The organism is Gilliamella sp. ESL0232, assembly GCF_013346885.1.
Lineage (GTDB): Bacteria > Pseudomonadota > Gammaproteobacteria > Enterobacterales > Orbaceae > Gilliamella > Gilliamella bombi.
The window spans coordinates 1-115,343 of record NZ_JAAEDW010000003.1; the positions used below are offsets into that span (position 1 = coordinate 1).

Sequence of the window (115,343 nt, forward strand, 5' to 3'; positions counted from 1 at the left end):
ATGCTCGGATTTATTATAAACTCGGCCGGTATTTTTCATTATTTGTAGTAGCTTTTCCCACCGTTTATCTGTTAGCATTGTTCTTGGCATGATGAATCGAGTTATGGTTGTTTTTGGCTGAATTATTGTAACTCACATCATGCCGTATAAAAAATAATCACGAAAGATCAACACGCCCTAGCAAACTCGAAAACAACGCAATAAAATTTAACATAAGTGCAAAGTTCGTCACACATTTGATAAACCAAATAATGAAGCCACAACCGAAAGGGTAATAACTTTTCCTATAATTTAATAAAGCTAAATTACCATAAATTGAATTTTTTGATTACTGCATTGTGCGCTATTTCATAAAATGGGTAAAAAACCGATCAATGCACACATAATGCTCCATTGTTACCATCAGAAGAAGCATAATAGGCGCTACCATAAGCTGAACTAATATGATACTGCCAACCAAGCGACAAAGGGTAAGACTCTGTTGACCAATAGTATGATTCAGTAAAATCACTATTATGATAATAATTTTTACGAGTACTCCCCCATTCTGCAAATAAACTGCCACCAATTCGACGCTGATAATTATTAGGTTGTCCTGGTAAACCACCACTCCAAAATCGATTATTGCCATTAGTCATATCAATAGTATTTGCGACATGGTAACCCGCCTTTTCCAAAGTCATACAAAATTCTTTAGCATCAAGATAACTCATTTCTTCAGAATTTGCTATAAACCATTTATCTATCTTAAAACTGTATATTTTGTTCTTTTTTGCTTTATCCGCATAAATAATAAATGTAGTAGGAACCGCTGTTGCTGCTTGTTCTACTGTTGAAGTATAGCTTGGCCCCATTAAATCAATTCTAGCAATATTGGCCAGCTTTCCTTTTTCGTGAGTAACATTAATATTAATGCCTGAATCCACTGGTAATTTAGTGTAAGTAAACTCACGGGCAAGCCCTCCGGCTGTCATTAAATAAAAATGTAACCCATTCGCCGCTGTATTTGGAAAGTTCATAAATGGTTGTTGGATATTTTGTGGTTTAAACCCATGATATCTATCCCATTGCTCAGCAGGACCAAGATGCGTACCATAGCTATGGTTCAAATTAGGCTGAGAAAAACAAGTATAAGGATCATTAACTTTAGGGGAAATATAATAGGTAACACTACTACCAATAAATTTACCTGATGAAGCAGGGATACCATATCGCGTGGATAATGTTGCATCATCACTTTTTAAGTAAATGCTATAAGGCGCATAACAAGGATCTAATATTTGAGCATAATTTCTAATTTGTTTACCATCAACATTTCTAATATCTATAGTCAATTCACCACCAGTTACAGTAATTTCATCACCATCATCATCTCTTGCTAGCCCAAAACTTAATAGAACATCATTTAATTTAGCCTTTTTAGTATGATCCATTGGATCTTCCTTATGCTTTTTGGGAAGAAACATCTTAATATCATTTACGCTTTGATTTTCCTCTGGCAGTATAATTGGGCTACTTTTTGATGAACGGTGATTACTTTTATCATATTTTCTACCATCAGACAGTGTAATACTTAATACTCCACTCATGCTATTTGCTTTGCTCTTGTTGTCATCGAAAGTTAAATACGGTGCACTACCGTGGATTACATTTGTCGTAGTAGCCGACAATACAGCTATAGCATTACCTGATAGAATTGTCTCACATAAGAATATCGTCATCAATTGCAACGCATAATGCTTAACGTTCGATTTTAATAAAATTCTTTGTAAGGCGGCATGGGAAGTAATTTTTGCTATTAGTATTCGTTTTGACTTTTTTAGCAAACTTATTAACTTCAATAATTGCATTAAATATAACTTATTAAGCAATAAGCAAACAGTAACAAGAAGAATACAAACTTTTCTGCCTATTCCAAATGGGTATTTAATCATTTTACTACCAACCATTCCATGGATTATTATTTTATAAATGATTTTAAAACAACTTTTGAGATCCATTCACAAAAAAAGAAAAGAGCAACTTATCGGTTATTATAAACACACCAGCTCTATCTATCGCCGTATACTACCATAAAAATTCAATTATTTACAAACAAAGGATACTTTGATAGTGCCTTTATTTTTTTGCTTGTTATAATACAAACTATCTTTTTTAAATAACTAATAAAAAATGGCTACAAATCCTTTATTATCTTTGCGAAATAAAATTAATAAATTAGATAAAACATTGTTAGAGCTTATTGCCCATAGGCGCCAACTTGCAACGCAAGTAATTCATACGAAAATTGAAGCAAACATTCCTGTGCGCGACATTGATCGTGAGCGTTCACTTATCAGAGCCTTAATCAATGAAGGCAAAGACTATCATCTTGATGATATTTTCATTAAACGCTTATATCAATTAATTATTGAAGATTCTGTACTATTACAACAAAAAATCTTGCAAGAAAAGCTTAATCTCAGCACAATCACCACAGCCAAAGTTGCCTTTTTAGGCCCCAAAGGATCTTATTCGCATTCTGCTGCTCGCCGCTATGCTAGCACTCACTTAGATGAAATGATTGAATTAAGCTGTTCAACCTTTAAAGAGATTTTTGAACAAGTCGAAAATAATGCCGTAGATTATGGAATTTTACCAATAGAAAATTCAAGTTCTGGCTCAATTAATGAAGTTTATGATTTATTGCAAAAAACTAATCTACATATTATTGGTGAGCTCTCTTTACCTATTGATCATTGTGTTCTTGCTATACAAAATTCACAGCTAGAGCAAATCGATACTATTTATAGCCATCCACAACCATTCCAGCAATGTAGTAACTTCTTAGAGAACTATCCTCATTGGAAAATCATATACTGCGATAGTACTTCATCAGCAATGGAAACTGTAGCTAAATTGAATCAACCTAATGTTGCAGCTATGGGTAATAAAGATGGTGGTGAATTATATGGGCTACAAGTCCTTGAACATAATTTTGCCAATCAAAAAGAAAACATTACTCGTTTTATTGTGTTAGCTCGTCAGCCAATAGAAGTATCTGATCAAATCCCTGCTAAAACCACAATTCTCATGAAAACAGGTCAGCAAGCAGGTGCTTTAGTTGATGCGCTATCGGTATTACGTAACCATAACATTGTTATGACTAAACTTGAATCACGCCCAATTCATGGTACGCCTTGGGAAGAGATGTTTTATATCGATTTGCAAGGTAACATTCATTCTTATGAAATGCAAACAGCTCTCAAAGAATTGGCATCAATGACTTTATATACTAAGGTACTAGGTTGCTATCCTAGTGATTCTATTGTTGCTGCAATGTAATGGCTATGAAAATACAATACTTTCCGCAAGCTGTCCTGACGTGGTATGAACAATATGGCAGAAAATCGCTACCATGGCAGGTCGAAAAAAGCTCTTATCATGTTTGGTTGTCTGAAGTGATGCTACAGCAAACCCAAGTTGCAACGGTTATTCCTTACTTTAATCGTTTTATTGAGCACTTCCCACAAATAACAGATTTAGCAAAAGCGCCAATTGATGATGTATTGCATCTTTGGACAGGACTTGGTTATTATGCAAGAGCACGTAATTTACATAAAGCAGCACAATTAATTGTGGATAAATTTAATGGCATGTTCCCTACAAAGTTCGATGATGTCGTCGCACTTCCAGGCATAGGACGCTCAACAGCTGGTGCAATTTTATCTCTTGCACAAAATCAACATTATCCAATTTTAGATGGCAACGTAAAACGTGTTTTAACCCGATATTTTGCTGTTGAAGGTTGGCCGGGTATTAAAACTGTCGAAAATAAACTTTGGCAATTAAGTGAACAAGTCACACCAAAACATAAGGTAGCAAAATTTAATCAAGCTATGATGGATATTGGGGCTATGGTTTGCACACGCACTAAACCTAAATGCTCCTTATGCCCATTGCAAACCCATTGTCTAGCATATAAAACCGAAAGCTGGCAACTCTATCCTACAAAAAAAACTAAAAATGCCATTCCCCAAAAGACAGCCTATTTTTTAATGCTAGAATATGATCATACAATTTGGCTTGAAAAAAGGCCTCCGTCTGGTATTTGGGGAGGATTATATTGTTTTCCTCAATTTTCAAGTAAACAAGCAATAACTGACTGGTTAAAAAAACAAGGTATCGAAACAACAGCACCAAAGCAACTTGTTGCATTTCGCCACACATTTAGTCATTTTCACTTAGATATTTTTCCTATTTATTGTGTCATTACCAAGTATACAAAATGTTTTAATGAACATAGTGGCTATTGGTATAAACTAAAATCTAACAACGCAAAAATAGGTCTTGCTACCCCTGTTTATAACTTATTAAAACAAACAGTTTAATCACGATTTATTATCAATATTGGTGCACTTTTTAGTGCATCATTATTATTCTTGTTTAACTATAATTTGCTAAGCGCATTAGATCATGCGGCTTTAGTTCAGTTTACTTATTTTATGGTTGGATTGTTATTTCTGGAATAGATTCTTAATCTATTAAGTATCATAATTGATTTTTATACTGAAACACATAATTACCTGAAAGTTTTTGACAGACACAATAATAACTAGATATAAGTTTAAATTAAATATGCATAGCATATTTAATCAGTTGCTTTTTTAATAGCTGACTATTATCAATAACATTCATACCAATTGTTCTTAACGTCTTTTTCAACAAATTATCACCATTAAACATATCTTGAATAGTTTGCATGGCCGTGAGCATAACTAACGCATCTTTGCGACGATTAAACTCAAATGATTTTAAATTTTTTACAAGCCCAATATCTTTATTAGTTTCGATTAATTGTTTAATGGTTGAAACTAATAAAGCAGAATCTTGAAAACCTAAATTTACCCCTTGTCCTGCTAAAGGGTGAATAGTATGAGCAGCATCGCCAATAAGTACTAACCGATGCTTAATAAATTGTTTAGCAAATCGCGCTTTTAATGGGAATACCATTCTAGGGTTAATTAACTGGCATTTACCAACTTTATCACCAGTCAACCGAAATAATTCGTTCGAAAATTCTGATTCAGAAAGTGAAGTTAAAGTAGACGCATTATTTGGTTTTGTCGACCAAACTAAACAACTTTTATTTACATTCCAAAGAGGAAGAAAAGCAATAATTCCATTGGGATAAAACACTTGCCTAGCACAGGATTGATGAGGATATTCAGTTTGAACAGTTGTAATCACAGCATGATGAAGATAATCACGCTCAAGAACAGAAATATTTTCACTCCTACGCACCCAAGAATGAGCACCATCAGCCCCTATCATTAATTTAGCTTGTAAAACAGCTTTATTTGCAAGTGTCAAAAAGACAAAATCATCATTAAATGTACAATCAACTGCTTCATGGCTATAAATTTTAATATTCGAACAGTCTAAGGCAAACTGGTAAAGATAATGAGAAATGACATTATTTTCAATTATGTATCCAAGATTAGAATAACCGTAATCTTTGGCTTGGGCAGACAAATGAGCTTGACCATTTTTTTCCCATACACCTATCTCAGTAAATTCCTGTACACGCTTGCTATTGCATAAATCATCCCATATACCAATTTTTGAAAAGTAGCGCTGGCTAGCGCCATTAATAGCAGAAGCTCTAATACTTATTTCAGCATGAGGCAAGAATTCATGCTGACAAAGTTTAGTATCTATAATCGCAATGTTTAAATCACATTGGCTAAGTGCACAAGCAGTGGCTAAACCAACTAATCCACCACCAACAATTACTACGTCAAATTGTAAATTCATACTAAATAAATGCAACTATTTATTATCATCTAACTTATTATCACTTTTTGATTCAACTTCGTCATCATTCATCGCTTTTTTAAAGCCTTTCAACGCTAAACCAAGATCCGAACCTAAATTACGTAACTTCTTAGTGCCAAATAATAAAATCACCACGGCAAGAAACACTAAAAGATGTGGAATGCTAAAAGACATAATCAAATCCTCTCAATAAATACAACGCTCTGTTAGGATAAGCTTTAAAACAGATTCTATAGGAAACTGATTATACTCTTTTTGTGAAGGGATTTCATGAATAGTTCAAAAATAAAAAAAGACCTGTATAAAACTATACAGGCCAACATGAAATATAAGGAATATAAGGAAAGAAAACAATGAAAAATCCTTACCCTGCTTATTATCCATTTTTTTTCGCTTTCGTCAACGTTTTTATTTATTTTTTCAATTTAAATTATTTCTACATAAAAAATATAAATCAAATAAAATCATAATAATACAAAAAAGCCACCATTAAGATACCTTTGATAAATATCAAATAAACAATAAAAAAACTTTAATTAACACAAAAATAAATATTTTTACACAAAAATACGCATTCTCAAGCAGAAAAAACAATAAATAACTTTTTTTTCAAAAAAATCAACAGTCATAAAAAAAATGAAAAAACAAGATAAAAAAACAAGATATAAAATAAAAAAACAAATTAGCATAGGAATAAAGCAAAACTAATAGATTTTCAATTTTATTAACGTATACAAAAACACAAAAAAATACATTATAATTAATAAACTTATGCAAGAAATAATGGTTCAAAGATGAATACAATTAAAAATAATAATATTAAAACTTTTAAAGATAGACTATATAGCTCAATGCAAGGGTTATCTGTATCAGCCTTCGCTAAAAAATGTGATATGTCAGAAACAGTAATCCGAGATTATTTATCAGGTAAAACATATCCATCACTTACACGTTTAGAAGTCATTGCTGAAAAATGTAATGTTTCCTTTAATTGGCTTGCTACTGGACATAAATTAGAAGTATTAGATCCTAAAGACAGTGAAGAAGTCTATAACGAAAATATTTATCGTATCCCCGTATATAAAAAACAGTTACCAACAAAAGAAGAAGCACAAAAAGAGCGTTTTGTTAGAGAAACGCCTCCAGTAATGAATTATCCTATTGTTGAAGGTTGGGTTAAGCATCGAGGTTTGGATGCTAAAAAATTAATTATATACTGGGCTAAAGGCGATTTAATGTCACCAGAAATAAAGAATAATAACGGGTTGATTCTTAATACAGAAATAAATGAGATTATTGATGGTGCAATCTATTTAATTGAATATGAAGATATTACCTTTTTGAGAAAGATTCGTTTAACACTCAATGGATGGTTGTTAATCTGCAATAATAGCCAATATCCGACTATTGAAGTACCTAAAGTAGACTTTCATAAATATCATATTGTTGGACGCGTTGTACTTATTATAAAAGATATATTTTAAGACCATTAGTGGCTATATATTGACGCTCAATATATAATCATAATATGAGGGAATATAAAACATCATATTTCCTCATCAGCTTTTTAATATTTATAATATTATAAATCGCAGATATATCTAAAATTTCATGTAACAATTTAATGCATAGATAATTTACATATATTTGCGCTATCCTCGTTTTTTATATCATTGATTGTATTATCAATGGAAAACTCTATTATTTGTCAGGCCGAATATGTATCGATTTTTTGAAAAATTAGTATCACCTTATCCAAAAGTTGAATATCAATGTATGCCTAAAAATTTTTTTAATTTCATATGGCAATCAACTAAAGGAACTCGCTTATTTCTACTATTATTAATTATTCTTAGTGCATTCGCTGGTGCTTTTGAAGCCTTTTTATATGCAACTCTTGGTAGGGTTATTGATTGGCTTGCAGCTGTTGAACCTAGCAAATTTTGGCAGCAAGAAAAAACAACATTAGTAATATTAGCTTTAATCATCATAGCAAGTACAATTATTATTGGATTACAAACTATTATTAAACATCAATGCTTAGCCGGCAATTTCCCAATGCGAATGCGCTGGAACCTTCATCGGTTGGTACTCAATCAAAGTATGCGTTTTTTCCAAGATGAATTTGCTGGTAGAATATCAGCCAAAGTCATGCAAACAGCGCTTGCAGTTCGTGATACTTGCTTTTTAGTGACGGAGATTTTTATCTATGTCTTTATTTCGTTTATTACTATGGCAACAATCATCGGGCAATTAGATCTTTGGCTATTAATTCCATTTATAGGCTGGTGTCTAATTTATGGTATTGCTATGTATTATTTTATTCCTCGTTTAAGTAAAATTGCTAGTTTGCAGGCTGATGCTCGTTCTACGATGACAGGACGAGTAACCGATGCCTATACCAACATCATGACAGTAAAACTTTTTTCTCATGCTGGCAATGAAGCAAAATATGCTAAAGAATCAATGGATGAATTTTTAGTCACTGTCAATCAACAAATGCGCTTAGTCAGTAGCTTTGAAATTGTTAATCATTTAATGTCTATTTTGTTGATACTAAGCACTACAGGTATTGCCTTATGGCTATGGAGCAATCAATTAATTGGTGTTGGTGCAATTGCAACAACAACCGCTGTAGCGCTTCGATTAAACGGTTTTTCACATTGGATCATGTGGGAATTGGCAGCTTTATTTGAGAATATTGGCATAGTTAAAGATGGGATTAATACTTTTTCAGCCACTAAAACAGTTATTGATCAACCTAATGCAACATCACTTCATGTTACCCAAGGGAAAATCGAATTTAAGCACATCCATTTTGCTTATGATAAAAAACAACACAACTCAATTATTGAAGATTTAAATTTAACAATCAAACCTGGTGAAAAGATTGGTTTGGTCGGTCGTTCTGGAGCTGGAAAATCAACGCTTATTAATTTATTACTTCGTTTTTACGATTTACAAAGTGGTAATATTTTTATTGATGGTCAAGATATTACTGCCGTTAGTCAAGAAAGCTTACGTTCTAAAATCGGTATGGTGACACAAGATACTTCGTTATTGCATCGCTCAGTACGAGAAAACTTACTTTACGGTAACAAAAATGCTTCTGAAAAGGAGATGAGAGAAGCAGCCAAAAAGGCTCATGCAGATAAATTTATTCAAACACTCGTTGATACAAGAGGTAAAACAGGATACGACGCTTTTGTTGGTGAACGAGGTATAAAATTATCCGGAGGGCAAAGGCAACGTATTGCCATTGCTCGCGTCATTTTAAAAAATGCCCCTATTTTATTATTAGATGAAGCAACAAGTGCATTAGACTCTGAAATTGAGCAAGCAATTCAAGAAAGTCTATATACTTTAATGGAAGGAAAAACCGTTATTGCTATTGCCCATCGATTATCTACAATTGCGGCAATGGATAGACTAATCGTACTTGATCAAGGTAAAATAATCGAACAAGGAACCCATCAAGAATTATTAAACAAGAATGGTTTATACGCACAGCTTTGGAAACATCAGAGCTGTGGTTTTTTAGCCGATAACTTTTAATTTACAAAGAAGGTCAGGACTTATACTAAATATAAAATATATATATCCTGACCACACTTTATTAATTAATAAAATTTTTATAGAATTCCGATTCAAATCGCATGACTGCACTATTTTTGGGCTCTCCTTTATTATCAGCTTGGTATCCTGATAATAGCTGCACAAATGCAACATATTCCCCTTCAGACTTTTGGATAAATCCAGCTAAGTTATAGCAACCTTGAATATAACCTGTTTTGGCTCGTATTGTTTCTTTAAAAGGTGCTTGATTAAGACTTTTTCGATTCTGCAAAGTACCATCAACTCCAGCAATTGGTAACATTTCAATAATTCTTAATTTTGTATTATTAGCTGCAATATATTGTAGAATTTCCATTAACTTATCGGCGCTAACCAAGTTTAATCTAGATAATCCAGAACCATCAGCAATAACTAAATTTTCTAAATTTATACCCGCTTTTTTACGTAAAATTTGCTTAACAGCATCACCGCCATTACGCCATGTACCTTGAACATTATAATAATGGGCCCCTAAAGTCCTAAATATAGCATCTGCATACAAATTATTTGATTTTTTAAGCATAACTGTCAACAGTTCAGAAAGTTGAGCTGATTGGCTAGAGGCTAATAATGACAACTGAGCATTAGTCCTTTGATTACGTTCAATAATAGTTCCTGTATACATTATTTTTTTTTGTTTAAGCTCATTTTTTAAAATTTTCGAAAAATATTCAACACTATCAATTACTGCAAATTTTAACGGTATTTTATCTGAACTTACAGCAATGCATCCTGATAAATGGTAATGGTTTTTATCTGAGTAGTTTACATCTAATTCACAATATTTATCATTTAAATCCTTACTATTAGCAGCGATAGTTCTGACATCACCAGTAAGAATAATAGGAGTATTGGAAGATACCGTAACAGAGGCTTTGGAACCGACCTTACCCGGAATAATGGTTGCATTAAAACAGTTATTATCAATAATAGCTGCAGATGGCGGAGCACTATAACATGCAGTTAAGTTATTCCAGGACCAACCCGATGCTTTATCATGACTTGTAAAAATTGAAGTATCCAAAATCACATTTCCTGAAATTTTCTCAATACCTTTTTGGCTCAGTGTTGCAATCATGCTTTTTAATCGATCACGAGTAAAAGTTGGATCTCCACTTAATTGAATAATAAGATCACCATTTAACTGTTTATTACTTATTGAGCCATTGGTTTGTATACGAGTTATAAAACGGAAATCATTACCCAGTTCAAGCTGAGCAGCTAACGCAGTTATCACTTTTTGAGTGCTTGCTGGTTGTTTGAATTGATTACTTTTATATTTTGCTAATGTTTTAGGATTACGCCCAACAGATTGAACCAAAATGGATAAATCACTTCCTTTAGGTAAAGAAGATATATAAGGCTCTACTGGTTGTGCATATAATAATCCCGAAATAAAAGGAAGAAGAGTAAGAATAATTATCCTAAATTTTGTCATAAATACTGGCTCAAAATATTATTAAATTAAAACAGTTAAATAAGACTTGCAAATATAACTTTTTTTGATTTAGCTAGCAATATATACTCTATCACTTTTATAATTATATATTACGGTTAAATTAGATAAACCAACTATTCAAATTATCTAAAATCAATTAAAACTAGGTAATATAAATATGATGCAAAGTTCATTAGGATTTCCAATAGAGACCATGTTGGTATTTGTTGTGCTAGCCTTGGCTGCAATTATTGTTGATTTATATGCTCACCATAACGATAAACCTATCAGTTTAAAAAATGCCATTATATGGTCACTTTTTTGGATAATTGTTGCACTGGGGTTTGCACTATTTTTATACATTCATCATGGGAGTACTACTGCTAGCTTATTTGTTGCTGGTTACGTCCTTGAAAAAGCACTATCTGTCGATAATTTGTTTGTCATTATGGCTATTTTTTCTTGGTTTTCAGTACCTAATAATTATCGACATCGCTTACTTTATTGGGGAGTTATTGGCGCTATTATATTCCGCGCCATATTTGTTGTAATTGGAACAGGTTTGTTATATTTAGGTCCTTGGATGGAATTAGCTTTTTCAATATTAGTAGCTTGCACTGGAATAATAATGCTAAAAAATCAAGATAATGGTCAAGACATAAAGGATTATTCAAATCACTTAACTTTTCGCATCGCCAAACGTATTTTTCCATCTTACCCCAAAATTGTCGGTCATCACATTTTATTAACCAAAAAACAACTTGATAGAGAACTTGCAAAACCTGAGAATAGCAATTTAGTTGGTAAAATACCTAAAAGTGTTTTTTATGCTACACCGCTGTTTTCATGTATTGTTGTAATTGAGTTAAGTGACGTTATCTTTGCGTTTGATTCTGTTCCTGCCGTGATTGCTGTAAGCCAAGAACCGTTAATTGTCTATAGCTCGATGATTTTTGCTATTTTGGGTCTTAGAACTATGTATTTTATTTTACAAGCCATGAAACAGTATTTAGCTCATCTTGATAAGGCAATTATCTGTTTACTCTTTTTTATTGCCGGAAAATTGGCTTTAAATGCAAGTAATCATCTATTTGGATACGGTATTGATATAGATCCAATTACCAGTCTTTATATCGTTTTAGGCACACTAGCTTTAGGAATTATTGCTAGCATCATCTGTCCGAAAAAATAAAGTGCGATAATTAGAGTAAAAATATTGGCAGGTTTTCCTGCCATTTTTAGTATAAATTTATTGACGTTTTAAAGATCGAATAAAATAACTTACACCTAAAATAACAAACCAAATAGGTGTTGCCACTAATGCCTGGCGAGTATCAATCTCAAAAGTAAGTAATACAATCACGAAGGCAAAAAAAGCCAAACAGACGCAGCACATAAAAATACCACCTGGCATTTTAAATTGAGATTGTTCATGTAAGTTTATTTTTTTGCGACGATAAGCAATATAAGAAATAAGAATCATCGACCAAATAAACATAAATAAAATAGCCGAAATTGTAGTTACTATAGTAAAAGCTTCCATGACATTAGGCACTAAATAAATCAAAACAACTCCACCAAACAAACATGTGCACGAGAATAATAGCCCATTAGCCGGTACAGAGCGACTCGATAATTTCCCAAACGGTTCAGGAGCATCTTGTTTTTTAGCAAGCCCAAACAGCATTCTGCTTGTTGAGTAAATACCACTATTAGCAGATGATGCTGCTGAAGTTAATACTACAAAATTAATAATACTTGCAGCAGCAGGCAAGCCAATTAGAGTGAATAATTCTACAAAAGGACTTTTGTTTGGAGAAATAAACTCCCATGGAGTTACACTCATAATAATGATTAAAGCAAAAACATAGAAAAAGATGATACGCGCAGGCACTGAATTAATTGCACGAGGCAAATTTTTGCACGGATCAACGGTTTCTGCTGCAGTTGTGCCAACTAACTCAATCCCAACAAAAGCAAAAATAGCAATTTGAAATCCAGCAAAAAAACCCATACTACCATGAGGGAAAAAGCCCCCGTATTCCCACAAATTCGAAAATGCAGCTGTGGTACCCGTTTGTTCGGAATGAAAAGCAGTCAAAATGAGTACAAGTCCAATTCCTATCAATGCTAAAATTGCAATAATCTTAATCATTGAAAACCAAAATTCTGTTTCACCAAACATTTTTACCGTTAATAAGTTTAGTGTTAAAAGTAAGGCAACTGTTAATAACATTGGTATCCATGACTGCAGTTCAGGAAACCAATGTTGCGCATATCCAGCAATTGCAATAACGTCGGCAATCCCTGTAATTACCCAACAAAACCAATATGTCCAACCAGTAAAAAATCCAGCCCAAGGCCCCAAAAGGTCATTGGCAAAATCACTAAAAGATTTGTACTTTAAATTAGAAAGAAGGATTTCCCCCATCGCACGCATAACAAAAAAAAGGATAAAACCAATAATCATATAAACAAAAATAATAGAAGGACCAGCAAGACTAATTGTCTTTCCTGAACCCATAAATAAACCAGTCCCAATTGCCCCACTGATTGCAATTAATTGAATATGACGGTTAGAAAGATTTCGCTTTAGATCATTTTTTGAGGATGTAATGCTCATCGCTATTATTTCCTTTTATTTTCTATATTTCTCGACTTACTAAGAGTCTAGGACTATAAAGTCTATAGAATAAAATCGCAAGTTGAATTGTTATGAAAACTTTTTATGGATTCATAATAATTATCTGTAGTTTCTTATAATAGAATTGTGTAGCATAACTAGCCATATTGCTTAACTTATTATAATTATTTTCCAAGATGAAAAAAAAAGATCGTTATTATTATTTTTATTTTTTAAGTATTTTACTTGTTTTATCTATTTTTATTGGTAGCCAATACTATTCAAATAAACCAACTAATCAAGGTCAACAATATAAAGATGGGAAATTATCTTTACCACTTAACATTAATCAGCCTCAATTAAATATTCCTGTCAACATATCAGACTACATTATTCAAATAGCTAAAATTAAATCGTCATCGCCTTCTTTATATAAAAAAAATGAACATATTTATAAAGCAATAAATGAGTGGATTAGCCGTTCTTTAATGGTTGATGAATTTTACAAGGTGGGACTTAACAGTTACGAAATGGTTGGACAAGATGGGTATGGCAATGTACATTTAACAGGCTACTACACTCCGATAATCAAAGCAAGGCATCAACCAACAGCAGAATTTAAATACCCTATTTATAAGATGCCTGTTGTTAGTGATGAAGAACAACTACCAAATCGTGAACAAATTTATAATGGAGCTCTTTCTGATAGAGATCTTGAAATTGCATACAGTAATTCCTTAATGGATAACTTTATTATGGAAGTACAAGGTAGTGCCTATATTGATTTTGAAGATGGTTCACCTTTAGTCTTCTTCAGCTATGGAGGTAAAAATAATTATGGCTATTCTAGTATAGGAAGATTATTAGTAGAACAAGGCGAAATAGAAAAAGAAAAAATTTCTATACAATCAATTAAAGATTGGGCAAAAAACAAACCAGAAAATCAAATTAAAGCTTTACTAATTCAAAACCGTTCATTTGTTTTTTTTAATCCACAATATAATGCTGAAGTTACGGGTGCGGCTGAAATACCTTTGGTTGCAAATGCATCAGTCGCATCGGATAAATCAGTCATTCCTTTAGGATCTGTAGTATTAGTTGATGTGCCGCTTCTTGAAGACGATGGGCAATATCGAGGCAGACGAGAAACTCGACTTATGGTTGCACTTGATGTTGGTGGTGCTATAAAAGGTCAACATTTTGACCTTTATCTAGGAATAGGAGATAAAGCAGGAAAATTAGCCGGATACTATAACCATTATGGACGCGCATGGGTACTACAGCCTTAAACTACTAACGTCGACGCCATCAAAAGAACCTGTTAGAATAAAGTAATACAAGCTGAATTAAGGATAACTCATGAGATTATGTGACAGAGATATCGAAGCATATTTAAAAAATGGTAAATTAAAAATAACACCGCAGCCTGCAGCAAGCTGTATTAATGGTGCGACTGTTGATGTTAGATTAGGTAATCAATTTCGTACTTTTCGAGAACATACTACACCTTATATAGATTTAAGTGGTCCAAAAGAAGAAGTATCTGCAGTCTTGGAACGAGTGATGAGTGAAGAAATAGTATTACCTGAAGGTGACGCCTTTTACTTACATCCTGGTGAGTTAGCATTAGCTGTAACTTTAGAATCAGTCACTATTCCTGACGATTTAGTTGGCTGGTTAGATGGCCGTTCATCACTTGCTAGATTAGGTCTAATGGTTCACGTTACAGCTCATCGTATCGACCCCGGCTGGCAAGGACAAATTGTATTAGAATTTTATAATTCAGGAAAAATTCCATTAGCACTTAGGCCTGGAATGACAATCGGCGCGCTCAGTTTTGAAACGCTAACTGGTCCTGCTACAAGACCATACAATCGGAGGTTAGATGCAAAATATAAAGACCAGTATGGTGCTGTTGCCAGTCGTATTGATAAAGACTGAATAATCGATAACCATAACGAAGGAACATTAATATGATCAAAAAAATATTGGTTATTCTATTTGCCTTAATTCTAGTCATAACAATTAGTGTTGTTTCATTGATTGTTTTTGTTGATCCCAACAACTTTCGTGGGTTTATTTCTGATACAGTTAAAGATAAAACAGGATATGAATTATCCATCGATGGAAATTTACGTTGGCATATATGGCCGCAAGTGAGTATTTTAACTGATTCAATTAAGCTAACTGATGCAGGAGCTTCAAAACCCCTTCTAACTGCAGATAATATGAGATTAGACGTTGAGTTACTACCTCTATTCTCCAAAAAATTATCTGTCAAAAATGTTTTTATAAAATCAGCAGTTATCAGTATCACAAATGAAAGTAAAGGTAATATTGCAAAAAATGGTACAAAAACATCATCTAATACAACCACGAATAAACCAACTGATTCTAAAGATCAAAAAATTTCATCTAATTGGAAATTTAGCTTAAATAAATTTGAAGTTAGTGATAGTACTGTGACATTACAACATAATAATGATTTAATTAACTTTAGAAATATTAATCTAGTGTTAGAACAAAATAGTGAAAAAAATATTTCCATCGATTTAAAAGGTAATATAGATAAAAATCAACAAGATTTATCTTATTTGATACATGCATATGTCGATTTAAATCAATTTCCAGAACAAGCGTTAATCGATTTAAAGAAATTAGATTTCATTTATAAAGGTGTAGACAATTCAACAAAAGAGCTAAAAGGTAACATTAGCGGTGTATTTAACTACCAACATCCACAAATGTTACTTAAAAGCCAAAATTTAACTTTTTCAATTAATGAAAATCATTTTACTGCCACAATAAATGCTGATTTAGCAAATAAACCATATATAAATTTGCAGTTAAATTCAGATAAAATCGATCTCACTTCGTTCTTGAAAACAAGTCAAAATTCAAATAAAGAAGCAAATCCTCAACAAACTTCACCAGTGGTGTCGAATGTCACAAAAACCAATAATGAATTAAACTTTCTGAATAATTTTAATGCTAAAGCTAAATTAAATATTAAACAGATTAATGCTAACAAAGTAACATTAAATAATATTGACATTGATATGACCAATGAGGAAGGTATTGCAATATTTAAAAAGATTAACTTTGATATTGCTAATGGCCATATAGCTGCAACTGGTTTAGCAAATGGTAAACAAAAAAGTACACTAATGAAGCTTAATACCAAAATATCAAATGTTGATTTAAATACATTTTTTAATCAATTAAATATAGCACATGATTTAGAGGGTTTATTTAACGCTACTGGAGATTTAGAAAGCAACAGCTTATCTGGTTCAAAAATCTTAGCCAACTTGCAAGGAAATTTGAATATAGTAGTGACTAATGCAAGGCTAAATAATTTAAATATTCAAAGAATCATCCAAAATATAGCAACTCAATATTCAAAGGACATCATGACTCCTGAAAATCAAAAAAAATATACTGAATTCCATAAAATTTCAGCTATTGGTAACTTAAGGCAAGGTAATTTGCAATTGTCGACATTAAATGCCAATTCTGAAACTCTTGATGTCATTGATGGCTCAGGGCGAGTTGGTTTTTTAAAACAAGATTTGGATGTTAATTTGAATTTAAAAATATTAGGTGGCTGGAACGGTAAAAGTGAAACAATTAGTAAACTGCAAAAGTTAACAATACCACTACGTATTTATGGGCAATTTGCTAATCTTCATTATCAAATAGATATGAGTAAATTAATTACCGATGCACTAAGCGATAAATTACAAGACCGTTTAGACAAACTCCGCGAAAAATTAAAAACTCATGACTCTAAAGATAATTCAAAATCTAAATCAAAAGCTGCAGATATCTTAGGCGAGCTAATAAGAAAGTAACAAGAAAAAAGGTGAAGTTGAGCAAATTCATCTTCACCTTTTTATGTTAAGAAGTTAAACTTTTTATAAAATAAACTTACTTAGATCTTCATCTGCAACAAGCTTATCTAAATGATCGCTTACATATTTAGCATCAATAGTTACAGTTTCTCCACCGAGTTCACTAGCTTCGAATGAAACATCTTCCATCAAGCGTTCCAAAACAGTATGCAACCTGCGGGCACCAATATTTTCATTTTGCTCATTTACTTGCCATGCTGATTCCGCAATTTTACGAATACCATCCGAGGTAAAATCGATGTTAACTCCTTCAGTTGCCATTAGAGCTTTATACTGAACAGTAAGTGAAGCATTTGGTTCGGTTAAAATACGTTCAAAATCTTCACTTGTTAGAGCTTGTAATTCAACCCTAATTGGTAATCTGCCTTGTAATTCAGGAATTAAATCAGATGGATTTGCTGTTTGGAAAGCACCTGATGCAATGAACAAAATATGATCCGTTTTAACAGATCCATGTTTAGTCGACACTGTACAACCTTCAACCAATGGTAAAAGATCTCGTTGTACTCCCTCACGTGAAACATCTGGGCCTGAAGAATTACCACGTTTACAAACTTTATCTATTTCATCAATAAAAACAATTCCATTTTGTTCTACTGCTTCAATCGCCTCATGTTTAAGATCATCAGGATTAACCAATTTAGCAGCTTCTTCTTCAATGAGTTGTTTGAGCGCATCTTTAATCTTCATTTTACGTGGTTTTGTTTTTTGTCCACCTAAATTTTGAAACATTGACTGTAATTGATTGGTCATCTCTTCCATACCTGGAGGAGCCATAATTTCAACACCAATATTAACACCAGCTAATTCGATTTCTATCTCTTTGTCATCAAGTGAACCTTCACGTAATTTTTTGCGGAAAGCTTGTCTTGCTGTTGTATTATTATCTTCAACTTGTCCCCACCCATCTTTAGCTGGTGGTACAAGTACATCCAAAATGCGCTCTTCAGCTAATTCTTCCGCTCGATTACGATTGCGTTCAATCGCCTCTTGACGGATCATTTTTACTGCAGAATCAGTTAAATCCCGAATAATTGAATCAACTTCTTTCCCCACATAACCAACTTCGGTAAACTTAGTTGCTTCTACTTTAATAAACGGTGCATGCGCTAATTTGGCTAGACGTCTTGCAATTTCAGTTTTACCAACACCTGTTGGCCCAATCATAAGTATATTTTTTGGTGTAACTTCATGACGTAATGTTTCATCTAGTTGCATACGGCGCCAACGATTACGTAACGCAATTGCAACAGAACGTTTTGCTTTTTCTTGCCCAATAATATGTTGATTTAGTTCGCTTACAATTTCACGAGGAGTCATTTCAGACATAGTTAAATTTCTCTTAAATCAGATTAATAATTAAGTTCTTCAATTGTTTGGAAATTATTGGTATAAACACAAATGTCTCCAGCAATCGATAATGATTTTTGCACAATATCATGTGCAGAAAGTGAGGTATTATCTAGTAGTGCTCGTGCCGCTGCTTGCGCATAAGGGCCTCCAGAACCAATAGCAATTAAGTCATCTTCTGGTTGAATGACATCACCAGTACCTGTAATAATCAATGATGCACTTTCATCAGCAACAGCAAGTAGTGCCTCTAGCTTACGTAGCATTCTATCTGTTCGCCAGTCTTTAGCTAGTTCGACAGCTGCTTTAGTTAAATGTCCTTGATGCATCTCTAGTTTTCTTTCAAACAGTTCAAATAGTGTAAAAGCATCTGCTGTACCGCCAGCAAAACCTGCAATCACTTTGTTATTATATAAACGACGAACTTTACGAGCATTTCCCTTCATAATAATACGCTCGCCGAGCGTAACTTGCCCATCGCCACCTATAACCACTTGACCCTCACGACGGACACTGACAATTGTCGTCATATTCTGCTCCTTCTTTCACTTAAGTAACTTTATTCGGAATGAATAGACTATATATTGGGATGATTAATATAATTTCAACATTTTAATTTGAAGATATTGTTAATTTATTTTAAAAAAAATTTCTGGAAATATAGCGTTTGTGAATAAAAACTATTTTGGTTGAAAGTCAATTGTCATTATTTTTACTTGATTATAAAATGTGCTCGCAGGTTTTGGAATAATAGCTTGTTTAGTTGCTGAAAGGGCTTCTCGACATAATGCATCATCACCACCTTTTGCACTTACATCAAGCAATAAACCATCGGGTGCAATTTGAATTTCTAATACACAATTTCGGCCACTATATAATTTATTAGGATTAATAAACTTATTACTAATCGCATTTTGAACTAATGATTTGTATTTATTTAGCTCACCATCAGAAACACCTTTACGACTAGCAGCACCACCTGATGGATTAGATGTGCCTGATGTTAACCCGTTTAGTAAATTATCAAGTTCTTTATCTTTTTTAGCTTGTGCAGCTCGCTTAGCTTTATCGGCAGCAGCTTTTTCAGTGGCTTGCTTTTTTGCTTGCTCTTCTTTCTCTTTAGCTAACTCAGCTTGTTTTTGTTCATTTTCAATTCTCTGCTTTTCTATAATTTCCTGTTCGGCTTTAGCTTTAGCTTCTTGTTCAGCTTTTTGTTTAATTAACTCTTCTTGTTTACGTTGATTTTCCTCACGTTGCTTTTCTAATAGCTCTCGCTCAGCTTTTAATTTAGCTTCTTGCTCAGCTTTTTGTTTAGCCAATTCCGCTTGCTGTTGTTCTAAACGCTGCTTTTCAGCTTGTCTTTGCTGCTCTTCTAACTGTTCTTTAGCTTTACGTTCATCTTCTTCTTTTTGCCTTGCTACCCGTGCCGCCTGTGCAGCCTCTGCCTCTTTCTTTTGTAGTTCTTCTACTTTTAAGCGCTCTCTTTCTAACTCTTTAAGTCGTTGCTGTTGAGCCAGTTGCTGTTCTTGTAAAGCTTGAGCCTGCTCTTCTATTTGTTGCTGCCTTTGTTGCTCAGCCCGTTTTTGGCTAATCTGTGTTTTTAGTTGTCTTTGGTATTGTTCATCCATTACAGAAGGATCAACCATAATAGCATCAATAGAATTGCCGTTAAAGCTACCATAATTAACATCATTACTATACATAACTCGGTAACCTAAAATAATAATTAAAATCATATGTAGTATAATAGATATTACAATAGCTATACTTAATTTTGAATTTGACTTATGAGACATTGCTGACATCTTTTATAATATTTAAATTGGTTGAGTCATTAATCCTACAGACTTAACACCTGCTGATTGTAATAAATTCAACGCTTTTATAATTTCTTCATAGGGAACATCTTTAGCTCCACCAACTAAAAACACAGCCTTTTCATTAAGCAACATCTGTTGCTTAACTTCTGCAACAATTTTTTCTTGTGGTAAATTAGCTTGACGGTCCTGCTCAATAATTAGAGCATAAACTCCAACGCCTGACACTTCAATAATGATTGGTTTAGTTTCTGATGGCGAAATCGTCTTAGATTCCGATGCTTCAGGTAGATCAACTTCAACACTTTGACTAATAATTGGTGCCGTTGCCATAAAAATAAGCACTAATACTAATAGTACATCAAGTAAAGGTACTATATTGATCTCAGATTTAGTCGAATAACGAGAACGTCTGCTTCTACTCATAATTATTTCCTAACAGCAACTGCTTGGCGTTGTAAAATTGCAGAAAATTCATCAATAAAGTTAAGATAGCTTTGTTCAATTCGACTCACACTCAATGATAAACGATTATAAGCAAGTACGGCAGGAATAGCAGCAAATAGACCAATTGCGGTTGCAATTAATGCTTCAGCAATCCCTGGCGCAACCATCTGTAACGTTGCCTGTTTAACTGCACCTAAAGAAATAAATGCATGCATAATTCCCCAAACAGTACCAAACAAACCAATATATGGACTAATAGAACCTACTGTACCTAGAAAAGGAATGTGTAATTCAAGGATATCAAGTTCACGATTCATAGCTAAACGCATAGAACGCAATGCTCCATCTAAAGCAGATTCTGCCATATTTGGATTAATTTGATAAAGCCGTGAAAACTCCTTAAAACCTGAATAAAAAATATGCTCTGTACCACTAATTTCTTCTTTATAAAATTTCGCTTTATCAAATAAAATATTTAAATCATCAGCAGCCCAAAAACTATTATCAAATTCCTCAACTTGTTTTTTAGCTTTTCCTAAAATCTTACTCCGTTGAAATATAATAGCCCATGATATAACAGAAAAAGTAAGTAGCAATAACATAACACATTGTACTAACAAACCCGCTTGCAAAAATAGATTAATAATGTTCAGATTTTCCACTTATATAAACTCCAAAACTAATAACTTAGGAAGCCCGCATGGCTTCATCTTAGCGATATCTACACAGGCAATAAGCACATCTGCTGTGCTGATAACTCGTTCATTTTGATTAACAATAGTCTGTTTGAAAATAATAGATGCTTTGCGAGTTTGATCCACCTTAGTACTAATAGTAAGCATATCATCTAAACGAGCAGGAAAATGGTAGCTAATATCCATTTTTTTAACAACAAACGCAATATTTTCTTGTAATAAGGTCTGTTGGCTAATTCCTAGTTGTCTTAAAATTTCAGTCCTTGCTCTTTCAAAAAATGCTAGATATCTAGCATGATAAACTACACCGCCTGCATCTGTGTCTTCATAATAAACTCTTGCATTCCAATTGAATTGTTTCATATCCAAATCACACTAATCAAATTTGGTGTTATTATATCTGAATATAAACTTCGCTGCACTATGATATAAAAAACAGCAAATGAAAACAATTATCATTTTCTTTTATTGCTAATATTTTACTTACTATTAAAAAGGTGACTATTTGTCACCTTTTTATTAATTTATACTTGATATTATTTGTTATTAGTTTCTTTTTCGCTACCTCTTTCGACTAACAAACCTGTAACAGCCGATAGCATACATGCAGCAATAATTCCTATAAACCACAAAATGTAATACATAATAGTTCCTTAATAAAGAGAATGTTTATTATTTTCAATATGATTTTTATCTAGTCTACCAAACATTTTGATATATGACCAAATGGTGTATATAAGGACAATAGGTAAAAATATAAGAACCACAATAAACATAATATTAAGTGTTAATTGGCTTGATGATGCATCCCATATTGTTAAACTTGCATTTGGCATAATGCTTGAAGGCATAATAAATGGAAAAGTTGCAATACCATAGGTAAATAAAACACAGGCAATTGTTAATACTGATGAAATAAATACTAATGCATTTTTGTTTAGACTAGAAAAAAGAATAGTAAGCAGTGGTAACACCATACCTAAAACAGGGACTATCCATAAAACTGGATAATTCAGATAGTTATCTAACCATGATGCATCAGTAGAAACTGTTTTAGTCAATGGATTAGATGCTGCATTATAATCAATTACACTGGTAACTTCATAACCATGAATGCCAAATGCAACCCAAACCCCAGCCAAAACAAATGCAATTAACATTACTAAGCTGGCAATTTGTGTAGCCTTTCTGGCTCTTAAATAAAGTTCCCCTGATGTTTTCATTTGTAACCAAGCACCACCATGAGCAACAAATAACATTAAGCTAACAACGCCAGTCAACAATGCAAAAGGATTAAGCAAACCAAAGAAGTTACCATCATAAAATACACGATAAGAGTTATCAAATCGGAAAGGAACACCTTCTAATAAGTTACCAAAAGCAACACCAAAAACTAATGCTGGCACAAAGCTACCTGCAAAAATACCAGCATCCCATAAATTACGCCATTTTGAATTTTCTAGTTTACTGCGATAATCAAAACCAATTGGTCTAAAAAATAGCGCACAAAGAACTAAAATCATTGCAATATAAAAACCAGAAAACGACGCAGCGTATACCATTGGCCAAGCAGCAAATATTCCTGCACCAGCAGTAATTAACCATACTTGGTTACCATCCCAATGAGGAGCAATTGCATTAATCATAATGCGACGTTCTGTATCAGTCTTACCAATAAACGGTAATAAAATACCAACGCCCATATCAAAACCATCCGTTACAACAAAACCGATTAAAACAACACTAATCAGCACCCACCAGATGACGCGTACAATCTCGTAATCAATCATTGTGTATACTCCCTATGTCCTATCTGTTACCGGTTGTGTTTTTTCATAATGATAATTGCCTGTGCCTAAAGAACTTGGCCCTAAGCGAGCAAATTTAAACATTAAGAATAATTCAGCAATTAAGAATAGTGTATAAAGTCCACAAATAAGAACCATAGTGAATAACACTTCACCTGCTGTTAATGAAGAATTTGCTACTCCAGTCGGTAAGATGTCTTGAATTGCCCAAGGTTGGCGTCCATACTCGGCAACAAACCAACCTGACTCACATGCCAGCCAAGGGAACGGTAAAAAAAGAATTAATATGCGGTGTAACCAACGCTTTTCACCAATTTTATTTTTATAAGTAGTCCATAAAGCAAACCCTGTACCCAAAATCATTAATACACCAAGGCCGACCATAACTCTGAAAGCCCAAAATAGTGGCCAAACTGTAGGAATTGAGTCTTCTACCGCAGCCTTTATATGTTCTTCAGTAGCCTGAGGTATAGCCAAATTATCACGATCAGTAAAACGTTTGACTAAATAACCATAACCTAAATCAGATTTATTATCTTCAAAAGCTTTCAGTACATTAGGGTCTTGATTACCCTGATGGATCTTCTCCAAATTACTATAGGCTAATATCCCATTGCGAATTCTTTTTTCATTATTTGCTAAAATATCTTTTAATCCTGTTACTTGAGTATCAAGTGAACGAGTGGTCATTATTCCCATAACATATGGGATCTCTATTGCAAACAAGTTTTCTTTATTGCTTTGTGATGGAAAAGCAATAACATTAAATGATGCTGGTGCAGGTTGAGTTTCCCATTCTGCTTCAATTGCTGCAAGTTTAGCTGGCTGAACAGTTGTCATCTCATGACCTGCTTCATCACCCATAATCGCCACAACGATTGACATAATAAATCCAAATGTGGCTGCAACAGCGAAAGATCGTTTGGCAAAGGCAACATCACGTTTTTTTAACAAATAGTAAGAGCTAATACTTAAAATAAAAATAGCACCTGTTAAATAACCTGCTGCAACAGTATGAACAAATTTATATTGGGCAACTGTATTAGTAATTAACTCATAGAAATTAGCCATTTCCATGCGTGAATTAATAGGGTTAAATTCAGAACCTATTGGGAATTGCATCCAACCATTAGCAACTAAAATCCAAAGAGCTGAAAGGTTAGAACCAAATGCGACACACCAAGTCACCATTAAATGTTTACCACGGCTTAATCTATCCCAGCCAAAGAAAAACAAACCTACCATGGTTGATTCTAAAAAGAATGCCATTAAACCTTCAATAGCTAACGGTGCACCAAAAATATCTCCCACATAATGCGAATAATAAGACCAGTTAGTACCAAATTGAAATTCCATGGTTAAACCTGTTGCGACACCTACTGCAAAGTTGATACCAAACAGTTTACCCCAGAATTTTGTCATATCTTTCCAGACTTGCTTACCACTAACAACGTATACCGTTTCCATAATTGCTAGCATAAACGCTAATCCTAGCGTTAATGGAACAAAAATAAAATGATACATTGCAGTAAGAGCAAACTGGAGCCGTGAAAGTTCTACTATATCTAGCATAAACGCTCCCTAATCCTTAAATGCTCACAAATTTCTACGTTATTGCCAAGCATTATACACCGATAATCACAGAATAAAATTGATATACATCAAAAAATTTATATTTTGAGTTGTTTTTTTACTGCATCACCTATATCGGTAAGGCTTGTTACAACTGTAATACCTGCAGATTGCAATGCTTTAGATTTTTCTACCGCTGTTCCTTTCTTTCCTGAAATAATTGCACCTGCATGCCCCATACGTTTTCCTGATGGAGCTGAAACACCAGCAATATAAGCTATAACAGGTTTAGTCACATGTTTTTTAACATATTCAGCTGCTTCTTCTTCAGCACTACCACCGATTTCACCTATCATTACAATAACTTCAGTTTTAGGATCTTGCTCAAGCAATGCTAAAATAGAAATAAAATCACTACCAGGTATAGGGTCACCTCCTATACCTATACATACGGATTGCCCTAAACCAATATCCGTTGTTTGTTTAACCGCTTCATAAGTTAACGTTCCAGAACGCGAAACAATGCCAACCTTTCCAGCACGATGAATATGTCCAGGCATAATACCAATTTTACATTCATCAGGAACAATAATACCAGGGCAATTTGGTCCAATCATTACGACATCATTTTGTTGTAACTTTGCCTTAACAACAAGCATATCTAGAGTTGGAATACCTTCAGTAATACAGACTATTAGCTTAATGCCTGCATCAATCGCTTCCAAAATAGAATCCTTACCAAATGCTGCTGGTACATAAATAACACTAGCTGTTGCACCAGTTGCAACAACCGCTTCTTTAACAGTATTAAAAACAGGTAAACCTAAATGGGTTGTTCCACCTTTACCTGGCGTCACACCACCAACTAACTTAGTACCATAGGCAAGCGCTTGTTCAGAATGAAAAGTTCCCTGACTACCAGTAAATCCTTGACAGATAACTTTTGTTTCTTTATTAACTAAAATTGACATAATAACTATTCTCCATGCGTCCTATTATTTGGCAACAGCAACAATTTTTTGGGCCGCATCTAGTAAACTTTCGGCAGTAGTAACATTTAATTTACTTTTAGCTAAAATTTCTCGAGCAAGCTGTGCATTGTTACCTTCAAGGCGAACAACAACAGGAACAGTAAGACCTATTTCTTTAATTGCACTGATAATTCCATCGGCGATTAAATCGCAACGAACAATACCACCAAAAATATTAACCAAAATCGCTTTCACGTTTTTGTCAGATAATATTAACTTAAATGCTTCAGCAACACGCTCTTTCGTTGTGCCACCCCCAACGTCCAAAAAGTTAGCAGGCGAACCACCATGTAGTTTAATAATATCCATAGTTGCCATCGCAAGACCTGCACCATTAACCATACAACCAATATTGCCATTTAAAGATACATAGCTAATACCTTGTTTTGCGGCAATTGACTCACGTTCATCTTCTTGAGTTGTGTCCCTTAAAATATTTAAATTAGGATGTCTAAAAATGGCATTATCATCTAACACAACTTTTGCGTCCAAACAAATTAGTTCATCGGAATCAGTAATCACTAATGGATTAACTTCAGCTAATGAAACATCATTTTCTAAAAATAGTTTTGCAAAATTAACAAATAACTTTGTAAATTGATTAATTAATTTACCTGTTAATCCCAATTTGAACGCAAGTTCACGCCCTTGGTAAGCACAGGGACCAGTTAACGGATCAAGTGAAGTTTTATAAATTAAATATGGTGTTTTTTCAGCAACGCTTTCAATATCAACACCACCTTCTGTCGAAGCCATAATTACTACACGCTTGGAACTACGATCAACCACTGCTCCTAAATAAAGTTCTTTCTGAATATTAGACGCTTTTTCAATTAAAATCTTATTAACTGGTTGACCTTTATCGGTGGTTTGATAAGTAACTAGATTTTGCCCTAACCATTTTTCAGCAAATTGCATTATTTCACTATAGTTTTGAGTACAAATAACACCACCAGCTTTACCCCTTCCCCCTGCATGAACTTGACATTTAGCAACCCAAGCTCCTAAATTTGTCCCTGAAGATAATTCAGCTAATGTATCTTGTATTTCACCGATTGAGTTACAAACATACCCTTCAGGTACAGGCAAATTATATTGTTTAAAAAGATATTTAGATTGATACTCATGCAAATTCATAATGAAATTCCACAGCCTAATTTAATATAAAAAATAGGCAATAATTTTAATGCAAGATAAATAAATTGTATAGCACATAATAACTTATGTTCTGTGTAATTTAGAATTATTGCTGATAATAAGTGACAATGATATACTCCTAAAATATTTTAATATCATAGATAGTAAAGGTACAAATATGAAACAAGTTGGTATTTTTTTTGGTAGTGATACAGGTAATACAGAAAATGTAGCAAAGCAAATCCAACTCATTTTAGGTAGTGACAAAGCTGATCTTTTCGACATTGCAAAAGCCACTAAAGAAAACATTGAACAATACGATTACCTATTTTTCGGTATTCCAACTTGGTACTATGGTGAATCTCAAGCTGACTGGGATGACTTTTTTCCCAATTTAGAAAAAATTGATTTTAGTGGTAAAACAGTGGCTATCTTTGGTTGTGGCGATCAAGAAGACTATGCAGAATATTTCTGTGATGCTATGGGAACACTCCGCGATATTATTGAACCTAAAGGAGCAAAAATTGTTGGACACTGGTCAACCGAAGGTTATAGTTTCGAAGCATCTAAAAGCTTAATTGATGACACTCATTTCATTGGTTTAGCCATTGATGAAGATCGTCAACCAGAATTAACTGAAGAACGTATTAACAATTGGGTAAATCAAGTCAAAACAGAAATGAAAATTTAGTCTATTGAATTGATTTCTTTTATTTACCGTACATAGTTCCTATAATGAATTATGATCAATAAATTAATTGGGAAGTAATATGACAAATCATGATAATGATAATAACGAAGCACTCAAAAGTGCTGGTTTAAAGGTTACGTTACCACGATTAAAGATTTTAGAATTATTACGAGATCCTTCATGCCAACACATTACTGTAGAAGATCTTTACAAAAAACTACTTAATATGGGGGAAGAAATTGGACTTGCAACAGTTTACCGTGTTTTGAATCAATTTGATGATGCTGGAATTGTTACTCGTCATAACTTTGAGGGTGGTAAGGCAGTATTTGAACTAGCAACACAACAACATCATAATCATTTAATTTGTTTAGATTGTGGCGAAGTATTTGAGTTTCGTGATGATATTATCAATGCTAGACAAAAAGAGATTGCTGAACAATATGGTGTTAATTTAACTTTTCACAGTTTATATCTATATGGCCATTGCCAGTCGGGTGATTGCAAAGCCCATCCCGAACTTCATCACAAAAAATAAGCCTATTCCAATAGGCTTTTTATTTAAAATATATCAATTCATCTTTAGTGCTAGGACAATAATTGAATGAAACAACTTTTAAATTTTATTCCTCTTGTATTCTTTTTTGTATTTCTAACCAAGTATGATATTTTTGTTGGCGTTCAAGCATTAATGATTGCTGCTACCTTGTGTTTTCTTCTTGTTCTAATTTTATATAGAAAATTAGATAAAGTAGAGCTAATTTCTTATCTGATGGTTATGGTTTTTGGTGGATTCACACTTTATATGCGTGATCCTAATATCATTAAATGGAAAGTAACTATTATTAATTTCTTATTTGCCTCAGCCCTATTAGTTAGCCAATTTTTTTTCAAAAAAAACCTACTTCAAACAATGTTAGGTAAAGAAATACAACTAGAGACCAACATATGGAATAAATTAAATTTATTATGGATCTTCTTTTTTATATTATGTGGCACCATTAGTTTAGGTGCGACCTATTACATGACAGATGATTTCTTTTGGATATTTAAAGTATTTATTTTACCTAGTGCATCCTTACTATTATCGTTGATATCAGGTATCTATATCTATAAAAATATGAATAAAGATACAGAAAATAAATAAATTGTACATACGGAGTATTTTAGCATGACACAAAATATAGCCCCTAAAGGTCAATTGGTACTTAGAACGCTAGCGATGCCGGCTGACACTAATCCGCATGGACACATTTTTGGTGGATGGATAATGTCTCAAATGGATCTTGCCGGTGGTATTTTATCAAAAGAAATAGCCAGAAATCGGGTTGTAACCGTTAATGCTAGTAGTATTACATTTTACAAGCCCGCAATGGTAGGGGATGTTGTTTGTTGTTATGCTCATTGCATCAAAACTGGAAAAACCTCTATCACAATTGGTATTGAAGTTTGGGTTAAAAAAGTCATAGATACATCGGATTCAACACAACGGTTTTGCATAACAGATGCCGTATTCACATATGTTTCAGTAGATAAACATAATAATCCAAAACCATTACCTGAAGTATTTCAAAATTATGATTGTACTAAAGCTCCAATAACCAAGTTAAACCTAACTGATAGCTAATTAAATATGCAATTTACCTCATTTCATGCATTAATTAGTACTTTGATCTTCCTTATTTATTGGTTGATCATTGTTTCAACAACTTTACGGATTGTCTTTAAGCGAAGACCGACAACTTATGTTATTGCATGGATGCTGGTTATTTATATTTTACCGCTTGTCGGTGTGATTCTTTATTTTTCACTGGGCGAAGCTCACTTGGGTCAGCAACGAGTTAAACGCGCACAAAAAATGCGCCCGACTATTTCCAAGTTTATTAACCAACTAAGTGACTTTCCTGACATATTCACCAACAAAGTTAGCCTAGTCAGCAAACCGATTTTTCAACTTTGTAAACATCAAACTGGTCTTGATGGAATTAATGGCAATCATATTGAGTTACTGAGTGAAACAAACATAATTTTTGACCGTTTAATTGATGATATAAATCATGCGACATCAAATATTGAAATGGTATTTTATATATGGAATGAAGGTGGTCGTGCTGATGATGTCGAGCAAGCTCTTATTCAAGCAACTAAACGAGGTGTAACTTGCCGATTAATGGTTGATTCTGCTGGTAGCAGACATTTTATTAAAAGTAATGCTAGTAAAAGAATGCGTACTGCAGGCATCATCATTGTCGAAGCCTTACAAGTAAATTTACTTCGATTTATGTTTAGGCGGTTAGATTTACGTCAACACCGCAAAGTAGCTATTATCGATAACTATATATCTTATACTGGTAGTATGAATATTGTCGATCCGAATTTCTTCAAACAAAATAAACATGTTGGCAAATGGGTTGATATCATGGTCAGAATGAATGGTCCTGTTACAACCCTTATGGGTGCTCTCTATGCCAGTGATTGGGAGCTAGAGACCGGAAAATATTTAGTACTACCAAAAATTACTGATTTCGCTGAACCACCTGAAGATAATAAACACATTATGCAATTAATTGCATCGGGTCCGGGTTATATGGAAAACATGATCCACCAAGTATTATTAACAGCAATTTATTCGGCACAAGAACAAATTATTTTCACTACACCTTATTTAGTACCAAGTGATGATATTTTACATGCTGTATGCACAGCCGCACAGCGAGGTGTTGAAGTCATCATCATCATTCCTAAAAATAATGACTCATTAATGGTAAAATGGGCAAGTCGAGCATTCTTTTCTGAATTATTAAACGGCGGAGTAAAACTCTATCAATTCAATGATAATTTGCTACATACCAAAAGTGTTTTAATTGACAATCAATTAAGTCTTGTCGGTACTGTCAATTTAGATATGCGCAGTTTGTGGCTTAATTTTGAAATTACAACTGTGATTGATGATGCAGAGTTCGCTAAATCTTTATCAAATCTTTTACAAAAATATTTATCTAATTCAGATGAAATAAACACCAAAGAGTGGAATCAACGCCCTATTTGGCAACGCATTGTCGAGCGGCTTTTTTACTTTTTCGCACCTTTGTTGTAATTATTAACCTATTTTAAACTTATTTTGATTACTAACTACTAATAACCATTTTGAGAAACATCAGGCAAAAACTGATTATCCTTTAATCGATAAACATCACTATCAATAGAACCATCAATCTTAAGTGTGATTTCCCGCCAACCTGGTGCATCGTCGCTTGATAATTGAAAATCGTAACATTCAGGTTTAAATTGAAAACAAGTGGAAGGAGTTGAAAATGCCTTACAATTATGCCAAACATAATCTTGTTTTTGATGAATGTGTCCCCACCCAATTCCTTTTACATTGGGATGTTTTTGAATAATTTTCTCTAACTGGTCACTATTTTTTAAAATATGATGATCTAACCAATAGCAACCAGAATTAACTGGATGGTGGTGTAAAAAAACTAATGCATTTCTATTAGGATGTTCAGTTAAAACATTATGTAAAAACTTAAGTTCAGATCCAGACAAAAAACCGTAAGCCTGACCAACAACTTGGCTATTCAATAAAATAATTAGCCATTTATCTCCCAAAAAAACTACCTTATTATCAACAAGTTGATAATTTGCAAACACATCTTGCATATACGAATAATTATCATGATTGCCAGCTAGCCACACACAAGGAGTATCAAATTTAATTATTTGTTCCGCAAAACGAGCATAAGCTTTTTTAGAACCATCTTGTACAAAGTCACCAGTTGCTACAATTAAATCAAACTTATTATTACTACGTTCAACTTCATTTATAACCGCTAGAAAACTTGCATTAGAATTAACACCAAGCAATGAAGCATTGTCATCAGCGAAAAGATGAGTATCAGTTATATGTAATATTTTACCGTAATTTTTATTACATATTGGAAGTTTTAGAAATGACTCCAAAATTCACCCCAATTGTCTATTAATCTATAATCATGGTTAATAATGTCAACAACACAATAGACATTGTGACTGAAAAAACAATTTATTATAAATCCTAGCATTCTATTAAAGTGTAAAATAGTTCTCACATTTATGAAAGAAATAATTAAAAATGATGCCTAAAAAGTTATTTCCACTCTTTTCTTAAGAGCTCATGATTAAGTTCTAGCCACTGAAGCGCAATAATTGATGCAGCATTGTTAATCACTCCATCTTTAACCCATTGATAAGCTTGAGTTCGACTTACTACATGAACTTTAATATCTTCATTTTCTTCGTCAAGACCATGAATGCCTTCAGCGGTTGATGAGTCAACTTCACCCACCAAAATGTGCAATTGTTCAGTTAAACCTCCAGGAGATGCTAAATAACTGATGATGGGTTTACATCGACCAATAACAACTCCCGCCTCCTCCATTGCTTCACGTCTTGCTACTTCTTCAAATGATTCATTCTCATGATCCATCATACCTGCAATAAGTTCTAGTATCCAAGGACTATCTTGGGTTTCAATCGCAGCAATCCGGATTTGCTCAATTAGCACAACTTCATCACGTTTTACATCATATGCTAAAAGTACAACCGCATGCCCACGTTCTAAAATTTCACGAGTTACAATCTCACTAATTGAACCATCAAATTTTCGATATTGAAAACGATATTCAAGCAAAGAAAAAAAACCTTTATACAAGATTCGTTTTGTTAAATTAAACACATCATTTTTGTCAAAATTTACCAAACTGTCTTTAATTTTCATAAAAGCTCCCGAATTTAAACTGAATTTGAATAAAAAGTGCGAATGACACACAAACTATACTTACTATATACTAATTATCTGTTAAAATTACTCTATTAAAAATACTACTATATTTTAATGATTTTTAAAGAGAAGATTGATGAAAAAAACCTTAACCTTTTTAATTGGCTTAGCGTTAAGCCAATCTGTCTTTGCTGAAAATTTGATACAAGTTTATGAACAAGCAAAAGAAACTAACCCAGATCTACGCAGTTCATTAGCTGAAAAAAATAAAGCATACGCAGCAATTTCAGGTTCTCGTGCAAGTTTACTACCACAAGTTGGTTTAAGTGCTTCCTATGGTGTTACTCATGGTCGACGTGATACAAGTGGTGTAAAATCTAAAAGCGGCAACTTATACCAAGTCGCAGTATCTCAAAGCATTTTTAATTTCTCAAATTGGAAAGCCTTAGATATTACTAAAAAACAAGCAAGTATTGCTGATATTGCCTATCAATACCAAGGTCAAACATTAATCTTAAATACTTCTGTCGCTTATTTTAATGTATTAAAAGCACTTGATGCATTAAGCTTTATTGATGCACAGAAAAAAGCAATTGGCCGTCAGTTAGAACAAACTCGTCAACAACATCAAGTTGGTTTAGTAGCAATTACTGATGTACAAAACGCTCAAGCCAATTATGACTTAACTGTTGCACAACAAGTTAATGCATTAAATGATCTAAATAATGCCATTGAAGCACTGCGCCAAGTAAGTGGTCGTTTTTATTCAAGTTTAGCAAGTGTCAATACCAATACATTTAAAACAGAATCACCAGCACAAATCAGCGCACTGTTAAAACAATCTGAAAAATCTAATCTTAATTTATTAACAATGAGGTTAAATCAAGACATAGCGCGTGAACAAATCAAACTCTCACAGGCGGGACATTTACCTACAGCAAGTTTAGATGCATCAACTAATTTGAATAAAACTGATAGATACGGTAATAGCGTAGGGACTGGCGCTCATGGTAAATCTTATTCAGGGAATAACTATGTTGGCGTCAGTGTAAACCTACCTATCTTTTCAGGTGGTGCAACAATGTCTAAAGTTGAGCAAGCACAACAAAATTACGTGAGTTTTAGCGAAAAATTAGAAAGTACCAATCGAGGTGTAATTAATCAAGTTCGCTCATCATACAATAATATTTCATCATCAATAAGTGCCATCAAAGCTTATCAACAAGCGGTAGTTTCTGCACAAAGTTCATTAGAAGCAACCAATTCTGGTTATCAAGTAGGAACAAGAACAATTGTCGACGTATTAACTGCAACAACTCAACTATACAGTTCTAAACGAAATTTATCAGATGCAAAATATAACTATTTAACCAGTTTACTACAATTAAAATATGCAGTAGGAACCTTAACTGCCAACGATTTAGTTTATTTAAACAATATGTTAGGTAAAGAAGTGAGCACTTTAGTGACGATAAAATAACTATTGGTTCTTTTATGACAACTGTTAAAAAAGGCGAGCAAATCGCCTTTTTTATTATGTATAAAAAACACACCTATTACGATATTGCATTCAACACAAATTCAATAAATGTTTTTAGTTTTGGTGGTTGCTGACGATCAGCAGCATAAATCATATTAAGCGGCTTGGCAGGTGGTAAAAATTTTTGTATTTTTTCTGCTTAATTGGTTCTTGTAACATAGATTCTGGCAACATGGTGATACCTAGTCCTTCAATCGCAGCTATCGCTAACGCTGAAGTCTGATTACTTTGAAATGTCCCTGATATAGGAATATTAACTATTTGACCATTAATCATAAACGTCCAAACATGATCTTTTTTATTCTGATTCACATATTGGTAAATCAAGCATTGATGCTTTTTCAAATCATCAGGTATTAATGGAGCACCATATTGCGCTAAATAATCTGGTGAGGCAGCAAAAATAAGTTGATGAGGATTAAGTTTACGAGCAATAAGCCCTGAATCACTCAAATCACCAATCCGAAAAGCGATATCAAAACCGTCCTTAATTAAATCGACATAACGATCACTTAATTGTATATCGACACTAATTTGGGGATAACACTTCATAAAACTACTAATTAATGGCACTAAAGTAAAATTCCTGGATTCAAACATGAAGTGCAAAAATTGCCCCAGCATTAGACGTAATTATAAAACTTTGTGATTTATCACAACCAACCAACGCTTATTCCCTTTTTAATGATTTAGACAGCTATTTTATTGAAACATGGATTAATAATGCCGGTTTTGGTCATTACGGCAGTGTTAGTGATCAAGATTTAGTAAAAATAGAATCAATGCTTCATTTAAATATTGAAACCCTAACGATTTTTTCAACACTGTATGTACGTAAATATCAAAATGAACCCGAAACACAACTAATAAACATCTCCTCCCGAGGCGGGTATACTCTCGTTCCTAATGCGGTAACTTATTGCGCAACAAAATTCTATGTCAATGCTTTTACCGAAGGGCTAGCACAAGAATTAAAGCAAGCTAACGCCCAATTAACCGCAAAGGTGTTAGCTCCGGCCGCGACAAAAACAGAATTTGGTGAAAAAGCCAATAATGTCAGTAACTACAATTATGATGCAAGTTTTACCAAGTACCATACAGCAAAGCAAATGGCCGATTTTTTACTGGCTTTATACGATAGCAACAAAGTTATTGGTGAGATTAATACAAAAGATTTCTCTTTTTCACTAAAAGACAGCATATTTCCTTATTCAGGAAATCCGTCAGAAAATCAAAAGTAAGAAAATAATGAATTTACAAGTAATGTTAAACCAAACAGTAAAATATGAATTTTAATAAAATTGAGCTTTGGCAATCGTTATTTTGATTGCCAATTTCAGGATAAAAAGAAAAATATAGCATATTGATTTAAAGTGAAATTTTATTTACTTCGATCAAAAAATGGTGTTTAAATGAAATTGGGCGCCAGATATGGAATAGGTTTCTAAGTGTAAACGGAAAGGCTTTTATAGGCTTTTTAAAAAGTTTAAGCAACCAACCATCAGTACCCTCAAACGACATAAATTCAAAATTGGAATGGCAACATATTTATAATAAAAAAACAGCCCCAAAAAACAAAAGCTACAATTATTTATCAAATAAGCAAATTTTATACTGAAACGCATAGTTTCCTGAAACATCTTAACAAGCGTATTAACTTGTTAAGATGTGACTTCTATAATAAAGGTATCAATTACGAAATTCGCATTCCTGGTTTAGCACCACTATCTGGTGATAGTAGGTACACACCTTCATCATCACCTTTACCACTCGCACAAAGCACCATACCTTCAGAAACACCAAAGCGCATTTTACGAGGAGCTAAGTTAGCAATCATAATAGTTAAACGCCCAATTAACACCTCTGGGTCAGGATAAAACTGCTTGATACCTGAAAACACATTACGGGTTTCGTCACCAATATCAAGTGTTAATTGAAGTAATTTATCGGATCCTTCGACAAAGCAAGCATGTTTAATTAAAGCAATGCGCATATCGACTTTAGCAAAATCATCAAAATTAATCGTGTCAGCGATAGGCTCTGCAACTTTAGGTTTTGCCGGTTGGGCTAATGCAGCTTGTTGTTTTGTTTCTTCAATCATGTTTGTAATTTTATCCATATCAATACGATTAAATAAGGCTTTAAACTGATTAATTTTATGACTTGTTAAAGCATTATCAATTTCATTCCATTCTAATTTGCTATTTAAAAATGCTTCTGTACGTTCAGCCAATGAAGGCACAATTGGTTTTAAATAGGTCATTAAGATGCGGAATAAGTGAATACCCATTGAGCAAATATCTTGCAATGTTTGATCTTGCCCTTCTTGTTTAGCAACCACCCATGGCGCTTTTTCATCAATATAACGATTAGCTTCGTCAGCAAGTGCCATAATTTCACGAATTGCCTTGCCGGATTCGCGTTGTTCAAAGTAGTCAGCAATCACTTCTGCTTTTTCAACAAACAAGGAATACAGTTCAGGCTCTGCCACTTTATCTGATAATTTGCCGTCAAAGCGTTTATAAATAAAACCAGCCGAACGCGAAGCAATATTAACGACCTTGTTGACTAAATCACTGTTTACACGTTGAACAAAGTCTTCTAAATTTAAGTCAATATCATCGATATGTGATGATAGTTTAGCGGCATAATAATAACGCAAACAGTCAGGATCTAAATGTTTTAGATAGGTACTTGCTTGAATAAAAGTACCGCGTGATTTAGACATTTTTGCACCGTCAACCGTGACATATCCATGAACAAAAATATTCGATGGCTTGCGATATTCACTACCATCTAACATAGCAGGCCAAAATAAGCTATGGAAATAAACAATATCTTTACCAATAAAATGGTAAAGTTCTGTATTTGAATTTTTGTCCCAAAACTCATCAAAAATTGGTTTATTTTGTTTATTACAGTAATTTAAGAAAGATCCCATATAACCGATTGGTGCATCTAACCAAACGTAAAAATACTTACCAGGCGCATCGGGGATCTCAAATCCAAAATAAGGTGCATCACGGCTAATATCCCACGGTTGTAGGCCTGATTCGAACCATTCTTGCATTTTATTAGCAACTTGATCTTGTAATGTTCCTGAGCGAATCCACTCTTGTAACATAGTTGAAAAAGCAGGTAGATCAAAAAAGAAATGTTCAGACTCTTTTAAAATCGGCGTAGCGCCCGAAACCACAGACTTAGGTTCAATTAAATCAATAGGATTATAAGTAGCACTACACACTTCACAGTTATCACCATACTGATCAGGCGCTTTACAGCGTGGACAAGTACCTTTTACAAAACGGTCAGGTAAAAACATCTGTTTTTCAGGATCGAATAGCTGTGAAATAACTTTAGTTTTAATATAACCATTCGCTTTCAAACGTTTATAAATTTGCTCTGATATCTCACGATTTTCTGGGCTATGTGTTGAATGGTAATTATCATAACTAATATTAAAGCCAGAAAAATCACGTTGATGTTCGGTTTTAACTTCACTAATCATTTGCTCTGGAGTAATCCCCAATTGCTGAGCCTTGAGCATAATTGGCGTGCCATGGGCATCATCAGCACAAATAAAATAGATCTCATTACCACGCATACGTTGATAGCGTACCCATACATCAGCTTGAATGTGTTCTAGCATATGACCTAAGTGAATTGCACCATTGGCATAAGGAAGTGCACAAGTCACCAATATTTTGCGTTGAGTTGTCATGTTGATTTATTACCCTTTTTTACATAATGGCAGAAATAGTACATCAATCGTGGGATTATCGCTAGATTTATGCCATAATTTGATAAAATTTATATACTCAATTCATATTTCAAACAGAAAATAATCATTTTTATGAGGGTAAACCAATTTACTGTTTACCGCCTTATTATTTAAGGTATTTTACGCTTTTAATACAAGGTAATTGGAAATGAAACGAGTATAAATACTGAGGCATAAAGAGATAACCATAATGAACACTGAAGTAAAAAAAATTCTTGAAAATTTTATTCATTCAACTCTACAAAAAAATTTACTTGAACTCGGGGCAATAAAAAAATGCGAAATAGTTAATCACCACTTAACTATAAATTTAACAATGCCTTTCGCTTGGCAATCTACTTTTGAAGAATTGAAAAAAATAACCACTCCAAAATTACTTAAACTTAACAGCGTTAATGAAGTTGACTGGCATATTGAATATAAAATTGCTACTTTAAAACGTGCTAATAACCAAAATGCCATTAATAATATAAAAAACATTATCGCAATAAGCTCAGGAAAAGGCGGTGTGGGTAAATCATCAACAGCGGTCAATCTTGCGCTAGCTTTACAAAAACAAGGCGCTAAAGTGGGGATCTTAGATGCAGATATTTATGGTCCCTCGATCCCAACCATGCTAGGTACAGAAAACCAGCAACCCTTAACACCCGATAATAAACATATGACACCAATCATGGCATATGGGCTTGCTAGTAATTCCATTGGTTATTTAGTTGATCCTAATGGTGCCATGGTATGGCGTGGACCTATGGCAAGTAAAGCACTATTACAGATTTTACAAGATACGCTTTGGCCAGAACTCGACTATCTTGTCATTGATATGCCTCCAGGCACAGGGGATATCCAATTAACCCTAGCGCAAAACATTCCAGTTACTGCTGCTGTGATTATCACAACTCCTCAAGATATTGCTTTAATCGATGCAAAAAAAGGTATTACCATGTTTAATAAAGTAAACATACCAACACTAGGAATTATTGAAAACATGAGTTACCACATTTGCGAACATTGTGGACATCATGAGGCCATCTTTGGTGAAGGTGGTGCAAAACATTTAGCTGAGCAATATCAAACCAAATTGCTAGGGCAAATTCCACTTCAAAAAATGTTACGCCAAGATCTTGATACAGGAAAGCCCACTGTCATTAACCACCCTGATAGCGAATTTAGCCAACTTTATTATCAAATTGCAGGCAGTATTGCTAGTGAGTTATATTGGCAAGGTGAAGCGATTTTGCCTGATATTGCTTTTAAGACATTGTAACTTAAAAATCCAACTATTGGCTGTAAAAACAGCCAATACTAATTACATATCATTTCTATTAATTCGATAACTACTCAAATTTATTCATCATTTTGAACAATAACATTATTAACAATAATAGAAATCGGCTAATTCATCACTTAAAACAAATTCAAGTATTGTTCAGAAGTTGTTTTAGTTCTATATTGGAACAGTTCTAAATCTATTTATCCCTAACAAGTGCAACAACTCCAATTCATTGGAAGACATTACACTGTCAACAACGTGATTCGTCACAACACTAAGGAAAATGTTATGCAAAAAAGAGTTAATGAAATCACCATGCGCGGAGCACCTATTACTTTGTTAGGCACACAAATTAAAGTTGGCGACACAGCGCCCAATTTTATCGTGCAAGATTTAAAAATGAAGCCCATTAAATTGTCCGATTTTAAAGGTAAAATCAGAATTATTAATTCGGTTCCATCCATTGATACCTCAGTATGTAGTGCTCAAGTGCATCGCTTTAACGTCGAAGCGGCAAAATTAAAAGACACAGTGATATTTTCAATTAGCGTCGATTTACCTTTTGCCTTAAATCGCTACTGTGCTGCTGAAGGTATTGATGCCGTTAAAGTCACCTCAGATCATAAAGAACTCAACTTTGGTTTAAAATATGGAGTTGTTATTGAAGAGTTGCGATTACTTTCTCGATCTGTATTTGTCATTGATAAAAACGACAAAATTGTTTATGTGGAATATGTCAAAGAAACCTCTTCTGAACCTGATTATGACAAAGTCCTAGCTGCAGTTAAAGCACTAGAATAAATCGCTATAATGAAACATCGCCCTCAAATACTAATATTGGTGGCGATTAAGTTTAAGATTTATTCTTAGCAACTATTTAATAGACAAACATATTCAGTTATAATCAAAAGTAATCTAATATTCCCTCCAAAATCTTAATCATGAATAATAGTATTAACCGATCTCGGGTTTGGTCATCAATTCTTTGTCTTGCATTTGCGGCATTTATTTTTAATACAACGGAATTTGTACCTGTCGGACTATTACCCAATATTGCTGAAAGCTTTTCAATGGATGTAGCTCATGCTGGATTATTACTCACCATTTATGCATGGGCTGTCTCGCTATTATCATTGCCACTCACAGTATTAACGTCAAAAATGGAACGAAGGAAGCTACTTATCCTTTTATTTTGCCTATTTATAGGTAGTCATATTTTAGCTGGAGTCGCATGGAATTTTTACAGTTTAATGATAGCAAGAATTGGTATTGCTTGTGCTCATGCTGTATTTTGGGCAATTACAACACCGCTTGCAGTTCGGTTAGCGCCCAATGGTAAAAAAGCTAAAGCAATGGGCTTTATTGTTATTGGCGTATCGATGGCAACCATTCTAGGCATTCCAATTGGCACCATCATAGGACAACTCGTTGGCTGGCGCGTGACTTTTTTATGTATTGCTGGTATCGCTTTTTGCGTGATGATATTACTACTCCGCTTATTGCCTACTGTACCAAGCATGGATATTATCTCTATCAAAGATATTCCAATGGTATTAAAACGCCCAATACTGCTAAACATTTATTTATTAATTGCCATTATTATTGCAGGTCACTTTACTGCCTATACCTATATTACGCCATTCATGAAAAATATTGGTGGATTTAATCAAAATGTTATCGTCCTTTTATTATTAGTTGTAGGTTTTTCTGGAATGATTGGTAGCGTTATTTTTGCAAAATATGCTGAAAAAAATCCAACCGCAATTTTCATCATCCCTATGCTACTACTGATTACTTGCTTATTATCGCTTTATGTATGTTCATTCACGCTTTATACTGCAATCATTCAATGTTTAATTTGGGGGCTTTCCATTACAATTATTGGAATGGTTATGCAAAGCAAAGTAATTGATGCCGCACCCGATGCCACAGATATAGCCACTTCAGTCTATTCTGGTATTTTCAATATTGGAATAGGAGGCGGTGCTTTTATAGGCAGTAAGGTATTAATTTTACTTTCAATTGATTACATTGGTTATGTTGGTGCGTGTTTTGTCATCATCGCACTATTATTATTCTACTTTTTATCTAGAAAATTATGGAATAATAAAACGGTTATTTAAAAAAGGGTTATGTAAAAAATATTATATAAAAACCTTAGGGTAAGGAAACAGCATTATTTATTTTATAACACAAATAAATAATGCTGAAAAATACTAACATTTACCTTATGATTTACTTAAAGACTCTAACTGTTCCCATCTTTCAAAAACAGCTTCTAATTCAGCCTCTTTATCTGCCAAAGATTGTAAAATTGGACTAGTAATTTCATGAGTTTGATTAAAAAAGTCACTTTGACCAATTTGTGCTTGTAAATCAGTAATCTCTAATTCTAATTGTTCTATTTTGCTTGGTAATTGTGCCAATTCTCGTTGTTCATTATAACTCAGTTTAACTTTCTTTTTAGCGGTTCGCTCACTACTTTGATTATTAGTAGCGCCTAATTCTTTTTTAGGTTGCTCAAGTTTATTAACTGTCGTTACTTTAACTGGTTGTGCCTGCTGCTGTTGTTGCAGAGCATCGGCATAACCACCAGCATAAACACCAATATGGCCTTTTTCTTCAAAAAACCAACATTGAGTGACCACATTATCAACAAATTGCCGATCATGACTAACCAACAAGACAGTTCCTTGATAATCATTCACTAACTCTTCTAGCAATTCTAATGTTTCAATATCAAGATCATTGGTTGGTTCATCAAGTATTAATAAATTGCTAGGTTTTAAAAATAGTTTAGCCAGCAATAAACGATTACGCTCCCCACCAGACAGTGCTCGTACAGGTGTTCTGGCACGTTTAGGCGGAAATAAAAAGTCCTGTAAATAACCAAGTACATGGCGTGAACGACCATTTACCATTACCTCTTGTTTACCTTCGGCTAAATTGTCCATCACTGTTTTTTCAGGATCGAGCTCTAACCGATACTGGTCAAAATAAGCCACTTCAAGCTTAGTGCCACAATGCACATTACCTGATGTTGGCTCTAAATTACCTAACATCAATTTAAGTAACGTTGTTTTACCAATTCCATTAGGACCAATCAGAGCGATCTTATCACCACGTAATACTTGCACAGAAAAATCATTAACTAGTAACTTATCCTCAATCTGATATGTCACATTTTCAAGCTCAAAAACAATTTTTCCTGAACGTAATGCTTCCTCGATTTGCATTTTAGCACTACCCATAACTTGGCGTCGCTTGCTATATTCTTGACGCATTGCTTTTAATGCTCGCACTCGCCCTTCATTACGAGTACGACGAGCTTTAATACCTTGTCGGATCCAGACTTCTTCTTGAGCTAATTTTTTATCAAATTCAGCATTTTGTAACTCTTCAACACGCAATGCTTCTTCTTTACCAAGCAAATAATTATCATAATTCCCACTCCAAGACGCAATTTTACCTCGATCCAAATCAATAATACGCGTTGCCATTTGACTAATAAACGAACGATCATGGGAAATGAACACAATACTGCCATTAAAACTTTTCAAAAAATCTTCCAACCATTTAATGGTTTGAATATCCAAATGATTGGTTGGTTCATCAAGCAATAAAACTGTTGGTTGACAAACCAACGCTTTGGCTAATGCGGCTTTACGCAACCACCCACCCGATAACGAAGACAACAACGCATCACCATCAAGCGATAATGAAGAAATAACATTACGAATACGGCTATCTAATTGCCAACCATTTTGATGATCTAACTGTTCTTGCATTTTAGCTAATTTATCTAAATTACTTTCGCAAGGATCGTGCTCAACACGATGAGCTAAATCATAGTAATCTCGTAATAACTGTGCTTGTTCGTGTAATCCTTCTGCCACAAAATCAAACACACTACCTTGCACATCACGAGGAGGATCTTGTTGCAATCGTGAAACAATCACATTATTTTCATAAATAATTTGCCCTTCGTCTAATGGCACTTCTTTATTTAAAACTTTAAGTAAAGTCGATTTTCCAGCACCGTTACGGCCAACAAGACAAACACGCTCATTTGGCTCAATAGACATATCGATATGATCAAGCAACGGCGCATCACTAAATGAAAGATAAGCATTGGTAAGATTAATTAATGACATAGTTATTGGTGGTTTTTATTTAGATATTAAGTAATAAAACATTATTCTATCATAAAGTGACCAAAGGCAACTAAAGCAAATACAAAAGATAAACCAATATATAAGAATTACTGGCATTATTTATACTTTCATTGTAACTACCTCAAACTTAGTACACAACTGACGTAGAAAATGAAGCTGCCTGTTTTAATGTTTTATATTTGAACAGTGTCATGTTATTTAATGCATCATGCGGTCTTTCGGTGTTATACTTCGGTTATTTGCCTTGCTTGCGCTAAGTTGTTAAAAAGATATAAATCGAGTACTTCAGTACGATAGGTACGATTAAATCGTTCAATATAGCCATTTTGGTAAGGGCTACCGAGCTCCATATAATCAATGGCTATATCATGTGGATCGACTACACTAATTCATACAACTTTTTTAATGAGTAAGGTAAATTTATCAGTAAAGGAACATGCTAGATGACACGATTAAAAAAAAATATCGATATTTTGAATATTCTTACTTATAAAATTAAAAGTTGGGATAGACAAAATGATCTTATAGAACTATCAGAGCTAATATCTGATTTAGAAAAATTTAGTAGAAAAGAAAGATCTTTGTACTATAAAGAGTTTTTTTCCGATGTTGCATTGGCTGAAAAATTAATATACTTGTATAAAAATGAAAATTTAACCAAAGAAGCTACTATAAATATAGTATCTTGCATAGGAAATATGATAAAAGGATATAATCTCCCCCCTTTAGATAATTTTTTTAAATTTTTTAATGAATTGAAAAATGTTAAGAAAATAGATTACTATGTTTCTTTATTTATTACTAATTTCCCACAGTTTTATATGGAGGATAAAAAATGGGATTATATCTTATCAATTTTAAATATCAGTCCAAAAGCGAAATCAGAAAGAAATTTTTACATTGAAATAAAAAAGATTTTAAATCGTAATGAATGCATTCCAGACAATTACTTAGATAAATTTATAGCTTCTTTTGAAAAAATGTATAATAAAGCTAAAAATGATTTTTACAAAAATGATTATAAGGAAATACTTTTGAAGTTAAGTAAATTAAAATGAATCTTATAAATTATATATTTATATTGGAATCAGAAAGATGGATAGACCTGTAATTGCTATGATATTTAAGTCTTCAGTTGAAGTCAAAGCTAAAGAAATCAGAATTCCAGGGAAATGTGGCGGCGATAAATGAGAAAATTATATTTCCTAAAATACGGTGATCCTCGCCAAAATATTAGACAGTGCCCGCCTCTATCATTTTTCGTTTTGGTAATATTGTTGTTCATATTATTCAGGTGATACCCAGCCATTGGCTGAATGACGGCGTATCCGATTATAATAGATTTCAATATATTCAAATAGTGCTTTATTAGCCAGTTTCCTCGTTTTGTAGTAATAGTCATGAATAATGTGTGTTTTGAGTGTATGAAAAAAACTTTCAACAACCGCATTATCAAAGCACTTTCCTCTTCGACTCATGCTTTGCCTTAGCCCATATTGTAACAATAATTGCTTGAAATCAGCACTGTAATATTGGCTTCCTTGGTCACTATGAATGAGTACATTTTTAGGAAATTGACGCCGAAATAAGGCTTGTTTTAATGTATTACACACTAAATGGCGGTCTATGTAGTGTGGAATGACCACACCTGTTCAAACAACAAAATTAAGGGGTAGCTATTTGTTAAATTCTACCTCAGGCAAATAGCTTAACAAGGCGTTAGTTTTGTTTTCTTATGTATATTCCTTACAGTAGCTTCTCAAATTACTGTAAACAACGCTAGTAAATCCTACAAATAAAGACTATTACACCTTATGATATCAATTTGCATTTAAATTAAGTTTTTATTCAAATAAGCAAGCATCCTAGAAAGAGCTTACCAAATTATGATAGAATCACGTCCCATGATGCAAAATAATGTATTTGTTATAGCAATCATGAAATAAATAGCAAGCAAGCAAACAAAACACCATTATCATGAATAAACATGTAATTCCGATCTTGTTGATAATGTAATGAATACTAATAATAGAGTTATTAAATACCATGAAAAAATGAAAATTACTTTAGTAAGTAAAATAGACGAGAATTTAGTAGAGTTCAAATCTGATTTAGGATGTGGTGTTGCGATTTGGGACAATAGTAAATCATTATCAAACACATATTATAATATTGAATTAGAAATCGATGATTTTTTTGAGTGGGGTAAGAATATAACTCTTGAAAAAATACCTGGGTATGGCTTTTATTTAATTAATAACAACATGTTTTTCAAGGCTAAAGTGATATCTTGTGAAGATACAGGTATTTTAGTTTTGTCACTAGGAAGAGATATTATTTTTATAGAAACATCTGGCACATGCGAAATAAACAGCTATGTATCATTTTTTACAACTTCGGATAATGTTATGTTATTCTGATAGAACTGTAATATTTAAAAATTGGATACTATAAACTAATTCTGCTATCCATTTCTGCATACTTTACCTGACTCAAGCAAAAAATTATGTTGGATGGCAACAAATTTTTCAGACAATATAAAAATCTACGAATGATTTTGAAAAGTTATTTTGTTCCATGCTGTGTAGCAATAAAAAATGAAAGATAAAGACAAATATTCTATAGAATGGCTCCGCTTAAAAGAGTCTGAAAAAAAATTATTTTCTGCTAAATACTACTTCAAAAAATCAAATCTGTATTTTGATCAATTATTATTTGCTCTTAAAATTCTGTCAGAACAAGGAACAGCACTAAGGTTTGTAAGAGATGAAGATTTTGACGACAAAGAGCTAGATAATTTAATTCCTATTGTCATAGAAATATCAATAGGCGGCAATATAGATCATATTCCAATAGCTAGAGATATATTATTCAAATATAGACATAATAATATTGTAAAGAAAACACTACCAAAAATGGTTTTAAAATATCTCGATTCTTCTGATGATTTCATATATAGAAGAATTGCAGAATTGCTATTAGAATTGAATTACAAAGAGTTAAAAAACTCTTTTATTAACAAATGTAAAAAGAGTGAGAATAAAGATATAGTTGAGATATATAACGATTTTTATGAAAAATATAAATGAAGTTATTCTCATAAAGGAAAACCAATGGCAGGGTTAAAGAATTCTAATTGATGCTTTGCAAAAATTTGATAATTCATATTATAGATTTTGAAAAGAAATAACAAACGCAACTGAAACAGGCAATTTTATTAATTATGTGGATATCTCAAAAGCTACTGTAAATACCAAATTTTTAGCACAAAACTCACGTAGAAAATTACACTGCCTGTTATCGTGTTTAAATTCAATAGGCGTCATATTATAAATATCTTGATGCTTTATTAGATTACATTTTAATTCTTCTACTAAACTAACATTAATTTTCATTACCGCCAAACTTTTCTGATTATTAATAAACTAACCCAATATTCATCTAACTAATATCAGCCTTTATTTCCCACTATTACAATTAGTCGGTATAATGCCAGCAATTTTATTGTTAAGTGGATTATGCATGAAAACGCTATTTGCCAGTACATCTCGCGGGCTTGAAGAGTTATTAAAAAAAGAGTTAGAACAAATTGGTGCAATTAATTGTAAAATTGCACAAGGTGGTGTTTATTTTGATGCCGATGACAAAACGCTATATCAATCATTATTATGGTCGCGTTTGGCATCTCGCATTTTACTACCTATTGCCGAGTTCGACATCTATAGCGATTTGGATCTGTACTCTTGTGTGTTTAATATTAAATGGCCAGATATTTTTGCTGTTGATAACTCTTTCGTGATTAATTTTGTTGGCGTAAACGAATTTATCCGTAATAGTCAATATGGTGCGCTAAAGATCAAAGATGCTATTGCCGATCACTTTTTGCGTCATACTAATGAACGTCCTAATGTAGCAAAACAAGATCCCGATATTCGACTTCATGCTTATTTAAATAAAAACCGTGTCACACTATCTTTAGATCTAAGTGGTAATAGTTTACATGAGCGTGGTTATCGAGAGCAAACAGGGAAAGCCCCACTAAAAGAAAGCCTAGCGGCAGCTATTATTATGCGTTCTGGTTGGAAAATAACTGAGCCATTGCTCGATCCGATGTGTGGTTCAGGTACATTACTAATTGAAGCGGCAATGATCGCATCACAAATCCCTCCTGGTTTACATCGTAAACAGTGGGGATTTTTTGCTTGGAAAGGCTTTAACCCGACATTGTGGAACGAATTGCTTTTCACCGCAAAACATAACGTATCTAAAACAAACACTGCATTTATCGGTTATGATAATAATGCGACGGTACTTGAACGAGCTAAACAAAATGCTCTTCAAGCAGGTGTGGGGGATTTAATTACTTTTTCGATGCAAGATGTGACACAACTGACCAATCCATTGCCAACTGAAACGGTAGGCATGATCATCAGTAATCCACCTTATGGAGAACGCTTAGAAAGCGAACCTGCGCTTATAGCTTTGCATACGGCACTTGGTCGACAAATCAAACAAAATTTTGGTGGATGGCGTTTATCATTATTTAGCGGTGCACCACAATTGTTAGATTGCTTACAAATGAGAGCAGAAAGACAATTCAAAGCAAAAAATGGCCCTCTTGACTGTATACAAAAAAATTATGTCATTGCTAAGCGTAACACTGAAGAAGCAATCACAAATTTTACTATGCCTGCGGCTGATTTTGCTAACCGATTACGCAAAAATAAACAAAAGTTAGAAAAATGGGCTGCTCAAGAACAACTGGAATGTTATCGACTTTATGATGCAGATTTGCCTGAATACAATGTCGCTATCGATCGTTATAAAGATAAAATCGTGATGCAAGAATACGCAGCACCGAAAAACATCGATCCACAAAAAACTCGCCAACGGCTTTTTGATACTATAAATGCTACCATGTCAGTGCTTGAGCTTACCGCCGATCAGTTAGTATTAAAAACAAGAGAAAAGCAAAAAGGCAAACAGCAATACCAAAAGCTAGGACAAAAACAGGACTATTTTTTAGTCCATGAATACCCGATTAATCAGCGCAAAACCGCATTTTGGGTTAATGTGACCGATTATTTAGATACAGGACTGTTTTTAGATCATCGCTTAGCACGAAAAATGATTGGTGAAATGAGTGCAGGAAAAGACTTTCTAAACCTATTTGCCTATACAGGTAGTGCAACGGTTTATGCTGGACTTGGCGGAGCAAAATCAACCACCACGGTCGATATGTCTCGCACCTATTTGGAATGGGCAGATCGTAATTTAAAACAAAATGGTTTAACAGGTAAAAAACATCGATTAATTCAGGCGGATTGTTTGCTCTATTTATCTCAAGCTGATAATCAATTCGATTTAATTTTTATCGATCCGCCGACATTTTCAAACTCGAAACGGATGAACGATACCTTTGATGTTCAGCGTGATCACTTAAAATTGATGGCCGATTTAAAAAGCTTGTTACGCCCTAATGGAACAATTATCTTTTCGAATAATAAGCGTGGTTTTAAAATGGATAGTATCGGTATGCAAAACCTAGGGTTAACCTATCAAGAAATTACCAATAAAACGCTATCGCTTGATTTTAAGCGCAATAAACAAATTCACTGCTGTTTTATTGTAAAACATCAATAAACACAAACCGCCATAAGGCGGTTAATTTATTAAAATTATGACAAAATAAAACATTCAACAAAATTAAAAACTTTACTGAGCATTTTTAATCAAAATTAAACCATTTTCAGCTGGGTTTGATTTGCTAAATAATATATAAGCAGTAATCACTAATAATAAAATTCAATCTTGTAAAAAAGTTTCAGGAAACTATACGTTTTAGTATATTTTTCTCTTACTACCTTCCAGAAGAGTGATCTTAATCACAAAAACAAAAAATAGACCCATTTTAACAATGTGATACTCATCACACTTATCAATTTTTTTTAATGAATTGAATAACTAAATCCTTCTACAATAACAGCATGATGATTATACAATCAATAAGGAAAGTTTTATATTATGACAAGTTCAAACATCAAATTAAAAGTTCAAAATTTTGGACGATTTTTAAGTAATATGGTCATGCCAAATATCGGCGCATTTATTGCTTGGGGATTTATTACCGCTATTTTTATTCCAACGGGCTGGTACCCAAACGAAACTATTGCCAAGTTAGTTAGCCCGATGATCACTTACTTATTACCACTGTTGATTGGTTATACTGGCGGTAAATTAGTTCACGGTGAACGAGGCGCCGTTGTCGGTGCAATTACGACAATGGGGGTCATTGTTGGTGCAGATATTCCGATGTTCTTAGGTGCTATGATAGTCGGACCACTTGGTGGCTGGGTAATAAAACAATTTGATAAAACCATAGACGGAAAAGTCAAAAGTGGCTTTGAAATGTTAGTCAATAATTTTTCAGCTGGTATTATTGGCATGCTACTTGCATTGCTTTCTTTTTTTGCAATTGGACCTTCTGTCGTTGTTGCATCAAGTAAATTAACTCTTGCTGTTAATTTCTTAGTTGAGCATAACTTACTACCTTTAACTTCAATTATTATTGAACCTGCCAAGATTCTTTTCTTAAATAATGCAATTAACCACGGAATATTCTCACCATTAGGTATTCAACAAGCAGCAGAGCATTCTCAATCTATTTTCTTTTTAATCGAAGCAAATCCTGGTCCTGGATTAGGTTTATTACTTGCTTATATGTTGCTTGGTAAAGGTTCTGCAAAAAGTTCAGCCAGTGGTGCAGCAATCATTCATTTTTTTGGGGGAATTCATGAAATTTATTTCCCATATGTATTAATGAACCCTCGCCTTATTATTGCAGTGATTTTAGGTGGAATGACCGGAGTATTTACTTTAACACTATTTGGTGCCGGTTTAAGTTCACCAGCATCGCCAGGATCAATCATCGCCGTTCTTGCGGTCACTCCAAAATCATCAATGTTTGGCGTAATTATTTCTGTCATTGCAGCAACAATGGTTACTTTTATCGTTTCCGCTATTTTATTAAAAACCACCAAAGAAGCAGATAAAAGCCTTGAAGAGGCAAAATCGAATATTTCTGAAATGAAAAATGAATCAAAAGGAATTGTAAATGGTACACTTGATCTTACTAAAGTTAAAAAAATTATAGTGGCTTGTGACGCAGGAATGGGCTCAAGTGCTATGGGCGCAGGAGTATTACGCAAAAAAGTTCAAGATGCAGATTTGGATATTTTTGTCACTAATGTAGCAATTAATAATCTGCCTGATGATGTTGACATTGTTATTACACATAAAGACTTAACCGATCGAGCAAAACAACACGCACCAAATGCACATCATATTTCATTAACTAACTTTTTAGATAGTCAATTATATAGCCAACTCGTGGCGGATCTTTTAAGCTCTCAAGCAAATAATGAAGCAAGTGAAACAGTGCCTATAAGCAATCAATCGAATGATAATATTCCTCTATTTAAATTATCACAACAAAATATCTTTTTAGGGTTAACCGCTAAAAATAAAGAAGAAGCAATTCGTTTTGCAGGGCAAAAATTGGTTGATAATGGTTATGTCACACCAACTTACATTGAAGCAATGCTAGAGCGTGAAAAATTAACATCAACTTATTTAGGAGAATCAATAGCCGTTCCACATGGCACTATTGAATCAAAAGACGATGTTATTAAAACTGGTATCGTATTTTGCCAATACCCTGCTGGGGTTCAATTTGGTGATGAAGAAGATGATAAAGCAAAAATTGTGATTGGTATTGCTGCTCACAATAATGAACATCTTGATGTCATAGCAAAACTGACTAATGCATTAGATGATGAAACTATTATTGCAAAATTAGCAACGACAAATAATATTGAAGAAGTTTTAGCAATACTAAGTTAACCTATTTCTATTTCCCGCTTTACACGGGAAATAGAGTGAAATATTTCAAATTAAATTATAAAGTTAAGGATTATTATTATGCAAGCACTACACTTTGGCGCAGGTAACATTGGGCGAGGTTTTATCGGCAAATTACTATCCGATGCTGGTGTACAAGTTACATTTGCGGATGTCAATCAGGAAATTATTGATGCCATCGCCACTCGTCATGAATATCAGGTAAATGTTGTTGGCGAGCAATCTACCACTGAAATAGTTAAAAATGTTGATGGAATTAATAGCACCTCTAATGAAGTGATCGATTATATTGCCAGCGTTGATTTACTCACCACTGCCGTTGGTCCACAAATTTTAGCGCGTATTGCTCCAACGATTGCCCAAGGAATTATTGCAAGACATAATCGAGGTAACAGTAAGCCACTTAATATTATTGCTTGTGAAAACATGGTACGAGGTACCAGCCAATTTAAACAAGAAATCTTTAAAGCGCTACCAGAAGAACTTCAGCAATGGACAAACACCCATATCGGTTTTGTCGATTCTGCGGTGGATCGTATTGTACCACCTGCAACATCAAAAACAGGCGATATACTAGAAGTGACTGTTGAGACTTTCTCGGAATGGATTGTTGATGAAACACAATTTGTAGGCATTATTCCAACCATTAAAGGCATGCAACCCGTTGATAATTTAATGGCTTTTGTGGAACGTAAGTTATTTACACTTAATACTGGTCACGCAATAACTGCTTATTTAGGATTTTATAATGGTATTGGCACAATACGTGATGCAATTCTAGATGAACGTATTCGTTTAATTGTACGCGGAGCCATGGAAGAGAGCGGGTTAGTACTTATCAAACGTTACAATTTTGATGAGCAAAAACACATGGCATATATTGAAAAAATATTATCCCGCTTTGAAAATCCTTATTTACAGGATAATACTGCACGTGTTGGGCGTCAGCCAATTCGTAAATTAGGTGCAGACGATCGTTTAATAAAACCATTACTTGGCACCTTTGAATATCAAGTTAAAAACACTAACTTACTAATTGGAGTTGCTGCTGCGCTTAACTATCGTAATAATGATGATGAGCAAGCAGTTAAACTAAAAAAACTCATTACTGAAAAAGGCGTTAAACAAGCTTTTTGTGAAATCTCTAGTATTGACGTTAATAATTCAATTGTTATGAAGGTTGAAGAAATTTATACTGCAATGCAAGATCATCAATTTGTCTAATTCTCAATGCCAGAATCGATATTACAAGAAGATATAATATTAGAAAAACTCAACCAGCAAGCTGATATTCACAGCTTGCTAAAAGTTGCCATTAAATTAATTAATGATAATGTCAACAAATTGATTCTTAAAGTCTTCCGAAAAGAGCCTCACGCCATTAAATTTGTTATTCCCTCATTGGTGGGTAAAAATGGACCGCTTAATGATACCTCAGTGTGCCTAAAACTGCTTTATGTGTTGGGTATTATTTCTCGTGAGGATTACGAAGATATAGAGCTACTGATTGCTGTTTTGGACGAACTAGAGCTAGACGACAAACAATACACTTATTTAGATGATGAAATTTTAGGTCCTATTAGCTTATTACATGATATGGTATTACCACCAAGCTGGGAATCGCAACACGAAAAAGTAAAACAATCAGGTATTGTCAATACTTTAAAATCTTCCATTTACCAAAATCGCTATCAACAAATGATACGCTCGGCACTCATCATCGCTATCACAGAGTTAACGGTTCGAATCATTAATAAACAAAAGATTGACTATTTTCCATAATAATATTGATTGTATATTTTGTTGATACGTTAAATTTACTCTGCTCGTCACTTATATCTATTTAAAGAAATGATTCGCAATTTAAAAAAAATAATTTAACGAGTAAAAACATCGATTAATTTAGGCGGATTGTTTTGCTCTATTTATCTTAAGCTGATGAACAATTCAATTTAATGTTTATCTTTCCGCCCACATTTTCAAACTCGAAACGCATGAATAATACCTTTGATGTTCAGCGTGATCACTTAAAATTGATGGCCGATTTAAAACGCTTGTTACGCCCTAATGGAACAATTATCTTTTCGAATAATAAGCGTGGTTTTAAAATGGATAGTATCGGTATGCAAAACCTAGGACTAACCTATCAAGAAATTACCAATAAAACGCTATCGCTTGATTTTAAGCGCAATAAACAAATTCACTGCTGTTTTATTGTAAAACATCAATAGACGTAGCTGGAAAACAGCTAGGTAGAGTATTAATTTTATTAATGTTTTTTCAACAACACCAAAAACAAAAAATTAAATAAAATCAATACTCTACCTGAACGATTTTATAGAAATACGAAAAATAAAACAAAATAGCTAATCCATCCGAATATCAATATAGAAATGATCACTGAAGTTTATAACACCCGAAACCTGTAATTCTAAATATTTAAAAAGAATTCATTTGGATATTCACCTAATTTTATTTAATTTTTCAACAAAACTTAATCATCCTACCTAACAACTAACACCGAAGTTTTAGCACCACGAACCACCCCAGAAGCATTAGATCCTAAAAGATGAGTTGAGATATTAGGACGACGTGAGCCTAGAATAATTAAATCGGGTTGAATTTCTTCCGCTAAACGGAGAATCTCATCCCTTGGATTACCAAATGCAATAGAAAAGGATACATTTTCACGCGGTAAATCAATCGAGTCAATAAGTTTATGCAAGTCTTTTTCCGTTTGTACTGTAGCTTTATCCTTAAATTCGTCAAAACCAAATGAGTAAACATTCACAATGGCTGAAGCGACTGGTAATGTATGAAAAAAGATAACTTGGGCATTAGACAGTTTGGCTAAGCACTCTACATGTGGAATGACTTTTTTAGTTAATTCATCTTCAAGCACATCGATAGGAACTAAAATTTTTTTGTACATAACTCCCTCCTTGCTTTGTTATAGATTAGATTATATATTCAGCGAAACTAAAACAGGTTTTACCTAGCTAGTATGATACTAATTTTAAATTTAATCTTTAATTATTTTTTATTCATTTTATGATGGAGATCAACGTTCGCTATATTATTTATCAATCCAATATAAAAATCTAGTTAGAACACGTAGTTGATCGTAATGGTCATATCGGGTTTAATGAACACCCTTTTGCTTGGATTTTAAGAGATAATTAAAATGAGAATCATATTAGCATCAACATCTGTATCCCGTAAAAAAGTGCTTGAAAAATTAGCTATCCCTTTTGAGTGTATGCCACCAATTTGTGACGAAACACCACTAGCAGGTGAGTCAGCTAAGCAATTGGTGGTTCGGCTAGCTAAACTTAAAGCCCAATCATTAGCTATGCAGTTTGCTGATAGTTTAATTATTGGCTCTGATCAAGTTGGTGTGTTAGACGGTAATATTGTTTGCAAACCGCATACAATTGATAATGCCCGTAAACAGCTTCGACAAAGTAGTGGTAAAGCTTTCTATTTTTATACTGGGATGACAGTAATTAATACCAAAACACAACAACAAATCACTATTTGCGAACCATTTAAGGTGACTTTTCGGCATTTAACTGATTCAGAAATTGATGCTTACATTAGCAAAGAGAAGCCACTACAATGTGCTGGTAGTTTTAAATGTGATGAACTGGGCATCACCCTGTTTGATAAACTTGAAGGTGATGATATTAATTCATTAGTTGGGTTGCCATTATTAAAACTCAATAAAATTATGATCGACATGGGTTGTAATCCACTTTTAATATAACAATTCAGTTAATAACTAAACCCATTAGTCAATAAATCGTCCAGCTGACATTTTCATAACTTTTTGGCTATAACGGGCAACATCATGATCATGAGTGACAATTAATAACGCAGTGCCTTGCTGATGAATTTCAGTCAGTAATTGCATGATTTCAGCAGCGCTTTCTTCATCAAGATCACTTGTTGGTTCATCAGCAATAATCATTTGTGGTTTACAAATCAGTGCTCTCAATATCGCAATACGGCGCATTTCACCGCCCGACATATTAGCTGGGTATGCATCTTGCAAATGGCTTATTTTGGCTTTTTCAAGCAACCTCTTAGCTTCATTTAAGGGATTTTGGTTTTCTCGCTTGGTTAAATAAAAAGGCAGTCGAATATTATCAATTGCTGTTAAATTAGGTAGTAAACTGCTACCTTGAGGAATATAACCAATATGCTGATTACGAAAGGCAGATACTTGCTGATCATTAAGATCAAATAAATTTGTATTATTAATAGTGATTTTTCCTTGCGTTGGTGTAAGTAAACCAGCAATCATATTTAGCAAAGTGGTTTTACCACTGCCTGATTTTCCCATAATGCAAATAAAGTCATCTTTTGCCATTGAAAAACTAACATTATTCACAGCTGAAAAGGTTTGTTGCCCTCTTATGTAATCTTTACGTAGATTTTTAACATTCAGTAACATTATTCGCCCTCTCTAAGGGTACTATAAGTATCAAATTTAGTCATTGATAAGGCACTATAGGAGCTTGATAAAGGTCCTATAATTAACGTAAGAATAAAAACAACAATTGCATATAATAATGCATCAAATATTGAGATATTTACACACGGCAAACCAATAGATTGGCAGATCAATAAGCTAAATGCATAAAGTAATACCGAGGCGATAACAATGCCACTAATTCCACCTAATGCACTAATAATTAAAGATTCACGAAGCAACATTTTGACTAAATCACGCCGTGAAGCGCCTAATATTCGTAATAAGCTAATTTCACGCTTGCGTTCATTTAAGCTTGAAGAAAATATCACAAAAATCACAATAATAGCTAAAACCCAAAAAATAGCCGATAGGCTATATACAATAGTTGAAAAGCTAGTTAACCATTTTGATATATTACTTAACATACCTTTGGTCATAATAAAATCAATATTATAGTCAATGGCGTATCTGGGCATAATTTGATTAACAATATCTTTAGGTTGATAATCTGAATTGACCTTAATGAAAATCGACGAGGCATAATCAGCAAAATGGTCGACATCCCCTTCAATTAATTTTGCATTTTTCATTAATGATTGGGCTGCCGACATAGTCATAAAGACAGAGGTATCAAATCCCATCCCTGTGCTATCCATTTTAGCAATAATTTTAAAAGGATGATTAAAAAATAAGATTTCATCGCCCACATCAGAACTAATTTTAGAACCAACAACGACTTGATTATCAGTCAATGGCTCTGAAAGTTGTGATTGTAACCAAGGCTTAATTATAAAATCAGTATGCTGTTCAAAACCAATTAATTGGACTTTAGACGAACAACATCCTGCATTTAATGAAGCAATAAATAGCTGAGGTGAAATGGCCTCAATACCTTTGATACCTTTTATTTTATCAATCAAATCTACTTTTAAATAAAAAGTACTCGGTTCACCACGCAATAAGGCAACTTCCATATTTTTTTCGTAACCATTAGGCACAATAAGAATATCAGCACCTAACCTGTTAGCCATGCCTGAAATACCAAGGCTGAGATTTTTCATCAGTATACTTCCACCAAACAGCGTTGCCGAAAAAAGCGTAATGATGATAATCAAACAGCAACTTCTAAACGGTCGCCGCTGAATATTTCGCCATGCTAAATTTGCCATGGTGATCGGTTTTTCGCACATATTGACTTCCCTGCTTGTTGGATTTAAATGTTATACCTATATCTGGTAAAGATAAGTGTGGTCTTTGTTTGCTAACAAAACTCTATCAATTTTTCGTTGTTTTATTTAAGTAATAGATGTTAATAACAGCGGCAATAAATAATAAACCTGATAATAAAACTAAGGCCGGTTTAGATCCCATATTGCATCGCATCATTTCGTTAGAACAAACGCCAATTAGGATCGTTGGAATTGCAGCGGCTAACAACGATATGCAAGCTGTCGCCATACTTAACCCTATTCTCACAAAAGCCGTACGACTAATCAGTAGTAATGCTCCGACGACTATCACTAAACAACCAATGCCAATTTCAGCCCTTGCTGTCCAAAAACATTTCATAATTTTTCCTGTACTAGCGTGCATATGTCCACTATGTGCAAGCTCACCACTAACACCGTTCATTGCATTACTCATACTATGGCTCATAGTGTCAACAGGTGTTACAACAGACTCTGGCGGTGGACAAACTGGCAATATATATAATGGAAATAAGATAATTAATACGCCAATAATAATAAGGGTACTTGATGAAATAAGACGGTTTTTCATATACGACAACCTTTTGTTGGTTAGTTGTTAATTACACGAGCGACTTTGCCGTGCTCTAGTACTACGGTGGTTTGTGCATGTTTTGACACTTCTAGTGAGTGAGTAACCACAATGATTGTACTGCCTTCTTCGTGCAGTTGATGTAGTAAGTCCATGACCATCGCTTCATTGCTTTCATCTAAATTACCCGTTGGTTCATCGGCTAAAATTAATTTTGGATAATTAATCAATGCTCTAGCAATACAAACACGTTGTTGCTCGCCACCTGATAACTGCCTTGGTAAGTGTTTAGCACGAGCTGCAAGCCCAACACGTTCAAGCGCTTGCATGGCTTCTTTTTCGTCGACCATACTATGATAATACTGAGCAAGCATGACATTTTCGAGTGCGGTTAAATACGATACTAGGTGAAATTGTTGAAAGATTAGACCTATTTTGTCTCGACGTATTTCAGTTAATTCTGACAAAGAAAGCTGAGTAATATCTTGCCCGTCTAAAATAACCGAACCAAGTGAAGGTTTATCCATACAACCAATGATATTCATCAAAGTTGTTTTACCGCTACCAGAAGGTCCCATAATTGATAGCCATTTACCTTCTTCAACTGTTAAATTTACTTCAGACAGTGCATGTAGTGAACCATAAATTTTAGACACATTATTTACTTCGAGTATATTCATACTTTATATCCTATTCGCCACGTAAAACTAACGCAGGTTCGACTTGTAGTGCTCGTTTTACCGGAATTAAACACGCAATTACCGTAACTATCACTGAGATAATAACCGTGGTTGGAATCAGATAAAACTCAATAATAATTGAACGGCCAAATACATTGGTACTAATAATTTGTGCAAAAATAAGCCCACAAATTGCACCAATAATGCCACCAAGGATACCTAAAACGATCCCTTCAGCTAAAAATTCTTTGGCGATACTTTGGTTATTAGCTCCAATTGCCTTTTTAAGCCCAATTTCTTTACGACGCTCCATTACCACTGTCATCATTGTTGTGGCCACGCAAATCATCGTTAGTACTAATACCACAAAAGTGACTAAATAAAGTAATGAGGACAATTTGCCAAGTACCGATGTTTCAGATTTTGTCACCCATTTGATCAAATGCGGTGTTATTGTAGTGGATTGTTGCTTGATATTTTCAATATACTGCTTTAACTCAGCTTCAGTCGCCGTAATGCTTACTTCAACCACTTCGGCTTGTTCATTTTCTTCTAATAGTTGTTGTAAATCATGTAAATCAATAAAAATAAAACCATCTTCGGCTCGTCCTGTTTTAACAATGCCAGTTATTTTTAGATCCTCATCAAAACGTGAATTTTGCTTAGATTTACCTGAAATTGGCATAGTACCACCAACGCTTAAGTTAGCAAAATTAGCAATATCAATACCAATCATTATTTCATGTGGGTTTTGTGGCAATGCGCCTTCAATGTGCCAATAAGGGCTAGTTTTTGTTACTTGTTTAAAGTCAGTGCCCACAATAGTATAAGGATGCTGATTACTGCGAATTGACGCATAACGAAACGGGGTTACGCCGAGTAATTTATCTTTCGGTAAAAAACTCACTGCGTTATTAACATCCGTCATTGCTACCGTTGGCTGGTTATTAGCAGGTAACAATAGAAGATTAGCACCATAGGAACGGAACTCTTGTCCCATTTGCCTTGGGATATCATAACAAAGTGTGATCATACCAAGAAGCACTGTTGCACCAATAGCAACGCCAAGCAAAGCAATGGTAATACGAGACCGACGACGGATAAGTGAACTTAACACGGTTTTAATTATAAAGCGCCTATTTTTATTGATCATGAAACTTCCTTTCACCTTATCGACCATGTAATACATCAGTTGGGCGTAAAAACATCATCATCCGAAGTGCAGGTAAACTACCCAAGAGCGTAATTAAAAAGACCATTATTATGGTTAATGGAATAATCAACATTTTGGGTTCAACAAATGCCCCAAATACTGTATAACCAATAATTTGAGCAAAACCAATGCCGATAAAATATCCCAAAACCCCACCTAAAAAAGCAATAAGGAATAATTCAGTAAAAATGAGCAAAGATACTGCCATATTTGTTGCACCTAATGCTTTTAATAAACCAATTTCGGTACTACGCTCGATAACGTTAGCTGTCACTAAATTGGAAATCGCTAGCGCCGAACAAATCAATGACAAAATGGTGAGTAATAACATTAGTAATTGTGTTTTTTGTAAAATCGAACCTTCAGATTCAGCCACTTGCATAATGGCTTTAACTCTAACATCAGGCATTAATTCTTCAAGTTGATAAGCGATTGAGCTGATATAAGCTGTGCAATACCATGTATCCCACTCAGTTCTAGATAAACTATTAGGATCTTGCGCCGCTTTGCGCGCTAATTCATTTTCGGGGGTGGTTAATGCACTCACCTCAACACGTTCAACCAGTCCTGATTTATCTGCAATATTTTGAGCAACTGGCAATGATACATAAATTTGCGTATCTTCTACACCTCCGCTATGAAAAATATTGTGCACTGTGAGTGTAAGCTTTTTGTGGGTTTGCATTGAGATAATATCTATGGTATCGCCTAGCTTTAAATTCCACTGTTTGGCTACAGATTCACCCACCATAGCTCCTTGCAAATTATCATCGGTCATGGTGTTTCCTTCAATTGTCCACCATGATTTCATAGCTAACATGCCCGTATCAACCTGATCACCTGTTGGAATATTAAGGTGTTTATTAAACCAAGTACCTACCACCGTAATTGGCTTATCATGAAATGTCGCTTGAGTTGTTAGGAAAGGGGCAAAATCAACAATATTATAAGCCCAAAAGATCATCTTAATTTTGACAAGTTCTTCTTCTTTAATATACTGCACAGCTTGCCCACTATCATTGTTATCAAGCTGGTACATTTCATTAATGACAGCACTACCACGAGGAACGATATTGAGATTAGCACCATAGGCTTTTAGCTCTTGATTCACCTTATCACCTACGTCAAACATTACATTTAGCATAGCAGTAGCAAGCGAAACACCTAAAGCAACCGTTAAAGCAATAAGAAAGAGTTTCTTTTTTTGGCGAACTAATACACTCAGTAACATTCTGCAAAACATAATCTATTCCTTTTAATTCGCCTTTATTTAAAACGGTTTTTTTCTGCTTCAAGATTTGCAGGGCGAATCACCATATTACCGTCAATAATTTCATACTTAAGTGGCACAGGATTACACCCACCAGAAAACCCAATCGTTGCAATATTCATTACTACATCACACAAAATACAGACTACTTGATTTCCACGTTGGTAGTAACCACTTGCACCACAAATATCACAAGCATCAAACCCAACGCCATACGCATTTTCACTTTTTTTAATAACAATAAAACGAACTAAAGTACCATCCGTGGCTTGATAGCCATAACGGTGTAAATTGCCATCATTTACTTTATCAAGGGGAATAACAATTAAATTATCGGTATTCGGTGTTACTGGCTCAGCAGGTGTCAGTTCTACCCCTTTTTCAAAAATATAGCGAGCGCGAGTTACGGTATAAGCAGTGATCGCTGTACCTGCCATAATCATTAAAGCGCATCGTCTATCACTACGTAATTGGGCTTTAAGTTTACGAATTTGAGCAGGGTTACTACCGACTAACGAGGTTGTTTTTGATTTGAGATATAAAACAATAGCTAAACAAAGCACAATAGCGGTAAATATAAAAATAAAAAAGTTAACATGCCCAAGGATGAAAATAACCAATTTCATCATCCATGGTTGTGATGAAATAAAGCGTCTAACAATTAAAATTTGTAAAATGTTAATACTATTTTGCAGAGTAAAAATAACGATCGACAGTGAAGTAATGGCAAACACAAATCGCGCTGATAATCGGCCACAAGTATGATAAACAAATAACCCTGTCAACAAAATTACTAGTAGCGCAACCCCATAGCCCACCCATTTAAACAAGTAATCATTATTAAAAATAGAGTCCATTCCGACAGAAAATTCGAATGGATAGAGCATTAAATTAGGTAAACACTGGGCGCTTATCAAACCAATACTGAGTGCAAATAGTAGTGTAAAAAAGAATTTACCAGTTCGATTATGGGTGGATTTTTGCAAGCAAATAGCAACAATCAACGGTATAGCAATAATAACCCAAGGTATGATCACTCCAAGATCATAATATTCACGAACAGCAAACCCTGTGTTGCGTTTTAAAATGGCATAAATCAATGCAGCAATAAAGCCCAATACAAAACCAAACAAAATAATTTTTTTAATATGATGAGGCGTGGATCTTATAATTGCAGCGCTCAGTAATGCCATCATCATTGCTGGAACGAAAGTATTATCGGTAATATTGATAAGGTATTGAAGCATATTCATTGCCTAACTATTGCAAATATTATTGGTGAGCATAATGCTCACCAATAACTGATTATTAATTATTTAATATAATTAGTTATTTTAAAATCATTACCATGCGCGTGGAATGTAATCAAAGTCCCAAGAAACTTCGATAGGTTTGCTCCAAAAGCGTCCTTCCACACCTGTTTCTTTATCAACATGTAGTAAATAACCTTGTTTTTCTGGGTTTTCAATCATAAATGTTACTTTATATTTACCAGCACCATCTAATTTTATATTATTACCATAGTGAGGACCATCAGAGGCATTCATTGGCATAAAGTTACCTTCAATTACTTTATCACTGCCTTGCTTTTGAATTTTATATTTTACAGTTAAGTAAGGAACAAAATCACCTACGCCATAACCTAAGTTATTACCTTCTGCAGCTGAAATATCAGCTTCAATGTGCATGTCTGATTTTGAGGCTGGTAAACCACCCATACCAGCGGGTTCCATATCAACAGGTTGGAAATAAACAGCACCAATGTGTAATGGCCCCACGGTTACTTCATCACCAATTGGAAACTCTTCAAATCCTTTTTGTTCGCCAGGTGCCGGTGCTGCTGCATGAACGAATGAAGATAAGGCAAGTATTGAAGCAATACCTGCTGATAAAATTAATTTTTTCATTGAAAACTCCTTCTCTTAGTTTTTGAAAATTTATTACACTTGTTTTTTTGGGTATTAACACAACTCAGTTTTTCAATCCGCATTTATGCAATTTTAAGCAAATAAGCAATATTAATAATTATTGCTTTTTACAACTATGTTTAGCTTTGTAATATATGACAGAAACTACTACAATAAATACCATAATTATTTGTGGAACTAATGTCTCGACTGTTGGATAAATACCTAAAACTTCGACAGAATGTATAAAATCAACAGAGGTAACTGGGATCATATCTGCCTCTTGTAATTCTTTTACTCCACCACCGGCAAAAGCTATTGCCATGATATACATCAAAATACTAGTGCCAATAAAGAATGGGCGAATTGGTAATTTCATGGTACCAAAACGAATAACGACAAAAATAATCGCAAGAATTATCGTTCCAATAGCTAGCCCATACCAAACCATATCCATGTGTTCTTTAGCTTCAATTAGCATTGCTTGGTAAAACAAGATCGTTTCAGCACCTTCACGAAAAACAGCTAAAAAGGCAGCAAAACCTAAGGCAAAGCGACTACCAGATGACACTGCTGTTTGTACCTTTTCTTCAACATAGCTTTTCCAAGCCTCAGCTTCTGCCTTTGAAAACATCCAATTACTAATAAAAAATAGTACGACTGTTGCCAAGAGCATAGCAATTCCTTCAATAATTTCTTGATTTGCGCCGCTAATATCAAACACAGTATGAAGAGCAATTGCCGCTAAAATACTGGCAAAAATAGCTACAAGTGAGCTCATATAAACTACTTTTACCATGGCAAGATGTCCAGAACGAACCAAATAAGCTGAAATTGCCGCAATCACTAAAATCGCTTCCAGCCCTTCCCTAAAAATGATAATAAACGAAGCTAACAGAATGCTCCAACCGCTCTCTTGCTTACCATCTAGTTCGTTAGCATCTTCATGTAACATTTTTAAAATAGTATCAATTTCATTTCTAACAACTTTATTCGACGCACCATCGTTCATTAAACGTTTAATTTTGGCAAATTGATATTCGGTATCGGTTCCTCGTTTACCCGAAATATAAGACATAACCGCACGCTCAACCCCATGCTTTTCATAAAAGCCAAAATAGGCATTATTAACTCGAGCTTTAGCACGCTCAACATCTTTTATAAAATAGATATCATAAGCGTCATTTAAGATGGTATCCATTTCGTCAACAATAGCATTCCAACTTTCGTATTTTTTTTCGGCAGCATAAGATGATGGGGCCAAAGCCATTAAACTTCCAATAAGAAGCAAAGCAAGTATTAAAAATCGTTTCATATCTTAACTTTACCTTTTATTTTCCTATTAAAAGCATACCTAGTGGTTTACTGCCTTCTGGTAATTGTAGCTCTTGGCTAATAACTTCTGGTTTAATGGAGTGAATATAACGAGCGCTTAATTTTAGTGCCGACGCAACTAAATAAGCGTTTTGACTCATTGCACCAACGGCCGTGTAATTAAAGTTAGCGATTTGTTCTGGATTTATATCGGTTAATGCACTAGCATCCGACACAAAAATCAATGAATAGGCTGCTCGCCTTGTAAAACTTTGCAAACCAATATCAGCACGAATATCTTTATTATTAATTTCTTTTAAATAATGACCTTCCCACTCATATAAAAAAGTACCCTTTTCACTGGCGAGGTAGATTCTCACATAAGGAGATTTACCCTTAACCATCGGCACCGTCCACCCTGTTTTACCACGATTTAAACCACTTGCAGCCCAAAGTACTGTCGAAAGTTCGTCATCAGAAATTTTACCAGTAGGAAAGCCCCCCCCAGGAGTTGAAGATCGTTTTTTTAGACTTTCAAATAGACTCATTCCATCTTTAGTTTGAGGGGTAGGTAATGCAATATCGGCATAACAAAAAGAGTGTGAAAACAAAGATACAAATAAAATAACAACTATTTTCCGTATAAACCACGGCATAGCAACCTCGGACATTATCGCAATAATTTCATCAATATCTTATTGCGAATAGAATTAATTATCAACCTCAAATAATAACAATTATCATTTAAGGTACTATGGCGCTATAATTATTATTCATACAATACATACCCAATTTCGAATTTCAAAACCACAAATCAAACATTATCAACCGATATTTTTATTTTTTTATCCATTAAGTATATACTTAGGCAAAATTGATTTTTGAATATATTGAGTAACAATATCTTATGCCATTATCGACATTAATTGTTTTGCCACTTTTTATTATTACAATTGTTTTTGCCTCACTCTTTAAACAGACAAAATGGCAAATGCTAACCATAACTTTACTAACGATCTTTATTGTAATGGAGCTAACTTCTATCTATTTTAGTGGTGGCTTTATTGATTATCAGTTTTATGTAAATTTAAACATTAATGACATAATCGAAGGGCTATTTATTTTTAAATTACAAGCAGTCTTAGTTATCGTTGTCTTTTTTTCCCTTATTTTTTTGCTATCAAAACTCGCAGATTTATGCAAACGTAAATGTCATTTAGTATTTCGTCTGTTACTAGCCTTTGTGGCAATAGTATCCATCAGTTACAATAATGGTCCATTCAGTCGCTTATACGAAATCTATCAAGTTACAAGCGCACCTCGTGAGCCATTTGAGCAGGCGTTACAATCACTTAATATGACTCACTATACCAATAAAGATCAGCTTGTTAGCTATCAAGGTAAAAATATTATTGTTTTATCTTTAGAATCATTTGAACAAGGCTTTTTCGATTTTGAGGATATTACCCCTAATTTACAAAAACTTCGCCAAGATTATACCTTTTTTGCTAATATGCCCATGAGTCCAGGAAGCTCATGGACTACCGCATCGATGTACACTTATATGACCGGCATGCCCTTTCTAATTGGTGGCTACACAACATCACCACTAATGCGCGCAGACAAAACCAATCTAGTTAGCCTAGGCGATATACTTAATCAAGCGGGCTATCAAACCCGTTATGTAATGGCTAGCCCTGATTTTGCTGGTATTGGTCACACTGCAGAACTGTTTGGTATGCAAGTCATTTCTGAAAAAAACTATGTCGGCCAATATCCACCAGCACCTTTTGGGCTGTATGACAAAGACATTTTTGATGTAGCGCAAAAACAAATTACTGAAATGCGCAAAACAAAAAAACCTTTTGCTTTATTTATTTCAACTGTTTCAACTCATGCACCAAATGGTTTTGATGATGAAAGAATGAAATCGGTTATTTCACCAAAATCAGATAATATGTCTTTCGTTGCTGCTTCACTAGATCATAATTTGGGAATTTTTATCCAACATCTAAAAGAAGAAGGTGTATTAGAAGATACTGTATTTTATATTTTTCCAGATCATTTAATGATGGGAGCAGGCACACCAACAATCAATCGTCTTTCAGAAAAAGAACGCAAACTTTATTTATTAACAAATGCACATACGCAAGATCTACAAAAAAACACTGATCAAACTATTTATCAGATTGACTTACCTCGTTTAATTTTAAATGGAGCCCAAGTCAAAACTAACGCTAAATTTTTGACTGACTATTTAACTGAACCTAATTTTGATAAAAAACAGTTTATTGAACAAAATAAATCTAATATTGCAACGCTCAATAATTCAGCACAAGTATTTAAATAGGCACGAAAAATGACGTTTGATACATTAATTTTTGTCTCTACAATTAGCTTTTTAGGTATGATCTCACCTGGGCCTGATTTCTTTTTGGTGTTAAAAAATAGCTTAAGCTATAACCGCAAGATAGCATTGCTCACTTGTCTAGGCGTCATCATCGCCATCTTAGTTCATATGAGCTATTGTATTGCGGGTATTGCAGTACTTATCACCACAACTCCACTTCTTTATAACGCCTTACGCTATGCGGGTGCCACTTACTTAATATGGCTTGGCATAAAGGCACTAATGGCTAAAAAGACAAATATAACCTATATTGGTGAACAACAAATTTTGCAGTCAATTTCAGGTAAATCAGCCTTTATGCAAGGCTTTTTATGTAATTTACTTAATCCAAAAGCAACATTATTCTTTTTAGCTACCTTTACTCAAGTACTCAATGCAGAGTCATCAATCTTTGATAAGCTCATTGTCGCATCTATCATTTGGATTGAAGCTATTTTTTGGTGGCCTTTTGTGGTATTTATTTTTCAAACACAAAGCGTACAACGTCGTTACTTTAAACTTCAATTTATCATTGATAAATTACTGGGTATTATTTTAATTACACTAGGAATTAAAGTTGCCCTAGGTTTTTAGATTATTAAAAAGTAATTAGTAAATATTAAGTCTAAAATGCATACTTTTTTGAATATTTAAACATTAATTGTTAAACTAAAACCTGTTCATCTTTTATAATCGTCTTGTCCTTAATTTCCGATTATAAATGCACTGATAACACGTTTTATTCAATAGGCTAATTAAATGGATAAATTATTACAATATGGTCGAGAGCTTCTTGAATTGGAGATATACGAAGCAAAAAAATTACCAGATAGATTAGGCAAAGATTTTGTTAACGCATGCAAACTTATTTTAACCGCCAAAGGTAAAGTCGTTGTTTCGGGTATTGGAAAATCAGGGCATATAGGGAAAAAGATTGCCGCTTCGTTAGCTAGTACAGGAAGTCCTGCTTTTTTTATGCATCCATCGGAAGCCCTGCATGGCGACTTAGGAATGATAACTCAAAACGACGTAGCTATATTAATTTCATACTCGGGTCGAGCTAAGGAATTTAATTTAATTTTACCTATTCTTACAGAAATGCAGGTGCCTGTTATTGCTATCACTGGAGGGTTGGATTCACCACTTGCTAAATCAGCCCAAGCAATTCTTGATATTTCAATTGAAAAAGAAGCTTGTCCTATGGGACTTGCGCCAACCTCTAGTTCAACTAATACATTATTAATGGGAGATGCGCTAGCAATTGCAGTAATGCGAGCACGAGGCTTTAAAGAAGAAGATTTTGCACGCTCCCACCCTGCAGGTAGTTTAGGGGCTAAATTACTCAATCATGTCAAAGATGTAATGCGAACAGGTGATCGTATTCCTAAAATACCACAAACTGCAACCGTATTTGATGCCATGCTAGAATTAAGCCGTACAGGAGTAGGGCTAGTTGCAATCTGCCAAGATAATAATAAAATAGTTGGTGTATTTACCGATGGTGATTTACGTCGCTTATTATTAAAAAATGGTACATTACAAGATAACATTATGGACGTTATGACCAGCTTGGGACATCGAATTCCTGAAAGTTGGAAGGCTGTCGAAGCACTAAAATTATTTACTGATCATAATATTACTGCCGCTCCGGTTGTTAATAACAACGATGAATTAGTAGGGGTTTTAAACATCCATGATTTGCATCAAGCTGGTATTAGCTAAAAGTATTGGTAAATACCTATTGCCAAAAGGTACTATCTATTGAGATAATTACCGACCTAAATTTTTGTCGTTAGACGGAGATCCAAGAAAAGTTACACAATGATAAAGCGAATGATCATATAAATCAAAGCAAGTTGACATTGTGTTGTATATTTTAACCAAAATTAACAGATGATGAAACAACAATGGCAGAAAAGCGAAATATCTTTCTAATTGGCCCAATGGGGGCAGGAAAAAGCACTATAGGCCGACAAATTGCACAACAGTTAGGCATGGATTTTTTTGACTCAGATCAAGAGATTGAAAAACGTACTGGAGCCGATATTGCATGGATTTTTGACCTAGAAGGAGAAGAGGGATTCCGAGCCAGAGAAGAAAAAGTCATTAACGAATTGACTGAAAAACAAGGTGTAGTTCTTGCAACTGGTGGGGGTTCAGTCTTATCTAAAGAGACACGAAATAGATTATCCGCTCGAGGAATCGTTGTCTATCTTGAAACAACCATTGAAAAACAGATGGCAAGAACACAAAAAGATAAACGCCGCCCATTACTACAAGGAAGCAACACACCACGTGAGCTTTACGAAGAGCTAGCTGGAGAGCGCGAACCACTTTACGAAGAGATTGCTGATATTACAATTAAAACCGATGAACAAAGCGCCAAAGGTGTTGCTAATTATATTATTGATAAAATAGAGCAAATTTAAGTCGTGTATTTTAGAAATAATAGCTAATCATTAAGTAATAAATCTTTTGATAGGTTAAGGAGTAAGTATGCGTGTAGATAAAGATGACCGTTATATATCAGAACAACCCAATAAGGATTCTGCGCATTCATTCAGATTACTTAGTTTTCTTCAAGATCTTCCAAAGAAAAAATTAATTATTTTTGGTTCAGCAATTATTATTCTTTTATTGCTTGGTTTGATTATTTTTAATTCTTCTCGTAAAAAAGAAGGAACACCATTAACACCACCTGTGGTTAATGGAGTGGCTTCAACAGAAGAAAACAATAATACAATCACTGATGAACAAAATAGTGTTGGAATTGGTGGAAATCAACCTAAAAGTAATGAACTGGTGACAGATACATCAAACAGTACATTAAATAAATTTAATACACAACAACAGCAACTTGAATCCTTTTCAGATACAAGTAATGGCTTAAACCTATCAATAAATGACTCAAATGGAGATTCTAAAGCAAATCATCATTCTGCGGCAACATCTAATGGTAGGGTTAAATCAAATAAAAATAATACGAAAAAAAACACATCTAACTCTGTTAATCGTAAAACTGAAAATAATGATTTAGGGAAAAATATTAAGATAAAAAATGATCATTATGTCGTTCAGCTTAGTGCCTCTAAATCACTTGAAGGTCTAAAAAAATTTGTAAAACAAAACGATATAACAGATTACCATATTTATGAAACCAAACATAAATCTGGTTCAATGTTTATTTTAATAAAAGGCAACTATTCATCAGTAGATGAGGCACATAAAGCAATCAAGTCTTTGCCAAATGCACTACAGAAAGACAAACCATGGGTTAAATCTGGTGCAATGATTAATAAAGAAAAAGTAGCAAAATAACCAAGGATATCGTTTATTTATCCGATCAACGACAAATAGGAGTATCCGTTGAAGAAGCAACGAGCCTTTTTAAAATGGGCTGGAGGAAAATATGAGCTTGTGGACACAATTAAACGGTATCTACCAGAGGGCGATCAGCTAATAGAACCTTTTGTTGGAGCTGGTTCTGTTTTTTTAAATACTAACTATAAAAGTTATATCTTAGCGGATATCAACCATGACTTAATTTCATTATTTACATTATTAAAATCAAGTCCAGATCAATTTATCCGTGACCTTAGATTACTATTTGTTGCTCAAAACAATCACCCAGATGCGTTTTATCAACTGCGTGATGTATTCAATGGAAGTAAAGATCAGTACATCAGATCGCTTTTATTTGTCTATTTAAATCGACATTGTTATAACGGCTTATGTCGTTATAACAACAATGGACTATTTAACGTACCATTTGGACGCTATAAGACAATTTATTTTCCTGAAAAAGAACTTTACTTTTTTGCAGAAAAAGCTCAAAGAGCACAATTTTTTTGCGCACCTTACCACGAAGTAATGAAGAAAGCGGCAAAAAATTCAGTAATTTATTGTGATCCCCCCTATATACCCCCAAATGAATCAGCTGGATTTACGGCTTATTACTCAAATATATTTGGATTTGAAGAGCACAAAAACTTGTCAGAATTAGCTGAAACTATGGCGTATAAAAAAAACATACCCGTGCTTGTGTCTAATCATTATACTGATTACACAATGAACCTTTATAACAATGCAAGCGAACTTTATCGAACAGAAATGAGACGATCAATTAGCTGTGCCGGTAAAGGAAGAAAAAAAATTGACGAGATTCTAGCATTATACAAAAAGTCTTAGATAGCTAAATATAAAGCGAGTTATTAGAGGTAAGTTATGAAAGAATACATTATTGCTCCATCAATATTATCAGCTGATTTCGCTCGCCTTGGTGAAGATACACAAAAAGTGCTAGATGCAGGAGCTGATGTAATACATTTTGATGTCATGGACAACCATTTTGTACCTAATCTCACAATGGGAGCAATGTTTTGTAAAGCTTTACGAAACTATGGTATTAAGGCTCCCATTGATGTGCATTTGATGGTATCACCTGTTGAAGAGATAATTACCTCATTTGCCAAAGCTGGGGCAACCAATATATCTATTCATCCGGAAGCTACTGTCCATTTGGATCGTTCATTACAGTTAATTAAAGATCATGGCTGCACAGCTGGTATTGTATTTAATCCAGCTACACCGCTTGATTATTTAGATTACGTCATGGATAAAATTGATATTATTTTATTAATGAGTGTTAACCCAGGTTTTGGAGGTCAATCTTTTATACCTTCAACAATTAAGAAATTACAACAAGCTAAACAGCGCATTATTGAATCTGGACGCAATATTCGTTTAGAAATTGATGGCGGTGTAAAAATTGACAATATTGCCGAAATAGCTAGAGCTGGTGCCGATATGTTTGTTGCTGGTTCAGCTATATTTAGCCAACCCGATTATAAAACAGTTATTGACGCCATGCGTAAAGAGTTAGCAGGAGTTGAACATGAATAAACTAGAAAATATTCAAGCAGTAGCTTTTGATTTAGATGGTACATTAGTTGACAGCGTACCAGGACTAGCATTAGCAACACAAAATATGTTAGCAGACTTGAATCTACCTACAATCAGCAACGAACAAGTCAAAAATTTTGTAGGCAATGGTATTGATATTATGCTAGAACGAGTATTCAAAGCAATTGAAGTCGATCCATCAACAGAACTATTTGCCAAAGCTAAAGATCTATTTAATCAACACTATGATAAAGTCATCGATGCAGAAACAAAACTGTTTCCCAATGTTAAAGAGACCTTAAAAGTACTTCACGATAATAATTATCCACTAGCATTAGTAACCAATAAACCGGCACAGTTTTTGCCTGCTTTGCTGACTTCTTTAGGCATAAAAGAGTACTTTTCATTAGTGCTTGGTGGAGGGGATGTGATCAAATTAAAACCACACCCAGCCCCTTTATACCAAGTAATGGCTAAATTTGGATTATTCTGTGATCAGTTACTTTTTGTTGGTGATTCAAAAAATGATATTACTGCAGCCCAAAATGCTAACTGCCCAACTGTTGCATTAAGCTATGGTTATAACTATGGCATATCGATTGCCACTAGCAACCCTGATTTCTTATTTGACGATTTTAAAGACATATTAACATTATTACCTCAGCCAAAAGCTAAGGCAAAAAAATAATTAGCATAGATTAGGAATAAATTATGAGCAAACCGATTGTATTTAGTGGCGCTCAGCCATCAGGAGAACTAACACTTGGCAACTACTTAGGTGCTTTAAAAAATTGGGTGGCTCTGCAAGGCGAATATGATTGCATTTATTGTATCGTCAATCAACATGCAATTACCGTACGCCAAGATCCGAACAAATTACGTAAAGCCACATTAGACACACTCGCTCTATATTTAGCTTGTGGTATTGATCCGCAAAAAAGTACCATTTTTGTACAATCACAAGTGCCTGCGCATGCAGAACTCGGCTGGGCATTAAACTGTTACACCTACTTTGGTGAACTTAGCCGTATGACTCAATTTAAAGATAAATCATCTCGTCATTCTGAAAACATCAATGCGGGATTGTTTGATTACCCAGTACTGATGGCTGCGGATATTTTGCTCTATCAAGCAAACTTAGTACCAGTAGGTGACGACCAAAAGCAACATCTTGAACTATCACGCGACATTGCTATGCGATTTAATGCGCTTTACGGTGACATATTTACTATTCCTGAGCCCTTTATTTCGAAAGTAGGTGCTCGCGTCATGTCACTACAAGAACCCACTAAAAAAATGTCTAAATCAGACGAAAATCGCAATAACGTAATTGGTTTACTCGAAAATCCAAAAGATATCGAGAAAAAAATAAAACGTGCAATGACCGATTCAGATGAGCCACCTGTGGTACGTTACGATCTAAAAAATAAAGCTGGTGTTTCAAACCTACTTGACATTTTAACTGGCGTGACAGGTAAGCCTATCAGCGAACTTGAAAAAGAGTTCGAAGGCAAAATGTATGGCCACCTAAAAACCGAAGTAGCAACACAAGTCATTGATATGCTAACTACACTTCAAGCGAAGTATCATCAGTATCGAGATGATGAAAGTTATCTAATTTCAATAATGCAGGAAGGGGCAGAAAAAGCACGCTCAAAAGCCGAACCAACTTTGAAAAAAGTTTATGATGCAATCGGTTTTGTATAATTGAAAAATTAATAACTGATTGTTACTAAAAATAAAACAGTATGCAATGGCTTTAATATACAAGGAAAATGGGTAACAATTAAAGCCATTTAAATATACAGGTTAGTTATGAAGATTATTATTCTTGGTGCAGGACAAACAGGTAGTGCGCTTGCTGAATATCTTGTTACTGAAAAACAAAATGATGTCACGGTGATTGATGAAAATTATGATAAATTACAATCACTACAAGAACGTTTTGATTTACAGGTGATTTGCGGAAAATCATCATACCCACAAGTTTTAGAAAGTGCTGGTGCTGAATCAGCTGATATGCTTGTTGCTGTAACTAACTCTGATGAAGTCAACATGATGGCCTGCCAAATTGGGCATGTCATGTTCAATATTCCACAAAAAGTTGCACGCATTAGATCACCTGAATACAATAACGAAAACTACCCTCTTTTCAATAAAGATTGTATTAATATCAATCATATCATTGCTCCAGAAAACCTTATCACCAACCATATTAGTCAATTAGTACAATATCCTGGTTCGTTACAATTTGCATCTTTTTACGACAATCGTGTCTGTTTGGTTGCCGTTACCGCTTATTATGGCGGTGCTTTAGTAGGTAGTGAATTATCAGAACTCAAAGAACATTTACCACATGTTGAAGCTCGAGTAGTAGCTATTTACCGCAAAAACCGTTTTATCCGACCGCTTGGTTCAACACTTATAGAAGCGGGCGATATGGTCTACTTTATAACTCCCCCCGTTAATATCAAAGCGGTGACCAGTGAGTTACAAAGGTTAGAAAAACCATATAAACGAATAATTATCAGTGGCGGTGGTGGTGTCGCTGTCGCTCTAGCAAAACGTTTAGAAAATAACTATCAAGTCAAATTAATTGAGCGAAATGCCGAACGAGCAGAATTAATTGCCGAGCAACTTGTTAATACAACAGTATTACATGGGGAATCATCGGATCAAGAATTGCTCTCACAAGAACAAGTTGAACTTACTGATCTATTTATCGCTGTTACCAGTGATGATGAATCCAACATCATGTCCTCCATGTTAGCCAAAAGAATGGGAGCGAAAAAAGTAATTGTATTAATTCAACGCCAAGCCTACCTTGAACTAATTAATGATAGTGTGATTGATATTGCGATTTCCCCACAACACGCCACAATATCTGAGCTATTAAGCCATGTTAGACAAACTGGGGTTGTTAAAGTTGTTTCATTAAGACAAGGAGAATCCGAAATTGTCGAAATTATTGCCAATGGTAATGGTGAAACATCAAGACTGGTTGGCAAAAATATTAATGGCCTAAAACTCCCATCGGGTGCAACCATTGGAGCTGTAGTGCGTGGAGAAGATGTTATTATCGTTAATACTGATTTAACCATAGAAGACAATGATCATCTAATCATCTTCTTACCAGATAGAAAAGCAATTACTGATATTGAAAGATTATTACAATAGCTTGTTAAAAACAGATAATCAGTTCATAATAAAAAATCAATTTGACTCGGGGTGTTTTTTGTCTAAACAAAAAACTGAGATTTCACCCGTTGAACCTGATCTGGATTATACCAGCGTAGGGAAGTCTAAGCCATAAAAGCCTTAAATTGGCAAATTCTTCCCGACATTTATAGAATTAATAAATCAGTAAGAAAGGAAGAAATATGTCAGTAGCCAAATCATTCCAAATTACCCAAACCGCTCCTTTTATCAATCATATAAAACAACACCGCCCACTAGTGCATTGCATTACTAATGATGTAGTCCAAAACTTTACCGCCAATGTACTACTTGCTATTGGTGCATCTCCAGCAATGGTGATTGCAGAACAAGAAGTTGCTGAATTTGTCAATATTGCCGATAGCTTACTGATTAATATTGGCACTATTCACAGCAACACAGCCCAAAGTATGCTATTAGCGGCCGCCAAGGCACAGCAAACACAAACCCCATGGGTACTCGATCCTGTTGCTGTAGGAGCAGCACTTAATTATCGAACTGAAATTGCACATCAATTATTATCATTTAATCCCGCAGTAATACGAGGTAATGCTTCAGAAATATTAGCACTAAATGGTCAAAAATCTTTCTCAAAAGGACCCGACGGTCAAGACACAACTCAATCAGCTTTAAACGCTGCCCAAGAGCTTGCGCAAAAATATCAAACTATTGTTGCAATGACGGGCGATGTTGACTACATAACTAACGGAAACAGCACATATAGTATAACTGGAGGTGATATTGCTTTAACAAAAGTAACAGGTACAGGATGTTCATTATCTGCAATGGTAGCGGCTTTCATAGCTAATTCGCCTGACCCATTATCAGCCACTGCCTGTGCATGTTTTATGATGAAAAAAGCTGGTGAGCTAGCTAATAAACAACAAGGATTAGGAACTTTCTCGATATCACTATTAGATCAACTATCAACATTTAACCCATCGCTTTAATAAGGAAATCAGATGAAAAAACAACTGGATTTAACCCTCTATTTAGTCCTTGATCCATTATTATGCGGTGGCATTAATGGCATGATAAACACCACAAAAATTGCTGTTTCAAATGGTGTGACTGCAATACAGTTAAGATCTGAACATGAATTTAGCGGTAAAGATTGGTACTACGCTGCCTTAACATTGAAAGAAGCATTAAGCGACACCTCTGTTCCACTATTTATAAATGATCATGTAGATATTGCTTTAGCGATTGATGCCGATGGTGTCCATATTGGACAAAGTGATTTGCCTGTTGATGTAGCTCGACAACTTATCGGCAAAGATAAATGGTTAGGTCTTTCGGTAACTAACCAACAACAACTTAAAGCAGTTCCTTGGCAGCAGGTTAATTATATTGGCATAGGGCCTATCTTCCCAACCATAACCAAAAAAAATGCAACGGTAGCAATAGGAACAGAACAATTAACTGAATTAGTCAAACTAAAACAGTGCCCAGCTGTTGCCATTGGTGGTATTGATGAAAACAATATAACTAATATTATTCAAACGGGCATTGACGGCGTTGCTGTAGTTTCGGCTATTTGTGGCAAAAAAGATATTCAACAAGCAACATTATCGCTTATCAACAAAATCAAACAAGTTAAATAGGAAATACTATCATGACAACAATTGCATTAACCATTGCAGGATCTGATCCTAGCGGTGGTGCAGGTATTCAAGCCGATCTAAAAACTTTTTCTGCACTTGGTGCATATGGTATGTCAGTTATCACTGCCCTAACGGCACAAAGCACGCAAGGGGTTGATGCAGTATTAGCTATATCGCCCGAATTTATTGAAGCCCAATTTAATACACTTTATCAAGATATTCAAATTGATAGCGTAAAAATGGGTATGCTAATGAATAAAGAAATAGTTGCAACCGTTCACCACCTTCTTAAAACAAACCCTATTCCTACTATCGTGTTAGATACTGTAATGGTTGCTAAAGGTGGACATCCCCTTTTAAAGTCTGATGCCGTAACAGCTATTCGTGAGCTTTTATTACCCTTAGCCACAATTATTACTCCCAATCTACCAGAAGCAGCAGCGCTACTCGATTGTGATGAAGCTAAAACCGAAGATGAAATGCAAAAGCAAGGGCGTGAATTACTCAAGTTAGGCTGTAAAGCGGTATTAATGAAAGGAGGACATTTGCCTAGCAATGAAAGCCCTGATTATTTGATCACACACAATAATATAATAAGAATGACCTTTCCACGCATCCAAACTAAAAATACTCACGGAACGGGGTGCACATTATCAGCAGCTATTGCAGCATTATTACCTAAAAATAATTTAGAAGAAGCAGTCGCCCAAGCAAAAAATTATCTACAAAACGCAATTAGCCATGCCGATGATTTAAATATAGGGAAAGGAATTGGACCAACGCATCATTTTTACCGCTGGTGGTAATTGTTCAAAATATTAATGGGATTTACGTTACTAACTATTGCATATAACAACAAATCCCATACGCAACTAATGCAGATCTTTTGCTTCACTCGTACTACAACTGAGCGTTCCTCGCTTTCCTTGCTCGTCTTCAAAATAATCAGCCCAACAACTTTTCATTGATAAATCAATTTGTTTTATCAACTCAACTCTAGTTCCATTATAAGAACAACTAACATAATAAGGTTCAACATCTGTCTTATAATTAACTTCCCATATTAACTCATGTTTCTTACCATCAACCGTTCCTTTTGCTGGTTTTAAAGCCGCCATTCTAGAAGGCTTATCGTAATAAACAATCATACTAAAAAAGGATGCCTCCTTACTATTTATATCATTAGAAACTTCCCACCCATCAGGCATATTTACAACTTCTTCTTTAATATTAAATTTTTGTGGACAATCAATCTGATAAGCATTAACAAAAAAAACTGCACCACACCAAGCCATAATAGCCACAGTAACACTCAATATTTTACCTTTCATAATATATCCTTATAACAATAGCCTATTAATAAACAGATAAAAGCATTCTAGCATTCCCCAAAATATGCCAATACCTTAAAAAAAGTTTTATTAGTTCTGTTTTAATTTGAAATTTCAACAAATTAAAATAGAAAAGATGCTTCAAAATAGCCTAGTGCCGTCAAATATAGATGTAGTTATTACACAATCCTAACAAACTCATAACCAGCCTCATTAACAGCAGTAATCGCAGCTTCTTGCGAAATAGAACTATTTTCGATATCAACCTCGTGTTTGGTTAAATCAACGGTCACTTTTGCATTTGGATCAATATCATTAATTGCTTTTGTTATTGCTTTAACACAGTGTTGACAACTCATATTATCGACGATTAATTTCATACATCCTCACTATTTACGGGTTAATAGTAAAAAAAATTCATATAAAAGCCTAAAATTACCACAAATTTACCTACAATATGATAGCATCATATTCCTTTTTAATATTTATAATAAATTTTATAGTGAAGAAAATAAAATACAGTTTACTACTAGCCTGTAGCCTAACACTTGTTGGTTGTTTTGAGCCTAGCTCTATTGAGCGTTGGATTGACAACCCTACCAATAACGAAATCAAAGTCACTATTGATGGAAATGAGCTAACCATTCCAGCAAAATCAGGTATTAATTATACCTTTAAATATGGCAAACATACCTTATCGTATAACAATGAAGACTTCAATTTTGTTGCAAAACCAGCTCAATATTTTTCAGAATCAGGCTTTATTAACCCAACACAAAGCAACTATTTTATACACACTCTCATTTATTCAGAATCTGATTTGGGTGAAGGAGAATATGAAAAAATTCTAAAAAAAGACAAAGAGTTCAATAATATTGAAGTCATTATTGACGGTGATGAAATGGAAGTTGAGCTTCCCCTAAAATTAATCAACGATGTATTTATCGAAAAAATTGATAATTATTGGAATTATTCTTATGATGAGCCATTTCCTGAAAAAGTCACCCAAAAATCAGATAAAAGCCAACCACATTACGAACGACTTAGAAAAATATATCGTGAAAGTGATTTTATTGATTTTTTAAAAGAAAATATTAATTGGAAAGAAGTTAGTTTCCATTATCGTCCTAAAAAATTCAGCGAAATAGAACAATATGTTATTCCTGATATTGATTTAAATAGCATAAAGTGTAAAGAAGGTCGCCAATATCTAGAAGGTCTTTTAAATGATTGGAATCATCTTCTTACCTTAAAAGGTAGTGATTTCACAAAACCATACAATGAGTTAGTATCAGAAGATGCAATAGATAAAGACTACGAAACAGAAAGCCTGTGTACAAAAGAAAACGATCCAGAGCAAACTTATAGCAAAGCATTAAGACAATTTACTGATGCTATCCAAAATACTCGCAATGCAAACTTTTATGTAATTAAATAGTATTGAGTGTTACTTTGACAAATAGAGACTACTTAGTAGCCTTTTTTGTTTTTAATTAAAAAGCCTATAAATAAAAACCACAAAAAAATCAACAACTTTAATAACAAATTTTTTACTAGTAATAGCGTGGATTTTATGCGGTGGCTTCGGGCGTTTGGGCTTTTAGTGATCAAAATAGCTACAATCACCACATCAAATTTAGGGAATTAAAGCAAATTTCCTGACAACCTACACTTAGCCAGCTTGGTTAATAGTAAAAAAAATTCATATAAAAACTTAAAACCACTACAAATTTATTCATAATATGATAGCATCATAGTCTTTTCTTAATATTTATAATAAATTTTATGATGAAGAAAATAAAATACAGTTTACTACTAGCTTTTGGCCTAACACTTGTTGGCTGTTCTGAACCTAGCTCTATCGACCGTTGGATTGACAATCCTACTGCTAACGAAATAAAAGTCACTATCGATGGTAAAGAACTAACTATCCCTGCCAAATCAGGTGTTAATTATACATTTGAATACGGCAAACATACCTTATCGTACAATAATGACGACTTCAATTTTGTCGTAAAACCGGCTCAATTTGGAGAATTAGGTCTTATTAACCCAACACAAAGTAACTATTACTTACACACAGTCATTTATTCAACGTCTGAGTTGAATGATGAACAATACGAAAAGATCTTAAGAGAAAACAGAGAAATAAATAACATCCCAGCCATTATTGATGGTAAAGAGCAAGAAATAGAAATGCCAGCAAAATTAATCAATGATGTATTTATTGAACACAGCCAATATCGTTGGGATTATTCTTATGATCAACCTTTCCCAGAAGAAATAACTCAAGACCTAAGATTAAAGAAAAACCAATCTTATCAACAACGTTTTAGAAAATTATATCGTGAAAGCGACTTTATTGAATTCTTAAAAGAAGATGAACAAGAAGACATTAGCTTCCCTTACAACCCTAAAAAGTTCAGCGAGATAAGCCAATATGTTATTCCTAAGATTGACTTAAATAACATAAAATGCGAAGCCGGTCGCCAATATATGGAAGGCCTGTTAAATGATTGGAATCACCTTTTGACATTAAAAGGTAGTGATTTTACAAAACCATACAATAATTTAGCCTCAAATGATGCAATGGCGAAAAGCTATGGTGCAGAAGACAAATGTACAGAAGAAAACGATCCTGAGAAAACTTATAGAAAAGAATTGAGGCAATTCGTTGATGCTCTCAGAAATACTCGCGATGTTAACTTTTATGTAATTAAATAGCATTGCCTTAGTCATTTCCAAAAATAAAAAAGAGGTTGTTAAACAGCCTCTTTTAACAGGAAAAGATAATTTCAAATGGATTTTATGCACCAACAAACGAACAAGCTGTTTTCCCATTTTTATTTCAAGAAAAGTACTAAAATTTTTATTCTACTATTTACATCTTGCAAAAAGATAATTATGATACGCGCCATTATTAACCGCAAAGGAGAATTGATTGTGATTTATTTAACTAACCTTTGCAGGCTTATCGCAAAATAATTAAGTAATTACCTATCCAACCTTTTACTTCAATTCATTCTGCTAATTTTAGCCTGCCGATATAACTTATACCCAATGATTAAAGACAACTTTATATTAATAAAATAATGTTTGAAAAGAATAAATTTATTGTGATCTAATCACTATTAAAGAGTTAGGTGTTAAGTAAAATTTTAAGTAAGCTTTCACCTTCAACATATCTTTCTTGCATATGATTTTTTCAAAACAATAGTCTTTATACATCCTCAGGGTAAACCAAAAACAATAATACTTATTAAATGGATTGATATATGGACAATTCTATACAGATGCTATCTGACAAAGTGTCATATATAGCATCAAAAAATACATGGATCGAAGGTTTAGCTATTGAGCAATTACTAACAACTGCAAATTTACCAAATATGGTTAAAGTAGTTGGTATGCCAGATCTTCATCCAGGAAAAGACTATCCTATTGGGGCGGCCTATTTAAGTCGTGAAATCATTTACCCTGCTTTAATTGGCAGTGATATTGGTTGTGGTATGGGATTTTGGCAAACAGAAATTAATATTGCCAAACTAAGCGTAGATAAACTAGAACGGCAAATCGGCAATATTGATCAACCAGATATACGGCACAAATATAATCTTGGCACAATTGGCGGTGGTAACCATTTTGCTGAATTACAAAAGGTTAGTAAGATTTTTGATGAACAGTTATTTAATCATTATCAACTTAATGCTAAAAAATTATTTTTATTAGTACATAGTGGTTCAAGAGGATTAGGACATCAAATTTTACAAAATCAAATATCATGCTTTGGTTATCAAGGTCTGCCTGAAAATAGTTCAGAAGCATTAAACTATCTAACTAAACATGACAACGCCGTGGCGTTTGCAACATTAAATCGCCAAACTGTTGCTGAAAGATTAATGAAAAATCTGAATACTCAAGGGACAGAAGTGTTAAATGTGTGCCATAACTTTCTGGAAAAAGTAACGTTTTCGAAACAAAACTATTGGTTACATCGTAAAGGAGCCTCTTCAGCTACGGATGAACTAGTGATTGTGCCAGGATCGCGAGGGGATTATAGCTATTTAGTCGAACCAATAAAGAGTGAAAACCTACTTATGTCATTAGCTCATGGCGCAGGGCGTAAATGGCGACGAACCGATTGTAAAGGTAAGTTAGATAATCGTTATTCAATGCAAGAGTTAAAAAGAACTAAATTAGGTACTCGCATAATTTGTGAAGATAGTCGCTTAATTTATGAAGAAGCCCCACAAGCATATAAATCAATCGATAGTGTGATTGAGTCTATGCAACAAGTCAATATTGTTAAAGTCATTGCACAGCTTACGCCAATATTGAACTATAAAACACAAGGAGGTCATTAATGGCATTACTCTTTTTTTCATCTGCCAGAGGACCTGCCGAGTGCACTTTAGCTGTTTCCAAAGCAGTAACAAAATTCTTAGATGAGGCAAGACAATTATCGGTAACAACCGAAATTGTCGAAAACGTATTGGGTGATAACCCCAATACTTTTCGATCAGTCCTTATTTCGGTTGAAGGTTTACAAAGTGAACAATTAATTCAACGTTGGCTTGGAACCATACAATGGATTTGTCAAAGTCCGTATCGACCGACGCATAAACGTAAGAATTGGTTTATCGGTATTACTTGCCTAAAAAATCCCTCACAAATAATAGATAGTAGCATTGAATTTACGACTATGAAGTCATCAGGTACAGGTGGCCAGCATGTCAATAAAACCGAATCAGCAGTAAGAGCAACACATCTTGCGACGGGGATTAGTGTTAAAGTACAAACAGAACGAAGTCAACATGCCAATAAACGGTTAGCTAAATTATTACTAGCCCATAAACTTGCCGAATACGAAGCAAATACACATCAACAACATAAAACCACGCGCCAACAATTTCATTACTCGGTGCCAAGAGGTAATAGTAGTTTAGTATTTTACGGTGAAAAATTTAGCGAAAAAAGACACTAACCATGTTACTAATATAATAGTTTTATTATTTATATGAATAATAAAACTTTATTTACCAGCACTATAAATAAAAAGCATTTAAAACATTAATATATACTTCATGTTACATAGTAATAAATAATTAAACATAATTTATATGGAATATTGATACTTTATAAATCCCAAATGTATCAATATCCTACTTTTATCATTATAATTATCTTTCAGCCTATATGCTCACTTAATATATCGCATTAATTATTAAAGGAAATAAATCAATAATGTTACTTAATAACAATCAAAAATTAGGGCTGTTTTGCCTTGTGCTATTTTCGGTTAGTTTCATTATCTTAATGCAAGTGCATTTAATGCCTGCAGTAATTGCAGGCTTATTAACCTATACGTTAACACAAAAATTAGATGATTTTTTATCACAAAAAATGCTACGTTTTAGCCATAGGTCAAAATTAATTTCGGTATTGGTACTTACCACTTTAATTATTGGCATTTTTATTGGTGGCTTTTGGTATTTATTTGCTTGGTTTGTTGATATGGCCAAGCATCCAACCGAAACATTAACAAATTTGAAATTACTGGTCAACAATGTAATCAGCAGTCTACCAACAAGTATTACCCATTATTTACCTGATGATCTAGATGAAGTTAAATCAACTATAATGATTTACCTTAAAGATCATGTGTTTTATCTACAATCTATTATTAAAAAAGTGTTTCATGATTTAATTATATTAATTGTAGGAATGATCATTGGATTAATTCTGGGTTATAAAGAAAATCAACGCAACGCTGATCATAATCAAATTACACAAAGGCCATTGACTAAAGCCTTGAAAACCAGCCTAAACCGATTAGTAGTGGTTTTCCAATATGTAGCTATCTCTCAAGTTGTGATTGCATTATTTAATACCGTAATGACGGCTATTTTACTATTTATTATTCTGCCCGTGTTTGGTATTCATTTGCCATTTAGTAAAAGTTTAGTGCTAGCAACATTTATTTTTGGTCTAATTCCAATTATTGGAAACCTGATTGTCAATACAATAATCTTTTTTGTCGCATTTACCGTATCATTTTCTGTTTCAATAATAATTATTGTTTATTTAATTTTAATCCATAAAATGGAATATGTACTTAATGCTAAAATTGTCGGCACAAAAATCCATGCTGGTATCTGTGAATTACTAATTGCGATGCTATTTTTAGAAACTCTTTTTGGTGTCATTGGTTTAATTTTTGCGCCTATTTTTTATGCGTTTATAAAATTATCACTAAAAGAATTACGAATTATTTAAATCTATTCAAATTAAGATTTGTATAAATTGATAGTTATCTGATTGTTATAAAATAGATTTTCATAGTAAAAAATAAGTTAATTTATTACCACATAGTCAAAACTTTAAAATCACCAAAATTGTTCAGATAAACCATTAATTTTATTGAAGCTTATGTTTAATGTTTTTAAATAAATCAAACATTTATAGACTGACTATTTTTTATTACACCGATTTTGGATTAAAAAAAGCGCTTTTGTTATTTAATAACCGCTGCTTAATAACAAAAGCGCACATACGTTGTCTGCTTCAGCCCCTCTGCAACTCAAAAATGGAGAGATAAACAGCTAAGGTGTACTGCAAATAACATGATCACGCAAGGTTGCCACGTCGTCATCCTTGCCACACATACCTAGGCCCCCCCCCCCCATGTGTACTGCTAAGAAGCCATTTTTTTCCTCCGAACAAGGGATACTGGTCAAATAAGCAGAACCTACAAAACCCGCATCGGGGATAAAGAATGTGTCTATCATTCCCCACTCTGTGAAAAATCCTGCTCCTATTCGTCGTTGATAAAACCGATTACCTGACGACAGCTTAGCATCAATAGTTACTGCATTTTTGCACTTAGAATAGGAAGGATCAGAAGAATAAGGATTATGATCCACACAGACAGCGTTAGTCAAATCTTTTATTTGTGGCATACGATAACCCAAACTGCTACACCATGTAGTTTGGTTAGAAGCGGTATCTCTTCTATCTCCTCGATTGACGAACCACTGCCTCAACTCAAACCCATATCTTACTACCTCATTACCATCACTATCTTTACCCACTAACTCAAACTTCTGCGGTAACTTTGGTACAGTAATTCGGCTAGGATTCGGATTATCCCATTGATTTCCTGCCACTGGACCTGTTAGCTTAACACGGGGAAAAACTTTTCCCTTGTCTTCATCAGGAATCCACCTATCATTAGCTACAACATTTGTCACTGTTGCAGTAATTCCCTCATGTGTGACAGGTAACCATGTCAATTCATTTACATCTATTCCTGTTATGAGTAAATCAAAATATAAATTATGTGCACCTGTGGTCGGGAAATTTAGATTGTATGATTCAGGATCAATTGATTGAACTAAAAAGCCCTTATGAGGATTCCATATATCAACTGGGCTTGCAGGTAACTGGCTGTCAGCTTTCATTAGATTCGGTCTTACATAGTCAATAAGCACCGTCGAAGATAAAATTATTGCATCACTACGATGATTATTTACACGACCACTTTTACTAGTTAATGCCTGTAAATTCCATGAAGATGACAATAATAACAGCCCCAGCACCAATGAGCTTTTTTGGAACAATTTCGATAATATGTTGAGAGATAATTTGGAAGATACAAATAAGTTTCGTGCAAGAACGCATTGAATAGGATTATTTGATAAATTCAAGACATAGGTTTGCCAGTGCTGGTGTCTGGTGTCTGGTGTCTAAAATGATAATGCATTATGGTTCACCTGTCAAGTAATATTTTGTTTTATTTAGATTTTTATAATTATTCGCTTATTTAATAAGCTTATTTTCCTATAGCGATAAAAGTATAACCATTTAAAAAATGGTTGGCTAGTTTTTTGGCGGACTTTTTTTATAAAGAAATGTAAAAATAAAAACGGTTCAGTTTTATTGATAGTTAAATTTTTAATTAAAATATGGTGTTATGTTTCTAAATATCCTTCGACAATAAGTCGTGAGATAAAAAGAAATTCAAACGTAAACAAGCCTATCAAGCGCATGAGGCGGTGACACTTGCTCGGAAAAGGCGAAAAAACAGCGGTAATGATAGGCCCATAGAGGCTCGGTATGACATCAAATTGAAAAATACCTAATACATTATTACAGCCAGAGCAGATTGCCGCATGTTTAAAAAAACGTCAGCGACTATTTCATTCGTTGACGACGAACAGATAAAGAAAATACAATATTTATTGAACTCGCGCCCAAGAAAACGGCCTTAGAATAAAAGCCCTGCCTCCTTTTATTCTAAGGAGCTAAGACGAGTTGCACTTCATGATGTAATCTAGTTTTTTGTAAAATGATAAAATTACTGCGTTTTTTGTTATTTTATTATTTCACTGAAAGCGCTTTTACTTGCTGTGTAAAAGCGCTTAACGCTTGCTTCATAGCTTAGATTCACTTAAGCTGAGCGTTATTCTTTAACTGCTTTACTTTTGATTAATTCCAAGCTTAATATCTCTTTTATATAAAAAATAAGAAATTAGTATTAAGGATAAACGCAAATACCACCATTAGAGCTAGAAACCCAATTTGAGTTTAGGTTATTAACCTGGCCACTGCCCGATTCTACGAAGAAATCGCTATCGCTAGTCCAATAGTTACCACGCCTGGTAAAGCCTGCACTATTGTACATAGTCAAGGTTCCCCATTCCGTTACGAATCCTGCTCCTATACTGCGTAGTACATCATTACGGCGTGACTGTGGTGAAGCGCCGTCTATTCCATTTCTACAAGGAAAATTGTCGTATCGGGAGTCACCTACACCGCACTTCGCATTGGTCAGATCTTTTACTCTTGGCATACGATAACCTATCGCATTACACCATGCGGTTTGCTCAGATTGGTTACCCATTTTATCACCACGATGGACAAACCACTGCTTCAATATAAAACTATACTTTAATACCTCACCAGATCTATTTCTACCCACTAATTCAAATGTTTGCGGCAAATGTGGCTTACGAACTGGACTTGGATTATTGGAGTTTCTTTGAGCATGATTTGCTGATGGACCTGTTAAAATAACGCGTATAAATGTACTTTTTTTAAAAATAGTTTTTGTACTACAGGAAGGCATAAAACTTTCCAGAGTACTGCAAGCCTCATAAAACCAAGACTCATTCCTTGGTATACTTGTCACTGTGGCAGTAATTCCTTCATGTGTATCAGAATCCCATATTAAATCATTTACATTTCCCTCTAAAACTAAATCAAAAAATAACCCATCAGCACCTGTGGTAGGAAAATTAAAAGCATATAAAGGATGTAGTTGAGCAAAAAATCCTTTATTGTAAACAAATTCAGGTGTCGTGGGTTCAGGTTGAATATCGTTAATACCTTCATTATAAAGATAGTAAGGGGAAAGGGTAGGGGTCGCAAATAAGATAACTGGATCAGCAGGTAGTACTATTGCATCACTACGATGATTATTTGCACGACCACTTTTACTAGTTAATGCCTGTAAACTCCATGAAGATAACAATAATAACAGCCCCAACACCAATAAGCTTTTTTGGAACAATTTCGATAATACGTTGAGAGATAATTTGGAAGATACAAATAAGTTTCGTGCAAGAACGCGTCGAATAGGATTATTTGATAAATTTAAGACATAGGTTTGCCAGTGCTTGTGCCTTGTGCCTAAAATGATAATGCATTACATTCCTCGCGTCAAGTAATATTTTGTTTTATTTGAATTTTTATAATTATTCGCTTATTTAATAAGCTTGTTTTCCTACAGCGATAAAAGTATAACCATTTATAAAATAGTTGGCTAGTTTTTTGGCGGACTTTTTTGTAAAGAAATGTAAAGATGAAAACGATTCGGTTTTATAGATAGGTGAATTTTATAATTAAAATAGGGTATTAGCTTTAGGACATATTGGCTTTTGCGGAATGATTAATATTGCTAATAACATCTAAAACACAAACACACCCAACAGCCAAGTTTGGCGTGCTAGCTTTACTTGGTTATCGGTATATTTTGGCGCTCTGATAAGGCAAGCATATTAGCATTGTGGTGCTATAAGTGTGTTTTGCTCTAAAATCGTTCAGGTAGACTATTGATTTTATTGAAGTTTTTATTTGTATTTTTAAATAAAATCAAACACTTATAGGCTAGTTTTTTATTACATTGAATTTGGCTTTTTAATAAAAGCGCTTTTGTTATTTGATAATAGCTATTAATAACAGCTTGTTAATAACAGTCAGTTAATAGCAAAAGCGCAAGCTTGAAAATTGTATCGGTCGAAGCATTGTTTTGACTTTCAGTCATTAAGGCGCAAGGCTCACGGACTTTGCCTGCTCAGCGCCCCAACTTACGCGGGGGCTTGATTCTTTGTTATATTATCCTCTCAAGCACCGTAACCCCCTTCCGCGCCCTAAGGATTAAGAACTAAACGCTAAAAACTAAGGTGCGGTGCAAACAGCGTAACCGCTGACGCTAGGGCTGGGGCTGATGACGTTGCCGTATTGCGAGCTGACATCGAACCGGTTGCTACCGCTCGCCCAGTAGTAGCCGTCGACGAAGCCCGCATCAGTGTAGTTGTACATGCGGCCCCACTCCGTGAAAAAGCCAGCGCCTATGTGACGCATGTAAGAATTACCTGATGAACTAGGTGTTGCACCTAAATTATTATAGTTTGAATTGGTTAAATCTCTTACCCGTGGCATTCGATAACCCAAACTATTACACCATGTGGTTTGATTAAGAGCGCTATCATGTTTATATTCCCGATGGACGAACCACTGCCTTAACACAAATCCATAACGAACCTCATTACCACTACTATCCCTACCCACCAACTCGAAGGTCTGTGGCAAAACTGGACGTGCTAATGAACCTGGACTACTTGAACTTATCTGACTACTATCAGCCCTAGGACCACTCAATGTTACCCGCGTGTTTGAGTAAACCCAATTCACCGTTGCTGTTATATCACCACTACCACCATATGTGGTAACAGACCAACTCAACTGACTTGCATCTACCCCAGCAATAAGCAAATCAAAATACAATCCATCTGCTCCTGTAGTAGGAAAGTTTCTGTCGTAAGATGATGGGTTTGTTGACTGAACTAAAAAGCCCTTGTCAGGATTCCATATACTAGCTAACCCTGCATGCTGACCTATGCCTCTGTCTAGATTTGGCCTGACTGCACAAATAACGGGCTGTGATGGCGTGATATAATACTCCGCTGTTCCTCGACTAAAAGTACTACTATCTGGCAAACCATATTGTGTAGTTAAACTACCTCCTGTACTACTTAAGGTTACCTTATAAGGCGCTTTACATATATCTAATGCATCACTACGATTAATGGTATTGCCATCTTTATCCTTTATTGCTAATGATATACTTCCTGATGCAGTAATTTCACCTGCTCCCTGTCCATCCCCATCATCATCGCCCCATTTACCTTGTGCCACTAAGTCATTTATATTTATTGAGTTGCTTGATGACGGGACTATCATTTCAATATCAGCAAAAGTATCCTCTACATTCGGTAACTTGATTGGCGCTGTCGGTGATGAAGAATTATTTTGCAATGTAAATGTTCGACCATCCGATAACTTAATACTTAATAAGTCATCTGTAGTAGTCAATTTGGTAGTACCGCCATCAATAGTTAAATAAGGCGCAGTACCGTGAATGCGCTCAGAAGTCGTGGCTGATAATGCCTGCGATTCTAAAGAGTACGGCAATAACAACAAAGGCGCTAATGCCAATGGGATTTTTGAAAATAGTTTTGTGGATAATTTCGATAATAATTCGAGAGATAATCTCGACGATATAAATAAATTTCGAGTAAAAACTTGTCGAATAGGATTATTTGATAAATTTAAGACATAGGTTTGCCAGTGCTTGTGCCTTGTGCCTTGTGCCTAAAAGGGTACTGCATTTTGTTCCACCTGTCAAGTAATATTTTGTTTTATTTCAATTTTTTATAATTATTCACTTATTTTTCTAAAGCTGTGAAAGTATAGCCGTAAAAAAAATAGTTGGCTAGTTTTTTGGCGGACTTTTTTGTAAAGAAATGTAAATAAATTTAAAGAAACATAAAGATAGAAATGATTCAGTTATAAAAATAGGTGAATTTTTTAACTAAATTATGATGTCAGATTTCAAACATTTTGACCTTTGGTTGAATAATTAATATTGCTAATAACACCTAAAACACAAACACACCCAACAGCCCAGTTTGGCGTACTAACTTTACTTCGTTATCGGCATATTTTGATGCTGTGATAAGGCAGGCATATTAGCATTGTGGTGCTATAAGTGTGTTTTGCTCTAAAAAAGTTCAGGTAGACTATTGATTTTATTGAAGTTTTTATTTGCATTTTTAAATAAAATCAACCGTTTATAGGATAGTTTTTTATTACATTGAATTTGGCTTTTTAATAAAAGCGCTTTTGTTATTTAATAACAGTGGTTTAATAACCGTGTTTAATAATAAAAGCTCTAGGCTAAAAGTCATTGCTTGTTCAGCGTCCCAACTAACTCACAGGCTGCATGCTTGGTTATATTACCTCTATTTACACCATAAACGCCCATACCCTATTCATAAGGTGTGGCGCAAATAACAGGAAATTGGAACATATCCTGACCATCAGCAATAAGACCAGCAATAAAATCTTTACCCATACCCATAAAATCCATAACCATGCCTTCAGCCGTAACCGCATAGAAGTCACTCGTCCATAAATATTGCAAGGTGGAGGGGGTTTCGCCATAATCACCCACAACACCCCATTCAGTAAAAAATCCAGCACCAATTCGTCGTTGATAAAAATTACCTGCTGAAGAAGGTTTAGCACCATCTGCATCGCATGGAAACGGCATCATCGGCCACGAAATACCGCATTTCGCATTGGTTAAATCGCTTATCCGTGACATTTTATAACCCAAACTATCACACCATGTTGATTGTTTTACAAAACCAAACATATGATAATAGTCCAAACCACGACTAACGAACCACTGCTTTAACACAAATCCATACTTCACCTCATTACCAAGGCTATCTGTTCCCACCAACTCAAATGTCTGTGGTAAAGATGGAACTTTCAGTCGGCTAGGAGAATCTGAATCTAGCTGACTAGGACTTGCACTAGGACCATTTAATGTTACCCGCGTAACATAATAATCTTCCTGATATCTCTCAGGAATCCAAATATCACTATCACTTAATTGGATTGGTCTCCTCCAACTTACCGTTGCTTTTATATCCCCTTTCGTCTCAACATGCCAAGTCAACTGACTTGCATCTCCACCTTCAATACCTAAATCAAAATATAAACCATCTAAGCCCGTAGTTGGAAAATTAAGTCCATAATCGGATGAATTAGTTGCCTGAACAAGAAAACCTTCTTTAGAATCCCATATGTTAGGTGGACCTGCGAAGTCCATCCCCCAACCATCAGTAATACTACCATATCTTAGATTTGGTCTTACGTATCGCACAAAGTAACAACTGCCAGATGAATTCGGTTTGATGTAATATAGCACTGTACTATCATCAAAAGCACTTCTATTTGGCACTCCATACTGAGTTGTTAAACTACCTTCTGTGCTACTTAATATTATTTTATAAGGCGCTTTACAAATATCTAGTGTATCGCTACGATTAACAGCATTACCATCTTTGTCAGCAAAATAAACCGACAAACTTCCCGTTGCCGTAACTTTGTCATCACCATCGCCATCATCATCTCCCCAATTACCTCGAGTAATTAAATCATTTAAACTAATTGAATTTGTCCCCTGTGGCACCGCCATGTGTATATCATTAAAAGCACTTCCATTAATTAAGGTTATCGGATTTGTCGGACTCGATAAATTAGTTGATGGTCTGATGGTACTACCATCAGGCAACTCAATAGCTAATAACGTGTCAGTCGTTGTTGCTTTTATTCGTCCTCCTTCAAACGTAAAGTACGGCGCACTACCATGAATGACCTTAGATGTACTTACCATTAATGCCTGTAAGCTAAATGAATATGGTAATAGCGACATCAATAGCAAAGACAACGGAATTGGAAATTTGAGGATAAATTTTAATCGTGAAACAAATACAAATGAATCGACAGATTTATTTGATAAAATAAAAAATTTTAAGAATTTTTTAAGATTTAAATGGTTAAAAAGATTTAAGACATAGGCCTTCCAGTGCTGAAGTCTAAAATAATACTGCATTACGATCCATCCATTAAATAATTCTTTATATTTATACTTATTTATTCATTAAATAAGCTTATCTTCCATAATAAATAGAATTATAGCTATTAAAAAAAAACTAGCTAGTTTTTTAGCAATTTTTTTGTAAAGAAATGTAAAGATGAGCAGAATGATTAATATTGCTGATAACATCTAAAACACAAACACGCCCAACAGCCCAGTTTGGCGTGCTAGCTTTATTTCGTTATCGGTATATTTTGATGCTGTGATAAGGCAAGCATATTAGCATTGTGGAGCTATAAGTGTGTTTTTTGCTCTAAAATTACTTAGGTAGGTCATTGATTTTATTAGATTTTTTATTTTTAAATGAAATCAAACAATTATAGGCTAGCTATTTTTTTATTACATTGAATTTGGCTTTTTAAGAAAGGCACTTTTGTTATTTGATAATAGCTATTAATAACAACTTTTTAATAACAGCCAGTTAATAATAAAAGCACAAGCTTTTAATTCGTATCGAACGGGAGCTGTTTTGGCTTTCAGTCATTAAAGCGCAAGGCTCACTGGCCTTGCCTGCTCAGCGCCCTCCTACGTCTACAAATTAAAAAATAAACACTAAGGTGTGGTACAAATACCATACCTGTTGAGAGAGTCCTTATTGCTGTCCACATAGCCATCGTTTGAGTTAACGGCGAAGTGTTTATCGCCTCCTATAGCGTCACTCGTCCAATGATCGAAATAGAGAAAACCTGCATCGGCATAATTATTCATGTAACCCCACTCTGTGAACAAAGCTGCACCAATTTGACGCTGGTAATGATTACCAGATGACGGCGGCGTAGCGCCAACAGCTCCAGTACAAGGGTAAGCAGGATTAACCCCCACTCCAGAACAAACTGCGTTAGTTACCTCATTGACCCGTGAAAGATGGTATCCCAAACTACGGCACCAAGCGGCCTGCTCAGAGACAGAAAACCTTTTATCTGCTCGATGAACAAACCACTGTCTCAACTCAAATCCATACCTCACCTCATTACCACTACTATCCCTTCCCACCAACTCAAACCTCTGTGGCAAAGATGGCACGGTAATTTGACCAGGATTACTTGAACTTAGCTGACTACTACTTGCCCTTGGACCATTTAACGTTACCCGTGTTACATATTTTGATTTATCCGTAATCCATCTATCTTCGTTTGTACCTTGGTTTGGCAACCTCCAAGCCACCGTTGCATTTAGACTACCACTTGTATTAACTGTCCAACGCAACTGACTTGCGTCAATACCCCCTATGTCCAAATCAAAATACAATCTATCTGCTCCTGTAGTAGGAAAGTTTTGGTCGTAAGATGATGGGTTTGTTGACTGAACTAAAAAACCCTTAGCTGGATTCCAAATGTTAGCTGGGCCTGCAAAATCCCATCCATTAGAATTTTTACCAAAATTCAAATTCGGCCTGACCGCACAAATAACGGGCGGTGAAGGTGGTGTGATATAATACTCCGCTGTTCCTCCACTAAAAGTACTACTTCTTGGCTCACCATACTGCGTAGCTAAAGCTCCCTCCGAAATATCTAAGGTTACCTTATAAGGTGCTTTACATATATCTAATGCATCACCACGACTAACGGCACTACCATCTTTATCCGTAAATGATACCGATATACTTCCCGATGCTACAACACCGTTTACACCCTGTCCATCACCATCATCATCTCCCCATTTACCTTGGGTCACTAAATCATTTATATTTATTGAGTCGCTTGATGGCGGGACTATCATTTCAATATCAGCCAAAGTATCCCCTATATTCGGTAACTTGATTGGCGCTGTCGGTGATGAAGAATTATTTTGCGATGTAAATGTTCGACCATCTGATAACTTAATACCTAATAAGTCCTCTGTTTTAGTCACTTTAGTAACACCACCATCAAAGGTTAAATAAGGCGCAGTACCGTGAATGCGCTCAGAAGTCGTGGCCGATAATGCCTGCGATTCTAAAGAGTACGGCAATAACAACAACGGCACTAATGCCAATGGGATTTTTAAAGATAGTTTTGTGGATAATTTCGATGATATAAATAAGTTTCGGGTAAAAACTCGTCGAATAGGATTATTTGATAAATTTAAGACATAGGTTTGCCAGTGCTTGTGCCTTGTGCCTTGTGCCTTGTGCCTAAAATGGTACTGCATTTTGTTCCACCTGTCAAGTAATATTTTGTTTTATTTAGATTTTTTATAATTATTCGCTTATTTAATAAGCTTACCTTTCTAAAGCGATGAAAGTATAACCATTTATAAAATAGTTGGCTAGTTTTTTGGCGGACTTTTTTGTAAAGAAATGTAAAGATGAAAACGATTGGCTTTAGAGATAGGTTAATTTTATAATTAAAATAGGGTGTTAGCTTTAGGACTTTTTGATTTTTACGGAATGATTAATATTGCTGATAACATCTAAAACACAAACACACCAAACAGCTCAGTTTAGCGTGCTGAACTTACTTCGTTATCAGCACATTTTGATGCTGTGATAAGGCAAGCATATTAGCATTGTGGAGCTATAAGTGTGTTTTTTGTTCTAAAATCGCTTAGGTAGATTATTAATTTTATTAAATTTTTTATTTTTAAATGAAATCAAACAATTATAGGCTAGCTATTTTTTTATTACGTTGAATTTGGCTTTTAAATAAAAGCGCTTTTGTTATTTGATGATAGCTATTTTATAACAACTTGTTAATAACAGTCAGTTAATAACAAAAGTGCAAGCTTTTAAGTCGTATCGGTCGGGCGCTATTAAAACGTTAGGCTCGCTGACTTTACCTGCTAAAAGCCCTAACTTGCGGCCAGGGCTTTATTCTTGCCTATATTGTCCTCTCAGACACCATAACCACCTTTCTCGCAAATATTACTAAGGGGTGGTGCAAACCGCATAATAGCTCCAGGAAACACTGTTGTTGTCGACGTAGCCGTCGAGCGAGGAGACATTGAACTGGTTGTTACCCCTTGCGTCACTTGTCCAGTAATATTTTAAGGTGTTGATGAAGCCCGCATCAGCGTAGCCGTACATTGCTCCCCACTCCGTGAAAAACCCAGCTCCTATATGACGCTGGTAAGCATTATTACTTGATGACGGCGTGCTGCCTAATGCGCCTTGACACCAACTTCCTGAACCCCAACCAGAACAAACTGCATTGGTTAAATCCCTTACCCGCGGCATGCGATAACCCAAACTATTACACCATGCTAACTGGTCACTATAAGTTTTCAATTGACCACCCCGATTGACGAACCACTGCCTCAACTTAAATCCATATCTTACCTCATTACCATTATTATCCCTTCCCACCAATTCAAAAGTCTGTGGCAAAGATGGGACGGTAATTCGGTTTGGATTAGAATTGCTCCACCAGCTCCTTGCCTCTGGACCATTCAACGTTACTCGTGTTACATTCTTAGACTTATCAGTAATCCACTCATCAGCTGGTATAGTATTCCCTTCTGGGTCCGTGAATGTCCCTGAAAGTGGCCTTGTCCATCTCAACGTTGCACTTATATCACCACTTGTATATACAGACCAACTCAACTGACTTGCATCTACTCCAACTATGACTAAATCAAAATACAACCCATCTGCCCCCGTAGTTGGAAAATTTCGGTCGTAAGATGATGAGTTTGTAAATACATCTAAAAAACCCTTCTCAGAATTCCATATACTAGCTGGACCAGCAAAACGTGGGTTATCCCAAGCTTCAATACCTACTGTGCCACCAAACACCAAATTCGGTCTGACCGAACAAATAATAGGATGTGGCGGCAAAGTGATATAATACTCCGCTGCTCCTCCGTAAAGCCTACTACTATTCGGCATGCCATAACGAGTCTCTAAAGCACCCCCTGAACTATCTAAGGTTACCTTATAAGGTGCTTTACATAGACTTAATGCATCACTACGATTAACGGTATTGCCATCTTTATCCTTTATTACTAACGATATACTCCCTGATGCGCTAACTCCATCCACTCCTTGTCCATCCCCATCATCATCGCCCCATTTACCTTGTGTTACTAAGTCATTTATATTTATTGAGTCACTTGATGGCGGAACTATCATTTCAATATCAGCAAAAGTATCCCCTACATTAGGTAACTCAATTGGCGCTGTCGGTGATGAAGAATTATTTTGCGATGTAAATGTTCGACCATCTGATAACTTAATACCTAATAAGTCCTCTGTTTTAGTCACTTTAGTAACACCGCCATCAAAGGTTAAATAAGGTGCAGTACCGTGAATGCACTCAGAAGTTGTGGCTGATAATGCCTGCGATTCTAAAGAGTACGGCAATAACAACAACGGCACTAATGCCAATGGGATTTTTAAAGATAGTTTTGTGGATAATTTCGATGATATAAATAAGTTTCGGGTAAAAACTCGTCGAATAGGATTATTTGATAAATTTAAGACATAGGTTTGCCAGTGCTTGTGCCTTGTGCCTTGTGCCTAAAATGGTACTGCATTTTGTTCCACCTGTCAAGTAATATTTTGTTTTATTTAGATTTTTTATAATTATTCGCTTATTTAATAAGCTTACCTTTCTAAAGCGATGAAAGTATAACCATTTATAAAATAGTTGGCTAGTTTTTTGGCGGACTTTTTTGTAAAGAAATGTAAAGATGAAAACGATTGGCTTTAGAGATAGGTGAATTTTATAATTAAAATAGGGTATTAGCTTTAGGACTTTTTGATTTTTGCGGAATAATTAATATTGCTGATAACATCTAAAACACAAACACGCCCAACAACCCAGTTTGACGTGCTAGCTTTATTTCGTTATCGGTATATTTTGGCGCTCTGATAAGGCAAACTTATTAATATTGTGGTGCTATCGATGTGTTTTTTGCTTTAAAATCGCTTAGGTAGGATATTGATTTTATTTGATTTTTTGTTTTAGTGAAATTAATTCGCTATAAAGTATCTTTGGGAATTTTATATTTTGTTTAAGCCTATTTGAATGCATTTAAATATTACATGCTAGCTTTAATTTGTTCATGATAAAAAATTCTTACTTGAGATGCTGATTTTCTTAGTTGTCAGCACATTTTGATATTGGAATGTACCAACAACTAGGCAATGTTCTGCTTTATAGACTCTATTTAGCGTAGAATTAATGTTTGACCTATTTACCAATACAAAACGAACTGAATATACGGCCTAATAAATCATCAGAAGTAAATTCTCCTGTGATTTCGCTTAAGGATTCTTGCGCTAATCTTAGCTCTTCCGCAAGCAATTCACCAGCATGGAAGGTGACTAGTTGGTGTTTACCATTATTTAAGTGCTCGGCTGCCTTTTCAAGTGCTTGAAGGTGGCGGCGTCGGGCTAAGAATCCACCTTCAGTGCTGCTAGTAAAGCCCATGGCCTGTTTTAGGTGTTCGCGCAATAAGGTAACGCCTTCGCCTGTTCGTGCCGAAAGTTGAATGAGTGAGTAGCCGTTTACTTCGCTATATCCTAGCTTTTCGCCTGTTAAATCGGCTTTATTACGAATTACGGTTACTGGCATATTTTTAGGTAAGCGTTCAATAAATTCAGGCCATAGCTTTTCTGGGTTGGTTTCTGTTGTGGTTGTGCTGTCAACCATAAATAATACACGATCAGCTTGCTCAATTTCTTGCCAAGCACGTTCTATACCAATTCGTTCCACTTCGTCACTAGCTTCTCGTAAACCTGCGGTATCAATAATGTGTAGTGGCATGCCATCAATATGGATATGTTCACGCAGTACATCACGCGTGGTGCCTGCGATATCGGTCACAATGGCAGCTTCACGCCCAGCTAACGCATTAAGTAAGCTTGATTTTCCTGCATTAGGACGCCCTGCTATGACTACTTTCATGCCTTCTCGTAACAGTGTTCCTTGTTTAGCTTCTTGGCGAACTTCGCTTAAACGAGTTATTACTTGGTTAAGCTGTGCTTCTATTTTGCCGTCAGATAAAAAGTCAATTTCTTCTTCAGGAAAATCGATTGCTGCCTCGGTAAATATGCGTAAATGAATTAAGGATTCAACCAAGGCATTCACTTTTTTAGAAAATACTCCTTGCAAAGATGATATTGCCGATTTTGCCGCTTGTTCTGAGCTAGCATCAATCAAATCAGCAATAGCTTCGGCTTGAGCCAGATCTAGCTTGTCATTTAAAAATGCACGCTCTGAAAACTCTCCCGGCTTTGCAATGCGGATGTTAGGAAGTTCTAATATACGCTTTAAAAGTAGATCCAAAATAACTGGACCACCGTGCCCTTGTAATTCAAGTACATCTTCGCCTGTAAAAGAGTGTGGATTTGGGAAAAACAGCGCAATACCTTCATCTAAGATTGAACCATCAGTAGCTAAAAAAGGAAGATAATGCGCATACCTTGGTTTGGGTATTTGCCCTAATACTGCCTGAGCCACGGCTTGGGCTTGGGGTCCAGAAATGCGCAATATACCTACGCCACCACGACCTGGTGGTGTTGCTTGTGCAACAATTGTGTCTAATTTCATATTTATCTGTAGCTGATTTAAATTTCAATAATTAATGATATCATGGACGCAGGGCAAAAACAGTAGTTACCCGTGCTTTTGCCGTGATGCGCCGATAATTCTAGCTAGATGGTTGACTGGGTAATTGGTTTTCAGGGGGATTACTATCGCTTGGATGGTCGAATAACCAAGAATTTGCTAGTGCTAGGGGTTCTCTTATTAATGCGATATATTTATCTCTTTTAGTCAAATCTAATGGCGCCGCTAAGCCTGATACTTCGTTAATTCCTGAACGTTTAGCAAGCATTAGCGATCGCAATAAATGAAAATCATTGGTTACCACAACCGTTTTGCCTAAAGGTAATATACGATTTGCATAGATAAATTGTTGGGCTGTTCGGGTTGATTTGTCTTCTTGATAAATTCGATTAGCATCGATCCCTTTTTCAATTAAATATTGAGCCATTACACTAGCTTCAGTTGCAGATTCGTTTTTGCCCTGTCCGCCACAAACAACAACTTTGGTTTGTGGGTTATTTTGTAAATAATTTATGGCAATATTTAAACGCTCGGCTAAGGTTGAAGAAGCTATGGCTGGTGTGTTAATCACTTGGGCTCCCAATACGACCAAGGTATCGGCATTTTTTATTGGTTTTTGCAACGAAGATATATAAATCGCAATGTTAGCAATAATGAAATAGGCTAATATTAAGGCTATACCATACTTTATTGATTTTGCTATCATCCATTTTTTCCTTTATTTTTTATAACAATTTTCAAAATGATCGTTAATTAATCCCATGGACTGCATAAAAGCATAACAGATGGTAGAACCAACAAATGTAAAACCTTTGTTTTTTAGCGCTTTTGACATTTTTTCTGATATATCAGTACTTACGGGAACTTCGCTTTTATCATTAAAATGGTTAATAATTGGTTTATTATCAACAAACGACCAGATAAATTGCGAGAAATCTTCACCATTTTTTTGCATGTTTAAATAAGCATGAGCATTTTTTACAATGCTATTTAGCTTTAAACGATTACGAATTAGTCCTTTATTTTTTAAAAGATGTTCAATATCTTCAGGCGTTAGCTGAATAATTTTGTGTGGGTCAAAATTAAAAAAGCAACGTCGATATTCATCTCGTTTTTTCAGAACAGTGATCCACGATAATCCCGCTTGTTGCCCTTCAAGGCAAATTTTTTCAAATAGTTTAAGGCTATCATATTGGGGGTTGCCCCATTCGTTATCGTGGTAATGAATGTATATTGGGTCATCCAAAACCCAACTACAGCGTACTTTGTTGCTATTTGTCATCAAATTTTATCCAATTTATCCATTATTGATTATGCTTTATCGTGATTTATATTTTTTAAGCTTCGATTAGTTGAATTATAAATCAAATAAGTAGTTTTGTTACATACATTAAATTTTTTTATGATGAAAAAAAAGCCTTTTTTTTGTGGCAGAATGAATCTCACGTTTTTAACTTAAATCAATAAAAGATAGATTTTTTATTTTCTAACTTAATTTAATAATAAGGTTTTTCCATGAGTCAGTCTGTAATCAACGCGGAATGGCAGCCTAGTGCTCGACCATTAAATCGGCAGGATTTTAAAACGTTAGTTTTGTCCTCTTTGGGTGGTACATTAGAATTTTATGATTTTGTTATTTATGCGCTTTACATCGATACCATTGTAAAACCACTATTTTTACCGCATTTTTTATCGCCATTAACGTTAGATTTATTTGCATGGGGCATTTTTGCTGCTGGTTATTTGGTTCGTCCTGTTGGTGGCATAATTATGGCGCACTTTGGTGATAAAGTGGGACGTAAGCGAATGTTTACCTTAAGCGTGGCTATGATGGCATTACCTACATTTATCATTGGTGTTTTACCAACTTATGAAGTGATTGGTATTTTTGCACCTCTGTTATTATTAGTAATGCGTATGCTTCAAGGTGCTGCTATTGGTGGTGAAATGCCAGGAGCTTGGGTGTTCATTGCTGAGCATGTGCCAAAGCAACGTTATGGTTTAGGTATCGGTACGTTAACTTCAGGTATTACTGGCGGTATTTTACTTGGCTTTATTGTGACTATCGTTATTGATCTTTGTTTTACCACCGTAAATATTTTAGATTATGCTTGGCGTATTCCGTTTATTATTGGTGGTATTTTTGGCGTTATTTCGGTTTATTTACGTCGATTTTTATCTGAAACACCTATCTTTAAAGAGTTAGCGGCACGCAAAGCAATTGAAAAGAATATTCCTGTCGTTACCGTGCTTCAAAAACATAAAACAGCTTGCCTAATTGTGGCTCTTTTGACTTGGTCGTTGTCGACGGCAATTATGGTGGGTATTTTGATTACACCGGGTCGTATTGTAGGTGGTATGTACCATTTTGCTAATCTTGATTGGCGTATTGGTGGTTGTATTGCTGCACTAACTTTGACTATCGGTTGCGTTATTTTTGGTTGGTTAGAAGATAAAATAGGTACAACCAAAACTATGCTAATTAACTGGGGCGGACTTGCTATTATGAGCATTGTATTTTATAGCTCTTTGTCGCCAGATATGTCCTTAACTAAACTTTATTCGCTTTGGGCTGTATTTGGGCTATTTATTGGTTCTGTTGCAATGACAGCAATAGTTGGTACAAGAGCTTTCCCTCCTGCGATCCGTTATTCGGGTTTGTCATTTTCGTATAATTTAGCCTATGCGCTATTTAGTGCATTTACACCAACATTAACCATTTATCTATTAAGCCCTGAACATTTATTAGGTCAATATAGTTATCTTGGTGCTGGTATTTACATCTCTTTTGTAGCGTTAATTGCGGTTGGGGTCGGTTTCTTTCCTTTAGCTAAAAATGGCTGGCAAAGTGATGCAAATCATTAATCGATAAAAGCCTAAATAATAAAAACATTAATTATAAAAATAATCACGAAAGATCAACACGCCCTAATATATAAAAATATTAACAAAACAGCAGGACTAATAGCCTGCTTTTTTATTACTACTATCGGTCGTTTTTAACGCATGGTAACAAACTCTTCGGCAGCAGTTGGGTGAATAGCCACCGTATTATCAAAGTCTTTTTTAGTTGCTCCCATTTTAAGCGCTACTGCAAAGCCTTGTAACATTTCGTCCATTCCGTAACCAATGCCATGAATACCAACAATTTTTTCATCTCTCCCCACACATACTAATTTCATTCGACAAGGTTGTCGATGCTGTGTTACTGCGGTGTACATTGCTGTAAATGTTGATTTATACACTTTTACGTTTTCTTCACCATACTGCTGTATTGCTTCTGGTTCAGTCAATCCTACTGTACCAATTGCAGGATGAGTAAATACGACGGTCGGAATATTACTGTAATCTAAATGTTCATCAGATTTATTGTTAAATAACCTTTCTGATAAGCGGCGCCCTGCGGCAACTGCAACAGGTGTTAATGCTATAGCGCCTGTAATATCATCACCGACAGAATAGATGCCCGGAACATTGGTGTTTTGGTATTTGTCGACGATAACAAAACCTTTATTATCAACCGCAATTCCTGCCGCCTGTAAATTCATGTCATTTGTTGCTGGATCACGTCCAATCGCCCAAATTAAACAATCAACTGTGTAACTTTCGCCATTTTCGAGGTTTAATGTTAGTGAATTATCACTATTTTTAATTACCGATTTTGGAACCGCAAAAGTATGTAATTGTTGACCTTCAGTAGCAATAACTTCCATTAAGGTTTCAATAATAAGCGGATCAAAAGATCGTAGTGGTGTAGCATTGCGAACAAATTGATGTGTTTGTGCGCCCAAAGCGTGTAATACACTTGCTATTTCGCAAGCAATATAACCTGCGCCAACAACTGCCACACGTTTTGGCAAGGCTTTTAGAGCAAAAAAGCCATCTGAAGTAATGCCATATTGCGCACCTGGAATATTGGGAATGCTTGGTTTTCCGCCAACAGCAATTAGAATATGATCAGCACTATAGTGTTCGCCATTTACCTCAACGGTATGAGAGTCAACAAATTTTGCATAGCCATGAATGACGTCAACTTTATTATTAGTAAGTACCCGATCATAAGACTGATGAATGCGATCAATATAAGCAGTTCGACTAGCAATTAATTTATCCCAATTGAATTGATTAATAGTGGTATCAAAACCGTAATCGGGACCATAATGTTTTATAGCTTCTGCAATTTGAGCACCATACCACATTACTTTTTTGGGTACACAACCAACATTAACACAGGTTCCACCTAATAATTTGGCTTCAATAATGGCACATTTCTTTCCATAGGACGCAGCTCGATTAATTGATGCTATCCCTCCACTACCACCACCAATGGCAATGTAATCATAATGTTTGGTCATAAAATATCCTTAATACTCTTTTTCGTTATTTGCTTATTAGCTTTGCATAAAGATCACAATAAAAAAAGTATTAATTTTGAAATTTAACAATAGTTATTAACGATTGATTAAAGTGTATTAATTTTTTTTACTGATTTTTATCTTAAACAAGAATTAACTAAGGTTATTAAGAGCTGAAAAGCCAATTGGCTACTTATTTCCAAGTAGCCAATTTTATTTGTGATTATTTAGCTTAGCGTTTTTTTTATTGCATTAATAATGTTGGTTGTTGAACATCCATCTTCAAAATTGAGCACTTTAACAGTTCCACCAGCAGCAATAACTTCTTTACCGCCAGCGATATCTTCAGGTTTATAATCACCACCTTTGACTAATACATCGGGTAAAATAGTGGCTATTAATCGCTGTGGTGTTTCTTCCTCAAATGATACGACCCAATCAACTGAATCAAGTGCACCTAATACAATCATTCGTTGCATAAGTGGGTTTATTGGTCTTGATTCACCTTTTAACTGCTTAACCGAGGCATCGCTGTTCACAGCAACTATTAGACGATCACCAAGTTTACGCGCATTAGCAAGGTAAGAAACATGTCCTGCGTGTAAAATATCAAAGCAACCATTGGTCATGACAATTTTTTCACCACGCATCCGTGCTTTTTGAACTTCTTCTTTAAGTTCTTCTTCTGTCATTACACCAAATCCGTCATCGGCACGTGCTCGAATGGCATTACTTAACTCTACTTGTGATACTGTTGAAGTGCCAAGTTTACCAACAACAACACCCGCTGCCGCATTGGCTAAGAAACAGCTTTCCTCTAAAGATTGCCCTGCGGCTAAAGCTGCAGCTAATGTGGCAATTACAGTATCGCCAGCACCTGTTACATCAAATACTTCTTTAGCTTGAGTCGGTAGATGATAAGTTGGTTTATCTAATTGAAGCAATGTCATGCCTTTTTCGCTTCGTGTAACCAATAGCGCTTTTAGTTGGTACTGTTTAATCAGTTGGTGGCCTTTTTCTATGATTTCATCTTCACTTTGACAATGACCAACTACCGCCTCAAACTCTGACATATTAGGGGTTAAGATTGTTGCACCGCGGTAACGTTTAAAATCAGTCCCTTTAGGATCAACTAGAATTGGTACATTTGCTTGATTAGCAAGCTTAATTATTGCTTGAACTGCTGATAATGCTCCTTTAGCATAGTCCGACAAAACCAATACTTTATGCGTCGCCAATGCTGTTTGAATACGCTCAAGAATAGGAGTTGCATCAATATTGCCAAATCCTTCTTCAAAATCAATACGGATCAATTGTTGATTACGTGATAGGACTCGTAGTTTAGTTATGGTTGGGTGTGTTGAAACAGAGACAAAATCACATTGAACTTTGTGTTTACTTAGCTGTTCATCAAGAATTTTGGCTGGTTCATCAATACCTGTTAATCCGATTAGTCTCGCGTTACCACAAAGCGATGTAATATTCATAGCAACATTAGCCGCACCACCTGGTCGCTCTTCTAAAGAGTCAATTTTAACTACAGGTACTGGCGCTTCGGGGGATATCCGATTAGTTCCTCCATACCAATAGCGATCTAACATAATATCGCCTACAACTAATACATTGGCACAATTAAAATCAGGTAATGAGGTCTTCATTATGACTTGTTATCCTTAATTATTCAGTTAATTCATCTTTTATCTGTTAACTATCTTTATCAGATTCATAATTGTCGTTATCTTCTGTTTTGTCATTTTTTCGTGGTTGATAAAAACGGGCAAAAAAAGTGCCGATTTCAAACAGTAAACAGATAGGTACAGCTAGTAATATTTGTGAAAATACATCGGGAGGTGTAACAAACATTGCAACGGCAAACACTCCAACAATTATATAAGGGCGCTTTTTTCGTAGACTTTTAGGCGTAGTTATCCCTGTCCAACAAAGTAGTATAATGGCAACGGGCACTTCGAAAGCAAACCCAAAAACAATAAAGAGTGTCATTACAAAATCAAGGTATTTTGTAATATCTGTATTGATAGCTACATCAATAGGTGCAGTGTGAATAAAAAAGTAAAATGCTAGTGGAAACACCACAAAGTAAGCAAATGCGATACCAAGATAAAAGAGAATTGTGCTTGATACAATTAACGGCATTACTAGACGTTTTTCATGTTGATATAGTGCTGGTGCGATAAATCCCCAAACTTGATACAGTATGTAAGGAATTGAGATAAATATTGCCACCACAGCAGTTAGCTTAATTGGAGTAAAAAATGGCGCTGCAATATCTGTTGCTATCATGCTACTACCTTGAGGTAATTGGCTGATAAGTGGATTTGCCACGATATGATAAATATCATTGGAAAAATAGAGTAAGCAAGCTAATACTAGCAAAATACAGATAATAGAGCGTAGAAGCCGTGTTCTAAGTTCAACAAGATGTCCAATTAATGGTTGTGTAGCGTCGTCGGTCATGATTTATTTTTATCTGAGTGAGAGTGAGAATCGATCAGCGTTGCAGAGTCGATCTCGTTTTGTAATGATTCTGTTACGCGCTTTAAATCATCAATTGATTCTTGAATCTCTGGCGTAAGTGTTGTTAAACCACTTTGTTCAGCCTTTTTTAGACTGTCTTGTAACTCTTGCAGTTTAAGTTCTTTATTTAATTCTAACTGTACAGTAGCAGACATTCGGCGGAGTACTTTTATCCATCCTGCAACTGTTTTTATGGCAATAGGTAACCTTTCTGGCCCTAAAACCACTAGACCAATAATTAATACCAATAGTAACTGACCAAAGCTGATGTCGAACACGGGTTACTCTTTTTTGCTATTGTTAGTATCTGTATTGTTAGTATCTGATGAGTCAATATTCTCGACTTTTTGTAAATTGTCTTGCTCTTTTTGGTCGTGGCCGTCATCATCATTCATCGCTTTTTTAAAGCCTTTAATTGATGCGCCAAGATCGGACCCTAATGTTCGTAATTTTTTTGTTCCAAATAACAAAACAACAACAGCAACTAATATGAGGAGTTGAGGCAAGCTTGGCATCATGATAATTATCTCCAGTAAGGTTAATACCTAAATTATACACACAAACTACAATTTTCCCAAATAACTAGTTTTGTGCTCAATTCTTAATGCACAATTAGTATAATAATACATAATGCACAAAATAGTGCAATCGCTGTATATAAATTTCGTTCACGCTTTTTACTACGCTGAAGTTCTTGATTGATTTGCTGTAATTGAACATTCATTTGTTTGGAAATTCGTTCATAATCATTTAATTTTTCTGGTAACTGTGGCAACATGACCCGCCACTGAGGCAACGATTCCCAAGCTTGTTGTAGTATCTTTTTAGCACTATATTTATCTCGATACCACTTTTCTAAAAACGGCTTTGCTGTTTGCCACAAATCAAGTTCTGGATAAAGCTGACGACCAAGTCCTTCAATATAAAATAGCGTTTTTTCAAGTAAGGTTAGTTGGGGTTGGATATCCATGTCAAATTGGCGTGCAACTTGAAATAATTGCAGTAAAATCTGTGAAAATGAGATTTCAGAAAGTGGTTTTGAAAATGCGGGCTCACATACATTGCGCATTGCCATTTCAAGTGCAATAACATCTGTTGTTGCTGGTACCCAGCCTGATGCAATATAGGTTTCGGCTATTTTTCGATAATCTCGATTGAAAAATGCTAAGAAATTTTCTGCAAGATAGCGTTGATCATCAGCACTTAATATACCAACAATCGCACAATCAATACCAATATAACGTGGATTTTGTGGTTCTGTAATATCAACAAAAATGTTGCCTGGATGCATGTCAGCATGAAAAAAGTTATCACGAAACACTTGGGTAAAAAAAGCTTGTACTCCTCGTTCTGCAAGTAATTTCATATCAACATTATTTTGCTTTAACTGATCGATATCTGCAATGGGGATCCCTTTAATGCGCTCTTCAACCATCACATTTTTTCGACATAAATCTTGGTAAACATAAGGGATATATAAAATGTCGCTATTGATAAAATTATCGCGTAATCTAGCCGTGTTGTAAGCTTCTTTTTGTAAATCTAACTCTTTTAATAGTGTCATTTCATAATCATGCACTATTTCAACCGCTCGTAATTTTTCGCCTGATTCAATCCGCTTAGTTAATTGTTTAGCCACCCAATACATCAAACTAATATCGGCTTGGATAACGTGTAAAATGTTAGGACGCAATACTTTGATAACTACTTCGGCTTGACTACGTTTTAATATCGCCTTATGAACTTGTGCTATTGATGCTGATGCTATTGGTTTTTCGTCAAAATCTGCAAAATAATAATCAATTGGCTGCTCTAAAGCTGACTCAATTATTTGTTTGGCAATTTTACCGTCAAAAGGGTTAACTTGGTCTTGTAATTTTGCCAAAGCATCGGCTATGTGTTTTGGTAAAATATCTCGTCGAGTTGAGATCATTTGTCCAATTTTCACCCAAACTGGACCTAGTTCTTGTAACGCTAGTTGTAAACGTTCACCGATTTCTTGATGTTTTGCTTTAGCTCTAACCCAAAACATACAAAATAATAAAGTACGCAACCATTTTGATGAACGATGTTTTGGCAACAATTCATTTAATTGATAAGCTCGGAATACAGTTAATATTTTAAACAGTCTAAAAAATGTCATTATTATTCATCGCATCAAAATTTAAAGCCAGTATGTAACGCAACTATACCACCAGTCATATTGTGATATTTCACATCGACAAATCCTGCATCTTCCATCATTTTTTTCAATGTATTTTGATCAGGATGCATACGGATAGATTCAGCTAAATAACGGTAACTTTCAGAATCATTTGCCACTATTTTCCCCATCAATGGTAACATGGTAAATGAGTATAGATCATACGCTTTATTCAGAATTTGATATTGCGGTTTAGAGAATTCAAGAATTAATAAACGCCCGCCAGGTTTTAATACTCGCCACATGGATCGTAATGCTTTTTCTTTGTCGGTGACATTACGTAATCCAAATGAAATAGTAATACAATCGAAATAGTTATCTGCAAAAGGTAATTCCTCGGCATTAGCTTGTACATATTCAATGTTTTTAAATAAGCCTTTGTCACGTAGCTTATCTCGTCCCACTTTTAACATCGATTCGTTAATATCAGCTAACACAACCAATCCATCATCACCAACAAGTTGCGAGAATTTTGCCGTTAAATCACCAGTGCCTCCTGCCAAATCTAAAACTTTTTGACCTTTACGCACGCTACTATATTCAATGGTAATTTTTTTCCAAATACGATGTATGCCAAATGACATTAGATCATTCATAACATCATATTTATCAGCAACAGAATGAAATACTTCAGCAACACGTTTTACTTTTTCTTGTTTGGGAACTTGTTTGTAACCAAAATCAATTTTTTCTTGATTTGTATCGTCTTGTTTGTCAGAAGATTGAGACATAAAAATTTACCTATCACAAATATTTGACTTATTTTAACATAAGCCACAATAAATGTGATGAACTAAATCAATAATGCTTCAACCTCTTTTGTGATTGTTTCAAAATGTTCCAGCCGTGAGGATTTTGGATTTAAATCTTTTTCATGAATGACTAAATCAAAATGATAACTGTCTTTAAAAGCTTTTAAAATTTTATTATCTTTTTGAAATAATTGATGGTAGTACTGTGCTAATGTTTCAAAATCAATTGAGGTAAAAACAACCTTATTGGCGCTTTCAACAGCTTTTGAAATCCGTTCTACATGTAACATCGCAATTTTCATAAAATCGGATTCACTCAAATAGCGTTTGTTATGCTGAGTTAAGATTTCTCGCTCAATATAATTAATATAACCGTTAGGTACATATTGAGTATTATAAATATTGGCAAATTGAATAGGTAAATCACGAAATCTATTTTGACCAACAATAGCTACTTTTTTAACAAAAAAAGGTTTTGCTGCTTGTGCGATATAAGACCAGTTTTTATAAGGATTTTCACGGATTTGGGTTGCGCTGATGCTTATAAAATCTCGATTGGCATCAACAATGATTACCGGACAGCCAAAATAGAGTTCATGATTTTTGACATCTTGCGGTTCACTAGTAAATACTACGTTAGGCTTAATTTTATGTTCGGAAAGAATTTGCTTAACGCGACAACTCCAATCTTGCCATCCATTGGGATAAAATTCAATACCAGCTTCATCAAGTACATGGATATGAATATTGTGGCGATCTTTAAACGTCTCTTTTAACCATGAAAAGCGGTCGCTAACTTGTGGTTGTTTGGGTAAGCGGCTTTTATCAAATAGCTGCTTATCACGTGATTCCTCACAGCCCAATATGATATGTAACACATCAACTTGGCTCATTGCTTTTTCAATCAAATAAATATGACCACAATGTAAAGGATAAAACTTCCCAAAAATTAAACCAACTTTATGCTTTAAAGCCATAACCATTACCAATAACACACAATAACTAATAACAATTTACAGAAAAAAAAAGCAATTTCTAATCAAATCATGCTATTTGATATATTTTACCAATTAGTAAAATAACTTTTACCATACAAATAGTTGATAATAAAGATAAAATAATACTTTATTATTTTTGTAAATTAGATAATAAAATACCCGTTGCAACCGAAATATTTAACGCAGGCATGTTATCATTTCCCTTTAAATGGACAACAACATTAGCACAATTAATAAGTTTTATATTAATTTGTTGAAATATAACTAACGCAACTTTTTTATCAAACTTGATTTTATGCAATTGAGTTGATGCAATGGATTTTGCCTGACACGGTAATAACGCAACAACTTGGTAACCACGCTGTTTAAGCATATCAAGTGAAGCAACAAAATCATCACTTTTAATTGATTCAACAGCCTCAATACCACCTTCTGCCACACGCATGGCAGCGCCACTATCGAGTAAATTTGTTTGACGTAATATAATGCCATTAACACCATAAAAAGCAGCACTACGAATTAAGCCACCTAAATTATGGGGATTATGAACATCGTCAATAGCTAAAATACAATCATGATCTTTATTACTATTGTTTTCTAAATAATCCAATAAGGTAAGTGGAACACGTTTTTTTACAATTAGGCAGACACCGCCATGGTGCTGAGTTTGAGTTATTTTACTAATTTGCTCACTAGAGATAACATCATAACCTAACCGTTGTTTGACTAACCAGTCTATTAGATCTTTAAACTGATAAGTCATCTCTTGGGTAATAAATAGTTTAACAATAGCTGTGCGTCGATGTTTGAAAACTGCTTTACAGCTATTTTCACTATAAACTAAAGTTTCTTCTTTACGTTGGCGATAGCCATCATAACCAAAGGTCGGTACTTGATCATTAGCACGAACCTTTTTTTGCCATGGTGAATCATTATCGATAGATGATTGAGATTGATTAAGTTCAACATTAAACCGCTTTTTTGCAAACTCAGATTTATCATTTCGAGGTTTGAATGTTTCAATACGATCATGACGATCTCGTTTAGATTTCAACTGAAATGAATCATCTTTACGCTTCTCTTTCCATCGAGAGGGCTTTTCAATAGCAGAGCGAGAATGTTTTTTAGATTCACTATTTTTGGCGTAAAAAATAGATGGTTTATTTTTTTCGGTATTGTCGTTCATATCAATCTCACAATTAATCGGTTATCGCGTACGGATGGTTGGGGCTATTTTATCTAATACGCCATTAACAAATTTATGGCTGTCAGCAGCACCGAAGGTTTTTGTTAAATCAATGGCTTCATTAATTACCACTTTATAGGGCACATCTTGACGTTTCATTAATTCATACAGTGCGATTCTAAGTATCGCTAATTCAATTTGTCCTAATTCATCAACAGATCGTTCAGTGAGATAAGGCGTCATTTTATCATCTAATTCGGCAGTATTTTTTGCTACACCATTTAATAATTCACGAAAATACTTAGAATCGACGCCTTTCATATCTTGTTCTGCAATAAAACTTGTCTCAACATCAGCAAGATCGTTTCTGGAAACTTGCCAAGAGTAAATGGCTTGTACCGCACATTCTCTTGCTCGACGACGAGGATTAACTAATGCCACAAAATTACTCCTTAATTGCTTTAATAATATTTAGCATTTCCAGCGCAGTTAATGCAGCTTCAGCCCCTTTATTGCCTGCCTTAGTGCCTGCACGTTCAATTGCTTGTTCTATACTTTCGGTGGTTAAAATACCAAATCCTACTGGAATAGTGTTATCTAAACTTGTACTTAATAATCCAGAGCTTGATTCACCAGCAACAAAATCAAAATGCGCTGTACTACCACGAATTACGGTACCTAACGCCACAACGGCATCATATTTTTTTGACTGTGCGGCAACTTTAACGGCAAGAGGAATTTCATAAGCACCAGGAACCCAAATAACAGTGATATTTTTATCATCAACTTGTCCAATACGTGTCAATGCATCAATTGCACCATTTACTAGGCTATCATTAATAAAATGATTAAAACGCGCCACTACAATTGCAACTTTAGCTTTTGGTGCAGCAACTTTACCTTCAATCGTTTGCATATAAATTCCTTATTAATTCTATTTTATGCCATTTCACTCTGTTTTGCGTGAAAATTACTTAGTAAATTGTATCACGAATTATAGACTTATCCTATCGGCAAATAGCGTTACGACCAAGTTCTACCCAATATATTATTTAAAATAAATGCAAAGAATTTAACTATTTGCAAATGTATTATTTGTTAAATTTAAAATTAATTTAAATATTGTTGTTATTTCAACCATTATGATTAGAAATAATTTTAATTTATTTTTATTTCAATCCTTATTTTTACACTTAACAGTATACTTTCTAAAATCTTTTGTCCAAATAAGGAATTTTATTTTATCACTTGCAAGCTATTTTGAACAAATTACAATAGTCTATATATTTATTTATTATTGATGGAGAAATCCCAGTGTATATTGACAATATTCGTGATGAATTAAACCAAGCTATTGACGTATTAACTAATTTTGTTTCAGGCGATAAAAATCTCCAACAAATCCAAAAAGCTGCTATTTTAATTGCTGATTCGTTTAAACATGGTGGTAAAGTTTTATCATGTGGTAATGGTGGCTCTCATTGTGATGCTATGCATTTTGCTGAAGAATTAACTGGTCGCTATCGTGATAATCGCCCTGCTTATCCTGCGATTGCCATATCAGATGTAAGCCACATTTCGTGTGTAGGTAATGATTTTGGATTTGATTCTATTTTTTCACGTTATGTTGAAGGTGTAGGTCAAAAAGGTGATGTGCTTTTAGGTATCTCAACTTCAGGAAATTCAGCTAACGTGCTTAAGGCTATTGAAGCAGCAAAACAAAAAGGGATGAAAATTATTACGTTAACTGGTAAAGATGGTGGTAAGATGAATGGACTTGCCGATGTTGATATTCGTGTTCCACATTTTGGTTATGCCGATCGTGTGCAAGAAATCCACATCAAAGTTATTCATATTCTTATTCTGTTAATTGAAAAAGAGATGGCAAAATAATATGTGTGAATTATTGGGTATGAGTGCTAATGTGCCAACCGATATCTGCTTTAGTTTTACTAGTTTAATTAAACGAGGTGGGGACAAAGGTCCTCACAAAGATGGTTGGGGAATTACTTTCTACGAAGGAAAAGGTTGCCGAACATTTAAAGATCCTGAGCCTTGTAGCTATTCGCCTATTGCTAAAATGGTGAAAGAATATCCCATCAAATCTAAAGCTGTGATTGCTCATATTCGACAAGCAAATCGAGGCGGTGTCGCACTAGAAAATACCCACCCATTCACCCGTGAACTCTGGGGTAAAAATTGGACTTTTGCCCACAATGGACAATTAACCAATTTCCAAAATTTAGATACAGGGCTTTTTCAACCTATTGGAGAAACCGATAGTGAATACGCTTTTTGCTATTTAATTAATCAATTACAGCAAAAATATTCACAAAAACCTGTCGATGATCTTGAGCTATTTAATTTTATTAAGCAATGTGCCAACCAATTAAGCCAACTAGGCATATTCAATATGCTACTTTCTGATGGGCAATATGTGTTTGCCTATTGCACAACAAATTTGCATTGGATAACCCGCAAAGCACCATTTGGCAAAGCAAAATTATTGGACGAAGATGTAGAAATTGATTTTCAAAAACATACAACACCCAATGATATTGTTACTATCATTTCAACCTTACCATTAACTTCAAATGAGATATGGCAAAAACTTAATACTGGCGAAGCGATTTTATTTAAAGATGGCAAAATTAGCCAATCTTCCGCATTTTAATAGGGTGCTTGGTGACTCATTTTTAAATTGATAATGCAGATAACTTAAAGTTATCCATAATATTATAGGTTTTTAGCTAGAGCAATCAGCAATACCATTGCCAATAATATATCAAAACCTTGTGAACAAATTGCCGAAATCCTAACGCAAAACCAACAAAAAGTGCACTCCAACAAACTTGGCTAACAAAGTGGGTTGAAACAAGCAGAAACACAACATAAAAACCCAAGACAATAAACAGATTATCAAGTAAAAGTATTTGCCGACCTGTTTTACGAATTTGAGATGGTATTGGCATTTATTTAACTCTTTGAGTTAAATAGTTTTGATAATCAGGAATTTCAATATCAACTTCTTGCGTAAAAATAGAGGACTGAATTAATGCATTAGCTGTGGATTGATTAGTGGCAACTGGAATATTCCAAACAGTAGATAATCGTAACAACGCTTTCACATCTGGATCGTGAGGTACAGCATTAAGTGGATCCCAAAAAAAGATTAAGATATCAATTTTACCTTCTGCAATTAATGCACCTATCTGCTGATCTCCCCCCATCGGACCACTTAACATTGGCATGATATTTAATCCTGTTTCTTGCTTTATTAATGTTCCAGTAGTGCCCGTGCCACATAAATTATGACGAGAAAGCTCTTCACGATTTTTTTTACACCAATTTAATAAAGAATCTTTCAGATGATCGTGAGCAACTAAAGCAATATTTTTTTTAGCTAGTAATTTACGTGTGGTATATAGCATCATTGTATCCTAATTCATTATTATATTTTTTTAATTTTTAACAGAGTATTAATCAAAGCGCAAGGTTTATTTAATTGATAATAGATAATAAAAAAGGCACCGAAGTGCCTTTTAAAAACAAAGATACAATCAATTAGAATTGGTAAATTAAACCAAGTGCTACTGTGTCTTTTATTGTGCCCTTGATTTGTGATTTAGTAAATGAACCATCTTCATATAAAGCACGGCGTGCACCGATATCATCTTTATCTAACAAGTTAATTTTATAATCGATAATAGCTTGTAGGTTTTTGTTAAAGTCATAAGTTAAACCAACATCAACATATTTAGCTAAATCATTACCTTTAAGCCCTGCATCACTTGAATAACTAGATGCGTCTTTAACTTTATGTTGGATATAAGCAACAGATGGCGTTAAACGTCCTACTTCAAAGTCAATACCATATTGAGCAACTAATTCATAGCCTTTGGTTTTTAAATCATTAGCGCTACGAGTAGTTGAGGCATTATCCCAGCCATATTTTTGTTTACCTTGAATATATAACGCAGCTAAATAAAAGTTGTCGTTGTCATATTTAATACCAGCTGACCATGCTTTAGCATCTTTATGACCACCAGTTTGTGCATAACCAGCACCAACAGACAAACCAGTATCAAGCACATCCCAATCAACAACTGAACCCCATGCTTCAGCACTATTGCGTTTATCATTAAGAGTATAATTACCGAAATGACGTGTTGAGCTGTTATCTCCGTTATCCGCATATTGAACGGCAAAACGTAAACCATTCACTAAGCCAAAGAAATCTGAATTACGGTAGGTTGCAACGGCTTTAGTACGAGCTGTTAATGCATAAAGATCATTATCAGAAGCATCACCACCAAATTCTGGTAAAACGTCAGTGTAAGATGTTAATGTTTTTAATACACCATCATTGCGACCATAGTCGAATGAACCAAAATCACCAAAGTTTAAACCAGCAAATGCATAACGAGTTTCATTATCAGCATTTTTACCTGTTTTTGCTTCATATTCCCAACGACCATAGCCAGTTACGCTGTCGGTCACTTGTGTTTGACCTGACATACCTAAACGTGCAGTGGTCTTGTCACCTTCACCTGTTTGGTTATTGCGATCAGTAATATAGTTTAATGCGTAAACACGACCATAAAAGTCAACTTTATTACCGTCTTTATTCCACACTTCAATAGAAGCGTTTGCTGTACCTGCAATTAAAAGTGCAGGAATAGCGATTGCTAATAGATTACGTTTCATTTTTTACCCTCAAAGGTATTTTATATTATTAAAGATGCAAATTGCTTTGCTCTGGTTTAACAAATAACTGCTAACAATTAGCAATTATATTATTACTGTGATAGCCATTTTGCCTAATAAACATGGCTCTAATGCCACATTGCCTATTTAACAATGGAATTTAGATTTATTCTGCGAATTTTCGAATATTTTAATATTTATTATAAATTTTTTTAGGCATAAAATGTTTTTTTAGGTGGGAATGAATTTAAAAGATGAAAAAAAAGGCACCTAAGTGCCTTTTTATAAGATATTAAGAGATTAGAATTGGTAAATTAAACCAACACCTAACACAT

At 34.6% G+C, this 115,343-nt stretch carries 102 protein-coding genes, 6 pseudogenes and 1 riboswitch (1 of these 109 running past the window's edge); of the genes and pseudogenes, 48 read left to right on the top strand and 60 right to left on the bottom strand.

What is annotated here, in order from left to right:
* Both GYW75_RS04395 and GYW75_RS04400 read right to left on the bottom strand, forming a co-directional pair.
* Positions 1–90, bottom strand: a pseudogene (locus tag GYW75_RS04395) (IS5/IS1182 family transposase); the annotation flags it as partial.
* 281 nt (positions 91–371) lie between these two features.
* Positions 372–1,721 carry a hypothetical protein gene (locus GYW75_RS04400; protein WP_238786401.1) on the bottom strand — a complete coding sequence of 450 codons (1,350 nt, stop codon included), beginning with the start codon at positions 1,719–1,721 and terminating at the stop codon, positions 372–374.
* A gap of 451 nt (positions 1,722–2,172) precedes the next feature.
* Here GYW75_RS04400 and pheA point away from each other — a divergent pair, with 451 nt between their 5' ends.
* A complete protein-coding gene (gene pheA, locus GYW75_RS04405) occupies positions 2,173–3,324 on the top strand; it encodes a bifunctional chorismate mutase/prephenate dehydratase (RefSeq protein ID WP_174798586.1) in 1,152 nt (383 codons plus the stop codon).
* A 5-nt stretch (positions 3,325–3,329) separates the two neighbouring features.
* Positions 3,330–4,370, top strand: coding sequence for an A/G-specific adenine glycosylase (gene mutY, locus GYW75_RS04410; protein ID WP_174798702.1), 1,041 nt, complete (start codon positions 3,330–3,332; stop codon positions 4,368–4,370).
* Between the two features lie 241 nt (positions 4,371–4,611).
* Here mutY and GYW75_RS04415 read toward each other — a convergent pair whose 3' ends face one another.
* Positions 4,612–5,796 (bottom strand): FAD-dependent monooxygenase, encoded by a 1,185-nt coding sequence (locus GYW75_RS04415; protein ID WP_174798587.1) that lies wholly within the window; start codon positions 5,794–5,796, stop codon positions 4,612–4,614.
* 15 nt (positions 5,797–5,811) lie between these two features.
* Positions 5,812–5,991, bottom strand: coding sequence for a Sec-independent protein translocase subunit TatA (locus GYW75_RS04420; protein ID WP_034909727.1), 180 nt, complete (start codon positions 5,989–5,991; stop codon positions 5,812–5,814).
* 620 nt (positions 5,992–6,611) lie between these two features.
* Here GYW75_RS04420 and GYW75_RS04425 point away from each other — a divergent pair.
* Both GYW75_RS04425 and GYW75_RS04430 read left to right on the top strand, forming a co-directional pair.
* On the top strand, positions 6,612–7,301 hold the full coding sequence (locus GYW75_RS04425; RefSeq protein WP_034909729.1) for a LexA family transcriptional regulator: 690 nt from the start codon (positions 6,612–6,614) through the stop codon (positions 7,299–7,301).
* A gap of 235 nt (positions 7,302–7,536) precedes the next feature.
* Complete coding sequence (locus GYW75_RS04430) at positions 7,537–9,372, top strand: ABC transporter ATP-binding protein (RefSeq protein ID WP_174798588.1); 1,836 nt, start codon at positions 7,537–7,539, stop codon at positions 9,370–9,372.
* A gap of 61 nt (positions 9,373–9,433) precedes the next feature.
* Here GYW75_RS04430 and dacB read toward each other — a convergent pair whose 3' ends face one another.
* The gene (gene dacB, locus GYW75_RS04435) at positions 9,434–10,870 is read right to left on the bottom strand and encodes a serine-type D-Ala-D-Ala carboxypeptidase (RefSeq protein ID WP_174798589.1); all 1,437 of its coding nucleotides are present in this window, start codon (positions 10,868–10,870) and stop codon (positions 9,434–9,436) included.
* Positions 10,871–11,048: 178 nt separating this feature from the next.
* Here dacB and GYW75_RS04440 point away from each other — a divergent pair, with 178 nt between their 5' ends.
* Complete coding sequence (locus GYW75_RS04440) at positions 11,049–12,062, top strand: TerC/Alx family metal homeostasis membrane protein (protein ID WP_174798590.1); 1,014 nt, start codon at positions 11,049–11,051, stop codon at positions 12,060–12,062.
* A 57-nt stretch (positions 12,063–12,119) separates the two neighbouring features.
* On the opposite strand, the gene cycA is transcribed toward GYW75_RS04440, so the two are convergent.
* Positions 12,120–13,493 carry a D-serine/D-alanine/glycine transporter gene (gene cycA / locus GYW75_RS04445; RefSeq protein ID WP_174798591.1) on the bottom strand — a complete coding sequence of 458 codons (1,374 nt, stop codon included), beginning with the start codon at positions 13,491–13,493 and terminating at the stop codon, positions 12,120–12,122.
* A gap of 197 nt (positions 13,494–13,690) precedes the next feature.
* On the opposite strand from cycA, the gene mltA reads away from it, so the two are divergent.
* The 3 genes from mltA to asmA all read left to right on the top strand — a co-directional run bounded on the left by mltA (position 13,691) and on the right by asmA (position 17,347).
* Entirely contained in the window at positions 13,691–14,782 is a 1,092-nt protein-coding gene (mltA, locus tag GYW75_RS04450) for a murein transglycosylase A (protein ID WP_174798592.1), read from the top strand.
* Between the two features lie 70 nt (positions 14,783–14,852).
* Positions 14,853–15,434 (top strand): dCTP deaminase, encoded by a 582-nt coding sequence (gene dcd, locus GYW75_RS04455; RefSeq protein ID WP_034909736.1) that lies wholly within the window; start codon positions 14,853–14,855, stop codon positions 15,432–15,434.
* Between the two features lie 32 nt (positions 15,435–15,466).
* On the top strand, positions 15,467–17,347 hold the full coding sequence (gene asmA / locus GYW75_RS04460) for an outer membrane assembly protein AsmA (protein ID WP_174798593.1): 1,881 nt from the start codon (positions 15,467–15,469) through the stop codon (positions 17,345–17,347).
* Between the two features lie 63 nt (positions 17,348–17,410).
* Here the strand turns inward: asmA and hslU are convergent, their stop codons facing one another.
* The 10 genes from hslU to sucC all read right to left on the bottom strand — a co-directional run bounded on the left by hslU (position 17,411) and on the right by sucC (position 27,264).
* Positions 17,411–18,736: an HslU--HslV peptidase ATPase subunit gene (gene hslU / locus GYW75_RS04465; RefSeq protein ID WP_174798594.1), complete on the bottom strand. Its 1,326-nt coding sequence runs from the start codon at positions 18,734–18,736 to the stop codon at positions 17,411–17,413.
* A 23-nt stretch (positions 18,737–18,759) separates the two neighbouring features.
* Positions 18,760–19,287 carry an ATP-dependent protease subunit HslV gene (gene hslV / locus GYW75_RS04470; protein WP_025316169.1) on the bottom strand — a complete coding sequence of 176 codons (528 nt, stop codon included), beginning with the start codon at positions 19,285–19,287 and terminating at the stop codon, positions 18,760–18,762.
* A 150-nt stretch (positions 19,288–19,437) separates the two neighbouring features.
* Positions 19,438–20,562, bottom strand: coding sequence for a cell envelope integrity protein TolA (gene tolA / locus GYW75_RS04475; protein ID WP_342366960.1), 1,125 nt, complete (start codon positions 20,560–20,562; stop codon positions 19,438–19,440).
* A 12-nt stretch (positions 20,563–20,574) separates the two neighbouring features.
* A complete protein-coding gene (gene tolR / locus GYW75_RS04480) occupies positions 20,575–21,000 on the bottom strand; it encodes a colicin uptake protein TolR (RefSeq protein WP_065574447.1) in 426 nt (141 codons plus the stop codon).
* Positions 21,001–21,002: 2 nt separating this feature from the next.
* Positions 21,003–21,683: a protein TolQ gene (gene tolQ, locus GYW75_RS04485; protein WP_034909742.1), complete on the bottom strand. Its 681-nt coding sequence runs from the start codon at positions 21,681–21,683 to the stop codon at positions 21,003–21,005.
* Positions 21,684–22,079: a tol-pal system-associated acyl-CoA thioesterase gene (ybgC, locus tag GYW75_RS04490; protein ID WP_141671007.1), complete on the bottom strand. Its 396-nt coding sequence runs from the start codon at positions 22,077–22,079 to the stop codon at positions 21,684–21,686. It abuts the gene before it with no gap.
* 290 nt (positions 22,080–22,369) lie between these two features.
* Entirely contained in the window at positions 22,370–23,506 is a 1,137-nt protein-coding gene (cydB, locus tag GYW75_RS04495; RefSeq protein ID WP_034909746.1) for a cytochrome d ubiquinol oxidase subunit II, read from the bottom strand.
* A 12-nt stretch (positions 23,507–23,518) separates the two neighbouring features.
* The gene (locus tag GYW75_RS04500) at positions 23,519–25,096 is read right to left on the bottom strand and encodes a cytochrome ubiquinol oxidase subunit I (protein WP_174798596.1); all 1,578 of its coding nucleotides are present in this window, start codon (positions 25,094–25,096) and stop codon (positions 23,519–23,521) included.
* A 98-nt stretch (positions 25,097–25,194) separates the two neighbouring features.
* Positions 25,195–26,067, bottom strand: a complete 873-nt coding sequence (sucD, locus tag GYW75_RS04505) for a succinate--CoA ligase subunit alpha (protein WP_174798597.1) — start codon at positions 26,065–26,067, stop codon at positions 25,195–25,197.
* A 24-nt stretch (positions 26,068–26,091) separates the two neighbouring features.
* On the bottom strand, positions 26,092–27,264 hold the full coding sequence (gene sucC / locus GYW75_RS04510; RefSeq protein ID WP_174798598.1) for an ADP-forming succinate--CoA ligase subunit beta: 1,173 nt from the start codon (positions 27,262–27,264) through the stop codon (positions 26,092–26,094).
* Positions 27,265–27,442: 178 nt separating this feature from the next.
* Here sucC and fldA point away from each other — a divergent pair, with 178 nt between their 5' ends.
* From fldA to cls, 5 genes are all read left to right on the top strand, one after another.
* Complete coding sequence (gene fldA, locus GYW75_RS04515) at positions 27,443–27,955, top strand: flavodoxin FldA (RefSeq protein ID WP_034909753.1); 513 nt, start codon at positions 27,443–27,445, stop codon at positions 27,953–27,955.
* Between the two features lie 79 nt (positions 27,956–28,034).
* Complete coding sequence (gene fur / locus GYW75_RS04520) at positions 28,035–28,493, top strand: ferric iron uptake transcriptional regulator (RefSeq protein ID WP_034909755.1); 459 nt, start codon at positions 28,035–28,037, stop codon at positions 28,491–28,493.
* Between the two features lie 66 nt (positions 28,494–28,559).
* Positions 28,560–29,102 carry an inner membrane-spanning protein YciB gene (locus GYW75_RS04525; protein WP_174798599.1) on the top strand — a complete coding sequence of 181 codons (543 nt, stop codon included), beginning with the start codon at positions 28,560–28,562 and terminating at the stop codon, positions 29,100–29,102.
* Positions 29,103–29,126: 24 nt separating this feature from the next.
* Positions 29,127–29,582 (top strand): acyl-CoA thioester hydrolase YciA, encoded by a 456-nt coding sequence (gene yciA / locus GYW75_RS04530; protein ID WP_174798600.1) that lies wholly within the window; start codon positions 29,127–29,129, stop codon positions 29,580–29,582.
* Positions 29,583–29,588: 6 nt separating this feature from the next.
* Positions 29,589–31,052, top strand: coding sequence for a cardiolipin synthase (cls, locus tag GYW75_RS04535; protein ID WP_174798601.1), 1,464 nt, complete (start codon positions 29,589–29,591; stop codon positions 31,050–31,052).
* A gap of 38 nt (positions 31,053–31,090) precedes the next feature.
* Here cls and cpdA read toward each other — a convergent pair whose 3' ends face one another.
* Positions 31,091–31,921, bottom strand: a complete 831-nt coding sequence (gene cpdA, locus GYW75_RS04540) for a 3',5'-cyclic-AMP phosphodiesterase (protein ID WP_174798602.1) — start codon at positions 31,919–31,921, stop codon at positions 31,091–31,093.
* 166 nt (positions 31,922–32,087) lie between these two features.
* A complete protein-coding gene (gene nudF, locus GYW75_RS04545; RefSeq protein WP_034909763.1) occupies positions 32,088–32,717 on the bottom strand; it encodes an ADP-ribose diphosphatase in 630 nt (209 codons plus the stop codon).
* Positions 32,718–32,856: 139 nt separating this feature from the next.
* Between nudF and tolC the strand changes: the two genes are divergently transcribed.
* Positions 32,857–34,200, top strand: a complete 1,344-nt coding sequence (gene tolC / locus GYW75_RS04550; protein ID WP_174798603.1) for an outer membrane channel protein TolC — start codon at positions 32,857–32,859, stop codon at positions 34,198–34,200.
* Between the two features lie 150 nt (positions 34,201–34,350).
* Here the strand turns inward: tolC and GYW75_RS04555 are convergent, their stop codons facing one another.
* Entirely contained in the window at positions 34,351–34,884 is a 534-nt protein-coding gene (locus tag GYW75_RS04555; protein ID WP_342366961.1) for a substrate binding domain-containing protein, read from the bottom strand.
* Between GYW75_RS04555 and GYW75_RS04560 the strand changes: the two are divergent.
* Positions 34,878–35,501 (top strand): annotated as a pseudogene (locus GYW75_RS04560) (SDR family NAD(P)-dependent oxidoreductase); the annotation flags it as partial. The gene GYW75_RS04555 and the pseudogene GYW75_RS04560 overlap by 7 nt on opposite strands.
* Before the next feature lie 452 nt (positions 35,502–35,953).
* Here the strand turns inward: GYW75_RS04560 and metG are convergent.
* Positions 35,954–37,981 carry a methionine--tRNA ligase gene (metG, locus tag GYW75_RS04565; RefSeq protein ID WP_174798605.1) on the bottom strand — a complete coding sequence of 676 codons (2,028 nt, stop codon included), beginning with the start codon at positions 37,979–37,981 and terminating at the stop codon, positions 35,954–35,956.
* 250 nt (positions 37,982–38,231) lie between these two features.
* Between metG and apbC the strand changes: the two genes are divergently transcribed.
* The 3 genes from apbC (at position 38,232) to GYW75_RS04580 (ending at position 41,434) form a co-directional block, all read left to right on the top strand.
* Positions 38,232–39,305, top strand: a complete 1,074-nt coding sequence (gene apbC / locus GYW75_RS04570; protein ID WP_174798606.1) for an iron-sulfur cluster carrier protein ApbC — start codon at positions 38,232–38,234, stop codon at positions 39,303–39,305.
* Between the two features lie 294 nt (positions 39,306–39,599).
* Positions 39,600–40,112, top strand: a complete 513-nt coding sequence (gene tpx / locus GYW75_RS04575) for a thiol peroxidase (protein WP_174798607.1) — start codon at positions 39,600–39,602, stop codon at positions 40,110–40,112.
* 140 nt (positions 40,113–40,252) lie between these two features.
* Entirely contained in the window at positions 40,253–41,434 is a 1,182-nt protein-coding gene (locus GYW75_RS04580; RefSeq protein WP_065589508.1) for a sugar transporter, read from the top strand.
* A gap of 105 nt (positions 41,435–41,539) precedes the next feature.
* On the opposite strand, the gene GYW75_RS04585 is transcribed toward GYW75_RS04580, so the two are convergent.
* Both GYW75_RS04585 and GYW75_RS12460 read right to left on the bottom strand, forming a co-directional pair.
* Positions 41,540–43,465, bottom strand: a complete 1,926-nt coding sequence (locus GYW75_RS04585) for an ABC transporter ATP-binding protein (protein ID WP_174798608.1) — start codon at positions 43,463–43,465, stop codon at positions 41,540–41,542.
* 148 nt (positions 43,466–43,613) lie between these two features.
* Positions 43,614–43,851: pseudogene (locus GYW75_RS12460) on the bottom strand (integrase core domain-containing protein); the annotation flags it as partial.
* Positions 43,852–43,929: 78 nt separating this feature from the next.
* On the opposite strand from GYW75_RS12460, the gene GYW75_RS04595 reads away from it, so the two are divergent.
* Entirely contained in the window at positions 43,930–44,544 is a 615-nt protein-coding gene (locus tag GYW75_RS04595; RefSeq protein WP_174798609.1) for a hypothetical protein, read from the top strand.
* 228 nt (positions 44,545–44,772) lie between these two features.
* On the opposite strand, the pseudogene GYW75_RS04600 reads toward GYW75_RS04595, so the two are convergent.
* A pseudogene (locus GYW75_RS04600) lies at positions 44,773–45,120 on the bottom strand (DDE-type integrase/transposase/recombinase); the annotation flags it as partial.
* Between the two features lie 381 nt (positions 45,121–45,501).
* On the opposite strand from GYW75_RS04600, the gene GYW75_RS04605 reads away from it, so the two are divergent.
* The 7 genes and pseudogenes from GYW75_RS04605 to rlmL all read left to right on the top strand — a co-directional run.
* Complete coding sequence (locus tag GYW75_RS04605; protein WP_174798611.1) at positions 45,502–45,906, top strand: hypothetical protein; 405 nt, start codon at positions 45,502–45,504, stop codon at positions 45,904–45,906.
* A gap of 177 nt (positions 45,907–46,083) precedes the next feature.
* Entirely contained in the window at positions 46,084–46,575 is a 492-nt protein-coding gene (locus tag GYW75_RS04610; protein WP_085164009.1) for a hypothetical protein, read from the top strand.
* A 433-nt stretch (positions 46,576–47,008) separates the two neighbouring features.
* Positions 47,009–49,129 carry a bifunctional 23S rRNA (guanine(2069)-N(7))-methyltransferase RlmK/23S rRNA (guanine(2445)-N(2))-methyltransferase RlmL gene (gene rlmKL / locus GYW75_RS04615; protein WP_174798612.1) on the top strand — a complete coding sequence of 707 codons (2,121 nt, stop codon included), beginning with the start codon at positions 47,009–47,011 and terminating at the stop codon, positions 49,127–49,129.
* Between the two features lie 381 nt (positions 49,130–49,510).
* On the top strand, positions 49,511–51,388 hold the full coding sequence (locus GYW75_RS04620; RefSeq protein WP_174798613.1) for a PTS mannitol transporter subunit IICBA: 1,878 nt from the start codon (positions 49,511–49,513) through the stop codon (positions 51,386–51,388).
* Between the two features lie 78 nt (positions 51,389–51,466).
* Positions 51,467–52,630: a mannitol-1-phosphate 5-dehydrogenase gene (locus GYW75_RS04625; RefSeq protein WP_174798614.1), complete on the top strand. Its 1,164-nt coding sequence runs from the start codon at positions 51,467–51,469 to the stop codon at positions 52,628–52,630.
* Positions 52,631–52,636: 6 nt separating this feature from the next.
* Positions 52,637–53,188 (top strand): MltR family transcriptional regulator, encoded by a 552-nt coding sequence (locus GYW75_RS04630; RefSeq protein WP_174798615.1) that lies wholly within the window; start codon positions 52,637–52,639, stop codon positions 53,186–53,188.
* Positions 53,189–53,340: 152 nt separating this feature from the next.
* A pseudogene (gene rlmL, locus GYW75_RS04635) lies at positions 53,341–53,637 on the top strand (bifunctional 23S rRNA (guanine(2069)-N(7))-methyltransferase RlmK/23S rRNA (guanine(2445)-N(2))-methyltransferase RlmL); the annotation flags it as partial.
* 272 nt (positions 53,638–53,909) lie between these two features.
* On the opposite strand, the gene GYW75_RS04640 reads toward rlmL, so the two are convergent.
* Positions 53,910–54,338 carry a universal stress protein gene (locus GYW75_RS04640; protein WP_065589497.1) on the bottom strand — a complete coding sequence of 143 codons (429 nt, stop codon included), beginning with the start codon at positions 54,336–54,338 and terminating at the stop codon, positions 53,910–53,912.
* A 252-nt stretch (positions 54,339–54,590) separates the two neighbouring features.
* On the opposite strand from GYW75_RS04640, the gene GYW75_RS04645 reads away from it, so the two are divergent.
* Complete coding sequence (locus GYW75_RS04645) at positions 54,591–55,172, top strand: Maf family protein (protein WP_174798616.1); 582 nt, start codon at positions 54,591–54,593, stop codon at positions 55,170–55,172.
* Between the two features lie 24 nt (positions 55,173–55,196).
* On the opposite strand, the gene GYW75_RS04650 is transcribed toward GYW75_RS04645, so the two are convergent.
* The 10 genes from GYW75_RS04650 to GYW75_RS04695 form a co-directional block, all read right to left on the bottom strand.
* Positions 55,197–55,862, bottom strand: a complete 666-nt coding sequence (locus GYW75_RS04650; protein WP_174798617.1) for an ABC transporter ATP-binding protein — start codon at positions 55,860–55,862, stop codon at positions 55,197–55,199.
* Positions 55,862–57,073, bottom strand: coding sequence for an ABC transporter permease (locus tag GYW75_RS04655; RefSeq protein ID WP_174798618.1), 1,212 nt, complete (start codon positions 57,071–57,073; stop codon positions 55,862–55,864). Before GYW75_RS04655 ends, GYW75_RS04650 begins: the two co-directional genes overlap by 1 nt.
* 85 nt (positions 57,074–57,158) lie before the next feature.
* On the bottom strand, positions 57,159–57,662 hold the full coding sequence (locus tag GYW75_RS04660; protein ID WP_174798619.1) for a DUF4418 family protein: 504 nt from the start codon (positions 57,660–57,662) through the stop codon (positions 57,159–57,161).
* 20 nt (positions 57,663–57,682) lie between these two features.
* Entirely contained in the window at positions 57,683–58,342 is a 660-nt protein-coding gene (locus GYW75_RS04665; protein WP_065636564.1) for an ABC transporter ATP-binding protein, read from the bottom strand.
* A gap of 10 nt (positions 58,343–58,352) precedes the next feature.
* Positions 58,353–59,495: an ABC transporter permease gene (locus GYW75_RS04670; protein ID WP_065636563.1), complete on the bottom strand. Its 1,143-nt coding sequence runs from the start codon at positions 59,493–59,495 to the stop codon at positions 58,353–58,355.
* 16 nt (positions 59,496–59,511) lie between these two features.
* Complete coding sequence (locus GYW75_RS04675) at positions 59,512–60,798, bottom strand: ABC transporter permease (RefSeq protein ID WP_174798620.1); 1,287 nt, start codon at positions 60,796–60,798, stop codon at positions 59,512–59,514.
* Positions 60,799–60,821: 23 nt separating this feature from the next.
* Positions 60,822–62,072 carry a Fe-S-containing protein gene (locus GYW75_RS04680; RefSeq protein WP_174798621.1) on the bottom strand — a complete coding sequence of 417 codons (1,251 nt, stop codon included), beginning with the start codon at positions 62,070–62,072 and terminating at the stop codon, positions 60,822–60,824.
* 96 nt (positions 62,073–62,168) lie between these two features.
* Positions 62,169–62,732 carry an iron transporter gene (locus tag GYW75_RS04685; protein WP_034912235.1) on the bottom strand — a complete coding sequence of 188 codons (564 nt, stop codon included), beginning with the start codon at positions 62,730–62,732 and terminating at the stop codon, positions 62,169–62,171.
* 118 nt (positions 62,733–62,850) lie between these two features.
* Entirely contained in the window at positions 62,851–64,047 is a 1,197-nt protein-coding gene (locus GYW75_RS04690; protein WP_202983924.1) for an FTR1 family iron permease, read from the bottom strand.
* A 16-nt stretch (positions 64,048–64,063) separates the two neighbouring features.
* Positions 64,064–64,702, bottom strand: coding sequence for a nitroreductase family protein (locus tag GYW75_RS04695; RefSeq protein ID WP_167370044.1), 639 nt, complete (start codon positions 64,700–64,702; stop codon positions 64,064–64,066).
* A 251-nt stretch (positions 64,703–64,953) separates the two neighbouring features.
* Here GYW75_RS04695 and GYW75_RS04700 point away from each other — a divergent pair, with 251 nt between their 5' ends.
* The 13 genes from GYW75_RS04700 to thiD all read left to right on the top strand — a co-directional run bounded on the left by GYW75_RS04700 (position 64,954) and on the right by thiD (position 76,963).
* Positions 64,954–66,396, top strand: coding sequence for an LTA synthase family protein (locus tag GYW75_RS04700; RefSeq protein ID WP_085163995.1), 1,443 nt, complete (start codon positions 64,954–64,956; stop codon positions 66,394–66,396).
* A 9-nt stretch (positions 66,397–66,405) separates the two neighbouring features.
* Positions 66,406–67,029: a LysE family transporter gene (locus GYW75_RS04705; RefSeq protein WP_174798622.1), complete on the top strand. Its 624-nt coding sequence runs from the start codon at positions 66,406–66,408 to the stop codon at positions 67,027–67,029.
* A gap of 165 nt (positions 67,030–67,194) precedes the next feature.
* The gene (gene gutQ / locus GYW75_RS04710) at positions 67,195–68,157 is read left to right on the top strand and encodes an arabinose-5-phosphate isomerase GutQ (RefSeq protein ID WP_174798623.1); all 963 of its coding nucleotides are present in this window, start codon (positions 67,195–67,197) and stop codon (positions 68,155–68,157) included.
* Positions 68,158–68,342: 185 nt separating this feature from the next.
* Positions 68,343–68,864, top strand: a complete 522-nt coding sequence (gene aroK / locus GYW75_RS04715; protein WP_034912252.1) for a shikimate kinase AroK — start codon at positions 68,343–68,345, stop codon at positions 68,862–68,864.
* Between the two features lie 67 nt (positions 68,865–68,931).
* Positions 68,932–69,753 carry an SPOR domain-containing protein gene (locus GYW75_RS04720; protein ID WP_085163994.1) on the top strand — a complete coding sequence of 274 codons (822 nt, stop codon included), beginning with the start codon at positions 68,932–68,934 and terminating at the stop codon, positions 69,751–69,753.
* Between the two features lie 48 nt (positions 69,754–69,801).
* A complete protein-coding gene (locus GYW75_RS04725; protein WP_065589483.1) occupies positions 69,802–70,623 on the top strand; it encodes a Dam family site-specific DNA-(adenine-N6)-methyltransferase in 822 nt (273 codons plus the stop codon).
* Positions 70,624–70,659: 36 nt separating this feature from the next.
* Positions 70,660–71,337, top strand: a complete 678-nt coding sequence (rpe, locus tag GYW75_RS04730; RefSeq protein WP_065625683.1) for a ribulose-phosphate 3-epimerase — start codon at positions 70,660–70,662, stop codon at positions 71,335–71,337.
* Positions 71,330–72,025: a phosphoglycolate phosphatase gene (locus GYW75_RS04735; protein ID WP_065561329.1), complete on the top strand. Its 696-nt coding sequence runs from the start codon at positions 71,330–71,332 to the stop codon at positions 72,023–72,025. Before rpe ends, GYW75_RS04735 begins: the two co-directional genes overlap by 8 nt.
* Positions 72,026–72,048: 23 nt before the next feature.
* Positions 72,049–73,044 carry a tryptophan--tRNA ligase gene (gene trpS / locus GYW75_RS04740; protein WP_174798624.1) on the top strand — a complete coding sequence of 332 codons (996 nt, stop codon included), beginning with the start codon at positions 72,049–72,051 and terminating at the stop codon, positions 73,042–73,044.
* Positions 73,045–73,152: 108 nt separating this feature from the next.
* Complete coding sequence (trkA, locus tag GYW75_RS04745; protein WP_065589479.1) at positions 73,153–74,514, top strand: Trk system potassium transporter TrkA; 1,362 nt, start codon at positions 73,153–73,155, stop codon at positions 74,512–74,514.
* Positions 74,515–74,551: 37 nt separating this feature from the next.
* Positions 74,552–74,653, top strand: a riboswitch (TPP riboswitch).
* 64 nt (positions 74,654–74,717) lie between these two features.
* Entirely contained in the window at positions 74,718–75,503 is a 786-nt protein-coding gene (thiM, locus tag GYW75_RS04750) for a hydroxyethylthiazole kinase (RefSeq protein ID WP_174798625.1), read from the top strand.
* 12 nt (positions 75,504–75,515) lie between these two features.
* A complete protein-coding gene (gene thiE, locus GYW75_RS04755) occupies positions 75,516–76,157 on the top strand; it encodes a thiamine phosphate synthase (protein WP_174798626.1) in 642 nt (213 codons plus the stop codon).
* Between the two features lie 11 nt (positions 76,158–76,168).
* Positions 76,169–76,963, top strand: a complete 795-nt coding sequence (gene thiD, locus GYW75_RS04760) for a bifunctional hydroxymethylpyrimidine kinase/phosphomethylpyrimidine kinase (RefSeq protein ID WP_174798627.1) — start codon at positions 76,169–76,171, stop codon at positions 76,961–76,963.
* A 66-nt stretch (positions 76,964–77,029) separates the two neighbouring features.
* Here the strand turns inward: thiD and GYW75_RS04765 are convergent, their stop codons facing one another.
* Together GYW75_RS04765 and GYW75_RS04770 are read right to left on the bottom strand one after the other, a co-directional pair.
* A complete protein-coding gene (locus GYW75_RS04765; RefSeq protein WP_034912293.1) occupies positions 77,030–77,488 on the bottom strand; it encodes an STY0301 family protein in 459 nt (152 codons plus the stop codon).
* Positions 77,489–77,667: 179 nt separating this feature from the next.
* Complete coding sequence (locus GYW75_RS04770) at positions 77,668–77,868, bottom strand: heavy-metal-associated domain-containing protein (protein ID WP_034912296.1); 201 nt, start codon at positions 77,866–77,868, stop codon at positions 77,668–77,670.
* Between the two features lie 122 nt (positions 77,869–77,990).
* Here GYW75_RS04770 and GYW75_RS04775 point away from each other — a divergent pair, with 122 nt between their 5' ends.
* The 5 genes from GYW75_RS04775 (at position 77,991) to GYW75_RS04795 (ending at position 83,764) form a co-directional block, all read left to right on the top strand.
* Positions 77,991–78,926, top strand: a complete 936-nt coding sequence (locus GYW75_RS04775) for a hypothetical protein (RefSeq protein ID WP_174798628.1) — start codon at positions 77,991–77,993, stop codon at positions 78,924–78,926.
* Between the two features lie 347 nt (positions 78,927–79,273).
* Positions 79,274–80,212 (top strand): hypothetical protein, encoded by a 939-nt coding sequence (locus GYW75_RS04780; protein ID WP_174798629.1) that lies wholly within the window; start codon positions 79,274–79,276, stop codon positions 80,210–80,212.
* A gap of 551 nt (positions 80,213–80,763) precedes the next feature.
* The gene (locus tag GYW75_RS04785; RefSeq protein WP_174798630.1) at positions 80,764–81,852 is read left to right on the top strand and encodes an RNA ligase RtcB family protein; all 1,089 of its coding nucleotides are present in this window, start codon (positions 80,764–80,766) and stop codon (positions 81,850–81,852) included.
* Positions 81,852–82,472, top strand: a complete 621-nt coding sequence (gene prfH / locus GYW75_RS04790; RefSeq protein WP_174798631.1) for a peptide chain release factor H — start codon at positions 81,852–81,854, stop codon at positions 82,470–82,472. Before GYW75_RS04785 ends, prfH begins: the two co-directional genes overlap by 1 nt.
* 260 nt (positions 82,473–82,732) lie before the next feature.
* Positions 82,733–83,764 carry an AI-2E family transporter gene (locus GYW75_RS04795; protein WP_065589472.1) on the top strand — a complete coding sequence of 344 codons (1,032 nt, stop codon included), beginning with the start codon at positions 82,733–82,735 and terminating at the stop codon, positions 83,762–83,764.
* A 326-nt stretch (positions 83,765–84,090) separates the two neighbouring features.
* Here the strand turns inward: GYW75_RS04795 and GYW75_RS04800 are convergent, their stop codons facing one another.
* From GYW75_RS04800 to GYW75_RS04840, 9 genes are all read right to left on the bottom strand, one after another.
* Positions 84,091–85,086: a hypothetical protein gene (locus GYW75_RS04800; protein ID WP_174798632.1), complete on the bottom strand. Its 996-nt coding sequence runs from the start codon at positions 85,084–85,086 to the stop codon at positions 84,091–84,093.
* A gap of 938 nt (positions 85,087–86,024) precedes the next feature.
* Complete coding sequence (locus GYW75_RS04805; protein WP_174798633.1) at positions 86,025–87,038, bottom strand: hypothetical protein; 1,014 nt, start codon at positions 87,036–87,038, stop codon at positions 86,025–86,027.
* Between the two features lie 908 nt (positions 87,039–87,946).
* A complete protein-coding gene (locus GYW75_RS04810; protein ID WP_174798634.1) occupies positions 87,947–89,266 on the bottom strand; it encodes a hypothetical protein in 1,320 nt (439 codons plus the stop codon).
* 832 nt (positions 89,267–90,098) lie between these two features.
* Positions 90,099–91,517, bottom strand: a complete 1,419-nt coding sequence (locus GYW75_RS04815) for a hypothetical protein (RefSeq protein ID WP_174798635.1) — start codon at positions 91,515–91,517, stop codon at positions 90,099–90,101.
* Positions 91,518–92,333: 816 nt separating this feature from the next.
* Positions 92,334–93,911, bottom strand: coding sequence for a hypothetical protein (locus tag GYW75_RS04820; RefSeq protein ID WP_174798636.1), 1,578 nt, complete (start codon positions 93,909–93,911; stop codon positions 92,334–92,336).
* A 715-nt stretch (positions 93,912–94,626) separates the two neighbouring features.
* Positions 94,627–96,084: a hypothetical protein gene (locus GYW75_RS04825; protein ID WP_238786402.1), complete on the bottom strand. Its 1,458-nt coding sequence runs from the start codon at positions 96,082–96,084 to the stop codon at positions 94,627–94,629.
* Between the two features lie 808 nt (positions 96,085–96,892).
* On the bottom strand, positions 96,893–98,254 hold the full coding sequence (gene mnmE, locus GYW75_RS04830; protein ID WP_174798638.1) for a tRNA uridine-5-carboxymethylaminomethyl(34) synthesis GTPase MnmE: 1,362 nt from the start codon (positions 98,252–98,254) through the stop codon (positions 96,893–96,895).
* A gap of 100 nt (positions 98,255–98,354) precedes the next feature.
* A complete protein-coding gene (locus GYW75_RS04835; protein ID WP_174798639.1) occupies positions 98,355–98,978 on the bottom strand; it encodes a YdcF family protein in 624 nt (207 codons plus the stop codon).
* 12 nt (positions 98,979–98,990) lie between these two features.
* The gene (locus GYW75_RS04840) at positions 98,991–99,554 is read right to left on the bottom strand and encodes a DNA-3-methyladenine glycosylase I (protein WP_174798640.1); all 564 of its coding nucleotides are present in this window, start codon (positions 99,552–99,554) and stop codon (positions 98,991–98,993) included.
* Positions 99,555–99,787: 233 nt separating this feature from the next.
* Between GYW75_RS04840 and GYW75_RS04845 the strand changes: the two genes are divergently transcribed.
* On the top strand, positions 99,788–101,137 hold the full coding sequence (locus GYW75_RS04845; protein WP_174798641.1) for an MFS transporter: 1,350 nt from the start codon (positions 99,788–99,790) through the stop codon (positions 101,135–101,137).
* A gap of 134 nt (positions 101,138–101,271) precedes the next feature.
* On the opposite strand, the gene gorA is transcribed toward GYW75_RS04845, so the two are convergent.
* The 11 genes and pseudogenes from gorA to ribH form a co-directional block, all read right to left on the bottom strand.
* The gene (gene gorA, locus GYW75_RS04850; RefSeq protein WP_174798642.1) at positions 101,272–102,627 is read right to left on the bottom strand and encodes a glutathione-disulfide reductase; all 1,356 of its coding nucleotides are present in this window, start codon (positions 102,625–102,627) and stop codon (positions 101,272–101,274) included.
* Between the two features lie 227 nt (positions 102,628–102,854).
* Positions 102,855–104,285, bottom strand: coding sequence for a bifunctional D-glycero-beta-D-manno-heptose-7-phosphate kinase/D-glycero-beta-D-manno-heptose 1-phosphate adenylyltransferase HldE (hldE, locus tag GYW75_RS04855; protein WP_174798643.1), 1,431 nt, complete (start codon positions 104,283–104,285; stop codon positions 102,855–102,857).
* A gap of 46 nt (positions 104,286–104,331) precedes the next feature.
* On the bottom strand, positions 104,332–105,102 hold the full coding sequence (gene tatC, locus GYW75_RS04860; RefSeq protein WP_174798644.1) for a twin-arginine translocase subunit TatC: 771 nt from the start codon (positions 105,100–105,102) through the stop codon (positions 104,332–104,334).
* A gap of 50 nt (positions 105,103–105,152) precedes the next feature.
* Positions 105,153–105,440: pseudogene (gene tatB, locus GYW75_RS04865) on the bottom strand (Sec-independent protein translocase protein TatB); the annotation flags it as partial.
* Between the two features lie 3 nt (positions 105,441–105,443).
* Complete coding sequence (tatA, locus tag GYW75_RS04870) at positions 105,444–105,677, bottom strand: twin-arginine translocase TatA/TatE family subunit (RefSeq protein WP_051634208.1); 234 nt, start codon at positions 105,675–105,677, stop codon at positions 105,444–105,446.
* 86 nt (positions 105,678–105,763) lie between these two features.
* On the bottom strand, positions 105,764–107,305 hold the full coding sequence (gene ubiB, locus GYW75_RS04875) for a ubiquinone biosynthesis regulatory protein kinase UbiB (RefSeq protein ID WP_174798645.1): 1,542 nt from the start codon (positions 107,303–107,305) through the stop codon (positions 105,764–105,766).
* Positions 107,306–107,319: 14 nt separating this feature from the next.
* A complete protein-coding gene (ubiE, locus tag GYW75_RS04880) occupies positions 107,320–108,096 on the bottom strand; it encodes a bifunctional demethylmenaquinone methyltransferase/2-methoxy-6-polyprenyl-1,4-benzoquinol methylase UbiE (RefSeq protein WP_034911549.1) in 777 nt (258 codons plus the stop codon).
* Positions 108,097–108,158: 62 nt separating this feature from the next.
* Positions 108,159–109,094: a multifunctional transcriptional regulator/nicotinamide-nucleotide adenylyltransferase/ribosylnicotinamide kinase NadR gene (nadR, locus tag GYW75_RS04885; RefSeq protein ID WP_174798646.1), complete on the bottom strand. Its 936-nt coding sequence runs from the start codon at positions 109,092–109,094 to the stop codon at positions 108,159–108,161.
* A 151-nt stretch (positions 109,095–109,245) separates the two neighbouring features.
* Positions 109,246–110,301, bottom strand: a complete 1,056-nt coding sequence (locus tag GYW75_RS04890) for a TrmH family RNA methyltransferase (protein WP_174798647.1) — start codon at positions 110,299–110,301, stop codon at positions 109,246–109,248.
* Between the two features lie 21 nt (positions 110,302–110,322).
* Entirely contained in the window at positions 110,323–110,742 is a 420-nt protein-coding gene (gene nusB, locus GYW75_RS04895; RefSeq protein ID WP_034911540.1) for a transcription antitermination factor NusB, read from the bottom strand.
* Between the two features lie 4 nt (positions 110,743–110,746).
* A complete protein-coding gene (gene ribH / locus GYW75_RS04900; protein WP_034911536.1) occupies positions 110,747–111,217 on the bottom strand; it encodes a 6,7-dimethyl-8-ribityllumazine synthase in 471 nt (156 codons plus the stop codon).
* Between the two features lie 398 nt (positions 111,218–111,615).
* Here ribH and lpcA point away from each other — a divergent pair, with 398 nt between their 5' ends.
* Both lpcA and GYW75_RS04910 read left to right on the top strand, forming a co-directional pair.
* Complete coding sequence (gene lpcA / locus GYW75_RS04905) at positions 111,616–112,194, top strand: D-sedoheptulose 7-phosphate isomerase (protein WP_174798648.1); 579 nt, start codon at positions 111,616–111,618, stop codon at positions 112,192–112,194.
* A gap of 1 nt (position 112,195) precedes the next feature.
* Complete coding sequence (locus GYW75_RS04910; RefSeq protein ID WP_174798649.1) at positions 112,196–112,975, top strand: class II glutamine amidotransferase; 780 nt, start codon at positions 112,196–112,198, stop codon at positions 112,973–112,975.
* An 85-nt stretch (positions 112,976–113,060) separates the two neighbouring features.
* Here the strand turns inward: GYW75_RS04910 and GYW75_RS04915 are convergent, their stop codons facing one another.
* The 4 genes from GYW75_RS04915 to GYW75_RS04930 form a co-directional block, all read right to left on the bottom strand.
* Positions 113,061–113,273 (bottom strand): hypothetical protein, encoded by a 213-nt coding sequence (locus GYW75_RS04915; protein ID WP_174798650.1) that lies wholly within the window; start codon positions 113,271–113,273, stop codon positions 113,061–113,063.
* A complete protein-coding gene (locus tag GYW75_RS04920) occupies positions 113,274–113,732 on the bottom strand; it encodes a methylglyoxal synthase (RefSeq protein WP_174798706.1) in 459 nt (152 codons plus the stop codon).
* Positions 113,733–113,865: 133 nt separating this feature from the next.
* The gene (locus tag GYW75_RS04925; protein WP_174798651.1) at positions 113,866–115,008 is read right to left on the bottom strand and encodes a porin; all 1,143 of its coding nucleotides are present in this window, start codon (positions 115,006–115,008) and stop codon (positions 113,866–113,868) included.
* 300 nt (positions 115,009–115,308) lie between these two features.
* Positions 115,309–115,343: the 3' portion of a porin gene (locus tag GYW75_RS04930; RefSeq protein ID WP_174798652.1), read on the bottom strand. It continues 1,135 nt past the right edge of the window; 35 of the gene's 1,170 nt are visible here — the last part of the coding sequence; its start codon lies beyond the right edge, outside the window; the stop codon is at positions 115,309–115,311.

Bases quoted from the DNA above. Each gene is read 5' to 3' on its own strand.
- GYW75_RS04770 (WP_034912296.1), bottom strand. From the start codon at position 77,868: ATGAAATTAATCGTCGATAATATGAGTTGTCAACACTGTGTTAAAGCA.
- nadR (WP_174798646.1), bottom strand. From the start codon at position 109,094: ATGGCTTTAAAGCATAAAGTTGGTTTAATTTTTGGGAAGTTTTATCCT.
- GYW75_RS04630 (WP_174798615.1), top strand. From the start codon at position 52,637: ATGCCAGAATCGATATTACAAGAAGATATAATATTAGAAAAACTCAAC.
- GYW75_RS04735 (WP_065561329.1), top strand. From the start codon at position 71,330: ATGAATAAACTAGAAAATATTCAAGCAGTAGCTTTTGATTTAGATGGT.
- ybgC (WP_141671007.1), bottom strand. From the start codon at position 22,079: ATGAAACAATTCAATTGGAATGCAAGAGTTTATTATGAAGACACAGAT.
- fldA (WP_034909753.1), top strand. From the start codon at position 27,443: ATGAAACAAGTTGGTATTTTTTTTGGTAGTGATACAGGTAATACAGAA.
- tatC (WP_174798644.1), bottom strand. From the start codon at position 105,102: ATGACCGACGACGCTACACAACCATTAATTGGACATCTTGTTGAACTT.
- GYW75_RS04555 (WP_342366961.1), bottom strand. From the start codon at position 34,884: ATGCTGGGGCAATTTTTGCACTTCATGTTTGAATCCAGGAATTTTACT.
- GYW75_RS04845 (WP_174798641.1), top strand. From the start codon at position 99,788: ATGAGTCAGTCTGTAATCAACGCGGAATGGCAGCCTAGTGCTCGACCA.
- trkA (WP_065589479.1), top strand. From the start codon at position 73,153: ATGAAGATTATTATTCTTGGTGCAGGACAAACAGGTAGTGCGCTTGCT.
- ribH (WP_034911536.1), bottom strand. From the start codon at position 111,217: ATGCAAACGATTGAAGGTAAAGTTGCTGCACCAAAAGCTAAAGTTGCA.
- GYW75_RS04690 (WP_202983924.1), bottom strand. From the start codon at position 64,047: ATGAAACGATTTTTAATACTTGCTTTGCTTCTTATTGGAAGTTTAATG.
- tolR (WP_065574447.1), bottom strand. From the start codon at position 21,000: ATGAGTAGAAGCAGACGTTCTCGTTATTCGACTAAATCTGAGATCAAT.
- GYW75_RS04655 (WP_174798618.1), bottom strand. From the start codon at position 57,073: ATGTGCGAAAAACCGATCACCATGGCAAATTTAGCATGGCGAAATATT.
- cls (WP_174798601.1), top strand. From the start codon at position 29,589: ATGCAATTTACCTCATTTCATGCATTAATTAGTACTTTGATCTTCCTT.
- GYW75_RS04585 (WP_174798608.1), bottom strand. From the start codon at position 43,465: ATGTCATTAATTAATCTTACCAATGCTTATCTTTCATTTAGTGATGCG.
- GYW75_RS04910 (WP_174798649.1), top strand. From the start codon at position 112,196: ATGTGTGAATTATTGGGTATGAGTGCTAATGTGCCAACCGATATCTGC.
- rlmKL (WP_174798612.1), top strand. From the start codon at position 47,009: ATGAAAACGCTATTTGCCAGTACATCTCGCGGGCTTGAAGAGTTATTA.
- cycA (WP_174798591.1), bottom strand. From the start codon at position 13,493: ATGAGCATTACATCCTCAAAAAATGATCTAAAGCGAAATCTTTCTAAC.
- gutQ (WP_174798623.1), top strand. From the start codon at position 67,195: ATGGATAAATTATTACAATATGGTCGAGAGCTTCTTGAATTGGAGATA.
- GYW75_RS04915 (WP_174798650.1), bottom strand. From the start codon at position 113,273: ATGCCAATACCATCTCAAATTCGTAAAACAGGTCGGCAAATACTTTTA.
- GYW75_RS04785 (WP_174798630.1), top strand. From the start codon at position 80,764: ATGGACAATTCTATACAGATGCTATCTGACAAAGTGTCATATATAGCA.
- dcd (WP_034909736.1), top strand. From the start codon at position 14,853: ATGAGATTATGTGACAGAGATATCGAAGCATATTTAAAAAATGGTAAA.
- GYW75_RS04645 (WP_174798616.1), top strand. From the start codon at position 54,591: ATGAGAATCATATTAGCATCAACATCTGTATCCCGTAAAAAAGTGCTT.
- aroK (WP_034912252.1), top strand. From the start codon at position 68,343: ATGGCAGAAAAGCGAAATATCTTTCTAATTGGCCCAATGGGGGCAGGA.
- GYW75_RS04815 (WP_174798635.1), bottom strand. From the start codon at position 91,517: ATGGTAAGTACATCTAAGGTCATTCATGGTAGTGCGCCGTACTTTACG.
- GYW75_RS04620 (WP_174798613.1), top strand. From the start codon at position 49,511: ATGACAAGTTCAAACATCAAATTAAAAGTTCAAAATTTTGGACGATTT.
- GYW75_RS04525 (WP_174798599.1), top strand. From the start codon at position 28,560: ATGAAACAACTTTTAAATTTTATTCCTCTTGTATTCTTTTTTGTATTT.
- GYW75_RS04780 (WP_174798629.1), top strand. From the start codon at position 79,274: ATGATGAAGAAAATAAAATACAGTTTACTACTAGCTTTTGGCCTAACA.
- GYW75_RS04820 (WP_174798636.1), bottom strand. From the start codon at position 93,911: ATGCAGTACCATTTTAGGCACAAGGCACAAGGCACAAGGCACAAGCAC.
- GYW75_RS04430 (WP_174798588.1), top strand. From the start codon at position 7,537: ATGTATCGATTTTTTGAAAAATTAGTATCACCTTATCCAAAAGTTGAA.
- GYW75_RS04675 (WP_174798620.1), bottom strand. From the start codon at position 60,798: ATGTTTTGCAGAATGTTACTGAGTGTATTAGTTCGCCAAAAAAAGAAA.
- pheA (WP_174798586.1), top strand. From the start codon at position 2,173: ATGGCTACAAATCCTTTATTATCTTTGCGAAATAAAATTAATAAATTA.
- sucC (WP_174798598.1), bottom strand. From the start codon at position 27,264: ATGAATTTGCATGAGTATCAATCTAAATATCTTTTTAAACAATATAAT.
- GYW75_RS04660 (WP_174798619.1), bottom strand. From the start codon at position 57,662: ATGAAAAACCGTCTTATTTCATCAAGTACCCTTATTATTATTGGCGTA.
- fur (WP_034909755.1), top strand. From the start codon at position 28,035: ATGACAAATCATGATAATGATAATAACGAAGCACTCAAAAGTGCTGGT.
- GYW75_RS04890 (WP_174798647.1), bottom strand. From the start codon at position 110,301: ATGAACGACAATACCGAAAAAAATAAACCATCTATTTTTTACGCCAAA.
- GYW75_RS04685 (WP_034912235.1), bottom strand. From the start codon at position 62,732: ATGAAAAAATTAATTTTATCAGCAGGTATTGCTTCAATACTTGCCTTA.
- GYW75_RS04650 (WP_174798617.1), bottom strand. From the start codon at position 55,862: ATGTTACTGAATGTTAAAAATCTACGTAAAGATTACATAAGAGGGCAA.
- gorA (WP_174798642.1), bottom strand. From the start codon at position 102,627: ATGACCAAACATTATGATTACATTGCCATTGGTGGTGGTAGTGGAGGG.
- thiE (WP_174798626.1), top strand. From the start codon at position 75,516: ATGAAAAAACAACTGGATTTAACCCTCTATTTAGTCCTTGATCCATTA.
- prfH (WP_174798631.1), top strand. From the start codon at position 81,852: ATGGCATTACTCTTTTTTTCATCTGCCAGAGGACCTGCCGAGTGCACT.
- rpe (WP_065625683.1), top strand. From the start codon at position 70,660: ATGAAAGAATACATTATTGCTCCATCAATATTATCAGCTGATTTCGCT.
- GYW75_RS04700 (WP_085163995.1), top strand. From the start codon at position 64,954: ATGCCATTATCGACATTAATTGTTTTGCCACTTTTTATTATTACAATT.
- tolA (WP_342366960.1), bottom strand. From the start codon at position 20,562: ATGTCAGCAATGTCTCATAAGTCAAATTCAAAATTAAGTATAGCTATT.
- tatA (WP_051634208.1), bottom strand. From the start codon at position 105,677: ATGCCAAGCTTGCCTCAACTCCTCATATTAGTTGCTGTTGTTGTTTTG.
- dacB (WP_174798589.1), bottom strand. From the start codon at position 10,870: ATGACAAAATTTAGGATAATTATTCTTACTCTTCTTCCTTTTATTTCG.
- GYW75_RS04500 (WP_174798596.1), bottom strand. From the start codon at position 25,096: ATGCTAGATATAGTAGAACTTTCACGGCTCCAGTTTGCTCTTACTGCA.
- tolC (WP_174798603.1), top strand. From the start codon at position 32,857: ATGAAAAAAACCTTAACCTTTTTAATTGGCTTAGCGTTAAGCCAATCT.
- GYW75_RS04610 (WP_085164009.1), top strand. From the start codon at position 46,084: ATGAAAGATAAAGACAAATATTCTATAGAATGGCTCCGCTTAAAAGAG.
- mnmE (WP_174798638.1), bottom strand. From the start codon at position 98,254: ATGAAATTAGACACAATTGTTGCACAAGCAACACCACCAGGTCGTGGT.
- GYW75_RS04580 (WP_065589508.1), top strand. From the start codon at position 40,253: ATGAATAATAGTATTAACCGATCTCGGGTTTGGTCATCAATTCTTTGT.
- GYW75_RS04640 (WP_065589497.1), bottom strand. From the start codon at position 54,338: ATGTACAAAAAAATTTTAGTTCCTATCGATGTGCTTGAAGATGAATTA.
- trpS (WP_174798624.1), top strand. From the start codon at position 72,049: ATGAGCAAACCGATTGTATTTAGTGGCGCTCAGCCATCAGGAGAACTA.
- hslU (WP_174798594.1), bottom strand. From the start codon at position 18,736: ATGTCTGAAATGACTCCTCGTGAAATTGTAAGCGAACTAAATCAACAT.
- tpx (WP_174798607.1), top strand. From the start codon at position 39,600: ATGCAAAAAAGAGTTAATGAAATCACCATGCGCGGAGCACCTATTACT.
- ubiE (WP_034911549.1), bottom strand. From the start codon at position 108,096: ATGTCTCAATCTTCTGACAAACAAGACGATACAAATCAAGAAAAAATT.
- thiM (WP_174798625.1), top strand. From the start codon at position 74,718: ATGTCAGTAGCCAAATCATTCCAAATTACCCAAACCGCTCCTTTTATC.
- GYW75_RS04840 (WP_174798640.1), bottom strand. From the start codon at position 99,554: ATGACAAATAGCAACAAAGTACGCTGTAGTTGGGTTTTGGATGACCCA.
- GYW75_RS04795 (WP_065589472.1), top strand. From the start codon at position 82,733: ATGTTACTTAATAACAATCAAAAATTAGGGCTGTTTTGCCTTGTGCTA.
- GYW75_RS04425 (WP_034909729.1), top strand. From the start codon at position 6,612: ATGAATACAATTAAAAATAATAATATTAAAACTTTTAAAGATAGACTA.
- GYW75_RS04625 (WP_174798614.1), top strand. From the start codon at position 51,467: ATGCAAGCACTACACTTTGGCGCAGGTAACATTGGGCGAGGTTTTATC.
- hslV (WP_025316169.1), bottom strand. From the start codon at position 19,287: ATGACGACAATTGTCAGTGTCCGTCGTGAGGGTCAAGTGGTTATAGGT.
- GYW75_RS04440 (WP_174798590.1), top strand. From the start codon at position 11,049: ATGATGCAAAGTTCATTAGGATTTCCAATAGAGACCATGTTGGTATTT.
- mltA (WP_174798592.1), top strand. From the start codon at position 13,691: ATGAAAAAAAAAGATCGTTATTATTATTTTTATTTTTTAAGTATTTTA.
- ubiB (WP_174798645.1), bottom strand. From the start codon at position 107,305: ATGACATTTTTTAGACTGTTTAAAATATTAACTGTATTCCGAGCTTAT.
- metG (WP_174798605.1), bottom strand. From the start codon at position 37,981: ATGACAACTCAACGCAAAATATTGGTGACTTGTGCACTTCCTTATGCC.
- GYW75_RS04665 (WP_065636564.1), bottom strand. From the start codon at position 58,342: ATGAATATACTCGAAGTAAATAATGTGTCTAAAATTTATGGTTCACTA.
- GYW75_RS04835 (WP_174798639.1), bottom strand. From the start codon at position 98,978: ATGATAGCAAAATCAATAAAGTATGGTATAGCCTTAATATTAGCCTAT.
- hldE (WP_174798643.1), bottom strand. From the start codon at position 104,285: ATGAAGACCTCATTACCTGATTTTAATTGTGCCAATGTATTAGTTGTA.
- GYW75_RS04920 (WP_174798706.1), bottom strand. From the start codon at position 113,732: ATGCTATATACCACACGTAAATTACTAGCTAAAAAAAATATTGCTTTA.
- GYW75_RS04670 (WP_065636563.1), bottom strand. From the start codon at position 59,495: ATGATCAATAAAAATAGGCGCTTTATAATTAAAACCGTGTTAAGTTCA.
- asmA (WP_174798593.1), top strand. From the start codon at position 15,467: ATGATCAAAAAAATATTGGTTATTCTATTTGCCTTAATTCTAGTCATA.
- thiD (WP_174798627.1), top strand. From the start codon at position 76,169: ATGACAACAATTGCATTAACCATTGCAGGATCTGATCCTAGCGGTGGT.
- apbC (WP_174798606.1), top strand. From the start codon at position 38,232: ATGAACACTGAAGTAAAAAAAATTCTTGAAAATTTTATTCATTCAACT.
- GYW75_RS04605 (WP_174798611.1), top strand. From the start codon at position 45,502: ATGAATACTAATAATAGAGTTATTAAATACCATGAAAAAATGAAAATT.
- nudF (WP_034909763.1), bottom strand. From the start codon at position 32,717: ATGAAAATTAAAGACAGTTTGGTAAATTTTGACAAAAATGATGTGTTT.
- GYW75_RS04400 (WP_238786401.1), bottom strand. From the start codon at position 1,721: ATGACGATATTCTTATGTGAGACAATTCTATCAGGTAATGCTATAGCT.
- GYW75_RS04695 (WP_167370044.1), bottom strand. From the start codon at position 64,702: ATGCCGTGGTTTATACGGAAAATAGTTGTTATTTTATTTGTATCTTTG.
- GYW75_RS04415 (WP_174798587.1), bottom strand. From the start codon at position 5,796: ATGAATTTACAATTTGACGTAGTAATTGTTGGTGGTGGATTAGTTGGT.
- GYW75_RS04925 (WP_174798651.1), bottom strand. From the start codon at position 115,008: ATGAAACGTAATCTATTAGCAATCGCTATTCCTGCACTTTTAATTGCA.
- GYW75_RS04705 (WP_174798622.1), top strand. From the start codon at position 66,406: ATGACGTTTGATACATTAATTTTTGTCTCTACAATTAGCTTTTTAGGT.
- GYW75_RS04420 (WP_034909727.1), bottom strand. From the start codon at position 5,991: ATGTCTTTTAGCATTCCACATCTTTTAGTGTTTCTTGCCGTGGTGATT.
- GYW75_RS04720 (WP_085163994.1), top strand. From the start codon at position 68,932: ATGCGTGTAGATAAAGATGACCGTTATATATCAGAACAACCCAATAAG.
- mutY (WP_174798702.1), top strand. From the start codon at position 3,330: ATGAAAATACAATACTTTCCGCAAGCTGTCCTGACGTGGTATGAACAA.
- GYW75_RS04595 (WP_174798609.1), top strand. From the start codon at position 43,930: ATGACACGATTAAAAAAAAATATCGATATTTTGAATATTCTTACTTAT.
- cydB (WP_034909746.1), bottom strand. From the start codon at position 23,506: ATGATTGATTACGAGATTGTACGCGTCATCTGGTGGGTGCTGATTAGT.
- GYW75_RS04680 (WP_174798621.1), bottom strand. From the start codon at position 62,072: ATGCTTCAATACCTTATCAATATTACCGATAATACTTTCGTTCCAGCA.
- sucD (WP_174798597.1), bottom strand. From the start codon at position 26,067: ATGTCAATTTTAGTTAATAAAGAAACAAAAGTTATCTGTCAAGGATTT.
- yciA (WP_174798600.1), top strand. From the start codon at position 29,127: ATGACACAAAATATAGCCCCTAAAGGTCAATTGGTACTTAGAACGCTA.
- GYW75_RS04765 (WP_034912293.1), bottom strand. From the start codon at position 77,488: ATGAAAGGTAAAATATTGAGTGTTACTGTGGCTATTATGGCTTGGTGT.